We start from the raw sequence: 115,343 nt of genomic DNA on the forward strand, positions 1-115,343 counted from the left end.
CTACGGTGGAGGCGCGCTCGTTCCAGGAGCGTAGCATGGCCCGACTAGATGAGGTCTTGCGAACAGTCTCTGGGGTTGTCATCAATCGGGACCAAGTCAGCATCCGGGGCTCCTCTGGGTTTGCCTTCGGTGTTGGCTCGCGGACGCTGTTGCTCGTAGATGGTATCCCGCTCTTGTCTGGTGACGGCGGAGAGTTAAAGTACGATGTTCTCCCGTTGCTTGCCGTGGAGCGGGTAGAGGTACTCAAAGGGGCGGCCTCGGCGCTGTACGGTACGGCAGCGTTGGGAGGGGTTGTGAATGTCATTACGGCCGAACCCTCGGAGGGCAGCTCCTTTCGGTTCCGAAGCTACGGAGGGGTGTACACTCGTCCCCGCTTCGGGTCGTGGGATATTGGGACCCGGGGACTTTGGGGAGCCGATCTCTTCTACACTGGGCGGCATGGACCAGTTGGTGTGGTGCTGAGCACGGCAGGAGTGCGAGATGAGAGCTACCGCCGCGATGATGACTCTCGGCGATGGCAGGCTCTGGGCAAGGTGCGCTGGACTCTGTCTACGGCGTCAGTGTTGACTCTGCTGGGCTACTACACCGGCACTGAGAGCGGGAACTGGATCTACTGGAAGGGCCTCCGAGAGGCGACACGGCCAGGCAATCCCGACAGTGCCCAGCGTGTGCGTTCGGATAAGGCTGTGCTTGCAGTTCAATGGCAGCAGGTATGGCAGAGGGACCTCTCGAGCGTGCTGCGGGTTGGGCTCTATCGGACGGACTTTGCCAACCGGAACCCGGCAGGAGGAGCAGATACAGGACTGCCACAATCGCTGGCGTATTCCCTTTCGGCAGAGTGGCAGTGGACGAAGGAACTGCAGCCGCAGGTACTTATCACGGCAGGACTCCACGGGATTGCGAACGTGGTGGAGTCCGGACTCTACGGTGACCGGCGCCAGGCGGTTGGGGCCCTGTATGGCCAGGTGGAGCTTGGGGCGCAACGCCCGATTGGGCTAACCATCGGCGTGCGAGTGGACTGGGAGCGTACGTACGGAGCAGCACGGCAACACCTCGAGCTTAGTCCTCGCGTAGGGCTGACGTATGCCAGTTGGTTCGGTCCACAGTTTCGAGCAACGCTGGGGCGGGCATTTCGAGCGCCGACGGTTGCGGAGCGCTTCGCGACCGTGCGAGCTGCGGGGTTTGTCGTTCGACCGAACCCAGAGCTTAGACCTGAGCGGGCTTGGACCGCTGAGGTTGGGGCTATGGATACCCTCTGGTTCACAGTAGCAGGCTGGCGCTCTCCGCTCTTCGTTGATGTTGCGCTGTTCCAGTCGGAGTACTACGACCTCATCGAGCCGCAGCTCGGCGCGGCTGAGGGAGAGGTGGCGGTGCGGTTCCTCAATGTGACGCGGGCCCGGGTGCAGGGTGTTGAGTGGATCGTGCAAGCGTGGCTGGGTCCACGCACGTCGTGGTCCGCTTTGGGTCTGGTGGGGGTGGAGAGCGGATTGACGTTGTTGAACCCGCGGGATCTATCGCGCAACGACTGGCTTCGGTATCGCTCCCGGCGACTCTGGCGCGCGCAGTGGACTCTACCGCTACCATGGGGGGAGCTGCAACTTGAGTACCGCTACCAGAGCCGGGCAGACCGGATTGATGATGAGCTGGAGAACTTGCGGCTCATTCGAAATGCCTCTGCTCGTGTGCCGGTCCATGTTGTAGACCTTCGCTTTACAGTGGCGGGGCAGCGCACAGTTGGGCTTCCGCTAGATCTGACGGTTAACCTGCGGAATGCGCTGGATTACTACTACACGGAGGTGCCCGGAAACCTAGCTCCGCCCCGCCATATCGTCGTCCAGTTGTCGGGCAGTTGGTAGGAATGGCACTACAGCCCATAGGGCAGATTGCTCTGTGGGAGTGGCGGAACCAGATACGCCACTGGGGGTTTCTTCTTAGCGCCGGCTTGCCGGTCTTGCTATTCGCAGTGCTCAGCCTTGGTGGGCAGCGTAGGGAGCCCACTACGGCAGCAACACTCGCCGTCTGGGACGAGACAGGGCAATGGGTGCGTCAATTTCAGGACGTTGTAGCCCAGCGGACTTCAGGGTCCACGCTGCTTGTGTACCCATTGGTACCGGAGGACACGCTCCGGTGGACTTCCTTACTGCAGCGGGTTGCAACAGGGGAGTGGCTCGGAGTTCTCCGATTGCGGCCAGTACCTGAAGGGCTGGAGGCGGAGGTATGGACGACCGAGAGAGCAGCCGAGAGGGTTCGCTACATGGTGACACTTCTTCAGGAACGGCTGCGGGCTGCCCTCTTGAGGTGGTGGGGTATACCAGAAGCAGCCCAGCAGCAGCTACTCCAGCCGTTGAGAATCCAGGAGTACTTTCTGCCCAGTGCCGCTAGGGCACCATCGGATGTCGCGGTCGTCGTAGGGCTCTTCCTTCTTAGCCATGCCCTTCTGTGGGCTACTCGGGCAATTACGGAGGAGCGGTTCTCGCGGGTTGCTGAGCTCCTCCTCAGCATCGTTCCAGCGCAGAACATCATCAACGGCAAGTTCGTCGGGGTGGTTGGGATTGGGGTTCTGCAGATTGCCGCACTAACAGCAGCACGCGCGGCCCTAGAGAGCCCCACTGGCAAGCAGCTCTGGGATGCCGCCTCCCTGCTTCTGGGATACAGCTTCATGGCATCCTTCGGACTGTGGCTGGCGAGTTGGATCCGAAGTGAGGCACAGCTCTACGGGGTTGCAACACTCGTGCTCTTCGGCCTCTTGGCAGGTGCAGTGTTTGTGCTGCAGTCTCCAGAGCCCCTCTTGCCCGTCATGCTGGCCGTTCCATTGTGGATGCCGGTCGTACTGGTGGGGATGTCTCCTGAAGTGTCAGGAGAGATCATCCTCGGCGGAATTGTGTCGCTGTTGATGAGTGCTGCTCTCCTGCGACATGCTGCGCGGGGCTTACCATATGGGTGGGGAGTGAGTGGCAGCTCGGTCCGGTGACAATGGAGCGAGAAGCACGATCGTTAGCCGAGGTCTTGCAGCAGTTTCTCCAGGAGCAAGGGCTCCAGGAAGTGCTGTACATGGCTCGCCTACCAAAGGTCTGGGCTGAGGTCGTCGGGACCCCTGCAGCACGCAGTAGCACTATCCGGAGCTTCGCTAATGGAGAGCTCGTTGTGGAGGTTGCTGTCCCAGCATGGCGAATGGAGCTCCACATGCGGGCAGAGGAGCTCAGGAGACGGCTCAACGAGCGGCTTGGGCGAGAGCTCGTGCGTCGGCTTGTTATCCGATAAGGCATTCACGGACGTCTATACGGCCGGTTGGCAACGGACAGGGAGCCTGGAATGAGCGAGCTCAGCGAGCAACACGGCACGACGTCGCTTCTGACGGACGGCTATACCGAAGAGAGCATCCGTGTTCTGGAAGGGCTGGAGGCGGTGCGCCGGCGTCCAGCGATGTACATCGGGGATGTCGGGGAGCGGGGTTTACACCACCTCATCTACGAAGTCGTGGACAACTCCATTGATGAGGCATTGGCGGGCTTCTGCCGGAACATTGTGGTCACCCTCCATGCAGACGGGGGGTGCTCTGTAGAGGATGATGGGCGTGGCATCCCTGTTGGCATCCATCCCGAGAAGGGGATCTCCACGCTGGAGCTAGTCATGTGCACGCTGCACGCTGGAGGGAAGTTCGACAAGGTTGCCTATAAGGTCTCCGGCGGACTCCATGGTGTGGGGGTATCCTGCGTCAACGCCCTTTCCGAATACATGCGTGTCCGTGTTTGGCGCGATGGTAGCGTATGGGAGCAGGAGTACAGCCGGGGTGTTCCTCTGACGCCCGTACAGCGTGTTGGGGACACCGACCGGGCTGGGACGTTGGTCTATTTCCGACCGGACCCGACGATCTTCAAAACGACGGTCTTCCGCTACGAGCGCGTGGCCGACCGGCTCCGGGAGCTGGCCTTCCTGAATCCCGAAGTCACCATTCGCCTCCGCGACGAGCGAGAGGGCACGGAGGAGGTCTTCCACTATACAGGCGGCCTGCGCGATTTCGTTCGCTACCTGGATGAAGGGGAGACGCCGCTGACGCCAGTCATCCTCCTTTCCGGGCGGCTACCTGGGGAGTCGGGGAGTGATGTGTATGTGGACATTGCCCTGGAGTATAACACCGGCTACGAGGAGCGAGTGCTCTCGTATGCTAACAACATCAACACGGCCGAAGGAGGCACGCATGTAACGGGCTTCCGCTCAGGACTGACGCGGGCGCTCAATGCCTATGCGCAGGCAAACAATCTGGCGAAGGTCCAGTTGATTGGGGATGATTTCCGTGAGGGGCTCACAGCCGTTATCTCCGTCAAGGTTGCCGAGCCGCAGTTCGAGGGGCAGACGAAGACGAAGCTTGGCAACAGCGAGGTGGAGGGTATCGTCCGCTCATTGGTCAACGAGCAGTTAGGGCGCTACTTAGAGGAGAACCCTAGCGTTGCACGCAAGATCATCGAGAAGGCTGTGCTGGCAGCTGAGGCCCGCATCGCTGCTCGGAAATCCCGGGAGCTGGTGCGGCGGAAGAGTGCTTTGGAGAGCACTTCACTGCCGGGGAAATTGGCAGATTGCTCTTCCCGGAACCCTGAAGAGACGGAGCTCTTCCTCGTCGAGGGTGATTCGGCTGGAGGGTCTGCGAAACAGGCCCGTGATCGGCGTTTCCAGGCGGTGCTGCCGCTCAAGGGGAAGATCCTTAACGTGCAAAAGGCGCGGCTGTCCAAGATTCTGGAAAACGACGAGATCAACACTATCATCACCGCTATCGGTGGCGGCTTCGACGAGAGCTTCGACGTCTCCAAGGCACGCTACGGCAAAATCATTCTGATGGCCGACGCCGACGTTGACGGCTCCCACATCCGTACGCTGCTGCTGACGCTCTTCTTCCGCTACATGCGGGAGCTCATCTACCAGGGTCGGCTCTACATTGCACAGCCGCCGCTGTACAAGATCGCCCACGGCCGGCAGGAGTTCTATGCTTACTCAGACCAGGAACGAGACGCCATCTTGGAACGCCTGCGCTCCGATGGGGTGCGGCCGGAGTCCATCACTATCACGCGCTTCAAGGGGTTGGGAGAGATGAACCCGGAGCAATTGTGGATGACCACGATGAACCCAGAGACGAGGACGCTCCTGCAGGTTACGATAGAGAATGCCGCCGAGGCTACCCACGTCTTCGACATGCTTATGGGCGACAAGGTAGAGCCTCGGCGGGAGTTCATCGAGCGGAATGCCCTCTTCGTCAAGCACTTGGACATTTAGCCAATGGCAGCTGGGGTAGAAGCACTGCTAGCCCAGCTACGGCAGTGGGTACAGTTACGGCGACAGCTCTTAGGAGCTAGAGTGTACGTGGAGCTGCCATCCTCTCGGTCATTAACTCCTCAAATGCCGGCCGCCACTCCGTCAGGGACTAAACTCTCAGATGCTATGCCGGCGAATGAGCCGCTCCCTGTACTCCATCCTCCACGCTTTCGCATGCCAGAGGTAGGCGGTGGAGATCTCTTCCATTCTGCTCCTGTATGGCACCAGAGCCAGAGCTTGGAAGAGCTGTACGCACATATCCACACCTGTACGGCTTGCCCATTGGGGCTGACGCGAACGAACTTCGTCTTCGGGGTGGGGAACCCGCAGGCAGAGATCGTGGTCATTGGGGAGGCGCCGGGAGCTGAAGAGGATGCCCGTGGGGAGCCATTCGTTGGTGCTGCTGGGCAGTTGCTCAACCGTATGCTGCAGGCAATTGGCTTCCGCCGCGAGGAGGTCTACATCTGCAACATCCTCAAATGCCGTCCGCCGAACAACCGGCGTCCGACGCCGCAGGAGATCGAGACGTGCCGCCCTTACCTGTGGAAGCAGTTGGAGCTCATCCAGCCCCCGTTCATCTTGGCTCTTGGAGCGACAGCTGCGATGGCGCTGCTCCAGAAGGAATACAAGATCACCGAACTCCGCGGACGGCCAATCCCCTTCCACGGGATGGTGATGATCGTCACGTACCACCCCGCAGCGCTACTCCGGAACCCGCAGTGGAAGCGCCCTGCATGGGAGGACTTGCAGTTGCTCCGACGCCTCTACGATGCCTATCGGCAGCGGCTCCAGGCGGCGCAGCGCTGAGTTCTCCGTACGCCAATTCGGGACTCGGTTAGTGCAGCATGGTCTCGTGAGCCTGCTACGGGCTGTCGGAGCTGCACTGCGGTTCGTGCCATGGCGGTGGTACCACTCTGTCGGGTGGGTGCTGGGGCAGCTCTGGTGGCAGGCAAGTCCTCTGCGCCGACATGTCACGGTAGAGAATCTGCAGCGGGCCTTTCCTGAACGTCCTCGTTCCTGGCACACGCAGGTCGCGCGGCAGTGCTATACGAATGCTGGTATTGTGCTGGCGGAGATTCTCTCTCTGGCGTGGCTCCAGGCGGAGGAGCTGGAGGAGCGTGTTCGGTTCGTGAATCCTGAGCTCTTTGCGGAGTGTGCACAGCGGGGACGTGGGCTACTGCTGCTGTCGGGACACTATGGAAACTGGGAGTGGCTAGCGTGTGCTGCGGGACTGGCGCTACGTCGGTTGGGAATTCCTGTCACGGTCATCGTTCAGCGGCAGGCAAATGCCGTAGCAGACCAGTGGCTCAATCGCTACCGGACACGCTGGGGGAACCGTACCGTTGAATTGGACCATGCCGCTTGGGCCCTAGCGCGGGCACTTCAGAAGCGGGAGGCCGTCGCCCTTCTGGCAGATCAGCGAGCAAAGCCCGAAACCGCTCTGTGGCTACCCTTCTTCGGGTCGGCTGTTCCAGTCCACACGATGCCGGCTGCCGTTGCTCTCCGCTTCCGAGTACCTATCATCTTGGGCTTTGCGTTCCGCCAGTCTGATGGCAGGTACGTTGTGCCACTGGAGGAGTTGCCTTCGCAGGACCTGCCCGATACCCTGGAAGGGGTTCGAGAGCTAACCTGGCGCTACCTCCAGCGGCTGGAATCCGTCATCCGCCAGCATCCGGAGCTATGGCTGTGGCAGCATCGGCGGTGGAAGTACGTGCGCCCCGCAGCAGATGTCCCGAGCACTGCCACGGCTCCGTGACTTCTCGCGCATCGCCGTTGTACAGATGGCATACTTGGGCGATGTGGCACTCGTCCTCCCTCTGCTGCAAGCTCTGCGAGAGCTCCATCCTACGGCACGGCGAATGCTGGTGGTGACGCCGGCGGCAGCGCCTTTGGCAGAGTGTGCCGAAGCCGTTGATGAGGTTCTAGTCTACGACAAGCGGGGTGCCGATGCTGGCATAGCGGGACTGCGCCGGTGTGCACAGCGCATACGTCGCTGGGGAGCAGAGTTGCTCTTAGTCCCTCATCGGTCGCTTCGGACGGCATTGCTGACGTTCTTGAGCTCCCCGCGGTACTCCGTGGGGAGCCACCGCAGTGCATTGCCATGGGTCTTCGATGCTCGCGTGCCCTATGGCTGGCATCTGCATGAAGTAGAACGGAACCTCTCGCTCCTGGCCCCGTTTGCCGATGTTGGGCCAAGATGGCAGGAGCTGCGAGATATCCCTATTGCTCTTCGCTTTCCGGAGGGGACTATCGAGCGACTCTGGCACCGGTTACGGCAGGTCGGCATAGCACCAACATCGCCTGTCATCGTGCTATCCCCCGGTTCTGCGTGGGCAACGAAGCGCTGGAGTCCCCACCACTACGCTAGTCTCGCATGGCTGTTGCGTCAGCGAGACTATGCTGTTGTCATTACGGGTGGCGAGGCTGAGGTAGGGCTCTGCACGAGCATTGCCGAGCGTAGTGGAGCGCTCTCGCTGGCTGGGGAGCTCAGCATCCCCGAACTCTTGCTCTTGTTCCGGCATGCACGTTGTGTAGTGGGGAACGACAGTGCTCCAATCCACCTTGCTGAGCTGGTCGGAACACCGGTTGTTGCCATCTTTGGCCCTACGGTTCCCGAATTCGGTTTCGCACCGCGCCTGCCGCGCTCACGCCTCATAGCCCGGCAGCTTCCCTGTCGTCCCTGTTCAGTCCATGGCGGACATCGGTGCCCAATTGGTACCCATGCGTGCATGGAGAGCATCTCGCCGCTAGAGGTGCTGCAACAGGTGTTGGAACTGGCCGCTGAATAATTCGAGTCGCGGCGTGTGCGTCTCTTTGGGCGGTAGTCCCTTCAAGCTGGGGCCACGAGATGGCAGAGCAACGTCGGGAGACGTTGTCGCAGTCCCAAGGCGTTCGGATTAACAAGTTTCTTGCGGACGCGGGAATTACTTCCCGTCGCAAGGCCGACGAACTCATCCGTCAGGGTCGCGTCAAAGTCAACGGTAGGCCCGCCGTCATCGGTATGCGGGTCTTCCCGTGGGACGAAGTGACAGTGGACGGTAACCAGGTGCGCTCGCAGCGGAGGCTGGTGTACCTCCTGCTCCACAAGCCGAAGGATTACCTCTGCACGCTCCACGATGAAAAGGGGCGCAAGACGGTGGTGCAGCTTGTGCGGACGAAGGAGCGGGTCTACCCTGTCGGGCGTTTGGAGCGCAACACCACTGGAGCGCTCCTGCTGACGAACGATGGCGAACTGGCCAATCGGCTACTCCATCCTCGGTATCGAGTGCCCAGGGTCTACACAGTGACGTTGGATCGCGCTGTGCGGAAGGCAGATCTACAGCGTCTACTGGAGGGTGTGAAGCTGCGGGCTGGTACCCTAAAGGCAACAGCCGTGGAGCAAGAACCTGGGGATCGGCGACGGGTGTACGTTGAAGTTTGCGGACGGGATCGCTTACTCCACCGTGCATTTGCGAAGCTTGGCTATCGAGTCGTAAAGCTCCACCGTCGCTCCCTTGCCTTCTTGACATGCCAAGGGCTTGCTCGAGGGCAGGCGCGGCATCTGACTCCACAGGAGGTTGCTGCATTGCGTCGCTTGGTGGGATTGGAGGCTTGATGAGGCGGCGCATCTTCCTCGTTGCTGGGGATCCTTCGGGTGAGCGGTACGCTGCCCGGCTCATGGCCGCGTGGCGGCAGTTGGACCCTGCAGTGGAGTTCTTTGGGATCGGCGGGCCCCAAATGGAAGCCCAGGGGTTGCACTCCCTCGTCCCACTTCACCGCATCAGCGTTGTCGGGTTTTGGGAAGTAGCACGCCGTTATGGCTTCTTTCGGCACTTGCTGAGGCTGTGTGAAGCCACGATTCGGAGCCATTCTGTAGATGCCGTCGTACTGGTGGACTATCCTGGCTTCAACCTGCGGTTGGCCCAACGTGCCCGCCGGGCAGGGGTTCCAGTCTACTACTACATCGCTCCGCAGGTGTGGGCCTGGGGACGGTGGCGGCTACGGGCATTGGCGCGGACGGTTAACCTCTTGGTGGTCGCCTTTCCGTTTGAGGTGGAGCTCTTTCAGCGTGCGGGGATTCGCTGCGCATTCGTTGGACATCCCCTGATGGATGAGCCTCAGCTGGCTGCACCTCCGCCCGACCCAGAGCACCGGCCTCTTCAGGTCGCACTGCTTCCGGGAAGCCGACCACAGGAGCTGCAGTATCACCTCCCTCTGCTGCGCCGGGTAGTCCGGCTCCTGGAGCGGGAGCTGTCGCAAGTGCGGTTCTGTGCTCTGCTTCCTCCGACACTGCCTCGGGAGCACTTCCCTAGCGTGGAGGAGCCGTGGGAGTGGCAGCAAGACGCATATGCTCTGCTCCTCCACAGCCGCGTGGGGGTAGTGAAGCTGGGTACTTCGACGCTGGAGGCAGCGCTGTGCGGCATGCCGTTCGTGGCATTCTACCGGACGTCGTGGGTGTCGTATACAATTGCCCGGGCTCTCGTGCAGATCCCTTCTGTGGTGATGGTCAATCTCCTGCTCGGTGACACCGTGGTACCGGAGTTGTTGCAGTCCCGCGCCCAACCGGCGGCGTTGGCGCGGGCAGTGATGCAACTGCTGGAACCCGAAGCTGCTCGGCGGCAGTGGGAGCACTTCTTGCGACTCCGCACATTGTTAGGCGAGCCGGGAGTTGCACAGCGTGCTGCGGCCCTGATTGCCGAGCACCTCTCCGCTAGAAGGAACACCTGACTCTCTACCCTCAGGAGTCCTTGCGCGGGAGGCTACGTACTACAAAGGCAGCCAGCAGAAGTAGTTGCCCTACAAACGCGATGGCACGGAGGAGTCTAGTGAGGCTTCCTCAGGAGGCGGCGCCTGGTATGTCCCAGCAGGGTAACAGCGTCCAAATGAGGCAGCGTGGCGGCCCTCACGGTCTGTAGGTGAGCCTATGAGCCGTCGTAAGGAATAGGAGGCGCTCAATGCGGATTGCTCGGAGTGCTCAAACTCTGCCGTGGGCTTGCCAAACTCGAATCATGCCTTTGCTTTGTCAGTAGCTCAGTGCTGGATTGGGGATGTCGTCCGTGAGCACTGGAATTGGGTCGTGCGGACCCGGTGGGCAGGACAAAATCGCCGTGGCACGGCGGCGTTAATTTTGCGTTGAGGCTACTCTGGAGAGGGCCTTTGCCATGTCGCGCCCGGCAGAAACACCGTTGATGCGGCAGTACCGGCAGATCAAGCAGCAGTATCCGGACACGATCGTGCTCTTCCGGCTGGGGGACTTCTACGAGACGTTCGAGGAGGATGCTGCTATCACTGCTCGGGTCTGTGGGATCGCGTTGACACGCCGAAACAACGGTGCTGCGGGGGATGTCCCTATGGCGGGCTTCCCGCATCACCAGTTGGATACCTACTTGCCAAAGCTCGTGCGAGCAGGCTATAGGGTAGCGGTCTGCGAGCAGTTGGAGGACCCCAAGCTCGCTCGCGGTATCGTTCGGCGCGGGGTGATAGAGGTGGTAACCCCAGGCGTGGCGCTCTACGACAAGCTGCTGGAGGCTAAGCAGAGCCGCTATGTAGCTGCCCTAGCATTGCCGTTGCGGGTTGGACGAGCTGTTGGGATCGCGATCGCCGATGCTTCGACGGGTGAGTTCTTCGTCACGGAAGTTCCTGCCGAGAGTGCTTTGGGGGTGCTGGAGGGATTTGCTCCGGCGGAGATCCTGGTTGCCCGGCGCGACTACGGTACGGTTCGCGAGTGGGAGCAGCAACTCATCTGGCGGCCTACTCTGACCCGGCTGGAGGACTGGCTCGTAGAGGAGGGATTTGCACGGCAGCTACTGCAGCGCCACTTTGGGGTCGGGAGCCTGAAGGGATTCGGCGTGGAGCATCTCTCGGAAGGGCTTGCGGCGGCGGGAGCGGTGCTGCACTACATTCGGGAGACCCAACAGGAGCAGGCCGTACACCTCCGCAGCATCCGCTACTACGCCGCCTCCGAGTACATGGAGCTGGATGCGGCAACACGCCGAAACTTGGAACTCTTGGCGACGGTTGCCGAGGGGCGTACTGACGGAAGTCTATGGCGTGTGCTTGATAAGACGCTCACCCCCATGGGAGGACGGCTCCTCAAGTTTTGGCTCCACCATCCACTGCGCCGTCCGGAGGCCATCCGTCCGCGGTTAGCAGCAGTGCGAGTGCTGTGCGAGCATGCAACTCTGCGGCAACAGCTCCGACAGCTCCTGCCGCAGCTTGGCGACATTGAGCGTCTGCTTTCGCGGATCGCAACGAAGCGAGCGCTCCCGCGGGAGTATCTCTGGCTTGGGCAGAGCATTGCGGTGTGCCAGCAGATCGTGATGCTCCTTCGGCAGCTTCCGCTCGAGGGCCTTCTCGGTGAGTTTGCTTGGGAAGATCTCGTGTCGCCCGTGCTCCCGCTAGGGCGGCGGCTGCAAGGGGTGTTCCAGGAGTCTCCAGCGTCGGAGTTCGGTCGCGGTGCCATTTTCCGTCCCGGCTTCTCGCCCGAGCTGGACGAGCTGCAGCAGCTCCTCCGGTCCAGTAAGGAATGGCTTGCACGATACCAGGAGAGCGAGCGCCAGAGGACGGGAATCCCTTCGCTCAAAGTCGGATACAACGCTGTCTTCGGCTACTACATCGAGGTGACTCACGCACACCGCTCCAAAGTGCCGCCCGACTACGAGCGGAAGCAGACGTTGACGAATGCAGAGCGCTACACGACGCCTGTGCTCAAGGAGATGGAGCTGAAGCTGCTCAATGCCGAGCAGCGTATCGCCGCACTGGAGCAGGAGCTCCTCGAAGGACTACGGCAAGAGGTCCTCCAGAGCGTTGAGCAGTTGCAAGCCGTTGCAAAAGCGCTGGCGACCCTTGACTGTTTGCAGAGCTTGGCGGAAGTGGCGCAGGAGTATGGCTACACAGAACCTGAAGTGGACGATTCCGAAGTCATTGACATCCGAGCTGGCCGGCATCCTGTCGTTGAGCGGCTCTTACCGGCGGGCGAGCAGTATGTGCCGAATGACACCTACCTGGACACCGAGCGGGAACAGCTCCATGTCGTTACCGGCCCGAACATGTCGGGCAAGTCGTGCTATCTCCGGCAGGTCGGACTGATTGTCCTACTAGCGCAAATTGGGAGCTTTGTCCCCGCACGGCGAGCCCGGATTGGGGTTGTGGATCGCATCTTCACCCGTGTAGGAGCCCACGACAACATCACCGGCGGCGAGAGTACCTTCCTTGTGGAGATGCACGAAGCAGCAGCGATTCTCCACAATGCAACCCGTCGAAGTCTCATCTTGCTGGATGAGGTCGGTCGCGGGACGGCGACCTTTGACGGAATCTCCATCGCGTGGGCAATTGCTGAGTACATCCATGAATTCATCCGAGCACGCACGCTGTTTGCTACGCACTACCACGAGCTCAACGTCTTGGCAGAGCGGTATCCTCGCATACGGGCCTACCATGCAGAGGTCCGGGAGGTAGAGGGAAAGTTGGTGTTCACGCACCGGATTGTCCCTGGCGGAACGGACCATTCCTTCGGCATCCATGTCGCCCAAATGGCGGGGATTCCAGAATGGGTCATCCGCCGTGCTGAAGAGATTATGGCCGTCCTCGAAGCAGAGCATGGCTGCTCGGCAGCGTCGGCATTGCGAGCCAACGTAACTACCGCGCCACAGCCGGTGCAGCTCAGCATCTTCACCCTCATGGACAACCCGCTGCGGGAGCAGCTCCGACGGATTGACCCCAACACTCTGACACCGCTGCAGGCGTTGCAGGTTCTGGCCGAGTTATGTCAGCAAGCTCGGCAGGGCTCTTAAGGGTGTTGAGCGTGTAGAAGCCGCAGACGACGGGCTACGGGCTCGGGGACCAAGTCGGTGGGGACATGCCCGAAGCGGACCAGTTCCCGGACGATGCTGGAGTTGACGTAGATGTAGCGCTCGTTTGGGGCCATGAAGACGGTGCATATGCTCGGTGCTAGTTGGCGGTTGATGAGCGCCATCTGCAGCTCATACTCGAAGTCCGAAATCGCTCGCAGACCGCGGATGATTGCCACGGCCCCACATTGACGGGCATAGTCTACGATGAGTCCATGGTACACATCTACGCTGACGTTCAGCAGGTGCGCCACGGACTCCTCTACCATCTGCCGACGCTCCGTTTCGCTGAAGAGTGGCTGCTTGGCAGGATTTTGCCCGATTAGTACGATGACGTGGTCGAAGAGCTGGGCTGCACGCTCGATGACATCCACGTGGCCGTTCGTTATGGGGTCAAAGGTGCCCGGATAGATGGCGCGTCGTAGAGGTCGTTCCATGCCATATCCACCATTGAACGGACGTTTCACCGAACGAACGCTCAGCAGAGAGTTGCCAGCCTTCTGGGACACGGACGACGCGGTCCCAACGGCTGAGCTCCAAGCAGAGGATACCACTGGGACAGAGCCAATCAGCATCAGCGAGTGCTTGGAGGAGGCGTTCGGGTAGCCCTTGTCGGTACGGAGGGTCAGCAAAGACTAGATGGAGTTGCGGTAGCCCAAGTGCACGCCAGCGCTGCAAGATCCGGAAGACGTCGTCTGCCAGAATACGGTAGCGCTCTGCTTCGGCTCCCAGCACATGGAGGGCCTGCCGAAGGGAGTGGAGCAGCCGGCGATCCCGCTCTACGAAGATGCAGAGCGAAGCTCCGCGGCTCAACGCCTCCAATCCCAGGGCTCCCGTACCCGCGAAGAGATCGGCGACATAACTTCCCTCAAGAGGCAGTACGGATTGTAGGCGATCGAAGATCGCCTTTCGAACGCGGTCCATTGTGGGACGTATGGGGACAGCAACCGTCGGCAGACGGCGACTTCGCCATATGCCACCCGTGATGCGCATTATAGTACAAGCACCTCTTCTTCTCCCCATGGTAGGAGAGCTGCAACGCACCCCCAGAAGAGGTGAGCAGTCCGGATGGCATACTCCCGTAATCGCTGTGCTGCGGGCGGGAGCCACATCCGAAAGGCATTGAGCCGGCGACACTCTGGGACTTGGCCCGGATAGGTCTCCGCCAGTGCCCGCTGGAGGGCCGAAATGAGCTCAGGCCTAACTGCACTTCCACAGGCAACGATGCTGTGAGGTGGTTGAGACAGCGGGAGCTCAGCGATGAGATGAGCGCTATCGATCGCCAAAGTTTCGGGTGCTGCTGTTTCTACCGAACGGCTCCGTAGCGCTGCAAACTGTCTGGCAACGAGCAGCAATGCATCGAGGTATGGGGGCTCTACGTGGAGTATGACGGCGTACTGGTGGTCCCACTCCGGGTAGCTATACCGCCATAGGGTTGGGAGTCCGAATAGGTCGGGCACAATGGTAGCTGCGTGAGCCTCGGCCGGAAGACTGGTTCGGAGCACTTCAGTCTCGGACCGGCTGTAAGTCGCCGCTATGGCGTAGCGGGGCTCAGGAGCCGTCGGAGCCGAGGGAAGGACGAAGGTGGAGAAGCGGTGGCGGTCGTAGTCTGTGAGGAAGTGCCGAAGCTCGGCGTCAACGGCGGCGTCTCGAGCCTCCGACTGCAACATACTCAGCGGGAATACATGGACGAGCGCTGCTAGCTCTACCGAGAGAGCAATGTTGAGCACCTTGGGTGGGGATGGAAGACGCTCCAGCCAAGAGCGGAGAAGGTGTTGGAAAGATGCTATCGAGGCTTCCTGGTCTCCGTGGTCTTGAGGGAGTTGACAGTCGGCGCTGAGTAGGCGTGGCCCTCGAGGCGTGAGCTCTGCCGATAAGAACCAGAGGGCTCTGGGAGTAATGTGGGCGGCGGCAACGACCATGGGCCTACTCTACGCGGATGTACGGGCGGAGGCGCTCGTACTTCTTCGGCCCGATTCCTTTGATCTCTAAGAGCTCCTCTGGGCTCTCGAACCGCTTCTGCCGCCGGTACTCAAGGATGCGCTCGGCGATGACTTCGCCAACTCCGGGAAGGCTCATGAGCTCCGCCTTCGTTGCCGTGTTGAGGTTGATGGGTGTGCTGGGAGCGCTCTTCGTTCGCTCAGCACCAAGTGGGGTAGACGGGAGCGAATCTGACGCTGCCGACAATGCGGAGGGAGAAGATAGCTCCGAAATGGCTGCATACTGTGCCTGCACTATGCTGTCTAGCCAGTGGTGGAGCTGAGCCGGAAGGATGACCTGTTGAGGCTGGAAGAGCCAGCGGTAGAGAGCCCCTAAGGCAAGCAGACCGAGAAGGACGGTAACAGCGATGGCCTCCCGCCGGTTGATGCCGAAGAACCGCTGGAGTTTCTCCTGCATCTTCTCGTCGCTGCTGCTCACACCTTGCTCCAGCGGTTCTTGGGACGTGTAGCCTGCGGTCGGTCAGGAGGCTGAAAGCGGGGACTTTGGGCCAGGCGCTCGACCAGCTTCCGCTCTTCGCGGTCTAGCGTCTTGGGGACATAGAGGGAAATGTGGACGTACAAGTCCCCCCGCCGAGAGCTTTCCGGGATTGGCAACCCTTGACCAGCCAGGCGTATAGTGGTCCCGGGCTGGGTGCCGGGTTCCACTCGCAGCTTAACCGTTCCCCAGAGGCCGGGGATCTCTAAAGTCGTCCCTAGAAGAGCTTCTGGGATGCTGAGAGCCACAGTAGCGTGGATATCTGCACCATCGCGCTGGAAGAAGGGGTGAGCGAGCTCCTCTATAACCACCACCAAGTCCCCTGCTGGAGCATTGCATCGGCCAGCATTCCCTTCCCCGCGGAGAAGGAGAGAGTCACCCCCGTGGACGCCTGGCGGGATGTGGATACGGACAGTTGCCGTCCCACGGACCCTTCCCTCACCTCTGCACTGTGGACAGGGATCGCGAATTGTCTCCCCCCTCCCACCGCAAGTGGGACACGTGACGATCTGGATGACGTGTCCGAACACTGACCTGGTTACGTGCTGGACCTCGCCTCGGCCATGGCACTGCGGACAGGTGCTTACGGTACTCGTTCGGCTTCCTGTCCCTCCACACGCGGGGCAGCGGTTCCAGCGTTCTAGCTCTATCGTCTTCTCCGCGCCGTGAGCGATCTCGTCCAGCGTCAGCCGGATCCGAACACGAAGGTCTGTGCCAGGTTCGCCATAGCGCTGATGCTGTTGCTGCCGGCTTCGGAAAGTAGTACCGCCGAAGATATCGCTGAAGAAGTCGTCCCTGAAGAAGTTGGCAAAGTAGTTCAGCACGTCGTCTAGTGTCGTGAAGTGTGGAGCTGATACGCCGGAGTGCTGCTGGAAGCCGGCGTGTCCGTACCGGTCGTAGAGGGCGCGCTTCTCTGGGTCGCTCAGTACAGCATAGGCTTCCGCGATCTCTTTGAAGCGCTCCTCGGCCTCTGGATTGCCAGGGTTACGGTCGGGGTGGTACTGTAGTGCCAACTTGCGGTAGGCTGACTTAATCTCCTCCAGCGTTGCAGTGCGCGGCACCCCCAAGATTTCGTAGTAGTCCCGCATAGTTTACGATGCTTCGGGCGATGTCGATGAGTCGGCTGAGGTTTGGACACGGTCGTCTTTGGAACGCCCAGCAGAGACGACAACACGGGCATGCCGGAGGACACGATCCCGGAAGAGGTAACCACGCTGAAGCTCTTCAACGACGCTCCCCTCGGGCAGTTCCGAGGGCACATGGAGGACAGCCTCGTGGTAGTAGACGTCGAACGGTTGGCCAGGGGGGACAGCTATTGGCTTGACCCCAAGTTGCTCTAGGAGCCGCTCCAGATTGCGGTAGACGAGCTCCACACCGCGGCGGAGGCTTTCTGCGGATGAACTCTCTGCCTGCAGGGCCATCTGGAGTTGGTCGACGATGGGCAGGAGTTGTTGTAAGAGGTGTACGGTAGCCGCTTCAGCCCATGCTTCGCGCTCGCGCAACACGCGCTTGCGGTAGTTGTCGAAGTCGGCTGCCAAGTGCACGTATCGATTGTACAGCTCCTCGTACTGCTGCTGGAGTGTTGCAGTCTCTACCTCGGGCTGCGGCTCTGCGCCTGGGGGCTCAGCCTCCGTAGTTGCAGGAGGTGCTGCCATCGAATCCTCGGATGTACGGGATATTCCGGCGGCTTCTTGTGAAGGCACGTTCGGTTCGTGCTGAAGGTACGTTTGACGAATCTTGTCGGCCATTTCGGAAGGCACTCGGGAGTCTGGCGACGGATGGGACATCATCATGCCTCTAGAACACAGTAAAAATAAGAGACGAAGGCTCTATGGGTTTATGTCTGAGACCATAGTTCGGAAACACGCTGGGCAACCCAGCGGACAATTGGGATGACCTTAGAGTAAGGCATCCGCTTAGGGCCTAGGATGCCTACTACTCCGCGGGCGGAAGCTGTTCGGTATTGTCCCAGGATGATGGCGTAGTCCTGTAGCACGCTGAGTTGGAGCTCACGCCCAATACCGATGAAGAGGGATTCTGGACAGAGGCTCCGCTCGTAGCGCTCCAGGAGCTGGTTGAGGACGGAGTCTTCTTCTACAAGGGCCGTAATAGCCCGCATCCGCTCTGCAGAGGCGACTTCGGGGTATCGAAAGAGCTGGGCGGTACCGCTGACGAAGAGTCGACCAGACGGCTGAGAGAGCGCGGGCAGGCGGTCTGTTAATCGCCGGAGAATGTCGAGAACTGCGGGTGAGACACTCCCCTCCAGCGTTCGTACGACCGTTGCTAAAACTTTGGTAGCTTCACTAAGGGATCGTCCGCAGAGATGCTGGTTGAGTAGCTGAGTAGCGCTTTCAGCATACTCCGGTCGTAAAGGTTCAGCGGTAGGGATTAGAAGTGTCCGCACGATCTTGGAATCAACGATGACTACGAGCAGAGAGTACGAGGAGCTTATGGGCACAAGTTCCACACGGTGTACATGGAGCTGTTCTAGGGTCGGTAGGCGCGAGATGCCGACAGCAGAGCTTAGGGTGCTGAGAACGCGCGAGGCGTCTTGTAAGAGCGCGTCCCAGCTTTCCCGAGTCTGAAGGCTATGTTGAATAGCCTTCCGGTCAGCTGTGCTTAGTTCGTAGGTGTTGGGGAGGCTATTGACATAGGTCCGGTAGCCAGAATCTGTTGGGATCCGGCCTGCGGAGGTATGAGGATGGGTGAGATATCCCATCTCTTCCAGCTCTGCCATAACATTACGGATGCTGGCGGGGCTAAGATTGAGCCGACGCCGGAGGTGGCGGGCGATGAGGCGAGAACTGACAGGCTGCCCTGTCCGGATGTAGAGGTGCACAAGGGTTTGCAGTACACAACGCTGTCTCTCCGTCAGCACCTGGATCCTCCGTGGCATTCGAAGTCCAGAGTGGACCTCTGTGATGACGGAATATTCCGACGAACGTGATGCGCTACCTAGGGTATTCCCCAAAGGCTCACCACATATGAGACGTACGTACTGAGAGAACGTGAGGTCTCGCAGATCCCGAGTAGAAGCACCCCAGCAGTGACAGCAATCCAGGAAGTTCCGACGAGGAGGCTCCAAAGGCGGAGGCGCAAGATGCTTTGAGCCCCTCGCAGGATCCGCCAGCAGCTCCATATTCCGACTGCTCCCAGGAGCAGGAAGGTCGCTATCCTGGCTTCTGGAGAGCCCATGAGTCGTGCCCCTGCCAGTAGAAGCGGGGTTGGGAGCAGTACCGGTAGTGAGGCCCAAACGACGACGGAGAGTGATGTCATCCAAGAGACGTTCCGCCGTAAGAGGCGTGCCACAAGGGCGATGAAGGTGGAGGCCGTTACGAAAATCCCGGCAAAGAGGAACGCGTTGACGAGGAGTTGTGCCCATGGCCTAGTGATGCTCCATGCCACCGCTTCACGGATGGCGGAGCTCGGTAACAGATGCCATAGGAGGATGACCAGCGGAGGCTGGACTCGCAGCCATTCCTGGATGAGGGAGGCAAAGAGTGCAGCGGCGAAGTTGCAGAAGGCTCCCCACAGCAGAGTGGCGGCGTAATCTACGAAGCGGCCGTCACGTAAGTCAGCGAAGAAAGAAGTGCTTCGAGCTAAGGCGCGCCAGACATGCTGGCGGAACCGTGGGACACGGTTAAGCATCCAGCCCATGCCAAGGAGGAGGAAAGCCGCAAGCAGAGTGTGGAGTGGGGGTAGGTCAGCCGGGGGAGTTCCAGGTACCAGAAGCGGCTCTAAGTCCCGTTGGAGGAAGGCCTGAAGTGCACTGTAGGCCACTCGAGGGGTCCCTGTACTATCGGCAATCCCAGTGGAGCATACGTGAGCTGCTGGAAAGGGGAAGCTGATCAGAGGGAAGGATGTGGCATAGTCTTGCCAGCTCCATACGATTGCTCCGGCAGTGCCGGAGCTAGCACATGTAGAGAGGAAGCTCCATATCCATCGGGCCTGAGCTTCTTCTGAGTTCGGCACGAGATACCCACGGTGCTCCTCGTTTGGGGAGATAGGCATGCCTCCAATGGGTACCAGTGCATATCGGCGTGCATAGTTGCGCCAGGAGGTAGGGCTACTGCTGAGACTCGCGAGATCGGCAAACGGAGGATGGACGCGGAGGAAGAGTAGGGGAAAGCGTGGTGAAGACTCGAAGCGGGTATTTGCGTAGCTTTCCACGGCAAGGAGAAGGTTGTATGGCTGAAACCACCGCAGCATCTCGTCCTCGTATGCTCTTACAGCAGGGTGCGGTGGGAGGCCTTGCCAGAGGGTTACCGCGATGATTGCTGGGTTGCTCAACTGTTGGAGGAAGAGGCGAAGATAGAGCTGAAGGCTGCTACGGACTCGCGGAGATAACAACAACTGCGGTGGAAGCTCAGCAACAGGAAGGTCGCAAACCGCAGTGATCCCTGCCACAGCAAGGGCCTGCAATAGATCGGGCGATGGGTGGTCACGCAGCCGAACTGTCGTGATCCCGAGCGCCTTCCATTGTCGGACTGTCGCCTGTAACGATGTCGTAGAAGTAGGGGACAGTGTTGGGTAGTACTCCACCCCGTACATTGGGAGGCGGACAGCGTTGCATGTAACAACAGCCGCACTCTCCGTCGTAGTGGTGCCAACGGACCGAAAGCCAGTCCTGATGAGCGCACCATCTATCGGTTGTGTGCTCCGGAGCAATTCAATTCGGGCTTCGTATAGCGTAGGGGTCTCAGGCGACCACAGCTCCGGTGAAGTGAGCTCTATGGTGGTCTGCAACCGAGGGGGTACTTGAGGAGCGGCAAACGTCCGCTCAAGTACCATGGCGCTGTCGCGGAGGCGTTTGAGCTGGAAGCGAATGGTAAGAGGGTCAGAGCTTTCGCCTCCAATGCCAAGCTTGAGGTGAAGCTGCCCACTCTGCTGATTAGGGGATAAGGTTGTGAAGACTTCTGCTGCAGCAAGCCATGCCGATGATGTCCCTACGAGGAAGAGCTCGCGGAAACAACCGAGGACTCTCCGAGGGCCAAGGAAGGAGTGAGGCAGGAGACCTGCAGAGAGGCGAAGTTCTATGATATTCTCGCCTGCTCGCCACAGGCTTGCAGGAAGTGTGACGGTATTGGGAAGTCCGTAGCTGACAAGTTGCCCGGCATACCGACCGTTGAGATAGATCTCTGCGACATCGCCTAAGCCACGCGTAGAGAGGTGCCATACCCAGCGTAGGGCAGTGCTGTCCATCCGAATGCTCCTTCGGTAGCGGAGCTCAGTCTGCTGAAACACGGTATGCGGAATCGTAGTCGCATGCCACGTGCTCCCGCCATCGGTTGACAGCTCCCATGTCCCTTGCAAAGGAATAGACCAGCGATGCAGCCACTGGTCCGGGACTGCCCACAGGAGTTGTCCACTTACCCATAGGAGGAAAGCTGGCCAGTACCAGTTGTTGCGTCGTCCCCCCATAGCGCCTCTTCTTGGCTTACGCTAGCCGACTGAAGAGCTCCGTAGCGACGCGGTATGTGTTGACGTATGCCTGGACGCTGAGCTCAATCGGGTCTGCGTATCCACCGCCCAGTGTGAGAACGATAGGGATTTCGTGGCGCAGGCACATAGAGAGCACAAGGAAGTCGCGCTCCATCAGCCCCAGATGGCTTAAATCCAGGCGACCTAAGGTGTCTTCCCGCAGAGGATCAACCCCGGCTTGGTAGAGGACGATGTCCGGTTTGAAGGCGATGATACGCGGTAGCAAGCTCTCCAGCAGTCGTAAGTAGGTGTCGTCATCAGTGTGGTCCTCCAGTGGGACATCGAGGGTAGAGGGAACCTTGCGGTAGGGGTAGTTCCGGGCTCCATGCATGCTGAAGGTGAAGATCTCGGGATAGGCACTCAGGATGGCAGCCGTCCCGTTACCCTGGTGAACGTCTAGGTCAATGATGGCGATTCGGCGGACCTTGCGGCGCTGTAGGAGCGAAAGAGCAACGATGGCGAGATCGTTGAAAACACAGAATCCCTCACCGCTGTCTGGCATAGCGTGGTGGGTTCCCCCGGCGAGGTTGCCAGAGATTCCCTCCTGGAGAGCGGCCTCGGCCGCTGCGAGTGCTCCACCAACGGTAGCTAGCGTGCGCAACACCAACTCTTGGCTCCACGGGAAGCCAATGCGACGCATAATGTTCGGCGGGATCGTGCCGGATAGGAAGGCCTGGACGTACTCTGGGATATGTGCCCGTAGCAGGTCTTCCGGGGATGCCAAGGGAGCTTCGCAGAAACAGGAGCCAGGAAGGACGTCTTGGGCCTCTAAGGCATGTCGAACCATTCGGTACTTGGACATCGGGAATCGGTGGCCTGGTGGGAGGGGAATGGTGTAGTGGTCCGAGTAGAAGACGCGCATCTCAAGCCACCTCTAAAGGCCGGGCGACCGTGATGCCGGTGTGGGTTGGAACTGTAGCAATGTAGTCTGGGATAGGCCGATCTACCACCACCTTTCCAGCGCCCTGGGAGGCGTGGAGGAGGTGAATGCGGCCAGCATGGGGATACGCCAGTCCTAAATGCCCGTAGTCTAAGCCGCGGCGGTTGGTTGTGAAAGCGATGATGTCTCCGGAGTGTAAGAGCCTTTCGATAGTAGGAATGGAGTGGCGTGGGATGTACCAGTGCTGGAGGCTATTGATGTGTTGCTCGATCTGCGCGATTTGTGGGAGGAGTTCGGGGCGGGCCCTGAGGGCAGGGTACCGATGAGGGTTCTGGGACATGTAGGAGACTGAGAGGGGCAGAGGGATTCCGCCAAGCGCCTGTGTAATGTTCTGGAGGACACCATGCCGCTCGTTCTCGTAGAGCCACTCTGCAGTGTAGTGCAGCCGGGAGGTGTAGTCCCCAACCGTCCCGTTCCGGTAGCGGGTCCGCTTCACCTCTTCTAGGAAGCCGTCGTAGCTAGGCTTTCCGAGTTTGAGGGAGCGTGCAAGGCAGAGGGTTGCTTCTACGAAGGTGAAACAGTCCATGCCTGTGAAATCCACTCGGCAGGTCTCTTCCCCATCTTGGCTCTCCAGCGTGCCGGGGACGTAAGGTGTTCCAACAAAGAGTTCCCCGAAGCGGCACATGAGGACCCCAATAGGAAGGCGTTCCCACCCCTCGGCAAGGGCTCTCTGCTGCATACGCACGAGGATATGCTGGGTGATGGTCCCCTTGCCGTCATCGCGCTGGCGTTGGAGGAAGAGAGGTGCGGCAAGGAGCCACAAGAGGAAGGAACGGCGCTGCATGGTCTACCGAGAGGGTCGGAGACAGATGCCGAGCTCGTCGAGCTGCTCAGGTCTGACGGGGGCTGGAGCGCCGTCCATGAGCGATGCGCCGCTAGTAGTCTTCGGGAATGCGATGACATCCCGAATGCTCTCCGCGCTCGCCATCAACATGACGATCCGGTCGAGCCCTAGCGCAATGCCCCCGTGTGGTGGAGCTCCATAGCGGAAGGCTTCCAGAAGGAAGCCGAACTGGGCTGTGGCCTCCTCAAGGGGGAGTCCTATGACGGAGAACACCTTCTGCTGGAGCTCTGCCATATGGATGCGGATGCTTCCCCCTCCAATCTCTTCACCGTTGAGGACGAGGTCGTATGCTTGCGCCCGTACCCGTTCTGGGGCAGTGTCGAGGAGCGGGATATCCTCCTCCACAGGTGCTGTAAATGGGTGGTGGCGTGCGACGTAACGGCCCTCTGCTTCGGAGTACTCCAGCAACGGGAAGTCAACGATCCAGACGAAGCAGTGCCGCGAGGATGAAGTGAGTCCTTGACGCTCTGCAATCGCACGCCGTAGAGCCCCAAGCGCACGGTAACATGCCTCCCATGGTGCAGCAGCTAGGAGGAGTAGGTCTCCCGCTTGCAGCTGGAAGCGCTCGCGGAGGGCTTCCCGTTCCGTTTCGCTCAGGTGCTTGAGGATGGGAGATTGCCAGCCAGAGGCGTCGTACTTCAGCCAGATGACACCCGGTAGCCCCCACGGCGATACGACGCGTCCCAGCTCTTCCAGCTCCTTTCGAGAGTAGGCACTCCCACCTTCGATGCGCAGCCCTGCAATGACGTGGCCGGCCGCATAAGCCTGGCGGAAGATGCTGAAGTTGGTCGCTGCGAAGATATCGGTGGCTGTCTCCAGCTCCAAGCCGTAGCGAAGGTCTGGCTTATCGCTGCCGTAGCGCATCATCGCCTCTGTGTAGGACAGGCGGGGAAAGGGGGTGGAGAGCTCTATGCCCAGCACTTCATGCCACAGCTCTGCAAAGAGACCCTCAGTCAGAGCAAGCACATCTTCGCGATCTACGAAGGCCATCTCTACATCAACCTGAGTGAACTCCGGCTGGCGGTCGGCGCGCAGATCCTCATCCCGAAAGCATTTCGCAATCTGCATGTATCGGTCGAAGCCTGCCACCATGAGGAGCTGCTTGAATAGCTGAGGGGATTGCGGCAGAGCGTAGAACCGCCCTGGCTGAAGACGGCAAGGAACCAGGAAATCCCGGGCTCCCTCAGGAGTAGAGCGAGTGAGGATTGGTGTCTCGATCTCCACGAATCCGTTCCGGTCGAAGTAGCGGTGGATGATTTGGTAGACACGGTGCCGGAGGCGCAGGTGATGCTGCATCCGAGGGCGTCGGAGGTCCAGGTAGCGGTATCGCAGGCGGAGCTCCTCTGTCAGCGGGATATCGTCACTGATCGGGAACGGGATAGTGGCGGCCGGATTGAGAACACCGAGGGCCTCGACGGCAACTTCCACATGCCCTGTCGGAAGCTGGGGGTTGGGGTTCTCTCGTGGTTGGACTGTGCCGCGCAGCCATAGGACGCTCTCCACTGATAGCTGTCGCGCGTAGCGTGCTAGTTCAGGGTTCTCGGTGGGTCGGATGATGGCTTGACATACCCCCGTGTGATCGCGGATATCCATGAAGAGTATGCCACCCAAGTCTCGGAGCCGGGCAAGCCAGCCATTGAGGACGACAGGCTGCCCAGCGTGGGAGAGCCGAAGCTCACCGCAGTACGTAGTCCGTTTCGGAAAGGGCATGGGACCGCTCGGAGTGTGAGAGATGCCACCACTTTGCCATGCTCAGCAGGATGTTGACGCTATCGAGCCATGCTGCCAAGAAGCCGGGAAACCCATCCCGGAAGCCACCCCAGAGGATGTATCGCTCAAGGAACCGCTTCCATGAGCGGAGCGCCCCGTGCCATATGAAGGTGCTCCAGCGCAGACGCCCGTACCGCTGGGCGAGCCATCGGGCCTGAAACTCTGTATCGCGATCGAGCTTTGCAAGGTACTCGGAGAGAGTCCGGTAGGGGAAGTGCTCTAAGGGATTTCGGAGGTAGCCGACCCTACCTTCGATAACGGGATACTCGTGGATGTGCTGTGCCGGAAATCGGAGGGTCCCGCGGCGGAAGAGGCGTAGCTGGTAGTCGGGGTAGTTGCGCCCATAGCGCAGGGGGTAGCCGAAGTACCAATTCCGCCGCGGTATCCAGAAGCCATTCTCTGGGGGGTTCGTTGCCAGTAGGCGCTGGATTTCCTCAGCTAAGGCCGGTGGCACACGCTCGTCGGCGTCGAGCGAGAGGATCCAGTCTCCGGTCGCTAGAGCGAAACAGCGGTTTTTGTTGAGGTTCAGATTTGGGGTATGTTCAGCCGCAGCAACAACGGCCCCATGGGCAGCCGCAACCTGGGGGGTTGCATCTGTACTCCCGCAGTCCAAGACAATCACCTCATCGGCCCAGGCCACACTCGCAAGGGCTTCAGCAATACGGGTCGCTTCATTGCGTGCGATGATGCAGACCGAGAGGCGCATTCTTCTTAGGGGACAAGCAGAACTTGGGAATGGAAGCCACCGCTGAAGCGGAGCGTAGCAAGGTAAACACCAGTGGCTATCGAGGGCAGTGCAAGCTGCAGATGCACCGTGCTGTGATGCTCCCAACGCCCTACCAGCTCTCCGCTGAGGGTAAAAAGGCAGAGCTCCATAGCAGCCTCGGTTGGAAGATCCACAGTGAGGATGCCAGCGGCGTACCGGAGGATGGTGCCAGTAGCTGGTAGGGATAGCCCTGCCGATATAGGGCTGGAGCGCCATAATCCACGCGGAGTCCCAGCTAAGAGTTGGGTTGGCCGTTCCAGGAGGGCATACACGGGCAGCCCGTCCCCCACAGTGCCAAGAGAATGCCATGAGAGCCCACCGTCGGTAGAGCGGAAGACTTCCCCTTCCAGAGTCCCAGCGTACCACATTGCTGTAGAGGCGCCTGCCGCTAGAGCCGTCAGTCCTCGCAGCAGAGGGTCTGCGGTCCCAATCGTTTGCCAGCTTTGGCCGCCGTCTGTGCTGCGGTATAGGCGGCCACCCCTCGTGTTGGGCAGGGACGAAGCTGCCAGCAGTATCTGCGGAGCGGCCGGATGGGAGACGAGGAAGTAGCACTCCCCACCCGGATAGCTGCTGATAGGCTGCCATGTACTTCCTGCATCCGTGCTCTGCACGATGCCGTCGGCACCGAACGCGAGAAAGGAGGATCCAGAGGCAATGACTGAAGCTACTCGAACATTCAGTGCAGGGGGCTCCCACGCTGCCCCCCCGTCGATAGAGCGTAGTAGTTCCCCGAGATCGGAGAGAGCAAGGATTGTGTCCCCAGAAGGACTTGCGGCAATCGAGACTAGAGAGCCGACAATCGGTAGGTCCTCTGTCAAGACCTGCCACCTCCCTGTACTGTGGTCGTAGCGGTAGATTCCAAGGGATGTTGCAACTACTACGCCAGAGCGGTACATCCCTACAGCGGTTAGTGGGTGCGGTCGGGGCAGCGAGAGAGCAATGTTGCTTAGGCTCGTGGCATCGGTATCAGACCAGAAGAGGCCGGCGGGTCCTCCAACGACGAACGCTGAACCGAGTTGGGCTGCCCAGAGGATTGGGGGTGAGTCCAAACCCGTCCGAATGGCCTGCCATGATGCGTAAGGGCTCCACTGGTAAAGCTCCACGCCCCGAATAGCAGAGCCAACGAGCACACGGCCAGGGGCTATTGGGAGGAGAACGGTGATGTGGTCTGTGTAGCCGGAGTAGACAGTCTCCCACGTATTATCGGCGCGTAGAACTAAGAGCGCCCCCCGGCTAATCGCAGCAACTCCGGCATGCGAAGCGAATATCCCTCGAAGGGTTGTCCCTGGTAGGCTGGTTGCTATCCATGTAGTCCCATCGAAGCTTCGGTAGACTCCAGATGGTAGCACGACGCAGATGCTAGGCTCTACACCACCGGTGGTAGCTAGGTCTACCACTGGCTCGTTCGGTAGAGAACTGGCTACGGATTGCCATGAGCTACCACCGTCGGTACTTCGGAAGAGTCCAGCGCTAGTCCAGGCGAGGATATCGTTGAGAGCTCCAAATGGGCAGAGGTCGTAGAGGGTTCCTTGAGGCAGCGGAATCGGCTCCCAGAGAGCACCAGCATCTCGACTCTGCCATGCCATCTGACCCCGTATACCGACGACGACGTTGGGGTAGAGCGGATGGATCCGTATGCGGGTACCCCGATCGGCTAACACCGGATGGACTTGCATCCAGGTAACACCCTCGTCCGTGCTCCGCCAGAGTCCGTAAGGAGTTGTTACCAGCAGCACTTCAAGAGTCCCCATAGAGGCGAGCTCTACGCTGCTGACGGTGAGGGGGAACGTCGTAATACTGTTCCAGGCTGCCCCGACGGCTGGAGTCGTGTAGAGAGCTCCGTCAGCGCTCATCCACAGCCGTCCAGTGCGGGGGGATAGGACAATCGCGGTGGGGATGGCAGCCTCTACCTGCCCGCGAATCCTCGTCCACCCATGGGCTCCTACTTCAACTGCGACAACTAAGGCAAGACCGGCCAGAATGGGAGTGCCCCGTACCACATTCATCAGCTGTCAAAAGCAACTTCAGACATGCAGCTAGCGTGACGGGTGAGGAAGTCTTCTATCCGCTGCAGTGCTAGCTGGATATTCTCTACCGAGTTCGCATACGAGAACCGCACGAATCCTTCTCCGTATGCTCCGAAGGCTGTGCCGCTCAGGCAGGCAACCCCGGCCTCGTAGAGTAGGCGTTCAGCAAACTCCCGAGAGCTCATGCCGGTTCCCCTGATATCAGGGAAGGCGTAGAATGCTCCTTGGGGGACCACACATGTAATGCCTGGCAAGCGGTTGAGCCCCTCTATGAGGACATCGCGGCGACGCTGGAATTCCTCGACGAATTGGCGGACTGTCGGGAGCGTCCGGTCGCTAAGTGCTTCAATCCCGGCGATTTGCGTGAAAGTCGCTGTACAACTGGTGCAGTTTGTCTGTAGCCGAGCAACAACTTCAGCGATGTGGGCTGGCATGAGTCCGTAGCCAATTCTCCAGCCCGTCATAGCGAACGTCTTAGAAAAGCCATCTAGCACGATGGTGCGCTCCTTCATGCCCTCAAACTGCACGATGCTAACGTGCCGCGCACCGTCGTACATGATCTGCGAGTAGATTTCATCGCTGAAGACGATGAGGTTGTGGCGGCAGGCGATCTCGGCGATCTGCTCTAGCTCTTCGGCTGTCAGGATACTACCTGTTGGGTTGTGGGGGCTATTGAGCACTATCATCCGCGTCCGGGGTGTTAGCCGAGCCTCTATATCACCGACGTCTACGCGAAATCCCTTCTCTTGCCGGAGGGGGAGAGGGACGGGGATAGCGTTCAGGAAGCGGATGACTGACTCGTAGATGGGAAATCCGGGGTTGGGATAGATCACCTCGTCGCCTTCCTCCAGCGTTGCCATCATGCCAAAGAAGATGATCGGCTTCGCGCCGGGGGTAATGACCACCTCGTTGCCGGAGTAGAGCTGGATTCCGCGGGTTCGGTTGAAGTAGTCAGCGATTGCTTCGCGGACTTCTGGTAGCCCTGGTGAGGGACCGTAGTGCGTATACCCTTCGTCCAACGCCCGCTTAGCGGCCTCGCGGATGTTCTCTGGTGTGTCGAAGTCCGGCTCGCCAATCTCTAAGTGGACGATATGGTGCCCTTGGGCTTCAAGTTGGCGGGCACGGGCAAGGACTTCAAAAGCTGTTTCTGTGCCCAGGCGGCTAATTCGGCTAGCAATGTGCATCAGCGCGCCTCGTTGGGTTGGACGTGTGTGATGCGGATGATTCGTAGAGTGTCAGCGTCGGGAGCGGGGTCGATCGAAATGGCATAGTGAGGGATCGAAATGAGCGAGTCGGCGTGTTCAGACCACTCCACCATCTTGATTGCAGAGGGATCGGCAATGCACTCCTCGAAGCCGATGTCGTGGAGTTCTTGCAGCGACTTGATGCGGTAGAGGTCCACGTGGTAGAGCACGACTTCCTCGCCGTCGGGGAAAGTGCCGAGGTACTGGTTGATGATGGTGAAGGTGGGACTTGTGACAAGCTCCTCTACTTGGAAGTACTGACAGACACCCTTGACGAAGGCTGTCTTGCCAGCCCCCAACTCTCCGTAGAAGGCAACGACATCCCCAGGCTTGAGTCGTTGAGCGAACGTGCGGGCGATCTGCAGGGTGTCGGCTTCGCTGTGGGAGAGGTACTCCTCCACGCCACCGTTAGGGGAGACTTTCGGCATCTGGACCGTCAAGAGACCCCAGTAGACTACAAAAATACGCGGCGCGCTATGCCCGAGGTTCTAAGATAGCCACCGGCAGCACCATCTCCTCCAGAGAGATTCCACCGTGCTGAAAGCTATCGCGATAGTGTTGGGCGTAGTAGTGGTAGTCGGTCGGGTAGACAAAGTAGTAGTTCTCCTTCGCGATCACCATTGTGGAAGCAGCGCTGCTTCGAGGCAGGAGCCATTGCTGAGGATCGCGGAGGTACACGACGCCGCGCTCGTACTCTACGCGGAGATTTCGGCCCAACTTGTACCGGAGATTCGTCGTCGTCTCCCGATCGCCATACACTTTCAGCGGTCGGAGGCATCGGATGGAGCCGTGATCGGTGGTGATGATGACAGTAGGCCTCGGCTCTGCTGTTGCCAACGTGCGCAAGATGCCGAAGAGGCTCGAGTGGAGGAACCAGGAGCGTGTCAAAGTGCGGTATGCAGCTTCGTCGGGGACGATCTCACGCAGGATCGGGGATTCTGAGCGTGAGTGGACGAGCATGTCGACGGCATTGACTACGATGGCAATCAGGCCGTGCTGGAGGTAGCGCCCGATTTCTTGCTCCACCTTGCGCCCGAAGGCGGGATCGATGATTTTGAAGTAGGCGATCCCACCAGGGACCTCCATACGACGTCGCTGGAAGTAGGATTCCAGGAGTTGCCGCTCGTAGGCATTCTGGCTCTGCTCGTCTCCAGATTCATGCCACCATTGCGGGTAGTACTGCTGGATCTGCAGCGGGAAGAGCCCAGAGAAAATGGCGTTTCGAGCATAGGCAGTTGTTGTCGGGAGGATGGAGCAGGCGTAGTTTCGTTCGATGCTGTAGAGTCGATGCAAGACATCTTCCAACACTAGCCACTGGTCAAGCCGCAGACAGTCGATCACGATGAAGACAACGGGCCGCTCTGCTGAAATGCGTGGTACTACGAACCGCTCGAGGAGGAACGGAGAAAGGGTCGGTACGTCTTCCCCTTTGGGATTTCGGAGCCATGACTCGTAGGCCTGCTCTACGAAGGTTCCGAAAGCGGCGTTACATTCGCGCCATTGAGCTGCAAGCGTCTCATGGAGGCCCAACTCTGGGTGTTCTTCCAGCTCCATACTCCAGGTGACAAGCTTCAAGTAGATCTCCAGCCAGTCGTACCACGTCAGCGGCTCATTCAGACGCCGACCAATCATGTAGAAGCCCCGTAGGTAGTCCTGCGTTAGGCGCTCTCCTGTGATCCGCCGAGCCTCGAGCAACTTTTTGCAGGCTGCGAGGATCTGCGTCGGATTGACCGGCTTAGTCAGGTAGTCGTCAATCTTGCGTCCGATGGCCTCCTCCATAAGGGTCTCGGCTTCGTTTTTGGTGACCATGACGACTGGTACATGAGGGGCAAGCTCTTTAAGCACCTCTAAGGTCTCTAAGCCAGTCATCCCCATCATCATCTCGTCCAGGAAGATGAGGTCGTAGGCGTTCTGCCGGACGAGTTCGATAGCATCCTCGCCGGAAGTAGCAGTAGCGACCTCGTACCCGTGCTGGCAGAGCAGGAGGATGTGGGGCTGTAAGAGTTCTACTTCGTCGTCTACCCAAAGAATTGTACCACGGCTCTTCATCGTGTCGTCCTATGCTGGTGTCGTCCGGAGCAGACGAACGGGGAGCCTTCGCATTACCAAGTACGGTGCCAACGTGGGCAGCTGCGTTTTTCGTAAGTTTGCATGCTTGCGAGCTACATAGCCTCATGGGCATAGCCCTCACAGAGTTTCTAGCACTGGTAGACCAAGAGTTTCCCCCAGAGACGGCGAACGAAGGTGATGTAACAGGGCTCCAACTTCAATCAGGGCGGCAAGAAGTCAATGCCATCCTGGTGTGCTACGAGGTCACGGATGCTGTCATTGAGGAGGCTCGGCAAGGTGGGTATGACCTTATTGTTGCCTTCCATCCTCTCCTCTTTTCGCCGCTTCGGGCTCTTACGGAGGCGGATCGTGTTGGGCATTTGAGCACGCTGCTCATCCAGTACGGGATTGCCCTTGTGGTCCTCCACACACGGGTTGATGCCCATCCGGAAGGAACGACTGCACGGCTTGCTCATGCTTTAGGGCTGCGGGTCCGGGAGCCGCTGCTGCCGGATCCTCGGTATGCAGGGTATGGGATGGGATCGGTTGTGGAGTGCGATCCGCCCCTGGAAGCCCGGGAGCTGATAGAACGTGTCGCAAGGTACAGTGGACAGCCAGTACGGTATGTCCCGGGTAGACCTCACGCCATTCGGATGGTTGCTCTCGTTGGTGGGAGCGGAGCAAGCTTCTTACCGCAGGTACTGCAGCGGGGTCTGGACGCTTTCATCACCGGTGATGTCAAGTACCATGCCTTCCTCCAAGCACAGCATCGGCTGTGGCTCATTGATGCAGGGCATGCAGAGACAGAGCGCTATGTCCCGGAGGCGATGGCAGAACTTCTACGACGTTGCCTTTCTGATTCCGTCCCTGTGAAGATCGCGCGTTCGTGGCGTGCGCCTATTCATTGGTACTGGCAAGGGGCTCCAGGTCTCACAGCTGCTGCTGGACTCAATGAAGGACCAGATCTACTACCTCGCGCTCATCGCTGTGATTGACCGGCGACTGGATGAGCTGCAAGAGGACTTCGGCGAACTGCCTGACCAAGTACAGCGCGCCCGCCAAGCTGTACAGCACCATGAGGCACTAGTCAACGAAACTCGTGGCATCATCGAGGAGATCCGCTCCTTCCGCGCTCAGGCGCATATTACCATCCAAGAGTTGCGCGACCGCGAGCAACGACTCTCCGAGCAGCAGTTCCGGGTCCGGAACAACCGAGAGTTCGATGCGTTGACCCGTGAGATTCAGAATGTACGGAGCGAGCGGGAACGTATTGAGCAGGAGCTCCGCAATTCGGTGGTCAAGTTGGAGAACCTGGAGAGCATCCTCCAGCGGCAAGAGGAAGAATTAGCACGTGCGCAACAGGAGCTGGCAGAACTGGAACACGCGCTGGAGCTGTTGAGCAGCCACCAGAGTGACGAGGTCGTGCAGCTCCACCAATGGCGGCAGCGACTGGTCCAGAAGGTACGTTCGGAGTTGCTGGGAGAGTATGAGCGCGTCCGTTCCTTCCATCGCGATGCATTGGTGCCGGTCCGCCGAGAAAGCTGCTCTGGGTGCTACAGTCGCATTACTCCCCAACGGTTGGTGGAGATTCGCATGTACCGCGAACATATCTTCCGTTGCGAACACTGCGGCAGGATTCTCTACCCAGAGGAGCGCCTTCCCGAGCTCGAAGAGGCGGAAGCGCTATCATGAAGCTACATGTCTTCATTGATGGAGCAGCGGCTGGGAATCCCGGCCCGGCAGGAATTGGTGTGGTCATCGTAGGTGACAATGGCGCTCCACTACTCCAATGTGCTGAGTCCATCGGAACTGCAACGAATAACGTCGCCGAGTACCGTGCTCTCCTGCGGGCCTTAGAGATCCTTCCCAACTTGGATGTCCAACTGGACAGCGTGACTATCTGCAGCGATAGCCAACTGTTGGTTCAGCAGCTGACTGGCAGCTACCGCGTCCGGACACAACACTTGCTCTCTCTGTGGGAAGAGGCACGGCGGAGATTGCAGGAGCTGCAGGTTCCGGTCCGCATAGAGCATATTCCACGGGAGGCTAACTACGAGGCCGATCGACTGGCGCGAGTCGGGGCTCGGATGTCGCAACGACAGTATGCTAAGGGCAGTGAATCTTCGTCTTTCTACCAGCAAAGCCGGGGGACGCGGGCAGCCGCGGGAGCCAATGTGCTGGTTCCTGAGGAAAGTCCGAACTCCGCAGAGCAGCGTGCCGGCTAACCGCCGGGCGGAACTCCGTTGGGGAGGTCCGACGGACAGTGCCACAGAGACCAGACCGCCAATCCGCTCATGGAGTTGCCACGACTCCATGGGGTCATGGAGGCAAGGGTGAAAGGGTGGGGTAAGAGCCCACCAGCACCTCGGGTAACCGAGGTGGCTTGGCAAACCCCACGCGGAGCAAGGCCGAGTAGGGATGTGGACCACGCTCCAGGGGTGGCGGGTGGCTCGCCCGCTGGGGGCTCCCTCCAACGGAGACCCCTCACATCCGGGTAGGCCGCTGGAGGGGATGGGAGACCATCCCCCAAGATACATGGCTGCCTCCCCCGAAGAACGGGGAAGACAGAATTCGGCTTACAGTGTCCCCCGGCGCACTTCTTCTCCATCGGTTGACTTCGGGAAGGGGTGATGCGGCTTCCGGATGACCCATTGCTCCGAGAGCTTCTGCCGGAGTTCGTAGATACGTGGCAGCATGAAGCACCTCTAATCCTGGAAGCAGCTCACAAGCAGAATGATGCCGAACTCTACCGGCTTGGGCATACGCTCAAAGGCTCTTGCCTGCAGTTTGGGCTGACTGAGCTGGCGGAGCTGGGAATTCAAGTGATGGAGTGCGCGCGGAATCATTCTTGGAATGCTGTCCCCGCTCTCTACGAGCAGATTGTGCTCCATCTACAGCAGCTTCAACGGTTGGTAGGGCATTCGCAAGGAGAGCAATGAGGTATGTGATTGGCCTGGCCGTGCTCAGCGTGGCCCTTTGGGCCCAGGTACGCATTGCAGTTCTGCCGTTCCGCAACATGGACGGGGACCTGCGCTACAACTTCTGGTGTTATCGCCTTGCTGATAGTATCACCACTCTGCTAGCCCAGGCTGATACAGCTCGGCAGCACTACCTCTTGATCCCTCGGGACTCGCTAGAGCTCGTGCTAGGCGAGCTCAACTTGGACCCTACGACGCCACAGTACGACTCGGATATTTGGAAAGCAGCGCAGTTACTGCGAGCTGATAAGGTTGTGACTGGAAACTTCAATCTGCTGCCGGGCAAGATACTGGTGAACGCCTACATCTACGACATCCGTACGAAGCGAGAAGAGGCTGGGGCGCGTAACCTTTACCGCAGTGAAGAGCGGGCCGCTGAGCTTCCAGCAATCATCGTTGCACGACTCCTTCCGCACCTAACCCATGGACGCTGAAAGGAGGTTGCGCTATATCGGCTCATTCGTCCGAACGCACGGACTCCGCGGAGGGCTCGTGCTCCGTTGGGCACCGGAAGTGGAGCGATGGGAGCTTCGCGGAGGCCAAATCGTAGCGGTTGGCTACTCGGCGGAGTTCGCGCATCCCTACCGTATCCGTTCCCTGCAGCCCCTGGTGCGGGGGATGGTGGTGTTCTTGGAAGGAATCACAACGGTAGAGCAGGCTCGGAAGCTGCTGGAGCATGGGGTCTTCGTTGAGGAGGTAGAGCTCGCAGGCAGTACACAGGAGGAGGGGTGGGCTATAGAGGACATCCTCGGATGCACGGTCGTTGAGGAAGGGGCAGGGCAACATCTGGGCACGGTGGTAGATGTCTGGCTACTGCCCGCCAACGATGTTTGGGTCGTAGAGTTAGAGACAGCGTACTTGCCACTGCCAGCTATCCCGGACGTTGTACGGTGGGTGGACGTACGACACCGCCGTATTGGAGTCCGGCTGCTGCCGGGGCTGCTAGAGATAGCAGAGCCGAAGCGGAACCATGGAGCAGAACTCTCTCCGGACTTCGGAGTTGCTGCGGATTGACGTCATCACAGCCCTCCCAGGGATTATCCAGCCCGTCATAGGGCAGAGCATCCTCGGGCGGGCGCAGCGGAGAGGGATTGTGCGGATTGTCATCCACGACCTCCACCAGTACGGCGTTGATCGCCACGGACATATTGATGACGCCCCGTACGGTGGCGGCCCTGGGATGGTTATTCGATGCGAACCCGTCTTCGCGTGCATCGAGAAGCTACAGGCTGAGCGGCAATACGACGAGGTCATCTATATGACCGCAGACGGGGAACGCCTTACCCAGGCTCTGGTGAACCGGCTGTCGTTGTGCCGGAATCTCATCATCTTGGCAGGCCACTACAAGGGCGTGGACCAGCGCATTCGAGATGTGCTCGTGACGAAGGAGATCAGTATCGGAGACTACGTCCTTACGGGTGGAGAGTTACCAGCGCTGGTGCTGATTGATGCTATTGTGCGGCTCCTGCCTGGTGCGCTGAATGACCCTGAGTCCGCCTTGGAAGACTCTTTCCAAGCCGGGCTGCTGGAGCCGCCGATCTACACTCGGCCGGCCGACTTCCGTGGCTATAAGGTTCCCGAGGTACTACTCAGCGGAGACCATGAAGCAATTCGTCAGTGGCGCTACGAGCAAGCTCTGCGGAAGACCCTAGAACGTCGGCCAGAACTACTAGCAGACGCTTTCCCGGAGTTAGTGCAGAAGAAGGATGGCTGCAACTCCTAAGCTGGCTGTCGCACTGATGAGCGGTGGCATGGATTCTACTGTTGCGGCTGCACTCGTGCGCCACCAGGGGTACGAGATAGCAGCTCTTCATGTCACCTATGCTCATCGCACGGCCCGCCGTGAACAGCGGGCATTCCACGATATCTGTGAAGCTTGGGGAATCAGTCGGCAGCTGGTGGTTTCCATTGACTACCTACGCTCCATCGGAGGGAGCGCGCTCACTGATGAGCGGATCCCCGTTCCCGAAGGACGGGTTGATCGGGCTGAAGTGCCGCCGACATACGTTCCGTTCCGCAATGCTAATCTCTTGAGCATTGCTACGAGCTGGGCAGAAGTCCTGAAAGCGGAGGCCATTGTCATTGGAGCCGTGGAGGAGGATTCCAGCGGGTATCCTGACTGCCGTCAGGTCTTCTACGAGGCTTTCCAGCGAGTCATTGAGCTGGGGACGCACCCAGAGACGCGAATCACACTTCTGACTCCAGTCATCCACATGCGCAAGTGTGACATCGTACGCACGGGGGTAGGGTTAAGAGTGCCGTTTCACCTAACGTGGTCGTGCTACGTTCGGGAAGACATTCCTTGCGGCCGTTGCGACTCTTGCTTGCTTCGGCTTCGAGGGTTCCAGGAGGCAGGGGTTCCCGATCCGCTTCCCTACGACGCCCTAGCAGCAGAGTAGACTCGGCTTCTGTCGGATGCATCTTTGCCCCACGCCTAGAGGTGGGAAGGGACATGTGGCCGGTAGAAAGAGAGCCCTCTTATGAAGCCCTCTTTACCCGAGGCACCGCTCACCGTGTCCGTCTGTGGGACCTACGGGTAACGTGGGCTGCCTTCGTTGTCCTCCTCGTGCTGTTGGGGGCGAATCTGGCACTATGGTGGCAGACGCGGTCGCAGATTCGGGCAGAGCAGGAAGCACTCTTCGATCGCGCCGTCTCTTCAGTCCTCACCCGTTTGGAGCGTCACATCCGGCATCACGAGGAGATTGCACGCTCGGTCCAAGGGCTCTACACCAACTTCGTCCAGGTCGTCCGTGATGTATTCGAGCTCTATGCAACAGTACCGGCGCGCAGCAATCCCGCGGTACTCTCGGTTGCTTACGCTCCCTGCGTGGAGAGTGAGCAGTTGGGGAATTATCTGCACTATGCGCGTTCAGAGCGGTACTGGGAATACCGCATTTTCCCTTCGGAGACGGTGCCATACCTCTTCCCACTCCTGTACGTCGTGCCGACGGATTCAGCACCTCAATGGGTAGAATGGAACGCGATAGCCCATCCTGCATGGCGGGATGCTATAGAGCGGGCCTACTCGACTGGTAGCATTACGGCTACTCCCTGGATTCCGCTGCGGGCAGATCGGGATACAGTGTGGGGCTTCGGACTCGTTGCGCCGATTTATCGCACAGAGCCCCATCCCTTCAGCCGCCTCCGGGTAGGTGACCGCTTCGTCGAGGGAGTCATCGTCCTAGAACTTGCTGGGAAGCCGCTGTTCCAGAACGCTCTGTTACCACCTGCCCCAACGGACTCCTTGATCGTTTTTGAGGGCTTTGATGTTCAGCCGGCGTCGGGAGAGGAGACCCATACCGTACGGATTGTAGCTTCGCCTAACTGGGAAGCAGGAAACAGGGAGGCGCCTCTGCTTGTCGCCGAGCGATCGCTGAGGCTCGGAGATCGAAACCTGCGCTTACGCTTCGCCACAGTTCCAGCGTTTGAGGGGCTTTACCAGCGATGGCTTCCGTGGGCAGTTCTGGGAGGCGGGATTGCGCTGAGTGCTATCGGTTTCGGATTTGTGCTGTCGCTCGTTACAACCCGGGCACGGCCTCTAGCCCTAGCGGGGCAGATGACGCGGGCACAGCGGCGGATTTTGGAAGCGTCGCAGGATATCATTGCCGTATGGGAGGTCGATGGGCGGTGGCGGACGTCAAACCCAGCATTGCAGGCTGTCTTAGGATTTGAGCCAGAGGAGCTGGCTGGAAAGCCTGTGGAGGAACTTGTCGTCCCAAGCTATCGCGAGCAGGTACGCCAGCAGATTGCCTCTGCCCCAGACGAAGAGGCCGTCATCGTGGAGGTTCCAATGTGGACGAAGACTGGCCAACAGCGCTGGATAGGGTGGAACCTAACGCGCTCTCTGCAAGATGGTCTGATCTACGCTATTGGTCGCGACATCACGGCGCAGAAGGAGCTTCAACGACAGCAGGAAGTTGCGCGGCGGCAACTCATGTTGGCCCAGCAGTGGGCTCTGGAGGCGAGTGAGTTCAAGGCAGACTTCCTCTCCCGCCTAGGCTTCCAGCTTCGGAATGGGTTGACAGGGCTCGTGGGATTTGCAGAGCTCATTGCGCAGCGGCAGTATGCTTCAGAGGAGGAGCTACGGGACTACGTTGCTGCGATTCGCGAAGGAGCGGAGTACCTGCTTGGGATTGTCGCTGAAACTCCAGAGATTGCTGTTACCGTCACCGAGCAGCCAGTCGCTGTGGCCTCAATTCTGGGTGAGCTGGTTGCGGAGGCGGAGCGCCTTGGTATCCAGCTTTGTACGTCGATCCCGTCGGAGGCAGAGGCAACGGAAATTGGCGTCCAGGCCTCCCTCTTCCGGGAAGGTTTGAGCACACTGTTACAAGCCCTCTCTGCTGGTGGAGTTCGGGGGAGGTAACGTTGCAAGTAGAAGCAGATGCTCGCGAGGGGATCTCCGAGTGGACGGTCGTTGCTCTGGCAACGCCTGCTCTCGGTGATGCGGTTGTGCGGATACAGTCGTGCTCTCAGCTAGAGGCGGTCGAGGACGAGATAAGCTTCCTGTTGCTCTTAGCGCAAGCGTTCTTCCGTCGTCTCAGGACCGAGTTGCGAGTGGAGTGCATAGGAGGTGAGTTCGTTGGCATCTTCACGCTACCGACCCAGCAGGCAGGGAGCGTTGACAGTTCGGGTCCGATGAGGGGGTAACACCTATTTTTGCTCCTGCTGACCTTACTTGGCGGGAGTGAAATGGGCGTACGGTATGGATGGCTGATAGTTGGGAGCGTTGCCGTCACCATAGCTCAGGTTCCGCAGCCGATTGCACGCGTTGGAATCTCGTGGGGCTACGGGGCGAATCTCTTCTCGGCACAGTTCCGCCAGTTGCCAGGCGTCCCAAACTGCTGTCCTGGCTTCGATGGGGGGCGCGGGACCGGGATGACAGTGGGCCTTGTAGGTGAGTATCCCTGGCTCCCCTACGCTTGGCTATCCGGTCAGCTTGGGTTCTGGACGCTCTCAGGAGAGCTCTGGGAGCGCGAATCGATTGGCAACGTTGCCCTTCGCGAGGAAAATGGGGATATCGTCGTGCGCACAGCGGAGGTAGAGCATACACTGCGGGCTTCCCTAAGGGCTGTGGCAGCTGATATTGGACTGAGCTCGCGCTTCTTTGAGCGTTTCTTCGTTCGCCTTGGAGTCAATGTTGGAGTGTTGATACACCGGCGCTACCACCAGTATGAGCAGCTAGTAATGCCAGAAGGTGCTGTTTTTGCGCTGGAGGGAAGTCGGCGACGCAATGAGTTTGAGGGCCAGATTCCAGAAGCTCCCTGGGCACTGCTGGGAGGCAGCTTCGCTGTAGGCTATTGGCTCCCGTTGGGACATGGGGTGGAATTTGCCCCTACGCTCTCTTACACCTTCTTTCTGACCAACCTCAGCAGTGTCTCCTGGAAGCCATCGGCCTTCCGGTTGGGGATATCGGCGGCGTACTCCCTCTATCCTCCTCCGGAGCCACTACGCGACACCATCTACCACAGAGATACGAGCGTCGTTAGGGTCGTTGGCCTTGCTCGAGAGGAGGTGGTTCTGCGCGATCGGCAATCGCGCACGGATACGCTGAGCGCTGGGGACCGTCCTTTGTACCGTACGACAGTAGCAGAGCTCTGGGAGCGTCGTGTGCCGCGGCATCCAATGCTGACGCCGACTGTTCAACTCGCATTGCCTGACACGGCGACCCAGCTGGTCGTGGAGGAGCTGGAGCAAGAGGAAGCTTTCCCACTGCTCCCCTACATCTTCTTCCCTGAGGGCTCAGCAGAGCTGTCGCAGACGCGTATGCAGCTCCTTACGCCGCCGGAAGCGCAACACTTCAATGAGCGTTCCCTCCCGATGAAGACGTTGCAGGTGTACTACCATCTGCTCAACATTGTCGGCAAGCGTTTGCAGCAGTTTCCTCAGGCACGACTGACCATAACGGGCTGTGTCAGCAACGTGGGTGTGGAAGAGAACAACCGGCAGCTAGCACGGAAGAGAGCGGAAGCTGTGCGCAGCTATCTTACCTCCGTCTGGGGGATAGCTCCGGAGCGCCTTCAGGTTCAGTCCCGTCTTCTGCCGGCGATCCCTGCTAATCCGGCTACCCCAGATGGGCAAGAAGAAAACCGGCGAGTGGAGCTCTCTGCAACGGTGCCGGAGATTTTAGCTCCAGTGTTCCTCTCTGAGATTGGCTACGTGGTCAATCCAAGCACGATCCTTGCCCGCATGTCAGTGCAGGCGGAAACTACTGTTGCGCGGTGGCAACTGCGGCTCCTCCGTGCTGGCACAGTCCTGCAGAGTCAGGAGGGTAAGGGGATGCCGCCAGCAGAGTTGGCACTGTCCCTTGTACCGGAGCAACTTGCTACGGGGGATACAGTAATCTCTGCCGAGCTTTCAGTGCGAGACACTCTGGGTACAGAACGAGTGGCCCGGATCACGACTTCGTTCCGTCGTCTCAGCCTTCGCCACAAACGCGCTGAGCGCATGGGCAACGAGCGGCTAGAACGGTTTGCCTTCATGCTGTTTGAGTACGACAAGGCAACCCTTACGAAAGACCATCGCCGCCTTCTTCCGGTTATCCGGCAACGGATCATGTCGGGGACGAGAGTTGTCATCAGTGGCTACGCCGATCGGACGGGCGATCCAGCTTACAACAGACGTCTTGCTGACCAGCGCTGCCGAGCTGTCTGGCAGGCTTTAGGGGTCCGCGATGTTACCCCGGAGATCCGCGCGATTGGCAGCGATGTCTTGCTGTACCCGAATGAGCTGCCAGAGGGGCGAGCGTACAGCCGAACGGTGCTTGTGGAGCTGTTGACACCAATAGAGTGACGTCCACCTGCGGAGTAGTTCTGCAGAAGGGGGCCGGGGATGGTATACTCTAGCAGCGTGGAGAGTAGTCGTGCAGGAGTGTCTGTTGGAAAAAGGCAGTGTTGGCGCGCCGTCTCAAGGAGTTGGGGGCAGGAATCCTTGTCGTAGAGCCGTTTTCAGGGTGATGCGAAGTTGCATTTGTGGATGATTTGTTGTATTTTAGTGACGCCGTTTGGGATATTGTGCCACAACTATGGGGTGGTTCCATGAACAAGGCGGAGTTAGTTGCGGCAATCGCTCAAAAGACCGGTTTATCTAAAGCGGTTGCCGAGAAGGCGCTCAAGGGCGTCGTGGATGCTGTGTCTGAGGCACTGGCTAAAGGTGAGTCGGTTGGGCTGGTGGGCTTTGGAACCTTTAGTGTGCAGCAGCGGGCAGCGCGGAGAGGGCGTAATCCGCGAACGGGTGCCCGCATTACTATCCCGGCGCGCAAGGTGCCGAAGTTTACACCTGGGAAGACGCTGCGGGAGCTGGTCAGCGGTCAGAAGAGGGCTGTAGCTCCAAAAGCAGCTGCGAAGAAGGCAGCGAAGAGAAAGTAGGCTCGGCAGCCCTTGAGCGTCAGAAGAAGGGCCGTCTCCCCTTAGGGGTGGCGGCCTTTTCTATGTCTTTGGGGCCATTCAGAGGTAGGATCCCCCAAGCAAGCGGCATTGTGCTTGGGCCTTTGAGGTGCGTCACTTAGAGAGGCTTGGTGGGATCATCAGGAGAGCTCTGCCGAGCTGAGTGCAGAGGCGAGAGATGTGCATAGCATTTTTTGGAGCATCATGGCGCCCGGCTTGCGGCAGCATCATCTACTGGGTATTTCTGAGTTGACGCGGGAAGAGGTTGAGCTCATCTTCCACCGTGCAGAGGCGTACCTGCCGTACTGTCGCTCTGCACAACATCGTTTGCCGGACCTACGTGGGAAGACCGTCGTGCTGGCCTTCTTTGAGCCTTCCACTCGAACGCGGGTAAGCTTTGAGTTGGCAGCAAGGCGTCTTTCGGCGGATGTTGTCTCGTTTCAAGCAGCTGCTAGCAGTCTAGCAAAGGGAGAGTCATTGCTCGATACGGTGCAGACTCTAGAAGCCATGGGAATCGACGCTCTAGTAGTCCGCCATCGGGCTTCGGGGGTCCCTTGGCTGCTGCGGCGCTTTCTGAGTTGCAGTATTATCAATGCAGGTGATGGCCAACACGAGCATCCTACACAGGCCCTTCTGGATGGCTTTACGCTCTGGAAGCACTTTGGGACTCTGCGGGGGCTACGAGTGTGTATCGTTGGGGACGTGCTGCATAGCCGGGTTGCCCGTTCCAACATCGCCCTTTTGCGGCTTTTTGGGGCTGAAGTTGCCGTCTGCGGTCCGGCGACGTTGCTGCCCCACAATGTGGAACGGGTCTGGGGGATTCGGTTATTTCGGGACTTGCGCGAAGCTGTAGAATGGGCCGACGTCCTCAACGTACTCCGCCTCCAGCGGGAACGGATGGAAAGCGGACTAGTGGCGAGCCTAGAGGAGTATCACCGCTTCTTCGGGATTACCGAGCAGGTCGTGGGGTGGAACCCTGCTGTACGGATTCTGCATCCCGGTCCGGTGAACTACGGTGTGGAGCTAGTTCCTGAGGTGGCTTTGGGGGCGAACTCTTACATCCGGCAGCAGGTCACGCACGGCGTAGCTATTCGGATGGCAGTGCTGTCGCTACTTCTGGGTGGCGGGTGATGTTATCACCCCGTTGCATTCGCCTGGGGATGCGGCGATGGTGAGTCTGGTATTTTTGCTCCTGACCCGTGGTATGTGCCATGTTTTGTCGCCAAAGGCCCATGAGAACGATCAGAATGACATGGGTACTCACCATCTGCCTCTGCCTCCAAGCGGCAGCGCAATCCAATCCGACCCCGTTTGACCTGTCGTCAGGTCACTACAGCTTAACAGAGTGGTCTCCTACGAGTCCAGCTGGTACGTACCCGCCGAACATGATCTTCCACCGAACGAATGTTCAGGATCCCCAGCTCGCCGACGAGATGGTAGCAGATTACACAGGGGCATACAACCTTACGAGCGGAACACGTATCAATGGCCTTGGGGCCGATGGCTTTTCGTTCCTCAACACTGCTACGAATGGCAATCTTGGCGCAGCGGTCTTAGCGCTGAACACCACGGGACGAGTCAACATCCAGGTAACCTGGACCGGCGGCACGGTAGCGACGGGGGCACGCGAATATCGGATTCGGCTGCAGTACCGGATTGGTACGACGGGTAGCTTTACTGACGTCCTCGTCGGAGGCCAGCCAGTGGAGTACGTAGCCAGTCAGACAGCGGGGCATTCGCAGACGTTTGGCCCGATTACGCTACCAGCAGCCGTGGAGAATCAACCCGTGGTGCAGCTTCGGTGGAAATACTACTACGTGCCGCCGGCAACGGGAACGCGCCCACAGTTGCGCGTAGATGACATCTTCGTGACGAGCGTCCCTGCAGCGGGGCTGCCGACACGGCTGTCCATCACAGAGATCGTGCCATCTACGCCCTCAGCCCACACCCCTTTCTCCGTCACTGTGCGGGCTGAAGATGACAACGGCATCCCGCGGAACGTTACGCAGAACACTACAGTAGTGCTCTCGGTGGCTACGGGAACGGGAACATTGAGCGGAACGCTCACGGGCGTTATCTCGGCTGGGACGAATACAGTCGTGATCTCTGGGGTTCGGTACTCAGTAGCGGAATCGGGCGTGCGGCTGCGGGCGAGCCGTACGGCGGGACAGCTCCTCGCTGATGGTGTCAGCGCACCATTTACAGTCCTACCGCGGGCGTCTCATTTAGCCATCACTGCGGCACCAACTGTAGGGTATGCAGGTGTTCCGCTACCGCCGCTCACGGTGGAGGCTCGCCGGCCTGACGGTACTGTAGACCCTAACTACCCGGAGGTGCTGACGGTGACGAAGGTCTCAGGCCCGGGTACCCTGAGTGGAACGCTTTCCAGGACGCCGACGAACGGGGTAGCAAGCTTCACAGACCTGGTACTCGATCAGCCGGGGACATACGTTCTGAGAGTTTCCTCTCCGGACCTACCGGCAGTGCAGACGGCGCCGTTCACCGTACTGCCGTTACCCCAGATGAGTGAGCTCATCGTGCCACAGTACATGAAGTCACTCAGCGCCACGTTGCGGCTTCCCACGTGGGCGTTGGTGGAGCTGACGGATTTGCAGCCTAACACGACATACCGCTACTTTGCCGGTGGTGATACTTCGACAACTACCACGGGGGTGGGGGCGGGGATCACCATCTTCTACGATGCCATACGCGACAGCTTCTACTACAACCCGTTGCGTTCGCTGACTACCCCAGGCCAATACTCTGTCTTCCGCACTGGGCCGGGGCAGACCAGCGTACGGCTGTGGTTGAACCTAATCCCAAGTACCAACATCCGCTTTGCGGAGGGCAACCGGATCTACTGGCTTCTGTTCCTGGGCGACAGCGTAGGCAACTTAATCCGTCGCTTCAGTGGTACGCTCTTCATGCGGACACTGGAATTCGGCAGCGAGCCGTCCCGGGCCACTGGCTTAGCAGATCGGCGCAGTTGTGTGCTGCCGAAGCGTATCCTCTGCTTCTACGACAATGAAGCGGGGACAGGGCGTCCAATCGCCACAGCAATGGTGCAAGATGAAGGACTCTTGCTGCCTGGTGGAGCGCCATTCTATGCAGCTCTAGATTCCGTCCGTGGCGCGTGGGCAACACTCATCCCGAACACTCTGCCAACGGGGATCCGACGGATCGAGGAGCGCCGGTTTGAGGATGGAGCCTTGGTGAACTACTGGACTTCTCCCGACGGGCGATGGCTGAACGTCTCCACGGTCAATCCCTCTGGCGGCTCAGCGAATCCAATCTACATTGAGACGCCATGCCTTCGGATCGTAGAGCCGTCGTCGGGTGCGCAGTGGTGTGGCGGGAACGTGCATCAGATCCGATGGGAGGCGCGCGGGGTAAGGACAGTGCGGATAGAGTTGTCGCGCGATAGTGGGCGTACCTATCAGGTCATTGCGACTGGCGTTCTGGCGGCAGCTGGGAGTTTTGCCTGGAGTGTGCCTGACACGGAGAGTGTGGGGACCGTCTACCGGATTCGCGTAGTAGATGAAGCCCGTCCGTGGTATGCTGATACCAGCGCACTCTTCACAATCAATGCTCCCCCGCGTATTCTGGAACAGCCCCGATCGGTGCTGGTGTGCATAGGCGGGCCGATAGAGCTACGCTTGAGAGCTACGGGTACGGGCCTTCGCTTCCAGTGGTACCGAGAAGGCAAGCCGATTCCAGGGGCGACTTTCCCCATCCTTCGGATTCAGGAGTCGGCCTATGAGCTGGGAGGAGCTTATTGGTGTGTAGTTACGGGGGTCGGGACGTGCCCGCCGGAGACCTCTGCAATAGCCTACGTCTATGTGGTTGGGCCGACACGCATCACGCAGCAGCCAACAGACCAGGCCGTTCCTCTTGGCGAGACGGTCTACTTGAGGGTGGAAGCTGAGGTAGTGGATGGCCGCTACCAGTGGCGCCGTGGTGGTGTTCCGTTACGAGAGAGCGACAGGATCACGGGGGTAAACTCGTCGCTGCTGACGATTCGCCGTGTCCAGCCATCGGACACGTTGGGGACCTACGACGTTGTCGTGATCGGACGGTGCGGGCGTGACAGTTCTCGGCCCGTCCGAATTACACTGCTGCGCGTCAGCTTCGCGGAGCAGCCCCGCGGGGGTAACATCTGTGCTGGGGATGTCCTTCGATTGCGCGGCTTGGCTATCTCTGTGCCCTCAGGGTTGCCAATCCGCTACCAGTGGTTCAAGGATGGGGTACCACTGCGTGACGGTGGCCGCATCAGTGGTGCAACCACCGAGGAACTCCGGATCTTCCCTGTGCTGACTAGTGACTCCGGAACCTACCAGCTCCATGCTGCGATTGAGGGTGCTGAAGCCTTCTCGGCACCAGCACTTGTGGATGTGCTGGAAGCTCCTACAGCCCAGGCAGAGTTAACACTGCCGAACAGCCTCTGCCGAGGCGATGTGCTGACCTTCACACTCCGACAGCCAGGGAAGAGGCTTCGGTACGTTCTGCTCTGCAATGGACGTCCCGTGACGGGTCCACGGCCTGTTGGACAGCCAGTGGCTGTGCTCATCACTGACACCACCGTCGGAGAATACCGCTACGTCGTCTTCAACGAGTGTGGTTCGGATACGTCGCTACCAGTAGAGGTTGGGCTCAAGCCTGACACCCGAGTTACCCAACAGCCCCAGCGGCAAGTCACAGTCGTGGAAGGGAGTCCGCTCGTGCTGAGCGTCGCTGCTGTGGGGAGTGGAACGTTGCAGTACCAGTGGTACCGAAACGGACAGCCGATTCCCGGCGGAACCTCTGCGACGCTGACGATTCCGGCTGTGCAGCGCCGCGACTCTGGTGCTTACTACTGTGCCGTTCGCGGCGAATGTGGGATTGCACTCTCTGACACTGCCCGGGTAGTCGTGCAGCCAGTTGGGATCAGCGAGGAAACAGCAGAGACGGAGTTCCAGGTTGCGGTAGTGACGCAGCCGGTGCAGCAAGAGGTCACGGTCCGAGTGTGGAATCCTCACGGCATCCGCATTCGGCTGGTGCTCCTCTCCAACCTTGGGCAAACGCTCTGGAATGGCGAGGTTACGCAGGCCGGTGAACGGCTCCTGGCTGTTCCTGTACAGCAGCTCGCCAGTGGTGTGGTGTGGTTTGTCGCTGAGGCGGAAGGACAGTATCAGCGAGTGCCGGTACTGATTGTGCGCTGATGGAGGAGTGATGGGCTGGCGGCTGTATCTGGCCATCGTTGTAGCTGCTGTTACAACGGGTGGTCATCCGTTGAAGTCACAGACGCCACCAATCATTGTCAGCGAGTACTTCAACACCAGCCCGTTGCCGGTGGAGGAGTGGACGGAGCTCCTCGTGCTTGCCGACACGTTGGATCTGCGTGGTTACGTGCTGACCGACAACAACCAGACACAGACTCAGCAGCAGGGGGGTGTCCGCTTTCGGAATGTGCCGCTCTGGAGCCGCTTGCGGGCTGGTACCATCATCGTCATCAACCACCGGGGCTCCCAAGTGGTGGACGCTGACCCGCGCGACGGCTACATCGAGATAGGAGCCCAGAACACGACGTACTTCGAGCAGATCCGGCTGGACAACAACCCTGGCCTGACGTGGGAGGATGTCGCACTCAACGTAGCGCTGCAGGGGGATATTTTGCAAGTGCTGGACCCCCAGGGGCGGCACGTGCATGCCTTGGGGCATCGGGATGTGCCCGGACCCTTCTTTGATTCGCTCCCGCCACCAAAGGTACACCACAACGGTCCATGCCCAAATCCTGGTAGCGTTCGGGTAGTTCCTGGACTGTCCACAGCGGCATACGCGTCCGGCTCAGGGATAGACTCCACAGCAGCACAAACGGAGGACGTCACGAAAGGGCTTCCCAACCAGAGTCCACGACACCGTGACCTCAATCAGTTACTATGGCGTCGGGTTCGGCAGCCGCGCTGGAATGCTCCGGCATTCCAGAGGACTGAGTTGACCACTGCTGGAGTAGTGCTGGAGTGGTCTGCAGCGGAAGATGCTTATCCGCAGGATAGCCTGCAAGGGTACATCGTCGTGCGCGATACTGTCGGGCGACGGAGTGTGCCCGAAGACGGGCGGACGTATGCCGTAGGCGAGCGGATCGGGACAGGGATCGTTGTGGCACAGACCCTAGGTGCTACCCGGCGGGCTGTGGATACGTTCCCCTTCCCCTGCGGAGCTCGCCTGACGTACCATGTCTACGCCTTTCGCTACTGGACCGATAACCGCTTAGGGAATGCCCCAGGGGCTACATTGGCTCGGGGCCGTTCGTATGCGGAAGAGAGCTATGCTGAGGCCACGGTAGAGAAGCCGCTTCCACCAGTGCCGCAGGTGCGTGCCTCTGCCCGAGAAGTCTGTGAAGGCGACAGCATTGTGCTATGGGTAGAGAATGCCGATACGGCGGCGTATCGGTACCAGTGGACACTCAATGGGGTGCAGCTCGTTGGGGCAACGGAGCCACGGCTCGTTGTCCGTACCAGCGGACGATATGCCGTGCAGGCGCGGACAGCACTGGGGTGTGTGACTTCGGCAGAGATTGAGGTACGCGTCCACCCACGGCCTCGGCTCTGGGTAGCGGTAGAGGGTGACTCGCTTCTCTGTCCCGGAGACACGGCGGTGCTGCGTGCTTCAGGAGCGTGGCGGTATCGGTGGTACTACGAAGGGACACCCGTCGACTCCAGCCCAGTCCTGCGGACAACCCGGCCAGGGCGCTACTGGGTAACGGGCTGGAGCGAGGCGGGCTGCATAGGAACTTCTGGGGTCATTGAGCTGAAGCTGCGGCGGGTTGAGCTTGTGGCGGATTCTGCCGTGCTGGATTTCGGAGTCTTAGGTGCGTGCGAGAGCGTCCGAGAGCGCACGGTTCGGCTGACGAACAGGGGGAATGTTCCCGTACTACTGTTTCGTCCCTCGTTGCCCTCGGGGTTTGCGATCGTTGGGCAGAGCTTTCCGGCAGAAGTGCCGGTCGGACAGTCGCTGACCCTTCGCGTACGCTTTGCCCCACCACGCGGTGGGAGCTATGGTGGGGTCGTTCGGTTCCTCACCCTCCCATGCTCGGCCGTTGTGGAACTGTCAGTGCGCGGAGAACGGCAGCCTGGGATTGCCAGCTTTGGAATGGCCGAACTCTCGTTTGGTACGGAGGCCCTCTGTCAGGCTCGTCCGCGGGATACGACGGTGTGGCTGTACAACCAGAGTGGAACGCAGCTGACAGCAGAAGCAGCCCAGGTTGGTACTCCATTTCAGCTTCTCGGTCCAGCCTTCCCCGTGGAGCTCGCTGCCGGAGACAGCATCGCTTTGCGGCTTCGCTATACTCCAGTGATTGGAACCCACGCGCAGGAGCTGGCTGTGGCCGTCAGAGCTGGGCAATGCCAGGATACGGTCCGGGTAAGTCTGACGGCGACAGCAGCGCTGCCTCAAGTGCGTCTCTCGGCCTCCCAGATAGAGCTTCCGGCGCTGCGGGGCTGCCAGGTGGTGGCGGAAACGAGCTTGGTGGTGAGCAACGTAGGCATCCTTCCAGCACGTGTAGAAGTACTGCCTGCGGTGGGTATATCGGTCTTCGGGATGCCGGCAGAGCTACAGCCCTCTGAGAGCCGGACGGTACGCCTACGGGTGGTGCCTCCGGGACAGGGACTGTTCCAGACGGAGGCTTCCTTCGTCGTGAGCCCCTGTGGGGATACCCTGCGCGTCCCGATCCGTGTCCTTGTCGAGGGGGTCACAGCAGGCTTGACTGTCAGCGGGGTTGATTTTGGGACCGCCGTGTGGTGTGGAAGTCTGGATACTGTAGAGCAGGCGGTTGAATTCCGCACCAACGCTCGCGACGTAAGGCTTGTTGGGTACGAACTCGTTGGGGATGCAGAAGCCTTCTCGGTGGAGTGGTCTGCTGGGACACTCCTTGCCGACGGGCAGTCCATCCACGTGCGCTTCCATCCCAGGCGAGAGGGACGGTACCGAGCAGAGCTGGAGTATCGGCTGCAGGTAGATACCTGTGTGCTCATCCAGCGCCTGACGCTGCAGGGAGCTGCACAGGCCGTTGGGTATGAGCTCAGTGCCGATGCTACTGATTTCGGGCAAGTTAGCCTCGGGCAGCGGGGCCAGCGGACATTGCGAATTCGGAATCCGAATCCCTTCCCCATCGTGTTGAGCGCTGTGGAGGGCATCGTACCACCATTCGGGCTTGAAGCCCCTCCTCGGCTCCCCGATACCCTCGCTGGCGGAGAGGAACGCTGGCTGCGGCTCTTCTACGCTCCCGCGCAAGCTCCGCGGCGAGATACTCTCCAGCTGCTGCTCCGATGGGCGGAACCCTGTGATACAGCACTACAGCTCACCTTCATTGGAGAGGCCGTGGAAGCGGCAGTCCGTCCAGCGCGGCTGTGGCTGGGGATGCCGGTCTTGCGAGCCAAACCAGGCGAGCAAGTGGTCATTCCTATCAGTGCGGTCCTGGAGGACAGTGGGGCTACAGTGGCCGTGAGCTTCCTCAGACTTCGGCTCCGGTATGACTGGCGGCTCTATGCAGTGCAGCACGTGGAGGGGGCTTCTACTCTGCGATGGCGAGAGCAGCGCCCGGGCGAGCTCCTCGTAGAGGCGGACTTTCCCGAAGGCCTACTGCAGGAAGTCCCTTTCCGTGTCGTTGGCAAGGCGCTATGGCATCCCCAGATTCAGACGCCGTTGGAGCTACTCAGTGATAGCATTCGTGCTACTCGACTGGTCCTGCTCTCCACCCGGGCCGGGATGTTAGTAGTGGATAGCCTCTGCCTTGCTCAGCAGCGTCGCTTCGGCACCGGAGCAGCGACCTCAATCTGGGTAGAGCGAGATGGCGATTGCCTGAGGCTCGTTCTCTTGCTTGGCTCGGACGAGGGGGCTGACATGAGGGTTGTAGACCTCTTCGGTCGCGAAGTGTTCCGGTGGCGTGCCGACAGTGGACGTGCTGGGCAGCGGGTAGAATTCAGGCTCCCATGCACACAGATGGCGTCCGGGATCTACACAGCGGTTGTTAGGCAGCCTGACAGCCCACCGAGAGCAGTGCGTTTCCTCTGGATGCCGTGAGTCCTCCTGTCACGGAGCGCAGCACGGAGGCCTGCGGAGGAGGGGTCCCTGGTACTCTACTACGTCTGCAAAGAGGTCTATCCGGCGGACTACGTCCAGTTCGTAGTAGTCATCAACCCGCTCAGCTGTGTACGCAGGTCTTCTGGGGATCACAGTGGGGTCGTACTGTCGCCCTTCGGCGAGGAAGATGATAGGCGTCTGGCGGATGCGGCGCTGGAACTCCTCTACGGACTCTGTATCCGTTGGCAACAGGATCTGCCCGTTCCTTCGGAGGGCAGTGAAGAGACTGTCCTCCTGAAGGCGCTGGAGAAGCTCGCGGAAACCGAAGAAAGCGCGGAGCTTAGAGAGGGTGTCATTGTCACGTCCCACAAGGCTTGCACCAGGCAGGACGACAATCGGGTAGAGCCGAATCTGGCCTGAAGCGGAGTCGTAGGAGCCGCCAATGTAGCTTACTACCTCACTGCCGCGGTAGTCTCCACGAATGATCGGGCGGAAGTCGCTGTAGGCAGCTAACGTGATGATGAGCTTCGCCTGTCCGTTCCGCCGAGCGTTGTAGTCCAGGAATCGGGGGATGATGATGCGGGTAATGCTATCGGCCAGGAGCCGAAGGTTTCGCTCAACAATCCGGGCAAAGAAGGCGTACTCAGAGACACGCTTCTCATAACGTCGCTCTCGCCGCATCCGGAGGGCAGCCGGCTGGACGTACTGGTAGCCGAAGTACTGATTGTCCGGGTGGAGCTCGATGAAGCCGGCATCCTCATACGCTCGGGTTCGAAAGAGAAGTAGGTGGCGTCGGAGGTTCGCCGGGGTGTTGACTTCCCAGAAGGCCGTCTGGTAGTATGGCACACTACGCCGCAAAGGGTCTCTGAGCATCTCAGAGAAGATCCAGGAGCACTGCGGGGGAGTGTACCAGGCGGGGAAGACCCAGACGGTGTCAGAAATGATAGTGTCAGCGGTAATCCCAGCAATCATGAAGCTGCCGGTCCTGCTCCGCTGGGAGAGTGCGAGGCGCTGCCGCGTCGGCGTCCCATCGGCGTCAGTGTAGAAGGTCAGCATTCGCTCTGGGCGTTCGCACGTTAGGGAGTCGTACAGGGAGCCGCCAGCGGCGCTGTAGGGTTTGCTTGGGGCGAGCTCAAAGGTTGCTCGTTGAGCGGTGCGCCGTTCTATGACACGTCCAGAGCCATCGCGTAGCTCCAAGACAGGCTGGGGGACCGGACGAGAGGGGACCTCGGCATCCAGTATGACGATGGAGTAGGTGATCCGAGGCGGCCGGCACTCGAGGACGACGGGGAAAGCGTACAGGTCGATGCCACCAACGTTGCGGATAGAGCGCTGCGGCGAGTGGGGACTGGGCCGTGGCGAGGTATCCCGGTCTGAGGCGAAAAAGAGCCACCGCAGCGAGTCTGGAGTTGCATGCGGGTAAGGGATAGCAGGAGAGAGCTCTGCAGCACGGGTGTTGATCGTGTCTTCTCCCTTCGGGAAAGCCCGCACTGTGCGGACTGCCAGACGTTGGCGAGCGAAGTCCACGTCGAGCTCAGCGATGTAGAGGTCGAAGTCCCCCGTCCGATTGCTGGTGAAGAGGAGGCGTGGACGGTACTCTGGGCAGAAGAGGAATGGGAAGTACTCCTGCGCGGGGGTGTTAACACTGCTGCCTCCAGGGACTTCTGCGAGGTTGCGGGCAGGTGTCCAGCGCCCGCCAACGCGGAAGGCGTAGTAGAGGTCCGCGTTCCCCCAGAGTGTGTCCCCATTCGGAAGCACGGAGAAGGCGTTTGCGAAGGGCCTACTCCACCCACGTTCTGGTGAGGGCGAAGGGACCATGCGATCGGAGGCGAAGATAAGGAGGACCGTGTCTCCACGGGCTCCGATCGTGGGCTGGGCATCCCAGGCTGGTGAGTTGATGGTATCTCCTAACGGGAATGCACGCCAGGTCCCGCCAACGAAGATGAAGCCGAAGAGGTCCATTCCGCCGGAGACGGGAGCTTCAGGCGTGATTGCCCGCTGAGCTGCTGCAATCCCCTCCGTTGGAGAGATGAAAGCAGCCGTCCCCTCGTTTGCAGGCAGGCTCGTCAGCCAGCGCCCAAAACCGGAGGAGTCCAGTAGCGGTGGTTGGAACTGTGGGGAAGGGGTGCTGAGCGCGATAGCGGCAGACCAGAGGTCCTCTGAACCTCGGCGGCTCGATGTGAAGAAGAGCTCGTTTGGGGCGATGGGCCGGAAGCTAGGGGCAAAGTCTGCTGCGGGAGAGTTCACGGGCTCCAAGTTCCCACGTGGACGCTCGAAGCGTGAAGGCGTGGAGCACCCCCACCATAGCGCGACAAGGAGTACTACGGAATGGAGCAAGTGTCTCATGGCGTCCGGCACCCCTCTACTGTGAGCACTTGCGCGAACTTGATTGTGACGCGGTTCAGGTTCGGTGGAAGCGTCCCAGGACGGATGTCTTCGATGAGCACAGCGAACTCCGCTCCACTCTTTGCCCGGTAGTAGTAGACCTCGCCGATACGGACCCGGATGTCTAAAGCAGGCTGGAGGAATGAGCTTAAGAGCTGGACGATGTCCAGTGGCACGGGGACGGTCCCTGTGACATCATTGCCCTGGGCATCCAGTACACGGAGCACAACATCGTCCGTGGCTCGCTGGGTCGGTAGCCCTCTCCCGAAGAGCGAGGCCGAACGGGCCGCTGCGTTCAACTGCCCCAGACGAGCTCGGAGGTAGTTGACGAAGTCCTCTGCACTGGCCGAGAGGAGTGGATCGGGGAGGCGCTCAATCCAGCCAGCAACGCGGATCCATGCCTCTGGCGGGTTGGTTGTGGGGTCTACCTCCACCACCATCCAGTCCCCCTGCATAGTCCAGTTTGGAGGGCGGACCGTGACGGCTTGGGCCGTATACGTCTGGCCCTGGTCCACGAAGCTCTGCTGCCCTAAGACTAAGAGCTGTCCTAAGGCAATGCGATCGTCGTTCGGCAGTGATCCGGAGCTGGCCGGTGTAGAGGGGAAGAGGAAGGTGTGGATGGAGTACGTCGGCACGGGTACACCCCGTGCGGCATCCCAGCGGGGGTCAAACTGCGTAATCGTGGCCTCTCGAACCCTGACGTCCGAGAAGGGATCGGGCTGCAGCTCCGGACAGGTACAGGAGAGGCTCAGCACGAGCAAGGAGCTCAGCATAGTGATAGTGCGGATGTGCATGATCTCCTCACTCCGCAAAGGGACTTCCTCAGAACGTGACGCCGACGCGGAAGAGCCAGGCATTGAGCCGCCGGCTGGAGGGCACATTCTGGAAGCCGAGCAGGTTGGTCTCTTCACCAATCGCAATCGAGCGCCAAGCAACGTCTGCAGCAAGGTCAATCCAAGGGGTCAGCGTAATCTCGACCCCAGCTCCCAAGCCCCAAGTGATAGGTAGGCTGAAATCTACCTGTGGCAGCCGTCCGGAAGCCTCTAGATCGCGGAGGAAGCGGACGCATTTGCTACAGTCTTGTCGCTGCGACAGCCAGAAGCGCGCCATCCGAAGCGTTAGACGGTCCAGGCTAGCGCCGAGCTGTGCGAAGAGATAAGGTCGTATGCATCCACTGACAGGGGCGGTGGAACCAATAGCTTCCTCTATCTGGGCCGAGATCTCTTGGGGGCCATGCATCGGGTCGAAGATAAACCGCTTCTGTGTCTCCCGCCGTACTCGGTGGTTGCCGATCTGGTACCGGACATGGAGGAGCGTTAGCGGACGCCGAAGTAGCTCGCTGCGGAAGGAGTTGTACACAGGAATCCCAGAGCTGTAGAGGAGCCCAATTCCCCACTCGCGGTAGGTTCCTAAGCGTACTCCTGCGGCTACCTCGCCGAGGTAGCGGAGTCGGCCTATGCGGCTGTCGCGGGTGGGAACGTCGCTGTAGAGAGCCGCCGTGCCTCGGAGTTCGAGGAAGTACCATCCAAAAGCCCGCTCCGGACAGCGAATAGTCAGCCCTGGGAGCTCTACGCCCAGCGGTAGACAATCGCACTCACGGGCACGCACGGGGATGGAACGGATTCTGGGGATGCGTTCGGTGACGGCATAGGTTTCCACGATGTCCCAGCCACCGTAGCGGCTCGTGTCCAGCCCAAAGCGGAGGGCAATGTTCTGAAGCTGCACTACTGGGACTTGCCAAAATTGGGGACGCTCACCTTCCGTCTCAGCGGGTCGGAAGAGCAGGATTGTATCATGCCCACCGCGAGGGTTTGGGCGGATCTGGAGTTCTACGGCCGTCCCTCGGACGAAGAAACCGCCGTAGAGCGTGTCCTGGAGTGCATTGCGCCACTGGGAGACGAACTCTGGTCGGATGCGGAGGATGTCGTCGTACTGTGGTGGGCGAGTACATCCAAGGAGTAGTACGGCAGCAACCCAGTACCAGTGCTTCATAGCCCCAACCGGAAGTGAAGTCCAACAAGCCAACTGCGGACGATTGGACGGGCTTCATCCCGCAGGAGGATATTCCACAGTGCATACTGCCCCGAGGCTTCCAGGAACCACGAGCAGCAAGGATCAGAGAAGGGGAAGACAATCCCAGCGCCGATAGCCGTTCCCAGTCCAGCAGGCAAGGCACCGTCGCGGGCATTGATGCCGTTAGCAAGGAGCCCGACGTGGGCATACAGTGGTACCTGGGTAGGATGCCATGGGAAGAAGCGGAGGGCAGCTTCAAGGCTAACGACCTCTTCGTACTTCGGGGGTAGCGGGCGGTGCCGGATCTCGCCAGAGTCGCGCATCTGCAGCCGATAGTAGTGGACGCCTACAAGTCCCCACAACTGGCAGTACTGCCGAGAGCCCAGCACGAGACTGCTGCCGTAACCGATTCGGACCGCATCGTTGACCTCCCTGTACGGTATCCACACTGTAGGACCGATCCCCGTGAAGTTGAGCTGGGCAATTGCGGGAAGGCTCAGTAAGCAGACGAGAAGCAACCTCATTTGCTTTGCCCATCTGTTGTTGACCTGACTTGCGCAGAGATGGGCGTCCGATAAGCTACCGTCGCCCAGTGCCTACATGAGCCCTCTGCCCTCGGGTGACGAGGATAGCTCGTACAGGCAGTGTTGTACCATAAGACCTGCCGCAAAAATACGCTCCATATGCAGCCCTGTGATCGTCGGAGCCAGAATGTTAGCGTGACAGAATTGCAACGAGTTGTGACATTCTAAACACGCCGTTCCAAGAAGACACGCCAGGCTTGATGCAGCCGTCTTAGTAACTATTGTGTCACAGTCATCAGCTTGTGATGGCGAGTTTAGCTGAACTCAAGCAACAATTCCGACAGCGTGATCGGGTCATCCGGGCACTAACCGTTGACGGTGCTTTTCGTGGGGTCGTGGTCAAGAACACCGTCGTAGCGCAGACAGCGCAGTCCCGGCATGGGTTGGAACCCGTTGGAGCTCGCCTGCTGGCGCAGGCTCTGGCGAGCGCCTCTCTCTTGGCCTCGTTCCTCAAAGGGGAGGAGCGTATCATAGTGGAGGCCGAGGGGGATGGGCCAGTCGCTGTCGTTGCGGCCGAAGCACTGCAAGTCGGAGAGGTACGGGGCTACGTCCGCTATGCCACCGAGCGGTCCGATGGCCTGCCACTAGCGGCGCATCCGTATCCCCTAGGGCGGCACGGTCTCTTCCGCGTGGTACGTATCCTCTACAACCACGTTGAGCCAGTCGTCAGCGTCGTGGAGCTCCAGCAAGGGGATATCGCTGCGAACTTGGAGTACTACTTTGAGCAATCGGAACAGATCCTGACGGCTGTTCGGTTCGACGTTGCTTTCACTCCCGATGGCAAAATCAGCGCTTCAGCAGGGTTACTGGTGCAGACGATGCCCGGAGCTGCGGCCCATGTCATCCTCACCGTAGAACGTCGCCTGCAGGAGCTCCCTCCGCTGGCGGAGCTACTTACCGCTGGCGTTGCTCCGGAGGAGATTCTGAGCCGTGTCCTCCCGGAGACTTTCATGGTGCTCAACAACACGCCGATTGACTTCTTCTGCCGCTGCTCTCTAGAGCGCTTCAAAGAGCTCTTGGCGACACTGACCTACGAGGAGGTCAGCGAAATGCAACGCTTAGGGCAGAATGAGTTGGTCTGCCAGTACTGCAGCGAGCGCTACCAGCTACGGGATAGCGACTTTGCTGAGGTCCTCCAGCGGATTCGAGCACGCATGAATTAGCGTCGGCGTGCCAAGCCCCAGATAGCAGCGAGCGCTGCGGTGTTGATCTTGACGGGGAAACGCTGGCGTAGGCGCTCTAACCACTGTTCCGTCAAGCGCTGCTGCTGGAGCTCCTGGAAGGCTGGAGCGAAGTCTGGGATAGCCTCTTCAAAGCCCTTCTGTCGTGGGGGCTCGTAGTCGTTGATCCGGAGCAGGACGAAGCCGTTCTCGTATGGCAGGGGGCCTATGATATCACCTTTCTTTGCCTGCTGCTGCTCTGCAAGGGCGGCGAGCTTGTTCTGCTTGGGTGTGAGCTTGCCCCAGTGCCCTTTCTTCTCTCGGTAGCCAGGGCGCTGAGTATACTGTTCAGCTAGCTTTGCAAAATCCGCACCTGCATCGAGCTGAGCCCGGAGTGTTCGGGCAAGAGAGTCGGAAGTGACGTAGATTTCGCTGAGGTCGTAGACAGGTTCGGTGTAGTAGCGGTGCTTCGTGGTGTCGTAGTAAGCCCGAGCAGCTACGGTGTCAAAGCGGCTGAGCTTGCTCCAGACCTCTTGGTCCTCGACGCGGAATAAGAGGAGTCCATCCCGGAACTCCCGGAGTAGGCGAGCGAACTCAGGGTCCTGGCGCTCGAGGCCACGGCTAAGGTAATCCACGATTGCCGGGGTCGTGGCCCGTTGGACCGTTTGTAGGAGGTTTGCGGAGCGCAGAGGAAGGGTACGGTAGAAGGGCTGTGAGAGGGTGTCGATGAGATGCCGCACGGTAACGGGTTGGAGATGACGACAGAGGTAGATCGGCTGGTCGAGCAGTGCTGTCGGGATGCGGGTAGCCCAAGCGGTGTCAGAGGGGTTGTTCGTTGTATCAATGGAGCTGACGAAGGCTTGGTAGACAGGTGTGTTCCATTGACAGCCCCAGGCTGTGCGAACCGAGTCCAGAAAGCGCTGGCGGTCCTCCTCGAAGTAGAGCCGGCGGTAGAGTCGCCGAAGAGTCTCGCGTTCCTCCTCTACCGCGTAGCGCTTCGTCGAGTCGCGGCGGATGATATGGACACCGAAGCTTGTGACGGTAACCGTTAGGCCTCCATCGGGGATGGAGAAGAGCGCGTTCTCGAACTCCGGGAGCAGGCGGCTGGGGATGTTCTCGAAGCCTAGTGAGCGAGTGTACCAGCTTCCGAAGCTCCCGCCACGCTCGGCCGTGACATTGTCAATGGAGTTCTGGCGAGCTATCTCAGCGAAGTCTGCTCCGGACCGAAGGAGCTGTAGTAGCGAGTCAGCTTTAGCTAAAGCTGCAGCCGTATCTCCGTTAACGATAGGCAGAAGGATGTGCCGCGCCAATACGGCAACTCGGGGCTCTCGTTGCAAGAGCTTGACGACAAAGTAGCCGTGGCGGGTACGAATAGGGGCTGGGTAGAACTGCCCGGGCTTGAGTTGGTATGCCACGTCCTCAATTGGCCGGAGCACCATCCCGCCGGTAATGAAAGGGAGGATACCGCCTTGCTGGGCCGTTTCGCGATCGTCGGAGGAGTCCCGGGCGAGAGTCTCGAATGGCACCCCTTGCTGCAGTAGGGCAATGGCTCGCTTTGCCCTCTCGTATGCAGGCAAGGTGTCCTGGTCAAAGTTCTGTGAGAAGAGCATGATTGCCAGCCGCAGCTCCGACTGGCGGCGCCGTAGGAGCTCTTCGACAGCGGGTTCGACAAGGCGCTTGTCGAAGAAGTACGTCTCGGCCAGCAGACGACGGTGGTTCTCAAACTCCCGCAGGAATGCGGAATCTTTGTCCAGTCCGCGGGAGAGAGCATCCAGGACTTTCAGGCGATAGTTGATGTAGAGCCGCAGGAAGGACTCGACGCTATCGCGCGGGACTTCGTAGAGTCGGGTGTGTTGGCGGGCGGTATTCCGACGGTATGCTTGCTCGAGCTCTCGGTATGTGATCTTCTCTGGGCCGACGGTAGCAAGCTCTTGCTGTTCGATCCGAGAGATGTGGATAGTCCGGGCTTTGGTCTTTTTAGGAACGACCTGCTGGGCTGCTATGCAGAGGGTACTGCTGGTGGCCGCCACGACTATCCATAGCCCGTACCGGAGACCCATGGCAGAGCCCTTTAGGAAGCACAGTTAGACACGCAGGCCCACAAAATTACGGGGTAATAGTAGCGGCGGTGGAGGGGGCACTCCAATTGCCGGTGGTCAAGCTGCGGAGTCGGAGGCGGTAGTAGTAGAGCTGTCCACGTCGAACGGCTGTGTCCAGAAAGCGCCGCTGGGCGATTGGGAGTAGGGGCGTGATTGGCGTAAAGCGCTCCCCGTCGGTGCTCCGTTCTACGATGATGGCAGCGTCTGAGGAGGCGACTTCTCGCCAAACGATGACGACACCCTCTGGAGTAGCGTAGACGGAATCGAGAGTGGGGGGCGCAGGGGGACGGGTGCTGTATGCTTGCCCGGCAATGCGCCCTGATGGCATGGAGAGGTTGAAGGCGCTGTCGATTGCAACGAGCTCATACCAGTATATCCGCCCAGGCTCAACGAGGGAGTCTCGGTACTCTCGAGCCGTTCCTTCTATCGGCTCACCCCCGTTGAGCGTGATAGGGGACTTGAGGGTATCTTCGTACCGATTGAGCCAAAAGCCTAGGAGATCACTGGCAGCACCGATTTGCCAGCGGAGTCGGATAGCGCCGTCCTCTGCGACTGCCTCTGTGAAGTACGGAGATGGTGGGGGCACGATGTCAGGCAGGAGTACCAGTACTGCAGGCGTCCAGTCGCTACGGTTTCCGCGGCGGTCGACAGCACGGACTCGGTACCAGAAGGTCGTGCGCCCGGCTTCGGGGGTAAGGATGTCCGTGAACGTGGTGTCTTCCAGGATGTGGGTGCTCACGAGCGTAAACTCATCTATGGGTGAAAGGGCGCGTGCGACCTCATAGCCCCAGACGTCTTGAGCCATGCTACGGGTCCATACGAGGCGAGCCTTCCCAACTTCGCCGTAGCCCATGAAGTACCGTGGAGGTGGCGGCGGGATAACGTCGGGCACTGGTACGATGTGGGGGAGTGAGAGATCGCTCTCTTCCCCCTCTTCGGTGACGGTAGTGACTGCGTACGCGACGTGCTCGGCGGGGAGTTCCCCAGGCCAGTCTACGATCCTGCGGACATCTGCTGGTAGGGGGTGCGGGGTCAAGCGGACTCGGGCGGTATCCATGCCAAACGGCCATCGGTAAACGTGGTAGCCGGCAGCGCGGTAATCCTGCGAGGCCTCCCAGACGATAATGATGCTGTCCCCCTCGGGCCGAGCAACAACACCGTAGGGAGCTAAGATTGGGCGGGCATCTCGGGCCACGACAGCAACGGGTTCGCTCCAGGGCCCTTCGTGTCCGAAGACGTCCACAGCGCTGACCCGGTAGCGGTAGAGTTTGCCTTTCTCCAGTCCTTCCACATCGGCGTAGAGGTACTCAGCAGGAAGGTTCTCGTCTATCCAGAGCGTGATGATAGGGTCTTCAGTCATGCGAATGAATCCTGTATCCCCTGGTGCTTGGCGCCAGACATGGTAGCCCCAGATGCCCCGTGCTTTCCCACCCTTGAAGTCCCAGAGGAGCCGGATACGGAGGCTATCGACAGCCTTTCCTTGCAGGTTCTTTGGAGGCTCTGGAAGCTCTCGGGACCCCGCCAGTACGTCCAAGACCTCCGCAACGACGGAGTCACCAATGGCAACAGCGTAATCGTAGCGCCGTCCACTCCGGGCAGTCGTGTCGTGATACGTAGTGCCAAGGACCGGAGCAACGCGAGGGAAGTCGTCGATCAACATCTCCTGCAGCAGTCCCAGGAGCTCGCGGCGGACGGAGTCTGGCTCTCGCGGGTCGGCAGCGGCTGTGATGATAAGCTCAACTGTGTCGAGCCATCCAGGGGAGGCATCGGCCGGTGCATACGGCATCCATTGGGTCCTCGGGAGTCGGCGTGTGACCGCCAACGGCTCATAGACATTCTTGCGGCTCTCACGGCGTAGAATTCGGTACTCTGCGGGCAGGGGGCGATCTAGAGGGAGGGTCCACGCTAGGCGGATACCCACACTATCGCCCTTCGCCCAGAAGAAGAGTCGGGGCTGCGGCCGTGCAGCTATTGTGCTGCAGAGGAAGACCCCCACTGTGGCGCCGAGCCAGAAGGCCCTTCCCTTCCCCATCCCTAAGTTCCCCGACTACTCTGCCTCAGTAATGGGACTCGGAATGTGCAAGCAATCTGATGGAGGCTGACACTGTGCGCAACCGGCCTGCGGACCCGTATCTACACAGTTGTCAGTGTGGTTACTCTCCGTGAACGGTAGCCGCGGCAGAATTCGAATACTCCACCCTTGGAGGTCCGGCTCTATGGGGATGGTAACGGGAATGGTTACGCTGCCTCCTGGTAGGAGGGTCTGAGGCAGATGCCATACCGAGCGGATTTCTGTCACTGTTCCCCTAACATTCTTGCGGACAATGATGCGGAAGGGGGTGCCGGCGAAGAGTTTCTGAGCTCCTGTGTTCTCTAGTACAACTGTGTCCGTGTAGGGAATGTTCGTGCCACCCACAGCAGCCGGAGCATACCATGCGTCATCGCCCGGGGCAAGAGAGGACCAGCGGAGTCGAGTAGAGAGTCGGAGCTGTAGCTCTGCTGCCGAAGGCTGGCGAGTCCATGTCCAGCGATCGAGTTCCAGCGGAAGCCCCTCCAGGAGTCGGTTGGCCGTGTCAGGACGCGGTGCTGTAGAACCCGCCTTCTTAGCGTTGAGGAGTGTAAAGTGGAAGGTGTTGGGGCGGATTGGTGAGATGACCATGTTGGTTGCTATGGGTTGGAACTCGAGCGTATCCAGCTCTAATTGAACTCCGAGGGCTGCTCCTGAACTGGCTGGACGGACGGCTCGGATGGGAGGAGTTGGGGGACCACGCCATTCGTACGTGCGTCCAACACCGTCGCGGATACGGAGCCAGATGTCACGACCAAACTGGAGTGGGGATATGAATTCTAGTCCCCGTAAGGCGTTGTAGAGGGCTATGAAGGCTGGAGTTCGCTGGGCGCTGGTATCTCGGATGGGGCCTATGGAGGAGCTGACTTCAAACTGCATCTCGCTGGGAGCTCCAGTAGTAAATGGCAGCGTATCGCGAGAGCGGGTAATGTATGCTTCGGTGCCGTTTGGGTTCCGTGCCCAGAAGTCCCCCTCTATGATGAGCCGATACGGTGTGTTCGGTAGTAGCACGGTTGCGAAGGAGGAGCCGCCGATCTGGAGGAGTGGAACAAGGGAAAGGGAATCGACGTGCAGGTGTTGTTGAATGCTAACCTGGCGTGGGGTGCCAAACCCCAGATCCCACAGGGATACAGCAAGATTGCGAATTTGCCACTGTCGGAGTCCTGAACCTCCGCTGCTCCAACTGCCGTTGGCAGGCGCTCCCAGTTTAACCCACAGCCGTTGAGTAATGCTAACGCCAGTCTGGCCCCGACCAGGAGAGGATGTGATGACAAGAGCTGGAGGCTGTTGCTCGCTGACGTTGTTGTTTGCCCATTGCTGGCGTTCGTTTGCGAGCCCAGAGCACGAGAGGGCTTCTGCCTGGTTGGCGAGCGGACCGCCTTTCTTAGCTCCCTCTCGGTTGTTCCAGCGTCCGTATCCATAGTATCCGTAGTCAGCGGAGATCGTCAGCTGGTGGAGTTTGGGGAGACAGACCTGCCGTCCAGCAACAGTGAAGCATGTCCGTGGGATGCTGATCTGTCCATCGAAGACCCCGCGAGCGCGCAGCTCTATGGATACTTGGCGGCAATCTTGAACATCTTTGTTACAATCGTCGTTTTTGCGGCAGTGGCTCCAGTGTTTGCTTAGGTCCACCCAGTTACCGGAACCACAGTAGTACCCCTGGAGATGGTCCGCTGCCTGAGTCCCTCGCCATCCTTTCCAGCTGGGCCAGCCGGACTGATCGAAGGTTAGCGACAATCCTAGCCCACCACCGAGCTTTGCCCGGCCAGTGTAGTTGTTTCCACTCCGCTGGAAGCGGAAGTAGTAGTAGCCACAGAATCCGGTACTGAACTCTACCCCAAAGTGGAAAGGAACTGAGGCTCTAGCAACTTCGAGCTTAACTCCGACAACACCAGCGCCTCGGAAATTGCCCTGGAACTCGCCCTCTGTTGGGCAGAGGCGGACATAGAGCCCCCATAGGCTGGCGTAGGCTTTTGCCACTACTTCAGCCCCGAGGATGTCTGTGCCGATGTTCGCATCCAGATCGGCTAAGATCCAGTTCCGGTCTGGAGAAGGGCCAACATGGAAGCAGGAACTGCCTGGCTGGATCTGTGTGGAGAAACCCGCAGAGAAGAGCTGAATCCTGGATAACCGGACGCTAGCTCCTCCGCTCAGCGAGATTGGGGGCTGGAGGCGTCCGCCGTTAATTGCCATCGTAGCGTTAGCACTGCCTTCCACAACTCGCAGCGCGGGGATGATCACGACCCCTCCGTCTATCGCTAGTTGTGTAGAGCTCCCAAAGGCGATGGTGCCGGTGACAGTGAGTCGGTAGAACTGCAGCGAACCGTCGGCGAAGATAAGCCCGCCACGGAGCATCAAGCCGGTGTGAGGATCAGGCACCAGTGGCGGCGGAGGTACGATCCCATTCGTCTCGCTGATTTGGTTGCGGTTGACGTTATCCAGTTTGACATGCCAACCAGCTCCTAGAAGGCCACCGACCAGGTGGAAAGCCCCGGGTACGATGGGAACACCACCAGGCACCACCACGGCTCCCTGAACAAACCAGAACTTGTACGGCGATGGCGAGCTAACCGAGCCCAGTGCGAAATCCACTTGGGCCTCCACTCCGCCCAGGCATGTAAAGCTCCCGCTCAGAGTCCCTTGGAGACCTTTCGCTTGAACAGAGCCAGAGCCCGAGCCATAGGTGATGTCTCCCCAGCGTAGCTCGCCGCGGATAGAGAAGGAGCCAGAGATGGAGACGTCGATCCCAGAGCCCTCACTAGTCATGCAGAGGTTGTCGTAGATTCGCAGCCGGCGGACACGGACTCCATTTCCTCCGCCAGGTAGTCCTGAGTTGGCGTTGATGCTAATGCCGCCGCTGAGGCCAACCCACCATCGCTTCTGCGGGCTACTGCAGGAGCCCGTCGTAGGCTGGTGGTAGCCAAGCCCTACCTCTTGCACCTGAATGTCAATGCCGCCGACAGATAGATTTGCCCAATTGCTGACATTGAGCCACCCCTCGGTCCCCTCTAGTTCAACGCGCCCGTCGTTCCAGATGCGGAGGCCGTTGAACGTTACAGAGTTCGTGCCATCAGCCGGTGCATGGAGGCGAACGTTGACGAACTCCAAGTACCCGGAGCTCGGACCCACCTTGACGAGCCGAGCATTCTGGAGGATGAGTCGAGCATAGGTGCCAAAGTCTAGCCGGATGTTCCCATAGATGTCCAGCGAACCCGTCCAGTTCCAACTGGCATCGCACGTGAACCGGATGTAGAGGCTATCTAACTGTGTCCAACCAGCCGGCTTGCTAAGTCCAGGGGGGAGCAATAGCAGTCCGCGGAGGGCAAATTCGCTAAAGGTACCCCGACACCACCGCGCGGTGAGGGTATCTAGGCGAATACGGAAGCCAGCAAACCGGATGGTGTCTCGGACCTTTACGCGAGCGTTGAGGCTGAGCTTGAGCTGCCCACCGACATCTTCTGCAACGACATTCCGTGCCAGGAAGTCCGCTGTATCGTTGTCCCCAATCGGCACGGAGAGCTGAAGGCTTGGAATCCAGAGGCCTCGCCAGTTAGGTGAGCTCCAGTCCGGGAAGGTACACCCGCCTCCAGGGGGGAAACCCGTCGGATTAGCTGTCTGCGCAATGTCTAGCACTAACGTGTCTAGGCTAATTCGCAGCGGTGTGCCGACTACTTGGGCGCGGATTCGGTGCACGATTGTGACGAGGAAGTCTGCGCCCCCACGGTCCAGTCGCAGGTAGAAGTAAGCGTTTGCAGGAGGATTGAGGCACTGGAGCTGTAAAGTGCCGCCAACGGTGAGGTGGCCTCTGAAGTTGCGGGGTGGGAGGGTATCGAAGCTGGCGTCGATCAAGATGGAGTCAAAGCGGACATGGAAGCACTGTCCAAGGAGCATCCCCGCTCCGCTACATTCCCAGGCTGTAGGAATCTTGATGCGAAGGGGTGGCAAGCCAGTCAGCTTTACGGGTTGCCAACTCAGCTCTACTGAATCGCGTCCTCGGCAGGTGAGGCCGGAGCCTGTCCAATCGATGCTGAGGCGCGCTCGTACCTCGGCCATTGTGGCGGTGAACTTCCACTCTAGGATTTTAAGCACATGCTGGGCAGCCGCCACCCCGCTCTGGAGTAGCCGCTGTTTTACGGCAGAGGAGGTGAGGGTGCCACCGTGTAGACTTGGTAGGCCGAGGCTCGTGATAGTCAGGCTCTTAAAGGGAACTACCAAGGTGTCGCCCAGCCAGGGGATATAGATGTAGCCGGTATCGGGCCCGATGGTGCACGATGACCCCCTGCGGCAGAGCACTGGAGTGTGGAGGCGCATGATAAAGCCTCCACCCAGCCGGATATGAGTGATAAGGACTGTGTCTGGGCCGATAACTCTTCCGGTGCGTGGAGCGCTACCTCCATCCTCTTGGGAGGCATCTTTAGCTGGAGGTGTAGGCGGAGTTGTCGGGGGAGCTTCTCGCGCCGCTGGACCGGCCATGGGCGGATAGAAGAGGAAAATCGAACTCTTGCCATCGTTCCGAGCGGCGGGACGCCCATCAGGAGTCAATGCTTGCACCTGCCAGACAAAGCCCTGGGCATCTGGGTAGAGCGAGAAGCTGGGGGCTGTTGGAGGATACCTCAGCGTCGTTGTCGAGAGAAGCTGCTCGTAGACAGGGGTGTTCCGCTCCAAGGCAGAACGACGGTCTTGCCCAGCGTAGAGCGGGGCAATACGGAGCCGGTAGACAACTGGCCCTACGAGAGGTCGCGGGGGTGTCCATATGAAGAGCGGCGTCAAAGAGGAGAGGCGAGTGGTATCTTCAGGGGCAAGGAGCACTGGAGGGTCGGGCGATACTACGCGTGCTACTGCACAGGTCCGTCCTGTTATGACAATTGGACGGAAGTCCCTATCTAAGAGCCGGACGCAGAACTCGTATACACCTTCAGGCAGGAGACCGGTAACGAGGACCTGCTCTTCGATGCCAGCCTCGATCTCTGTTGCTTCATAGTTGATAATTTCAGAACCAGTAAGGGTCAACGTCGTCGGCCCAGCCGGGATCGCAATGCGGGGTTGGCGAGGGTGGCCATCCTTGGAGCGAGCTACAACTCTCTGCGTCTGCGCATCCCGCAGCTCAAAGCTAATCACAGCATTTGGGTAGCTTGGCGTTGGGGAGGAAGAAGAGATGAGCACTCGAATGAGCGTTGGATCCTCTTGCCAGGCTGAGATCGCTGCCGGCAGCGGATCGCGGAGGAGGACGGTGAGACTGAGCTGCTGGGCCGCCACAGGGATGGCGCATACAAGAGCTATCAACCAGTGCATTGTGGAGTTCCTCTCTTGGTCCTACCTGGACTACACCCTCCCCTGCGTTCGCAGCGCATAGTACTTGTGTCCCTCCCCTAAGGTTCCTTTGGGAATAAGTGCAAAAGTAGGGGATCGGCAGCCATGATACGGCACGTTGGTTGAGCTACCCTGGACAAAGTTGCGATGCGTCAATAGTACGCAGCAGAGAGGTATTAGTGGCCGTGCTGCATGCGACATATCGTGACGAGGGTTGGCGCCTCCGAGGGGCGCTCCTCCTGACTTGTGGACTCGTCGTCATCCAGGCTGTAGGGGCATGGTGGTCGAGCAGCCTTGCTCTGCTGTCGGATACGGGGCATTTGTTGACCGATCTCTTGACGCAACTGGCTGCGTACGTAGGGCTGTCCATCGCCAGCTACTCACCGCGTCCTGGCTCTCGCTTCACTTATGGGCTGCACCGGGTAGAAGTGGTCGTGGGAATTGTCAGTGCGGCATTCCTCTTGGTGCTCTGTGGATGGATAGCATGGGAGGCATTCGAGCGCCTGTGGACCCCCTATTCTGTCCTCCCACTGCCGATGGTTATCGCTGCACTTGTGGGGTTGGTGGGGAATGCTGTGGTGGTTGCCTTCCTGCGGCACGCTCATAGCCTTAGCACCCGGGCAGCGTACCTCCATGCGCTCAGCGACATGGCATCGTCGTTAGCTGTTGTGGTTGCTGGCGCAGCTTTGTGGTGGACAGGTGCTGCATGGATTGATCCGGTACTCTCGCTCGTTCTAGTTGGCTTCTTACTTCGGCATACGCTTGTGCTGTTGTGGGAGGCGCTAGGGATTGTGCTGGAAGCGTCTCCACGCGGGGTATCAGTCCCTCAGGTAGAGGAGGCACTTCGCCAGCTACCGGGCGTGCTGGATGTCCATGATTTGCACGTGTGGGGAATTGCCTCGCAAGAGGCAGTGCTGAGTGCTCATTTGGTTGTGGACTCCTCGGCCGCTACAGCCACTGTGCTCGAGCAAGCACAGAAAGTGCTCCAAGAGCGCTTTGGAATTCACCACAGCACGTTGCAGCTTGAGTCATCCGAGTTTGCGCAGGCCCGGCAGTGTGCGAACTGCTGCTACGCTGGGCGGTGAGGGGACCTGTTACGCTTTCGTAACGTGCAGGTAACACCCAGGTTGCAGTGCTGGGGGAATTTCGCGCCTGGCAGAGGGTACGTGTCACAACATTTGCAGCTCCAATGGGATTTCTGAGTGTGTGCGCTGCTGCCTTACTGGTTGGTCATGCCATTGCCACGGCGCAGAGTAGCGACGGGCTGTTACGAGGGATCGTGCAGGATGCCGAGACGGGTGAGGGGCTGGGGAGGGCCACGATTATAGTGATGGGGCGCGATACAACAGGGGCCTTTGCAGACTTCCGAGGGAACTTTCGGCTGCGGGTCAAGCCGGGTCAGTACCGTCTCCGAGTATCCATGGTGGGCTACTCGGCAATGGAGCGCGAGCTCACAGTCCGGGCTGGCGACTCCGTCTGGCTGAGTGTTCGCCTCTACCCGACGGTACGGCAGATGGAAGGGGCCGTTGTGGAGGCTCGTCGCGACCGAGCGAGCGCGGAGAGTGCGATTAGCGTTCGGCGGTCTGCGACGGCCGTCGTGGAGGTCGTAGGAGCAGAGCAGTTGCGCCTCAGTGGAGATGCTGATGCAGGGCAAGCCCTCCAGCGGATCAGCAGCGTGACCGTTATGGAAGGGAAGTACCTCTTCGTACGTGGTACGAACGAGCGCTACAGCACAATCCTGCTCAACGGGCTGCCAGTTGCAATGTCGGAACCAGACCGCCGCGGCATAGCCTTAGAACTCTTCCCCACAGAGCTCCTAGAGCAAGTCTCTGTTGCAAAGGCTGCTACTGCTGAGAGCCCTGTTGCCGCAGGTGGGGTTGTAGAGCTACGGACGGTGGACATCCCGGATCGCCCCTTCATCCAGCTACGCTTGGGCAGTCCATACATTGCCGGGACGAGCTTTCGGAAGAACGGTTACTGGCACTACCCTGCAGGACCCCAGGACTGGCTGGCATGGGACACCGAGTGGCGCCATATGCCGCCCGGGATACCTAGCTCGCGGCGTGAAATGAGCGAACTCCTACGGGCTGTGTGGAATCCATACGACACAACAGGAGCACAGCAGCGGTGGGTAGAGCTTGGGCGCGGCTTCAACAATCAGCTCTGGAGGCGGGATACGACAACGGTTTCCGTGTTGCCCAACTTCCAGTTGGCGGCTGGATGGAGTTCGCCAATTGGGACTGCGTCTGAAGTAGGACTCGTGGGAACCCTACTCTACGAGCGTTCGGCGGCTATTCGAGAGGGACTCTGGCGTGGGCTCTTGGCAGACCGTCAGCTCCTATTCGAACACGCGGGCAGAGAGGCCAATCGTGGTACCAGCTTAGCAGCGTTGCTCAATGTCGGCTATCGTCTCGGGGACGCGCATCGTTTCCATCTCCGTAACCTCTTTAGCCGTTCGCTCTCAGACCGCTTCCTGTTCTTAGAGGGGGCTGATTTTCAATACCAGATGCTCCAGCTGCGCCACTACGTCTACCACCTGACGCAGTATCAGTTCTGGAACAGCCAGCTAGGGGGCGAGCATGCTCTCAATGGTTACGCGCTGGCATGGGAGTTCAGTCGTGGGGAAGCTCGGCAGCAGCAACCGGACTACCGCCGTCTCCGGTACCAGCGCCAGATCCACAGCAACCCCGACGATCCTTACGTAGCTGAGATTCCGGCGACCCAACAGGGCGACGGAACGCGGGCCGGGCGGTACTTCATAGACCTCCTGGAGAAGACCTCAGCAGCGAAGGTTCGGGGGCGCCTTCCATTGGCGGTCGGTTCACTGCAGCTTGGGTTCTCCTGGGAGCAGCGTCAGCGGCATTTTACAGCGCGCTCCATTACCCTCGTCCAGGCCCGAGGGGGAGCGCGTGACGTTGATCTGACGCTGCCGCCAGAGGAGCTCCTCCGCCCGGAGAACTTCCGCGAAGACGGACTTGGGATTTCTGAGGATACGAAGCTGAGCGACTCCTACCAGGCTGGTGAAAAGGTGTGGGCAACCTACGCGATTGGTGAAATCCCGGCGAACTTCTTGCAGCTCTCGCTTCGCTTCGCCGTGGGAGTCCGAGCAGAGTTAGCGCAGCAGGACCTGTCAACCCACTACATCAACGACCAGCCATTGAGCGAGCACCGTCAATGGCTCAACTGGCTACCGACTGTCAACGCGGTGCTCCGTCTCAGCGATCAATTCCAGATCCGAAGTGCGCTCTTCCGCTCGGTGACCCGTCCAACATTCCGAGAGGTTGCTCCTTTCGCTTTCTTCGATGTGACGGAACAGGCGCTCGTCCAAGGGAATCCTCTACTGAAGCCTGCTGAGACGTGGAGTGCAGAGCTGCGGATGGAATGGTACCCGACACTATCGGAGTACTTCAGCGTGGGGGTCTTCGGTAAGCGGATCACAAACGCGATCGAAGAGACGATCTTCCCGCAGCAGAGCGAGCTAACACGCACGTTTGCAAACTCCGAAAATCCAGCGCAACTATGGGGAATTGAGCTGGAAGGTCGGAAGAACCTCAGCTTCCTGGGTCCTTGGGGGCAGAGCATAGTGCTCTTCGGCAACTACAGCTACGTCCATGGGCGAGTTGGGGTGCGGAGCGGCGGTCTGATTGTAAAACGACAATTGTGGGGACAGGCGCCGTACAGCCTGAACGCTGGGATTGTCTGGCAAGCACCGTGGAAAGGGGAGCTGAGCTTGCAATGGAATCGGATTGGGCGGCGGATCGTGAAGGTAGGCCAGCCTGAACAGTACTCCTTCCCCGATCCCCACATCTACGAGGTGCCGCGCAACTTGGTGGATGTCGTGTACTTGCAGTCCTTGCCAGCAGGGCTCTCGCTCAGCGTCAAGGTGAAGAATCTGCTGCAGAGCCCTGTGCGATGGGAGCAAGGAGGCATCGAAGTCCATCGGTATGCGGAGCCGAGAGTTGTGAGCGTGAGCGTAAGCTACCGGCTGCAGTGAGATGGCCGGATGGTTGTCGTGGTATGTCGGTCTTAACTTCGGGGTAAAGATGAAGCGGGTTGCGCACGTGCTCTTTGGGTTCGTTGTAGGAAGTTCCCTCCTGCTCGCCCAGCTTCCAACGAGCGTGCAGCTTCGAAAGCCGGAAGGCGGCAAGACCTACCGCGCTGGGACATCGCAGGACCTAGAGTGGTACTGGGATACCACTGGCAGGGGGAACGTGTATCCTGTCTGGCGCTTCCAGTTCGGGACGTCTCCGAACGGACCCTGGCAGGACTTGCCGGGGGCAACGGCGGTGAAGGATAGCGGGCGGACACGTCTCCGGTACGCCGGTGGGTTCCGTGTGCCGGCTGTGCGGACAACCTCTGGTTACGTGCGGATTGTGCTCGTCAATCCAGATGGTACCCTCAATGAAGCTGTCTCTGACGTGAACGATGCCCCATTCACAATTGACCAGCCCCAGCCAATTCGAGCTGACTCCGTCCTTCGAGATCCCATCCGGACGACGGTGACACTCTCGCGCGGTAAGATTTACCAGCTCGATGGTTACGTCTTCGTAGATAGTGGCGGAGTACTGCGGATTGAGCCAGGCACAATCATCATCGGTGATACCGTTGGGCAGAACTCTGCGCTGTGCATCAATCGCGGAGGTATCATCTATGCCGACGGGCGTCCCGATGCCCCGATTGTCTTCACTAGCTCTGCACCTCCAGGGCAGCGTGCGCCGGGTGATTGGGGTGGTGTGCTGATCTGCGGCCGTGCACGCATCAACAACCCTGGTGGGCAGGCAGCTTTAGAGGGTGGGATTGCCGATGCTCAACGAGTCCGGGGATGGTTCGGTGGCAACGATGACAACGACAGCTCTGGAGTTCTGCGCTACGTCCGGATCGAATTCGCTGGAATTGCGGCCTTCCCGAACCAAGAGCTCAACAGCCTAACGATGGGCGGCGTTGGGCGTCGGACGGTGATTGAGAATGTCCAAGTCTCGTACGCAAATGATGACGCCTTCGAGTGGTTTGGTGGCACAGTAGACGCTCGGAATTTGATCAGCTATGCCACGTTGGACGACGACTTCGACGGTGATAACGGCTGGCGTGGGCGGGTGCAGTTCGGGTTGGTGGTGCGCCGGCCGCAGTTAGCCGACGTTTCTACCAGTCAGGCGTTTGAGATGGACAATGATGCTGCAGCTTCATTCAACCAGCCATATACTGCGCCCATCTTCTCCAACATCACCGTCATTGGTCCGCTCCAGGATACTTCGTGGGCGGCTGGGCAGAATTTCAGCCGATTCTTTGGAGCTGCCATCCAGATCCGCCGTAACGCGCGGACGAGCATCTTCAACTCTGTCATCTTGGGGTGGCCTCGGGGAGTCGAGATTGCGAACACGAACACGATGGCTGCCGCTCAGGCTGACTCCGTACAGATCCGCCACTGTTCCTTCTTCGGTATCAAGGGGACATGGCTGAACTTCGCCGGTGGAACGCCGCCGTCAGGCATGACAACCGACTGGATTGCAACGCCGGCCTTCCGAAACGAGCTCTACAAGGAGTCACCGCTGCTAGCAGCGCTCTACAACCCCTTTGCCTACGACGACAATGTGCTCTTCGATCCGCGGCCGCGACCATCGGCTCCGTACTTGAATACGGCTTCGTTTGATCGTAGCGGAGTCGTTGCCATAGACGATCCCTGGTTCCAGCGTGTCTCCTACCGCGGAGCTTTCCACGATCGCCGCTGGGACCTCCCATGGGCGAACTATGACCCAGTGCGGACAGACTACGCCGTTTCAGTCAATGAACCATGGCATCACTGGGCTACACGACTGGAAGTCTTCCCCAATCCAGTAGCGTCGGAAGTTGCGTGGATCCGGTACGAAGTGCCGATGGATTCGCCAGTACGGCTGGAGATCGTCACGGCCCTCGGTGAAGTCGTGTGGCAGGAGGCAGCACAACTTCTGCCGCAGGGAATCTACGAACGGCCGGTACCGATTGGACTACTGGGTTCTGGAACGTACTTTGTCCGCCTGCAGACTGCCGAAGGAGTTGTCACGCAACCCCTCTGCCGCTTGCGCTAACCCCCGTAGGGATACGGGGCAGCAGCGCCCACAAAAGCCTACGCCCCCGGGTTGCCGGGGGCGTAGGTTTTTTGGGTGGGTGGAGGTATGTACGGCAGGGCGTTGTGGTGGTGAAATTGAGAGGGCAGGGATATCGTGGAGATGGTGGGAGTCGAACCCACGTCCAAGATGTGAACTCAGGAGTCTCTCCATGCTCAGCCACCCTTTCTGACTTCGCTCTGGCGGCTCCGGGTGGCGGGACGTCCAGAGCTATCGCCGTCTCGCTTCAGCGCTTTCGGCGCCCGGCGATGGCCCCGAAGGCACTGCCCATCTGAGGTCCACGCCTGGTGCAGGACGGATGGGCACGTCATCTGCCCAGACGATGGCGCCTAATCCCTCGGATTAGGCGGCCATGCGGTACGAGACCGCGTCGGCACTTTTTGTCCGCCGGTTGTATTAACGTGCTCACCGGCGAAGCACGGCATGCAACCCCTGAGTTCTCTCATCTTGTCGAGACCCAGGTCCATCCCCGTTCGAGCAGTCCTATAGACGTCGTAGCGGCAGTGTATAGTCTACGCCACAACTCAGGCTGACCACTAAGCCTCGGGTTGCGGTCCTAAGCTACCCCGGGGTGTCTCAGGAATGTGCTCCTCGAGCTACGAACATGGGGTAGTACCCATCAGTCTTGGAGGCGCTCCATCCGTTCCGGAGCGCTGACGCCGAGAATTGCGAGTCCGTTACGCAGGACGCGCTGAGTGGCGCGGGCCATGACGAGTCGAGCATGCATTTGCTCTGCTGTCTCTGCTCCGACGATACGGTGACTGTGGTAGAACGAGTGGAAGGCTTGCGCGACTTCGCGGAGGTACTCCGCCAAAAGTTGTGGCTCGTAGAGGCGAGCGGCCTTGCGAACTCGTTCCGGAAAGCGTACGAGGAGCTTAATGAGGGTCTGTTCAGCCGGGAGTACAAGACAGCGGAGATCAGCCGTTTCATCAGGCACAATCCCACGTTCTGCCGCATGCCGAAAGATGGAGCAGATGCGAGCGTGGGCATACTGGAGGTAGAACACAGGATTGGCTTCTGTCTGCTGACGGGCAAGCTCCAGGTCAAATTCCAGATGTGTGCTCGGTGCCCGGAGGAGGAAGAAGAAGCGGACGACATCAGGCCCGACCTCCTCTAATAGCTCGTCGAGCGTGTAGCTCTTGCCAGAACGCTTGGACATCTTGACTTGCTGTCCCCCTTCTACAAGCGTGACGAACTGGTGGAGGACGACTTTGACACAGGAAGTGTCGTATCCTAAGGCGCGGAGGGCTGTCAGCACATCCTCTATTGTCGTGATGTGGTCGGCGCCAAGCACGTCGACGATGAGGTCATAGCCGCGTTCTAGCTTGTCTCGGTGATAAGCGATGTCAGGGAGGCGGTAGGTGCCTTCTCTGCTGGATTTTACGAGTACGCGGTCTTGCCGTCCAAAGCGGCTGAGGGCTATCCAGAGTGCTCCATCTCGCTCGTACACAAGGCCCCGCTCCTGCAGTGCTGCTATGATGGCATCCACCTTACCATCACGGTAGAGCGAGTCCTCGTTGAAGTAGACGTCGTGCCGGATTCCCATGCGTTCTAAGGTCCTCCGGATACGGTCAAAGCACCATGCCTCGGCTATGCGACGGCTGAGGCTGAGGTGCTCTTCATTCGGCTCGCGGAGTGAGTCGCCGTACTGGTGCAGAAGCTCGCGGGCGATTTCCCAGATGTAGTCTCCATGGTAGCCATCTTCGGGGAAGGGATAGTCGTCGCCTAAGAGCTGTCGGTAGCGGGCATAGACGCTCTGTCCGAGGAGCGCCATCTGCCGGCCAGCATTGTTGAAGTAGTACTCCCGCGTTACATCGTAGCCACACCACTGGAGGAGGTTTGCGATCGTATCTCCCAGAGCGGCATTGCGGCCATGGCCTAAATGCAGGGGGCCCGTGGGGTTGGCTGAGACATACTCCACGTTTGCTCGCTTGCCTGCCCCTTCCGAGAGCCGTCCGAATTCGTCGCCGGCATCAGCGATCGTGCGGAGCAACCGAGCGAAGAAGTGTGGAGTAAAGCGGAAGTTGATGAACCCAGGACCTGCGAGCTCCACAGCACAGTCTTCGGGAGGGAGCTGGAGGTGACGCAGGAGTTCCTCTGCAATCTGGCGTGGTGGACGCCGTAGTGGGCGAGCAAGCTGCAGAGCAACGGTCGTAGCAAGGTCCCCATGTTCAGGGACCTTGGGGACCTCTAGCTCTGGGGTTACGAGCCCGGCTGCCCCAATGCGTTCTAATGCCTGCTGTAGAAAGGGCTCAACGTAGCTCTCCAGCAGCATCCTAGGAGCTTTCTACAGTGGGGACACTCACCGTATACAATCGCCGGCTTTGCTCCGAGAAGCGGAGCTGCGGAACGTCACCCCACAGGCGCTCCAGACGATAGTATGCGCGCGTCTGGGGACGGAAGAGGTGGACGACGACGCTGCCATAGTCCAGCAGTACCCATTGCAGGGCTTCCCAACCTTCGCGTCGTGGCTTGGGGATGCCACGCGTGTGCATAGCCTCCTCTATCGCCATCGCTACCGCTTGGATATGGGGCTCTGTCTCGCACGTGGCAAGGACGAAGTAGTCCGCTGGTGCGTTCTTGAGGACCTCGAGGCGTAGCACCAAGATGTCGTCTGCCTTCTTCTCCCACGCAACACGAGCACATAGTTGGGCAATGCCTCTGGACGTTCGGAGCGGTGCCCGCTTCATCGGGATGCAAAGGGCATGGTCTGGAGGATGTCTAACCCCAGCACGAGCGAGCAGTGAACGTAGAGATTGGAGTCTGGACGCGACAGCACCGCTGCTTCCGGTAGTCCGGCAAGCCTTGCTACATAACGAGCAAGACGCTGAGAGCCGACGTGATCCCAGACGGCTGAATGGGTCATAACCGCTTCAGCATTTGCAATCTCCACGACGTCAATGCCGGAGCGCCGCAGGTACTCCATCATCCGGCGAGCGGCTTTAGGGTAGCCACAGGCGTTGAGGATGCGAACCTGTAGGGTCTCTCCAGGTAGCAGCCGCTCCTCTGTGTGCAAAGGGAGGGGGCCTGCGGCCAGGGTCCAGCGGTAGACTAACGACACGCTACCAAGTACCACGAATCCTCCCAAAAGGAGCGTGGCAAGGTTGTACCACCACCGTCGGTGCGCCATGCTGTAGGGTAGTGACGGCTGTCGCAAAAATACGCAAAGCCTTTTCTAGGGGACTTTCTAGGCCGACTTCCAGAGTGAGACACTGCTTCGGAGGGAGAGAGTCTTGCTCAAGCCTCCGGCGAAGATGCCGATACTTCCACTGCCACATGATGGAGGGAGCGATGTCAGCAACTGAGGCTGCCCTACAGACACTGGAAGAGCTGTTGACAACCCTCCAGCGAATGGCATGGCAGCAGCGGGAGGCGCTCGTTGCACTCCGTGTTGGTGTGGTTGAGGCCCTGGCAGCTCAGCAGAACGCTCTCCTGCAGCAGCTCCAGGATTGGCAGCAGCGGTTCGCATCATTACCAGAGACACTGAGGCGAGAGCCTTCCCTCCAACAGCGGTGGAAGCGGTTACGGATTCAGGCAGCAGAGGTGCAGCGTCTGCTACAGCTGAACCGAGTTCTGGCGCAGCGGGCCCAGCACCACACAACGGCGCTTTTGGAGGCACTGCTGCCGGAAGGCTACCTCTATGACCGGCAGGTGCAGTGGTGCAGTGCTGATGAGCTTCTGTGCTCTCCGTAACTGCTCAGAGTTCCTTCCCAGCACATTAGTCGGCAGGTAGTCCTACGCCGCCAGTGATGATGAGGCGTAGCGATACCAAAAGCGGAGGGGAGCTACGACGCGGAGTTGGAAACGCACTGGGAAGACAGTAGCGCTCGCTGCGGTTGCTACGTTGAATTCCCACCGCTCCGGTGCGATGACACCAGCCTTCGATGGCCTCCAGGGTGTCCTGCCCGGCTCTGAGGGCCCTGGGATGTCAGCTTAGAGGCTGGGTTCCGCTGGGGAACTCAGGGGCATTTACATCGCGCATGCTTCTAAGCAGCGCTGCAGCACTATCGCGTTGGCCTATACTCGGCGCAGCGCCATGGACTAGTGCCAGGACTAGGATTTGCTTGACTCCCTGCCGGGCTGGTATGGAGGCAAATGCAAATCCTCGAAGGTGCTAGAGTGCTACAACTGGCGATACCTGGGTGCTGTATGACTGCCTTTGGGGACGTGCCAGTAGCAGGTACCATCCGTCGTGGGCAAGAGCTTGAGCGCTTGCGATGCAGGTGAGAGCTCTGCCGACCTCAAAGACAAGCCCTCCATGAGTTAAGCGAAGCCCCTTGCTCCAATGTTTGAGACTAGGGTTGGAAGAACGCAGGGGCGGAGGCCATAGGTAGGTGGTAGGCAGGATTCCTATTTTTGTCGCTGCCTGAGGTGCAACGGACTGGCGCTGCTCATGGCACGGTACCGCGTAACGCTGATTCCCGGTGATGGTATTGGTCCCGAGGTGATCGGCGCAGCCCGCCGCATCTTGGAGGCTGCTGGTGTTCCGATTGAGTGGGAGGTCTGCGAAGCTGGGGCAAGTGTGTTTCGCAAGGGGATTGAGTCAGGAGTGCCGCCGGAGACGATCGAGTCTATCCGACGAACACGTGTGGTTCTGAAGGGGCCGCTGGAGACACCAGTCGGCTACGGGGAGAAGAGTGCGAACGTGACCCTTCGCAAGCTCTTTGAGACCTATGCCAACATCCGACCTGTGCGGGAGTTCCCGAACGTTAAGACTCCCTACAGTGGGCGGGGAATCGACCTCGTGGTGGTGCGGGAGAACGTGGAGGACCTCTACGCTGCCATCGAACACATGCAGACGCCTGGGGTTGCGCAGGCGCTCAAGCTAATCTCCCGCAAGGGCTGCGAGAAGGTCATCCGCCTCGCTTTTGAACTGGCTCGGGCTGAAGGGCGCCGTAGTGTCCACTGCGCTACCAAGGCCAACATCCTGAAGCTCACCGAAGGGATGATGAAACGGACCTTCGAAGAGGTTGCCCGCGATTACCCCGATATAGAAGCCCACCACATCATTGTGGACAACTGCGCTCACCAGCTCGTCAAGCGTCCGGAGCAGTTCGAGGTGATCGTTACGACGAACATGAACGGGGATATCCTCAGCGACTTAACCTCGGCACTCATCGGTGGGCTCGGTTTTGCTTCCTCTGCCAACATCGGTGATGAGGTGGCCATCTTTGAGGCAGTCCATGGCTCTGCGCCGAAGTATGCAGGCAAGAACGTGGCCAATCCTACAGCGGTGATCGGCTCGGCAATCCTCATGCTCCGGTACTTGGGTGAGTTTGAGAAGGCCGAGCTCATCGAGAATGCCCTGTTGGTAACGCTGGAGGAAGGCAAAGTCTTGACGGGCGATGTAGTCGGCTACGACCGTGGGGCCTCCACAACTGCTTATGCAGAAGCGATTATTGACAACTTGGGGCGAAAGCCAGAGACCGTCAGCGTTCGGCAGTACAAGCCTCTGCAGATTCCTAGGCTTAGCAAGGCCCTCGCGTGGGTGCGGCCGCAGCAGCGGCAGGTCGTCGGGGTGGATGTCTTCGTGGAAACGGAAGACCTGCCGGAGCAGTTGGGGCCGGAACTGGAACGGTTAGTCCAAGGGACAGTCTTCCGGCTGAAGATGGTCTCTAACCGAGGGACGAAAGTATACCCACCCACGGGGGCCATGCCGGATTACGTAGACCACTACCGCTGCCGATTCCTAGCGAGGGACGGGGAGACGGTAGAGAACAGCCACATTATCGAACTCCTTCGCCGTATTGGAGAGCGGTACTGCTGGATGCACGTGGAGAAGCTGACGCTGATAGATGGAGCGATGGGCTTTACGAAAGCACAAGGCGAAGACTGAGGTACAGACGGGCCTTAACTGAGCGGCAGCTAGTAGCCCCCAAGCTTTTGCTAATTTTGCCGGTAGTCCTTTGGTACCTAAGCAAGGGTGCTCCATGAAGCCAGTAGAAGTCTCCGACCAAACCTTTACCACAGAGGTCTTGCAACACCCTGGAGTTGTTCTTGTGGACTTCTGGGCAGCATGGTGTGGGCCGTGCCGAATGATTGCACCGATTGTGGAGGAAATTGCTCATGAGTATGCCAGTAGGGGTGTCAAGGTCGCGAAGGTGGATGTGGATCGGAATCCCCGCGTTGCGTTGCAGTACGGAATTCGAGCTATACCATCCCTCCTGTTCTTCCGTGGCGGAGAGCATGTGGATACGGTAATCGGGGCCGTACCGAAGGGCTACCTCGTTGAGCGGCTGGAGGCACTCTTGGCAGAAACAGAGGATGGCACGACCGCCGCTGCTCGCTGAGGAGGAACTTCAGCAGGCACTGCAGGAGTTACCGCTCTGGCAGCGTGAGGGGAATACGCTCGTCCGAGAGTTTGTCGCTCCCAACTTCGCCGCGGCGGTGGGGCTCTTGAATGCGATTGCTGTCTTGGCTGAAGGGATGGATCATCACCCGGATTTGCTGCTGTACGGATGGAACAAGTTGCGGGTAACCCTCACAACACATGACCGCGGTGGGCTGACGGAACTAGATATCCGCTTGGCGAAGGCAATAGAGCAGCTACGCTTCTTCTAAGCGAGGGGGACGAGGGTCGATGAGGGATAGGTGTACCCTCATTGAGCGCGTGCAGGCGCGGGAGATTCTCGACTCGCGGGGGCATCCAACGATAGAGGTGGAAGTAGTGCTCAGCGGAGGTGCTTGTGGACGTGCGGCTGCGCCAGCAGGTGCTAGCACCGGTAGGAATGAAGCTCAAGAGCTGCGGGATGGTGGACAGCGATTTCGAGGGCGAGGTGTTCGGAAGGCAGTTGCCAACGTTCACGAGCGGATTGCTCCAGCCCTGCGAGGGATGGATGCGACAGAACAATGGTCGATTGACCGACGGCTGCTAGAGTTAGACGGAACTCCAACGAAGTCAGAACTTGGTGCTAATGCAATTGTCGGCGTTTCGCTAGCAGTAGCGCGAGCAGCGGCAGCAGCGCTTGGCCTCCCACTCTTTACCTACCTCGGTGGTAGGGCCGCTCGACACCTGCCCGTCCCACTCTTCAACGTGCTGAATGGCGGTCGGCATGCAGACAATACCCTAGACGTTCAGGAGTTCTTGCTCATCCCTCATGGAATGCCATCCTTTGCTGAAGCTCTGCGGGCAGGTGCGGAAGTCTATGCAGCGCTGCGTGAGCTCTTTCGGGCCGGGGGATATGGTACGGCGGTCGGCGATGAGGGTGGGTTCTCTCCATCTGGGATTAAGTCGCACGAGGAGGCGATAGAGCTCTTGCTACAGGCGATTGAGCAGGCAGGGTATGTGCCGGGACGCCAGATTGCTCTTGGCCTAGACGTTGCGGCTAGCGAGCTTGCAGAGGGCAACACCTACGACTTCAAACGGTCTGGCAAAGGGAGGCAAACCGCCGACGAACTCATTGCTTGGTACGAGGAGCTTGCTCGGCAGTATCCCTTAGTTCTCCTGGAAGATGGACTCGGTGAGCTGGATTGGGAGGGATGGCGCCGACTGACGCAACGCTTAGGTAAGCAGCTCTTGTTAGTTGGGGATGACCTCTTTGTGACCAATCCAAAGCTGCTGCAACGTGGGATTGCAGAAGGGGTCGCAAATGCTATCCTCATCAAGCCGAACCAGATTGGGACACTCAGCGAGACAATCGAGGCTGTCCAAATAGCTCACCGAGCGCACTACCGCACAATTCTCTCCCATCGCTCTGGTGAGACGGAAGACCCCATCATCGCCCATCTCGCTGTCGGCTTAGGGGCACATGGTCTGAAAGCAGGGGCTCCCTGCCGAGGCGAGCGGACGGCAAAGTACAACGAGCTGCTCCGGATCGAGGAAGCGTTGGGGTCAGACGCTGTGTACATTGGGACAGCAGGTCTCTTCCCACAGGTGGTCTCACACACCTGAGGAGCAACATGATCCGGTTTGGGACAGATGGCTGGCGCGGCGTCATTGCGTACGATTTTACTGTGGACAACCTCAGGCTCGTTTCACTGGCAACAGCGCGCTACATTCACAGCCTAGGGCTGCGGTATCCGGCAGTCGTGGTAGGCTACGACACGCGCTTCCTATCACGAGAATTCGCTCACGAGGTTGCCTGCGTGCTTGCCTCTGAGAACATTGTGGTGCACCTTATGGAGACATTTGCCCCCACTCCCTTGGTGTCGTTTCACACCAAGCAGAAGGGAGCTGCGCTAGGGATTGTCATCACCGCTAGCCACAATCCTGCCAAATACAACGGCTACAAGATTCGGGGAAACTTTGGTGGGCCAGCAACTCCGGAGCAGGTGGCGGAAGTAGAGCAGTTCGTTGCTCAAGTGTTCCAGAATCCCCCTAGGCGCTGGAAACTTAAGTCGCTGGAGCAGTACATCGAAGACAATTTGGTTCGCCCGTTTGATCCACGCGAATCCTACGTCCGGCACATCCGCAAGAAGATCGCGCTAGAGCTCATCCAAAGGTCCAACCTGCGCATCCTTCACGATCCGATGTACGGGGCAGGCATAGGGCTTCTGCGGTCGATATTGCCCCAGGTAGAGGAACTCCATTCGGAGCTCAACCCTATCTTCGGAGAGGTAGAGCAGCCGGAACCTATCCCCGAACGGCTGCGGGCAACGATGGAGTATGTCCGGCGGGCAGGACGCTACGACGTCTGTATCGTCACCGACGGAGATGCCGATCGGGTAGCAGCCATAGACCACGAAGGCAACTACGTTGACTCCCAACGACTGTTCATGCTGCTGCTGAAGTACCTGTACGAGGACAAGAAGCGGAGTGGTATCGTCGCGAAGACGGTGTCGGTGACCTCGATGGTGGACCTCTACTGCCAGCGCCACGAGATTCCGCTGGTGGTCACCCCGGTTGGCTTCAAGCATATTGCCCGTCTCATGCAGGAGGAGCGGGTTCTGTTAGGTGGTGAGGAGTCCGGTGGATTTGCCACGGTGATTCACATTCCGGAGCGGGATGGCATCTTCTGTGGGCTGCTGCTGCTGGAGATGATGGCACGTCGCCAGAAGTCGCTGAAGCAGTTGAGTCAGGAGCTGGATGAAGAATTTGGTCCTCATCGGTACCGGCGGTTAGATGTCCATGTCAGCGAGCGGGAGAAGGCGGGAATTCTGAAGGCCTGTGCCAAGCAGCCGGCACGTTTGGGGCGCTATCCCGTAGAGCGAATTGACACCACTGATGGCTTCAAGTTCTTTGTCCCCAAAGGATGGCTACTTATCCGCCCCTCAGGAACAGAGCCACTAGTGCGGTACTACGCTGAAGGGGATTCGCTCAGCATGGTGAACGAGCTGCTAGAGGAGGCTCGAAAGCTACGTTAAGATAGACTGCCTTGGTAGCAACGACGGATATTCGGCGCTAAGTAGTGCTCAAAGGTGCGGTCGCAGTCGTATTCCGGTTCCCACCCCCAATCGCGGCGGGCAGCGCTGTCATCAGTGTCCTCAGGCCATGTATCCACAATGGCTTGGCGACGTGGGTCAGGGTCAAACTCGATCTGAGCCTTGGGGAACAGGCGGTGGACGTACTCGGCGATCTCCTCCGCACTGGCGGAGAAAGCAGTGACGTTGTATACGTGACGTTGTAGAGCTGTGGCAGGAGCATCCGCTAAGAGGAGTAGTGCCCGTATGGCGTCGGGCATTGCCATAAAGGGGATACGGGTATCGGGGCTTACAAAGCAGCGGTACGGCTTCCCTTGAGCAGCAGCGTGGACCATTTCGGGCGCGTAATCGCTTGTGCCACCGGTGGGGACGGTGAAGGCCGATAGGAGCCCGGGAAAGCGCAGCGCTCGGAAATCAATCCAGCCAGTGTCGGGTTCCGGTGCTAGGCGGCGATAGAAGCGGGCGTAGTAGAGGCCTAGGAGCTCACAGTAGAGCTTGGTGGCACCGTAGATGGTCATTGGGGTCAGATACTGGTCTTCATGGACTCGTCCGGCGCGGCGTTTTTCCTCGCGACTGGGAAGTCCGTAGACAGCGATTGAGCTGGGGAAGAGGAAGCGGATTGGTTCGCCGAGCCGCTTTGCCATGCGGTGTGTGGTCTGTAGGAGCTGGAGGGTACCCTCAACATTGACGCGATGGGCTTCCTCAGGTTCTCGCTCCGCCTGTGAAGAGAGGAGTGCAGCTAAGTGGTAGACGCGTCGGAAGCCGAAGTGCAGGAGTTGCCGATGCACCTCTGGGTCGGTGATGCTCCCAAGCACAACGCTCCAACAGCGCTGGGCAATTGGAGGTGGCAATGGCCGGATGTCTGTGGCAATGATAGGGACTCCATGCTCGCTCAAGGTGAGGATGAGACTTTGCCCGATTTCACCGCTGGCGCCAGTGACAAGGGTTACAAGTCCTTCCACAGCCCGCACCGCACGAGGACGAAACTGGGAGCGAAATTACGCCTATTTTTGCGCAGCCCTGGAAGGCTTTCGGACTAGCTTGGTGCGAGCTGTAGCTGGTCTTATTCTGCGCAGTCTGCCAAATCAATGGTCATCTCCCGTTTGGAGTTGTTCGGCTTCAAGTCCTTTGCGCACCGTGCAGTGTTCATCTTCCCTAATAAAGGCCTGACAGCGATTGTCGGTCCTAACGGCTGTGGCAAGAGCAACGTCGTGGATGCTTTCCGATGGGTGCTCGGAGAGCAGCGCCTTTCGGTGCTGCGCTGCGAGAGCCTAGAACAGCTCATCTTCAACGGCAGCCGGACTCTCAAGCCAATAGGCATGGCGGAGGTATCGCTGACGGTGGAGAACACCGATGGTGTCTTGCCGGTGGAGTTCACACAAGTGGTCGTGACACGTCGGCTCTACCGCAGTGGGGACACGGAGTATCGGCTCAACGGTGCCCCTTGTCGCTTGCGGGACATCCAAGAGCTCTTCCTGGACTCTGGCCTTGCTGCCCGTAGCTACTCGATTATGGAGCTGCGGATGGTGGAAGAGCTCCTAAATGGGCGTCCAGAAGAGCGTCGACGCCTTCTGGATGAAGCTGCTGGAATTGGGAAATACAAAGCTCGGCGCCAGGAGGCGCAGCGCAGACTGGAGCAGGTCCAACAGGATTTGCAGCGTGTGGAGGAGGTCCTCTCCGAGGTCCGACAGCAAGCTTCTGCTCTTCGGGAACAGGCAGAGCAAGCGCGGCAATGGTACTACTGGACGGCAGAGCGGGAGCGAGCGGAACGGTTGCTACTAGCCCTTCAGTGGCAGCAGCTCAGCAAACAGGTTCAGGAGGTGGAAGAAGAGCTGCAGGCTCGTCAATCCGAAAGCGAGCAGCTCCAAGCACAAGCAGAGGCATTCCGCCAGCAGCTCTGTCAGCAAGAGGAACGTCTAGAAGAGCTCCGGCAACTTGGTCGGCGCCTTGCTGAACAGCAGCGGCAAGTCGGTGAGCGGCTCCATCAACTTCGTCTCCGCCAAGTGCAGACGCAGGAGCGCCTGCGCATAGCTGCAGACGCCACTGAGCGACTACAGCGTGAAGAGGCCCGACTGAGACAAGAAGAAGCCGAACTCCAGCGGCGCCTGGTAGCACTGCAGCAGCAGCTCGAGACAGCACGCCGTGCGGCCGAGGAGTTCCAGCATCGCCTTGAGGAAGCACAGCAACGGGTGGAGGCTGCGCGGCGAGCGTTCCAGCAATGGCAGCGAGAGCTCCAGCCTCGGCGTCAGCAGAGGGAAGAGCACCGACAACACCTCCTGCAGCTCCGCGTGGAGACCGAACGGCTCCAAGCACGCCAAGAAGCCCTTCAGCAGCAGCTCCAGCAGTGGCTCACTGAGCTCTCCGCACTCCAGCAACAGTGCTCGGTCGTAGAGGAGGAACTGCATCAGACAGAGATCCAGCTCCAGCAGCAGCAGGAGGAATACAAGCGTCTAGTAGCGCAGTTAGGAGAATCGCAGCAGCAGCATCAGCACCTGTCGATCTGCCTGGAATCGCTGCGACGTCAGCGGGAGCAGCATCGGCAGGAGCTTTTGATAGTAGCCGCCCGTCGGCAGTGGCTGGTGGGCCTGAGCCAGGAGCACTCGCTACTTCGGACCCTCCAGGCTATGATGCCGGAGGCAGAAGTGTCCGTATTGGCTGAGCACATCGTTGTGCCAGAGGGGCTGCAGAAGGCGGTAGCCGCGGCAATAGCAGCGCTCATGGAACTGCCGGTGTTGCATTCGGCGCGCGTGGAGGAAGTACTGCAGGGCCTACGAGACCAGGCTCCGCAAGGAGAGCTGTTGCTCGCGTTGCCTGGAGTGGAAGACCTTCACTCTACCGAGGTCCCTCCGGGGGCTATCGGCTGGCTGTGGCAGCAGCTCCAACTCCCTTCGGCGCTTACGGCAGCGCTCTCCCGGCTTGTCGGGCGCGTGCTTCTCGTGGAGTCTCTCGCTTCGGGATATGCCTTCCTGCAGCAGGGCAAGGCGGAAGCTGTCGTGACACCTGACGGGCTCTTCCTCCATCGCAGTGGGCTGCTCCGATGGAGTGACGGGTCCTCACGGGCCCCATGGCTTGGACGTCGACAGGCGCTGGAGGAATTGGAGTCCCGGGAGAGGGCGCTTCAGGCCGAGCTAGAGCGCTTCGTGGCAGAGGAGGAGAGCCTCTCCAGGCAGCTACAGGACTTGGCTGTGGACCAGCTTCAGGCCCAATCTGCAGAAGTGGAGCGCCACATCCAGCGCCTGCAGCTACGGACAGAACAGCTCCGGCAGCGTCTGGAGGAACTGCGGCAGCAGCAACAGCGGCTACAACAGCGGATCGAGCAGGCCCGGGAGGGGATAGCTACCTACGAACGCCAGCACAGCGCTGCAACAGAACGGCTCCGGTCAGTACAGCAAGGGCTCACTGTAGTGGAGGCAGAGCTTACCGAAGCGGCTGCTGCTGAGGAACGGCTTCGGGCAGCCGCAGAGTCTGCCACCCGAGAGTGGCAGCAACTGGAGCGTCAGTGGCATGCAGCACAGTACGAGCATGAGCGTATTCGCCAGCAGCTCCAGGAACTGCAACGCCGTGGTGTGGCACTTCAGCAGCGTCTGCAGCAGGTGGAACAGGAGCTTGCCGACGGCAAGCAACTCCAGAGCCGGCTCCAGCAAGAGGCCGAGCAGCTTGCCCACGAGCAACAAAGCCAGGAGGTGGAGCTCCAGCAGCTACAGTTCCGCGCAGATGCTGTATCAAGAGAGCAGGAGGAGCTCCGACACTCCGTCAGTATGCTGCGGCAGCGCTTAGAGGAGGTTCGGCGGCAGGCAGAAGCTTGTACTGCTTGGATCCACGCTGCTGAGCTGCAGCAGAGGCAGTTGCGGACGCAGCTCCAGTCGGTTGCCGATCTCTTTTGGGAACGCTTCTCCGCAGATCCCAGCGCGGAGGAGCTTCCCGAGCCGCCGCCGTCAGTCAGTCGCTTACAACACCAGATTCGTACAGCAGCACGGCAGTTGGAGGTGCTAGGAGCTGTCAACTTCCGAGCACTCCAGGAGTACGAACAAGTTGCTGGACGACTGCAGCTTCTGGAGCAGCAGTACGCTGAGCTGCAGCAGGCAGCCCGTTCTCTCCAGCAGCTCCTTGAAGAGACCTACCGAATGGCTCTTGAGCGTCTGACGAGCACGCTGGGGCTGGTCCGTCGCAACTTCCAGCGCCTCTTTCGGCTACTCTTTGCAGAGGAAGACGAGGCTGATTTGCAGCTGGGCGAGGGTGATCCACTGGAAGCTCCCCTGCAGATCATCGCCAGGCCGCGAGGGAAACGCTTGCATTCGCTGGAACAGCTCTCCAGCGGGGAGAAAGCGTTGGTGGCGATTGCCCTGCTGTTCGCCATCTACTTAGTCAAGCCCAGTCCCTTCTGCGTGCTGGATGAAATTGATGCACCGCTCGACGATGCGAACATTGATCGCTTCCTGCGTCTGCTACGCAGCTTCTCCGACCGGACCCAGTTCCTCCTCATCACCCACAACAAGCGGACAATGGAAGCAGTGGATACCCTCTACGGGGTGACGATGCAGCCAGAGGGCGTCTCAAAAGTTGTCGCAGTTCGTCTACCTGACCCTAAGGTCGTATGAGGCCTGGCTAGGAGCAATGCTCGGACGGTGGTTTTTAATCTTCGTTGTGGCTACAGGAGCGAGTATAGCTCAGCAGGAGTTTCGGTTGGTGATACCGAAACGCTTCCCGGAGGTATGGCGTGCCGCTAAGCAGGCAATTACAGAGCGGGGTTGTCAGCTGGAGTACGAGCGCTCGCGGGAAGACACGGCAGGACTGCTCTCCGGAATCTTGCGTTCTGAGTACTGCGTCCTGGTGCAAGGAGAGGACTCTACGCGCGCAGTCATGGAGCGTTATAGCGTACAGTTGCCGCGAATACGTGGTGCCCGGTGGATGAACGGTCGGATCCAGTATGTAGTGCGGCTGAGCGAGCTGGATACACAAGGGGTAGAGATGCGGCTAACAGCAGAGCTGAGCGGCATGGAGGGATACATCACGAATCGGATCCACTTTTGGGCCTCGAACGGAATCTTGGAGCGCCAGCTCCTGCAGCGGATCTTGGAACTTCTGGGGCTAAGCTCCGAAGTTGCGTTGCCCAAGCCGTTGGAGCAGCAACAGGAAGAGGATTCATGGTGACAACTGCAGTGCCGCTCAGATTCCTACTGGAGGGGATACCGCACGAGTTGGTGCAGGGAGAACGAGAGCAGCCGATTACAGCAGTCTGTGACGTTGCCCAGCAGTGTCTTCCTGGCTCTCTCTTCGTTGCCGTTCGGGGGCGTACCGTGGACGGGCATCAATTTGTCGGTGAAGCTTTGCGACACGGAGCCTGTGGTGTCGTCTGCGAAGTCCTCCCTGAGCCTTTGCCGGCTGGGTGCGCTGTCGTTCGTGTCCCAGATTCCCGCGTGGCACTCTCTGTATTGGCCCATCGCTTCTTCGGCGAGCCTAGTCGGTATCTGCGGCTCATCGGAGTGACGGGCACAAATGGGAAGACAACGACGACCTTCTTCGTGCGCGGTGTCCTGGAGCGGGCTGGTATCCCGAGCGGAATCGTTGGCACGACTGGCGTGGTGTGGAGAGAGGAACATTGGCCATTGGCACATACGACGCCTGGCCCGGTTGAACTCAACTCTGTGCTAGCTGAACTCCGCCGACGTGGAGCGGTGGCCGTTGCGATGGAGGTGAGCTCTCATGCGTTGGACCAGCATCGGGTGACAGCACTGCGGTTTGCGGCAGCTCTGTTTACGAACCTGACCCATGACCACTTGGACTACCATGGCACCATGGAAGCATACGCGCGTGCAAAGCGTCGGCTCTTTGAGCTCCTGCCAGCGGATTCCGTCGCGATTGCCTGCGAGGCCGGTGATGGCTGGGGACGCTGGATGCTGGAAGCGGCAGCTTCCCGACAGCGGCTAAGCGTTGGGACGGCTTCAGAAGCCGATGTTGTATTGCGGGAGATACGGGCAACGCGTGAAGGTGTCTCCTGGGAGATGCGCTTTCCTGGGACATCAACGTGGGTTCCGTTCCGCACGCGTGCGCTGGGAGAGCACAATGCGTGGAACGGGGCCCTGGCAGCCACCCTGGGGTGGGCACTGGGGTTAGAGATTCCGCTCTTACAGGATGCAATCGCTATGGCCCAAGCTCCGCCAGGACGCATGGAGGCGATTCCACTGCCGAATGGAGCGCTGGCGCTAGTTGATTACGCCCATACCCCCGATGCACTAGAGCGAGCGCTGCGGGCCGCTCGTGGTCTGCTGTCGGAGGAAGGGGGACGGCTGTTCTGCGTCTTCGGCTGTGGGGGAGGGCGTGACCGCGCTAAGCGTCCGCTCATGGGCGCTATTGCTGCTCGAGAGGCCGACATTGTTGTGCTGACGAACGACAACCCGCGGTGGGAGCCTCCAGAGGAGATCCTCGCCGACATCCTCAGCGGCATCCCCGCCGAGGCACGACATCAGGTTTGGGTCATCCCGGATCGAGGAACAGCCTTGCGCGAAGCTGTTTTCACGAGTCGGCAAGGGGATGTCATCCTCGTGGCTGGCAAAGGGCACGAAGAGTACCAGATCATTGGCAGCGAAGTCTGGCCGTTCAGTGACCGGGCAGTGCTGCGGACGATCGCTGAGCAGATGGGTGAGGAGGATGTTCGTGCAGCCACGATGCGGGACAAATGAATTGGCTAGTAGTAGTAGGCTTGTTTGGACTCCTGTGCTTGGTCGGTCAGGTGTGGGCAGCAGGAGGCAGAGTAGCGTGGTCGCTACCGAAGTCCGTTGCAGTAGAGCCAGAGGATGCTCCTCTTCCGTCATGGTGTTCGGCTTCGCAGCAGTACTTTGGAGAGCGCCGTCCTTCGGCGATCCGACGGCGTCCCTACGATGTGCTTCGCTACGACCTCTTCCTAGACTGGGTAAGATTGCTCTCGCGAACAGGAACGACAGCTCAAGACCGGATCTTCACGGGGGTCAACCGCATCACCGTGCGCATCGACAGCCCCCAAGTCCGGCAGTTAGTCTTCGACGCCGCAGCGATGCGGATTGATCGGGCAACGGTCAACGGCACCTCGGCAACTGTGACACAGCCTGCTGGCGATACCGTCGTCGTCTGGCTCCCATTCGCTGTACGTGCTGGCGACACGGTTACAGTGACGCTGGAGTACACCTCCCAGACCACTCGCAACATCGGGCTCTACCTCTACCCGAAGGGGGAGTTTGTGGGGGTTGGTCCGGCGGGAGATTCGGTCTTCGTAGAAGAGCGGATTGCGTACACAATGAGCCAGCCGGAGGATGCACGCTACTGGATGCCGTGTAACGATGCCCCGCACGATAAGGCACTGGCAGAGATTTCTGTGCTCGTGCCCGACTCTTTCGTTGTGGCCTCCAATGGGTGGCTCGACACCGTCATCCAGAGGAGTGACCCGCAGTTCGGGAGGGTACGGCTCTACCGCTGGAAGGATACTGTTCCGATTGCCACCTACCTCATGGTAGTCCACGCCTCCCGCTATGCCGAGTTCGGTGATGTCTACGTGCGTCCTGATGGTAGCCGAGTCCCGCTGTCGTACTACGTTTGGGCTCCGGATGTAAGCAGTCCGGACACGACGGGGCGGCGCTACAACGCTCGCTTTGCCTTCCGGCGGGTGCCGGAGATGATGAGGGCCTACGAACACTTCTTCGGCCGCTACCCTTTCGTCAAGTACGGCATGGCTGCAGTGCAGCCCTTCGCATACGGTGGGATGGAGCACCAGACAATGACGACCGTCAACCGCGCTTGGCTCCGCGGATGGGCAGAATGGGGGATTGCGCATGAGTTGGCGCATCAATGGCTGGGCGACTTAGTCAGTTGCGCCACGTGGGATGACATCTGGCTCAACGAGGGCGGAGCTACGTGGTCAGAGGCGCTGTGGCTGGAGTGGATTCAGGGTCCGCGGGCGTACCAGGATCGGATGGAGCGTGCGCGGGGGAGCTACTTAGAGCGGCGCAACGTTGCCATGTACCTCCCGCTCTACGCTCCTCCTCGTGAGCTCATCTTCTACTACCCCACCGTCTACGCGAAGGCGTCGTGGGTCTACCACATGCTGCGTCGCATGGTTGGGGATAGCCTCTTCTTTGCCGCGCTCCGGGCGTACATGGAGCGGCACCGTTATGGAGCGGCGGAGACAGAGGACCTGTTGGCATCTCTGCAACGCGACATCCCGAATCCGCCAGTGCCATGGCGTGTCTTCTTCGGCCAGTGGGTGTACAGCGCTGGCCACCCCATCATAGAGCTGCAGCCAGTCGTCTCTCGACTAGCCGAGGGGCGATACTGGGTGCGCTGCTATGTCCGGCAGACGCAAGGTGGGCAGAATATCCCCGCCGTCTTCGTCATGCCCTGGGTTCTGCGCTTCACAGGAAGGACCGGCGAGCAGGCGGAACAGCGGTTCATTAGCACCGAGCGAGAGGTGGTGGTGGAAGCGGAGCTGTCCTTTTTCCCGGACTCCATTCGGCTGAATGCCGAGGATGTGCTGTGTGAGTACTCCGTCGCTCCGACCACCGTGAGGAGGGAGGCCTCCGAGGGAGCTTCGCTGCAGATATTACCGCACCCGGCGCAAGAGGGCAGCATGCTCGAAGTCGTGCTCCCTTCGGCAGGGGAAGTAAAGGTAGAGTTGGTCTCGCTCACTGGGGAGGCTCAGGTGTTGCACACGGGCTTTCTCGAGGCTGGCACCTACCGTCTCCCCTTGCAGCTCAGAGAGCGGGGCGTTGGAGCTGGGGTATACGCTGTGCGCTTGTGGCACGACGGCCGTCCCATTGCAGCCCGGGTGTTCCAGTGGCAACCGTAGCGTGGTTCCATGGATTGGCAGATTCCATGGATTGGCAGATTCCGTACGAGCTGGAGACAGCCCCGTATCGAGAGCTTTTTCCCCACTATCGGGAGGGCGTCGCATACTTAGACCACGCGGCAACAGGACCGTTGCCCACCCCTGTTGTAGAGGCGGTACAGCAGTACCTCTTTCGGCGTCATTGGGGCACGGCTGAGCTCGATTGGGAGATTGCACAGTTGGAGAAAGGCCGGCAACTCCTTGCGAAGCTCATCGGGGCACCATCGCCAGAGACGATTGCGTTCGTTCCGAACACGACGACAGCTCTGGCGGCGGTTGCCTTGTCACTGCCCTGGAAGACGGGCGACGTAGTTGTGGTAGGGGCACAGGAGTTCCCTGCCAACGTCTACCCATGGCGAGCGCTGCGCCGTTTCGGCGTAGAGCTGCGGTTTGTGCCGATGCCTGATGGGCAGCTACCGGTAGACCGTGTTGAGCAGGCACTGTATGGGGCAGTCCGAGTCGTGGCTGTGAGTGCCGTTCAGTTCCTCTCGGGCTATCGGGCAGACCTGGAAGCACTCGGAGAGCTCTGTGCTAAGCGAGGTGCCCTTCTGGTCGTTGATGGTATCCAGGCCGTAGGTGCGCGCCAGATAGATGTCCTGAGTGCCCGAGTTGCAGCTTTGGCGTGTGGTGGGGCGAAGTGGCTGCTTGCGCCACATGGGACTGGCTTCCTCTACGTACACCCCAAGCTTCTGGAGGACCTTACCCCAGCCATACTCGGGTGGTTGGCGGCAGAGGACCCGTGGGACTTCTTTGCGTTTGAGCAACCGCTGGCTCGGACGGCACGGCGCTTTGAAGGAGGTTCGCTCAATCTTGGGGGACTCGCTGGGCTCATCGCAGCAGTCGAGCTGCTCTGGGACTATGGGCCTGCTCGCGCAGAGGAGCGTGTGATGGCGTTGAGCGGCCTCCTTCGGGATCGGCTGGAGGAGGTGCTTCCTGAGGGAACCCTGGTAACCCCACGGGAGCCAGAGCGGCGAGCGGGTATCGTCACCTGTCGGCTCCCTAGTCGGGAAGCTGCATCCCAGCTGGTGGCACATCTTGCTCAGTTGGGAATCCGCTGCTCGGCTCGCCTGGAGTACGTTCGTTTCTCCCCACACTGGTACAATGCTGCTTCTGAGGTTGAGCAGGCCGTTGCAGCGGTTGCAGAGCTTCTGCCCACCGTGTCGTGAAGTTGGTCATGGATGGCGAGTTGGATGGAGCGGCTCAGCGACCAGGAACTTCGACGGCGCGAGGAGCTGCAGCTACTGCGGCAGCAAGGGATTGAGCCTTATCCATACTCCTACGAGCGCACGGCAACGATAGCTCAGCTACGGCAGGGGGTCCTATCTCAGCCTTTGGAAGCGTTCGCGGACGTCGCCCTCGCTGGGCGCATCATGGTCCTTCGCCGGATGGGCAAGGTTACCTTCGCGGATGTGCAGGACGAGAGCGGGCGCCTACAGGTATACTTCCGCGCAGACGATTTGGGCGAGCACTACAAGTTGCTGCCGCTGCTGGACATTGGCGACATCATCGGTGCTCGTGGCTTCCTCTTCTATACTCGCACCGGCGAACTAACCCTCCACGTTCGCTCGTTCCAGCTCCTTTGCAAGGCGCTGCGCCCAATCCCAGTGCCGAAGGAGGTGGTTGACCAGCAGGGCCACCGAATTCGGTATGATGCGTTCACGGACAAAGAACAGCGCTACCGTTACCGGTACCTTGACCTCCTCGTCAATCCTGAAGTGCGCGAGGTCTTCCGCAAGCGGGCCCACATTATCCGGGCAATCCGGGACTTCTTCGACGCCCGCGGGTGGTTGGAAGTAGAGACCCCAGTCCTACAGCCCGTCTACGGTGGAGCGAATGCGCGTCCGTTCCGAACCTACTTCAATGCCTTGGACAGCTACTTCTACCTCCGCATCGCCACAGAGCTGTACCTGAAGCGCTTAATCGTCGGTGGGTTCGAGGGGGTCTACGAGATTGGCAAGAACTTCCGCAATGAGGGGATTGACCGCCTCCACAATCCGGAATTCACGGCTTTGGAGCTTTACGTTGCGTATCGGGACTACGAGTGGATGATGGAGCTCGTGGAGGAGCTCTTAGAGACGGTCGTCCAACAGGTCAACGGTTCACTGTGGCTACAACGGGGTGGACAGAGGGTGGAGCTCCGGCGCCCGTTTCGGAGAGTGCGCTGGTATGATGCCGTGCATGAGGCGACAGGATATGATCTGCGAGAGTGTTCAGTGGAGACGCTGCGAGAGATCGCTGAGCGCTTGGGGATACAGGTCTCGCCGACAGTCTCTGAGCCGAAGCTGCTGGACGAGATCTTCTCCACAGCGGTCCAACCGCGGCTTGTGGAGCCGACGTTCGTGATAGATTATCCGCTAAGCCTCTCCCCATTAGCAAAACGGCACCGCAGCCTGCCTGGAGTTGCCGAGCGGTTTGAGCTTTTCCTCTTCGGGATGGAGATTGCGAACGCCTTCTCTGAGCTTAACGATCCCATGGAGCAGCGCCAACGTCTAGAGCAGCAAGCCCGCTGGCGGGAGAAGGGGGACCTTGAGGCGATGCCGCTGGATGAGGACTTCCTGCGGGCTCTTGAAGTAGGCATGCCGCCAACAGCGGGCTTGGGGATTGGCATAGACCGGCTGGTGATGATACTGACGGAGCAGCCCACGATTCGGGATGTCATCCTGTTCCCTCACATGCGTCCGGCAGAGCCCCAGAACGTAGAGCAGGTCTTAGCAACGCCGGAAACATAGCCGATGGGATACACACCATTGCCGCCTGTCTCTGTGCCAGAGTGGCAGCAGAGAGTACGTCGCCGTGTCTGGATTCATGTCGTACTGTTCGCGCTTACTTTCTTCTCGGTTCTGCTTGCTGGCGTCCAGTGGATGGGAAAAGATCCGCTGGAGCTGACGAATCTGCATTACGGGCTTACCTATGCCGTGTTGATCCTCAGCTTCTTGGGGGCACACGAATTTGGACACTACTTCGCTGCCCGCTTCCACAAGGTGGAGGTAACGCTACCCTACTTCCTGCCGGTACCGCTCCCCTTCTTCTTCTTTCCCTTCGGGACCATGGGAGCACTGATCCGGACGTTGTCTCCGATCCGCTCACGGCGAGTGCTCTTCGACATTGGCATAGCAGGTCCATTAGCTGGGTTCGTGGTCAGCGTTGCCATCCTCATCATCGGCTTCCGTACGCTGCCGCCGAAGGAATACATCTTCGCCGTCCATCCGGAGTATGCCGTGCTTGGACAGATTCCCTCGTGGGGACTGCACTTTGGGGATATCCCGCTCTACCACTGGTTGGCAGAGCTCCTCGCTCCGCCAGGCAGTTTCGTCCCGCCGATGAATGAGATGTACCACTATCCCTTCCTCTGCGTGGGCTGGTTCGGGCTCTTCGTGACGATGTTGAATTTGCTACCTCTGGGCCAGCTTGACGGAGGCCACATCACGTATGCTCTCTTCGGCGATGCCCACCGTCAGATTGCGCGATTGGTCTGGTGGGCTCTCGTGCTACTTGGTCTAGGGCCGATCGTGGGCTGGATAGCAGAACTGCTGGCTGTGGATTCGCCGAACCCCCTTGTGCAGCTCTTGCAGCAGATTGTGCTCCCCTTGACAGGCTGGATTCAGCAGCATGCACCTTGGTACTTCAATGCGTGGGAGGGGTGGCTAATATGGGCCTTGTTGACGCGGCTCTTCATACGGCTAGAACATCCCCCTGTGCCGGAGTCAGAACCGCTGACGCCAGGACGGCGGCTCTTGGGGTGGGCGGGGTTAGCGATCTTCGTGCTGTGCTTCAGCTACAACGGCATCTACGACGTTCCCCCTCCGGCAGGGACCTTGTTGGGGCCGTGAGAGGCAACGTAGCGGAAGTCAACGTGGCGCCGCTTGAGGTCAACGGAACTGATCTGCACCTTCAGGCGTGAGCCGAGCGTGAAGGATCTGCGTGTCCGCTTGCCGACGAAGCGGTAGCGACGCTCGTCGAAAGTGTAGAAATCGCCCGGCATCTCCCGGAGGGGGAGGAGTCCCTCGATGTAGAGTCGCTCGAGCTGGACGAAGAGACCGAAGGAGGAGAGGCCGGTAACGATCCCCCAGGATTTTCGTCCCAACAGCCGGCTTGCCAAGAGAACTTGTGCAAGTTTGGTGCTTGCTCGCTCCGCTTCAATGGCAACTTGTTCACGGCGGGAGCAGTGTTCGCCGGCATGCTCCAGAGAACGCAGTAGTTGGCGCAAGCGGTGAGGAGATGGTTTCCGGGGCTGACTGTAGGCTTTCAAAAGCCGATGGGCGACCAAATCAGGGTAGCGGCGAATCGGCGAGGTGAAGTGAGCATACGCGGAGAAGCCTAGCCCGTAGTGCCCGATGTTGTACGGAGAGTAGATTGCTTTTGCCATCGCCCGGAGGAGGAGCTGATGGAGGACGAGTTTCTCGGGGCGCTGCTCTATGCGGCTCAGAAGCTCTGTCCACTCCTGGGATGTCTTCGGCTCATGGCGGATGGGGATGCCTAAGGAGCGCAGAATTTCCAGGACTTCGCGGACCTTTGCTGGGTCAGGAACGTCGTGGATGCGGTAGAGGAATGGGAGGGGTTCAGGCAGGCGCCAATGTTCAGAGCGCTCGTGGACAAACTGAGCTACCGTACGATTAGCCGCCAGCATGCACTCCTCCACCAAACTCGTGGCTTCCGTCCGCTGCTTAGGGATAACCTCTAGCGGGAAACCACTCTCGTCGAGCTGGAAGCGAAGCTCCACTGTCTCAAAATCGATGCCGCCTTCGCGGAAGCGGCGTTCTCGGAGCGTCTGCGCTAAACGATGGAGGAGCAGGAGTTGTTCCGCATACGGGCCCTGTCCCGTCGTGATGATGTGCTGGACTTCATCGTAGGTGAAGCGCCGATGGCTTCGGATAACGGACTCGCAGAGTTCGTACTGGCACAGCTCCCCGGTGGGGGTGAACTCCATTAGTACTGAGTACGTCAGCCGGTCTTCCCCGGGAACTAGCGAGCAGATATCGTTGGAGAGCACCTCAGGTAGCATCGGCACGACTTGGTCCACTAGGTAGACGCTTGTGCCTCTTCGGAATGCTTCTTGGTCTGTCAGGCTCCCTTCGGGCACGTAGAAGCTAACGTCAGCGATGTGGACTCCGAGGAGGAGGTTACCGTTCGGCAGAGGCTGGATGGAGAGGGCATCGTCGAAGTCTTTGGCGTCTTCGGGGTCGATGGTGAAGGTGACCACAGAGCGGAAGTCACGTCGCTGGGCGATCTCTTCAGGCGTTGGCGGATGCGCCAATTGGCGGGCCTCTTCTTCTACGGCAGGCGGGAAGCGGAAGGGGAGCTCAAACTCTTTGAGGATGCTAGCAAATTCAGCTTTCGGGTCGCCTGTGCGACCCAAGACCTCTACGATCTCAGCCTCGGGGTTCTTCAATGGGTCGGTCCACCGGAGGAACCGAGCTAAGACCTTATCGCCGTGGCGGGACCCGTTGAGTTTGTCCGCTGGGATGAGAAAGTCTACGTAGTAGCTCTCGTCGTCAGGCACCAGAAAGAAGAAGTTGCCGTCGTACTCCACAGTGCCGCTCAAAAGCTTCAGAGAGCGACGGAGGATGGCAACGACTTCACCGCGAGGCTTCTTGCGTGAACTCTCTCGTAGTGGGCAGACCAAGACGTAGTCTCCGGGGAGGGCTGTGTTGAGGTGATGCCGGCGAACGATGATTTCGGGATACTCCGGATGCGCGGTCCGGACGACCCCAACTCCGTGCTCGATGGAGAGCTCCCCCTCTAGTAGCGTCTGGCCTTCAGGGAGCCGAAGGCGGAAGCGTCGGCGAGTCCCTCGTTCGATGAGTCCCTGGGCCTGGAGCCACTCCAAGGTGCCCAGGAGCTCTTCATACCGCTCCGTTTGGGTGGGGATGCTCAGGAGCCGGGCCATTTCGTAGAGCCGGAGGGGACGTTTGCGGAGCAGGCGGAGGATTGCTTCAGCTAAGTCTGGATAGATGGGTCGCTGCATACGGGCATCAATCGTAGGGGATGACGGAATTGCCCTTCTGCAGAGCTTTCTGCAGAGCTATCTGGACTGCTCGGAGGGCATCCTCGGCGCTCATGTGCCGCCGGAGGTCAGTGAGACCTATGCTGAGAGTCAAGCTCAGCCGGTGTCCCTCAAACGAGAACACGGTTGTAGCAACCTGCTTTCGGACTCCCTCTGCCCAGAGTTGGGCATGGGTGAGCTCCATGCCCGGCAAGAGCAGCCCGAGCATGTCTTCAGCTAGGTAGCCAATCAAGTCGCAGGGGCGTACTTGCGCGCGCAGCAGTGGGACGACATGGCCACTGAGGAGTGTGCGCATCTGCGCCAAACTTAGTCCAGCAAGAGAGCCATAACGGTCTACCTGGAGGGCGCAGAGGACGGCGGCACCCCGTAGACAGGCGATCCGCTCTATCTCTTCCGCTATTCGGTGTCGGAATCCTTGTTCGGTCCACAGCCCTTGGTGCGCCGAGAACCAGAGTCCTCCGCGGAGTTGTTCCTGCCAGTAGCGGTGCTCTAAGATTCCACCGACCCAGCAGCTTACGGTCTCCAGCAGCTCCTCCTCTTGTGGAGCCAATGGTTCGGTGAGTTCACAGTAGAGCGCTCCGTAGGCATGCGTTTCAGAACGGAGCGGGAAGGCGTAGGCGTAAGATGAAGCAGCCAGCAGTGGCTCGTTGGGATGGAGGCGGAAGCGATGGGCTGATTCATTCCATCGCTGTGGCTCACCAGAGTAGATGGCGGCCCCAATGAGCGTTCCCTCTAAGAGGCAGAGCACGTCTTGAAGTGACGACCATGATTCGGGGGCACGTAGAGCGGCAACCCTCCATCCTCGGTGAGCCGGGCTGTAGAGGCAGAGTAGTGCGACTGGGGCCGGCACAAGCTGAACGAAGAGCTCGAGGAGCCCTTGCTCAAAGGTACCGTTCGGTGCTGAGCGGAGGTCCCACAAGGAGGTGACGGACTCCCACACTTTTGCCTTCTGGCGCAGCTCATAGTGCTGGATGTAGTTCTGCAGGAGCCCGCCAATCAGGAGGACGATATGTCCCAGGAGGCTTACGGTCGTTGCCGTATAGGCGTGGGGTTGGTCGCTGTCCAAGCATAGGACACCAACGGGGCGATTCTGTAGCAGGATTGGGACCCCTACAAAGGAGCTCGTCTTCGCTGGTTCCCGGTAGTAGGGGAGGAGCTCTAACTCTGCTGTGGGCTGGATTTCGGTGACGATCTCTGCCCGCCCTTCTGAGGCGATTTGGCTGACGATATCACGCCCGAGGGAGATTCTCCGAGGGTCAGCGCGGAAGAGCTCGGGAATGTCAGACTGCCAAGCTTCCAAAAAGAGCGCCTGCCGCTCGGCATCGAGCCAGAAGAGGGCTGCGGTCCGTGTTGGGGTGATGAGGCGCACGAGGGTGAGGACCCGTTCAATGAGAGCGCGGAAAGCATGCCGGGGCTCCGCTGGGGCTGCCGCAGGGGCGATGACGAACTCGGGGAGGCTGACCGCCCGAATACGTGCAGGCGGTGCTAGCGGAGGCGATGTTGGTTGCTGTTGGGCTGGTTGGGCTGGGACGGATGGGGTAGCGGCCTCTTGGCGCGGCCGGCGTCCAACGATCCGGACGCTGGAGATAGGGTCAGCGAACTCCACAGTCTCGAGGGATTCGGTATCAGCGTCAGCAGGGCCTTCGGTGGTAGTGAAGGCCTCTGCAAAGTCGTCGAAGATGAGGCGAGTGCCACGGCTTTCTTGCTGGACGGTCTTCCGGAGTCGGGCGGCTTGGGAGCGTAGAGCTGAAGCTGGGGGTAGCCCATCTCCAAAGCGCTGAGACAGCAGCACGAAGAAAGCAACGGCTCCCAGCAGGGCAGCAGAGACCCCGATGAGGCGAACAGCGGCATCGTCGAGCGCGAGAGCAATGAGGAGGCCCAAGAGAATGACGCCAGCAGCGAGCCAATCAATCGGGGTAAGGAGGCGCAGGAGGCGCTTCACTTCCTCAACCATCCTCGCTGCACGAGGCGAAATTCCACATACGAGTTCGCCGTCTGGCGGATGTTCTCCGTCCGCTGCTGGAGAGTGTCGCGGAGCAGCACCTCAAAGCGGGACTGGAGCCGCACTTCTTTTGCAACGGTGTAGCCCTGTTGCGCATCGGCCAGGATTCGACCTCTGCCAGACAGCGATGCTTGCCGGAGCTCTACCTGTAGCGGGCCCTGCTGGAGACGGCGCTGTTGTGGCCGGGAGCGGAGCACCGCGTGAATCTCTAAGAGTTGGCGACCACCCATAGGGCGGGCACCAACAATTCGGTACTCCGCTGTGTTCTGAACGGGGAACATCGCTGCAAGGACGTCCGAGTACTCGTGACGCCATGTCCGAGTGGTATCCAGAGGTGCTGTGGGGAAGGCAACGTACTCTTGCTGCAGGGGCAGGTACATCTGCTCCTCCAGTTGGCGTTCCATGAGTGGCTCCAATGCTTCTGGTATGGTGTCAGTACTCAGTTGCCGGAGACGGCGGAGGACAGCGTCGAGCCCGAAGACGGAATCAATGCGCCCATCGGGTGTGACGAGCATACGCACCTCAGTCCCTAGTAGCGCCGATAGGTGGGCAAACTCTGGGTTCGTCCGGTCACCAGCACTTCGGGAGTCGTACGCAAAGCTTCGCGCAGTCCCGTTAGTGTCAGGGAGAGTGAAGCTGGCAATCAAGGTGTCAATTCGCAAGCCTACTTCGATGCGTCCATCGGGCCGAATGGCGTGGATGACTTTTCGGTAGAACTGCCGTACGGCGCTTGTGTGCCGCATCGTGTCTTGGATGAGCGTGTCCAGCCGTATCATCCAGTAGTCGTACCACTCCGTTGGCTGGACGGCGTAGCGGAGTGTTTCTGGTAGGGTTACACGCTCGACAGGGATGAGGGAGTCACCAGCGGAGAAAGGTTCTACGTTGGATTCAGCTTGCGGAGCCTGCTGTGGACGGCAGGATGGGATGAGGAGGTAGCTGATCGCTGCGGCAATTGCTACTCTTCTCGCACAAAGCGCCATGTAAGCATAGTCTGCACGGTTTGACGGAAGGGAGGCGAGCCACCAGTGGGGGCGGCGGTGTATTCAGTGTGGGCATGGAGCTGTGAGCGTAGGATGAGGCCCCGCGGAGCCAATTCTACGGTGATTTGGGCGTGCCCCTTGCCGTCGCTGATGGTAACAGGAGACGGGCCAGCATTTGGTAGCCACGCTGTGGACGACAGCGGTACAAGCGCGGGCAGAACCCCAACCAGGATGCGGGTTGTGTCCGTAGTCTGAGAGATGAGGACCCGTGCCGTATCGCGCCATTCAATTCCTTCCAGCCACAGTGTGACGACTCGTTGCCATATGGAGTCCTCGCGTACTCGAATGCCGGGGACAATCCCTTTGTGAAGGTCGAACAGCAGTGCCCACCGCCCGTCAGAGACAGCAGCAAGCTTTGCTGGAAGCTCTGGGGACTTCTCGCCGAGCTCGTCCCGGAGATATAACCGCAGCCACTCTAGTTGCTCGCCTCGGATGTGAGCTATGTCCCCGTAGCTGGAAAAGAGGATTTCCAGCTCTGCAGCGAGCACGGCAGAGATGTATTCCAGGTCGGGATGGCGACGGCGAAGCTTTTCGGGAGCTTGGCTGTCAAACTCTACGACGACCGTGTCTTGCTGGAAGCGGTACTGCAGCCTCTCCACGCGGCATGCCACATCTGTCATGTCATGCTCACGACTGCTGAAGGCATAGAGTCGCAGGAGATAGGTGACCTCACGCTGCCACTCTTTGACAGAGCCGTCGGCAAAGGAGAGTCGGCCACGGGTCTGTTCCCGGAGTTCCCAGTATCGGATTCGTCCTACGGGGATGGAGGCTAGGAGCCGTGGACGAATCGGCTCCCGTACGGCTGGCGGTTCCCCTGCCACTTGTGCGGTTGAAGGTAGCGCCCACCAGCACGCCGTCCAGACGCTCCAGAAGATGCCGGAGCACAACAGTTTCGCTCCCTGATACCAGGGGAGCGCGCGCACATATGGGATAGCGCTACGGCGAATCGTGGTCCACCAGTTCCGTAAGGCTGAAGAAGAAGGCAATCTCGCGAGCTGCGCTATCAGGCGAGTCAGAGCCATGGATGGCATTCTCTCCCTTGGAGGTCCCGAAGCGATGGCGGATTGTATTCGGAGCTGCTTCTGCAGGGTCGGTGGCACCAATCAGTTCCCGAAAGTCCTCCACTGCACGCTCTTTCTCGAGGACCATGGCAACGACTGGCCCGCTACTCATGAAGAGCGTCAGGTCTCGGAAGAAGGGGCGACCACGGTGGACCTCGTAGAAGCGCTCTGCCTGCTCGAGAGTGAGGCGGACCAACTTCATGCCGACGATTCGGAACCCTGCTTGGGTGATAGCAGTGATGATGTCGCCGATGAGGTTGCGGCGTACGGCGTCTGGCTTGATGATGGCCAACGTACGCTCGCTCATCGCTTCGAGCTCCGTTGGGATGACGGACTCTTTGAAGAGCGACGTCTTGAGGGTGTACCGCGGTGCTGACGGTTGTGTTGCGCTACGACGGCCGCAACCGTTGCGCCGATCTGGGCAGGGGATTCTACTACAGTAATCCCTGCCGCCTCGAAGGCCGCAATCTTCTCTGCAGCCGTACCACGCCCGCCAGTGATGATGGCACCGGCATGTCCCATGCGGCGTCCCGGTGGGGCCGTCCGTCCGGCGATGAAGCCAATGACCGGCTTGTGCACGAACTGCCGCACGTACTCTGCTGCCTCCTCCTCTGCCGTGCCGCCAATCTCTCCAATCAGCAGGATAGCGTCGGTGTCTGGGTCTTCGTTGAAGAGGGCTAGCAAGTCTACGAACGTAGAGCCGAGGACAGGATCGCCTCCAATTCCGACACAAGTAGACTGTCCCAGCCCAGCATCCGTAATCTGCTTGACCGCTTCGTACGTCAGCGTCCCGCTCCGTGAGATGACACCAATTCGCCCAGGTCGGTGGATGTAGCCCGGCATGATCCCGATTTTGCATTCACCTGGGGTAATGATGCCCGGGCAGTTTGGCCCGATGAGGCGTGATCGGCTACCCGCAAGCACTTCGCAGACCCGCACCATGTCCCGCACAGGGATGCCCTCGGTAATGCAGACGATGAGGGGAATCTCGGCCTCTATCGCTTCCAGCAGTGCATCGGCAGCAAAAGGCGCAGGGACAAAGCTGACGATAGCTGTAGGATTCGTTGCCTCTACGGCCTCTCGGACGGTGTTGAAGACTGGAACGGGCTGTGGGAAGATGTCGTTGCCCCTTCCCGTATAGAGGATGCCACCTTTGCCTGGAGTGACACCACCGACGATCTGTGTCCCGTACCTGAGCATCTGCGCTGTGTGGAATGTCCCTTCGGTCCCTGTGATTCCCTGCACGATTACGCGCGTTGAGCGATTGACGAGGATGCTCATGTCCTTTACCACCTTCGAGGCTTTGTAAGCTCCGCAAACTTACAGCACAGACAGCGAAGGCTTGTGGACTTATGGAAAGTTTACAGGCAGCGCTATCGGCCGCGACCAGCGTAGCCACTGTGACCCACATGCTCGATATGCCCGCTGGAGCTCGGCTTCGGAGGACTCTTGTGGCTCTATTCCAAGAAGGCGTCGGAGGAGGTGGAGGTGGAGAAGCTCGAACCAGTACCCATGACGGTTAGCCCATCGGAGGGCGCGTTGGAGGGAGTGGAGATGGTCCTTGGGGAGATGTCCGTGCGATAGTGCGGTGAGTTGGAGGTGTACCATGGTGGTGTAGATGAGTCCTCGCCGGTCCCCTATGCGTTGGAAGATGCGTTCGGCAGAATGCAGCCGCTCGGCAGCGGCGTCCCAGCGCCGAAGGAGGAGAAAGAGCATTGCCTCGCCCCACAGGGTGTACGCGTAGCTGAGCCGCTCGCCAATGTGTTCGTAGTGGAGTCGGGCGACGGTGAAGAAGTGCTCTGCAGCCTCCCAATCTCCAAGGATGCGGTAGGCATTCGCAATCCCACATGCAGAGTAGGCAATTCCGAAGAGATCTTCCTCACGGAGAGCATTCCGATGTGCCTGCCAGTAGTAACGTAGCGAGCGCTTTGGGGCTCCTTGCATGCGAGACAGCCCGCCGAGAGCGCAGTAGAGGTAGGTTGGAGAACCCACCCGAGTGCGTCGGTAGAGCTCCATGGCTTGGCGGAGGTATCCCCAGGCTGAGCGGAAATCGCCGGCAAAGCGAAGAGTAGTGCCGAGAGCCCAGAGGGTGTGGAGAATACCCTCAGTGTCGTGCTGCCGCTGGTATGTCTGGAGGGCCTGCTGCAGGAGCTGCTGTGCGGTCTTCAGGTCACCGAGGACGCGTAGTGACAGCGCCTTGCCGACAATGAGGTCCGTCGAGTCCTCTCTGCTAGTTTCTGTGACAAAGCGCTGGAGCTGTTCGTAGAGTTGGAGGGCGTGGCGGAATCTACCCAATAGTCGGAGGCAATGGGCGCGGTGGAGCTGACAAGTGTACCACTCAGGCGTCTTTGGAGTCAATAGGGTAGCCAGCTGAGCATAGAGTCGAGCTGCTTCTCGGAAGCGCGCTTCGGCGTATGCGGCCTCTGCCCGTTCCCAAAGGGCGGGAAGGGCACGGGACAACGTGGGTGGCATCAGCGAAACATCTCTTTGATCATGCCCCACGTGCGGCGAATCCCGCTGGTGTTATAGGCTACGGTAACAGTGGGGCTGTAGGAAGTCGTGCCGTCTTTCCCAACGATCTTGATGCGGTAGGTGTACAGACGCTGCTCCGGTGCCGTGGGTCGGAGTACGTCGCGGTCTTCGTAGGTGTAGGTGGCAGGAGCTCCTTTCGGAGTGACAGTCGTTAGGGTGCGGAACTCCTGTGAATTGCCATGTGAGCGCTCGACTTCGTAGCGCGCTACCCCTTCCTCGCGGCTCACACGCCACTCAACCACGATTGCGTTACCCTGCGGTCGGGCGGTGAAGCTTTCAATGACGACAGTAGCGGCCGTGGCGGCCACCGTTGCCAGCAGGCCTACCGCAGCGACCAGCTGTACATGTTGCCCCATCGCCACTGCCATACTCTGTGCGCACCCGCAGGGACTCGAACCCCGAACCTTCTGGTCCGTAGCCAGACGCTCTATCCAATTGAGCTACGGGTGCGCTCTCTATGCTGTGCCGCTCTGCGCGGCTAAGCGTTGCCGAAGTGTTTGGACGAAAGAAGCCAGACGCGATTTTCTGTTTGCCGCCGCGTTTGGATGGAGGACTCCGCGAGCTGCTACCCTATCGAGTATGCTGTAGGCTCGGCGCAGGAGCTGTTCGGCCTCTTCGAGCGTCGTTGCTTGCAGGACAGCTTTCATGGCCTCTTTGACCAACCGCTTATTGCGGCGGTTGTATTGACGCCGCTTCTCCGATTGCCGAACGCGCTTCTTCGCCGAGCGATGGTGTGGCATTAGCGTGCCTCTTTCCAACTACAAGCTCGCGGGGCGCAAAATTACGCACTCCTCTCTATCGCGGAAGGGCTTCGTCGAGCGCTTCGGGAGAGGCGCTTGCTCAGAAGGTCGGCAAGGCGGATTGGTTCGGGAAGTCGATGGCCGCGGCAGCATTGCAACACTACCTCGACCGCGGAGGGGAGGTCTACGCGGTGCCCGACTGAAATGTAAACTGGCCTCGCGCGCGATCGAGTGCGAAGAGCAAGGGCAATTACCTCACCTCTGTCCCATACAGGGGCTGTCACACCTACGGTGTCTGCGAGATGTTCAGCTTGCCCGCAGAGGAGAGACTTTGCGCACCCGATGCTAGGGATATCGGCCAGTACCCCGATGTGCGAGGCAATCCCGAAGCGTCGTGGATGGGCAATCCCCTGACCGTCACAGAGGATGACGTCCGGCTGTGCACGGAGCAGCTGGAGAGCTCCCAGTAGTGCGGGGGCTTCTCGGAAGCTGAGGAGCCCAGGGATGTAGGGGAACTCCTCCGGACAGACGGCGATTGCGCTCTCCGCCACTTCTAGCGAGGGTAGCCGCAGAGAGACAGCAACGCCATAGATGTTCTTACCATCATAGGCAGCGTCCAGCCCTGCTACGATACTGACTGTGTCCGGCAACTGGCGTTCTCGACAGACCTGTTGTGCCCACTGGCGTTGGAGCTCTATGGCCTCTTCAACGGAGACCTTCCACTGCACCGTATGATGGCCAACCATGGACTCATCGGAGCCAGGGTACCAGGAAGCGCTCTGCCGTGCTTCCGTCGGCTGAACGGACTGTAAGGACATAGAACCCACTCGCCAGTGTCTGGGTGGGGACAATCACCGTGTGGAAGCCATTGACGAGCTCCCGAGAATGCCAGCATTGGCGGCCATCGGGAGTATTGAGGCGAAGGTCCCAGAGTTCGCGGATGGGGCTGTAGAGCTGGATGTGGAGCCCATCAGCGGCTACCCTGACAGTCGCCCACGGGGCTGCACGGATGCCGAAGCGGCCGGGGCTGCAAAAGAGCACTATCAGGAACCCATCGCGGGTCTCCACGGAGGTCTGCTTCTGTGCGACGACCCGGACGTTAGCAAAGTGGATTGGTGTCTCTGAGGGCAGGGATGCCAGCACGACGCCGACGAGTCGTGCGATCGGTCGGGAGGTGCTAGCATCTGGAATTGGCGGGACGTTGACAGTGCAATGCAGTCGTCCAGCGCCGTCGTAGGAAGAGGGAGCCCTGCCGGCTTCTGTCGAAACCTCCAGCGGGAAGAAGAGGGCGGGGTCAAACCGGAGCTCTATCTCCAGTTGCTGTGCCACGGCACGTTGCGTCGGTCCCTGGAGCCATAATGGGATACTGAGGGTATCCCCAGGACGAGCAGCATGGCGATCGATCCAAAGCTGCAGCGTGTAGGCCTCTATCGGCACAACGGCGCGGAGCTCTCCACTTGCTGTGACTTCACATACGGAGCGTGCCCTGACCTGAAGCGTGGCTTGCCAGCTCCCAGATTGCACAGCGGTAAAACGGATAGGGAGCACCAAGCTTTGCCTTGCTGGCAGGAGGAGTGGCAGTGGAGAGAGCCCCTCCAAAGCGAATCCTGCATCTGCGGGCTCAATCCAGACGGCTTCGACTTGCACATCCACAGGCGAGGGGTTCTGGAGGACAACGGTGTCCACCTTGGACTCTCCAACCCAGATGCTGCCGAAGTCCCGAGCCGGTGGTGTGACAGCGAGCTGCGGCCGAACGCCAATGACTGTCACCGACCATAGGAGCTCGCCGGGACAGACAAGGCTCCTTAGGCGCAGCGTGAAGTGATTTGCACCCTCTCGGAGCTGCTCTGGGGAGAGTCGGAGTAGAATCGTGTCGTAGCCCTTCCCTGGTAAGGCGAAGCGTGCCGGACTCTGAAGCTGTAGAGCGGGTGTTGGAGGGATAAGCTCAGCGAGCACAGTGTCCGTGAGCATACCGCTATTGTAGACGGGCAGGGCAAGGATACGCTCAGCCTCACAGACTTCGGCGGTGAGTGTGTCCGGTGGGAGCGGTGGGGAGAGTTGGAGGATGGAGCGGTAGAACTCGGCCGCTATAGGATAGCGCAGTACCAGCGAATCTCCTGAGGATTCCGCGATGAGGACAAGCTCAGCCATAAAGCGCCCTTCTACGGGAGTCTGAATCCGGAGGCGGATGGGTAGGAGCTCTCCAGCCCGAACGACAAAGGGCAGCGGTGGTAGTCCAGTGAGCTCAAAGGCCGGTGTCGGAGGTTCAATCCAAACGGAACGGACGAGCCCCAGAGTCTCGGGGAGATGCGGGTCAGTGTCGCCAATCCATAAGAGCGTGACCACAGTGTCCAACGGTATGCAGAGCCGGCGCCACTCAGGCGATGTCCCAAGCTCCACGCGGAGGCGCGAGCGTGGCCGAACGATCTCCACGGGGATGCACGTAGTCGTGGGGCACTCTGCATCGCTCTCTACGCAGAGTGTGCCACTGTATCGGGCTGCAGTGTCGGTCGGTAGGAGTTGCAGTGCGATCTCCTGCTGTGTCCCGCTCTGGACCCATGTGCCTACGGGAGGCTCCAGGATGCGCAGCCATGAGGGAGCTGGTGGATCCCAGCGGTAGCGATCCAATCGGAGGTGGGCCGAGCCAACAGCGGCCAATGGAGTCCGGAGGGTGTCTGCTTTCGCCGCGGGGATTTGCCTCTGCAGACGTCCAGCGAGGAACTGCCCTGCTGCCCGGATACCCTCACCACGGACGGCGATGGCAATTCGCTCTCCACAGGGTGTAGCCGTGATGAGCACCGTGTCAGCAAAGCTGCCCTCCCATGCGGGGCTGAATCGGATGCGCAGGCCTACGGAGTCCATACCCAGGATGAGCGGTGGGTTCCGCCGGTCTTCCAGCTCTGCTGCAAACGGCGGAGCAATGCGTGGCTGGCTCAAGAATGCCGTCAGAGTCCCACGATTCTCCAGGCGGAGGCGGATCTCGCGGCTTGTTCCCACGCAGACACGCCCGAAGTCGTAGGACTGGAGCTGGCTCACGACGGCTGTCCGACGGGCCTCGCCACCAAGCTCAATGCGGAAGGGGTTCTTCTGTCCACGGGCCTTCGTGGAGTCGTTGTTCTCAAGCCACACGGTAGCTGTGAAGGGGCCTTCAGCGGATGGCTGAATAAGGAGCAGCAGGGTGTCGGCACGGCGCGGAGGGATGCGGATAGGGAAGCTCCGGCCACTACTCCAGCCCAGTACAGTGATGGTGCCTGCAGGAGACTGCTCTATCCAGAGGCGCGGGATGTGGAGCGTATCGTTGCCCGTGTTGGCGATGGGGATGGAGTCCACTTGGCTAAGCTGGCAGCGGAGCGGGTATGTTCGGACCGTAGGGGCTGTCAGGATGGGTGATATCCCGTAGGCCCGCACGACGATTGTGGTGTCGTGGGTGCACGGCTGGAGTCGGACTCGGAAGCGGGCCTCTGTCCAGCCTGTATCGGTCGGGAGGATGCTGAAGCTGAGCGTGGCTCCCTGGCGTGGGATTGGCAAAGGTGGGGGCGACTCGGGACGGATGTTAGGGTCTCCTCCGATCCAGTCAATGCGGACAATCGCTGCGCTATCTCGGCTCCGCCATGGGAGCTGGACTGTTGTCCGGACACCGCATGGGGCAGCAGCAACCACGAGTGTGTCCCGTTCTGGAAAGCCATCCCGCTGGCGTCCAATCCCGACGAGCTCCAGCCGACGTACCGTGCCGTCTGCGAAGGTTGCCACCAACTGGGCACGGTGCACCCCAGCCCGCGTAGGCTCAAACTGTAGAGGGATTGGCGTCCATGAGCACGACGCCAGAACGGCGTTTGGAGGGAAGTTCCCTAATCGGAATGCAGAGGCGTCTGCCCCAGTAATGCTGAGGGTGACGGAGCTCTGCGTAAACGAACGGTTCTCCAGCCGCACGACGCGCTCGACACTGCCTGGGATGCAGACGTCGGGGAAGATGAGAGTGTCGCGTTCAAAGCGGCGCTCTGGGGGACCATAGCGCCAGACGCCCTGCCCAACGACCCAGCCGAGCGTGTCGTTGACAAACCAGATGTCGTCTAGGTGCAGTGTGGTGTCAATCCCGCAGTTGCGGAGCTGCCACGTCTGACCACCATCGGAAGTGTAGTAGGCCGCCCCGTTGTATCCACATGCCCAGCCAGTTGTAGCATTGAGCAGGAAGGCCCCGAACATCGGTCGGCCGGTGGAGAATTCCCTCCACGTCGTGCCGCCGTCCGTAGAGAAGCGCATACCGCCGGCATTCCCTTGACCGCTGCAGGTGATTCCAGCAAAGGGCAGGAGGAAGGAGTTACCGATGCGGGTGATCTCTTCCTGCCACACAGCCGAGCCAGAAGAGGCAAAGACAGCCCAACTCTGCCCACCGTCGGTTGTGCGCCAGAGACGGCCGCTACTGACGGCGTAACCTGTGCCGTCGGAGTAGAGCAACAGGTCTGTCAGACCGCTGTTTGGCTCCGTGCCCGTGAAGAAGCTCCAGGTAGCCCCACCGTCCGTGCTGCGGAAGAAGCGCTGTGGCGTGCTACCACAGCCACCCCCGATGACCATCACGAGCGTTGGGCTGAGGGCGTAGCAGCCCCAGAGGGCAAAAGCGCTATCGGGAGTTACTTCCGTCCATGTGGTCCCCCCGTCGGTGGTACACCAAATCCCATCGGGACCGGAAGTGTAGCCAACGCTGGGGTTGACGAAGTGGATGCTCTCCAACTGATTGGCCCCTGGGATCCGCGTCCCCTGCCATGACTGACCACCGTTCGTGGTGCGGATGACCATCCCATTGAAGCCACAGACCCAGCCGTACTGCGGGTTAGAGGGCAGGAAGAAGACATCCAGCCAGTAGTTGCTGCTGTATGGGGCTGGGATCGAGGTGACTTTATGCCACTGCTGTGCCGTGACAACGATCGGGAAAACTGGGATGAGCACAAGCCAGCGTGCAGACATTGTTTAGGCCCTTCGACGCTGTCTTTTACAAAATACGCCAATGGCGCTACGTAGGCACCTGCGCTCTCTGCCCCGTCGGCGAGAAGAGCTGCTGAAGGCGACGTTCCATGAGCGCCATCAGCACTGCTCTGCAGAGCTCACCAACAGGTGCTGTTGCCGGGCACAAGAGTCGGTCACCCACTGGGAGCTCGTCTGGGGGTTCGTAGCGGGGTGCTAAGCGCTCAAGTTCCCGAAGGCCTGCGTCGGAGTCGGTCGGAGTACCCCGGCGTTCTGCAACCCGTTGGCGGAGTACCTCCATCGGGGCTGTGAGTTCAACAAAGATCGTGGGAACCCCACTTTGGCTGGCTTTGCGGCGGAAGCTATCCCGTAGGGAGCGTCGGGCGAACGTGGCGTCTACGATGGCACCACCATGGAGGCGGAGGAGATCGCTAGCGCTCTGCCACAGTTGCTGGTATGTTCGGTGAGTCATCGGCGGAGAGTAGAGCCATGGTCGCAGCCACTCTGGACTAGGCTCTAAGGCAGGGAGTCCTGCTAAGGTCTTGCGGATTGCGTCGGAGCTGACCACGTGCCATCCCAGTTCCTGGGCAATGCTCCGGGCCAAGGTCGTCTTGCCGGAGCCAATTGGCCCCATGATGACGAGGATGGTTGGCTCTGAGCCAATGGTGGCGTATCGGAGTGCAAGCTGGAAGTAGCGTCGGGCTCGGTCGTAGGCATTGGCCCGTTCGTGTTCCGGTACTTCCGGAGATGCCCCCCGTAGGCTCTCCACCTTGCCTCGTACGTAGGCGCGGTAGCACTTGTAGAAGTCCGCCAGCAGCCGGAGCTCGGGGTCCTGTAGGAGGGTTGCTGCTGTCTCCACGGCGACTTTGCTGAGGGCAGGGTAGCCGTAGAAGTCCAGATCCATCGCCAAGAAAGCGATGTCGTTGGCGACATCAATGCAGCGGAAGCGCTCGTTGAACTCGATGCAATCGTAGATGAGGATGCGCCGCGGGGTGTAGGCGATATGCTCGCTGTGGAGGTCTCCGTGGCACTCTAGAATCCGCTTCTGCTCCAGGCGGCGCTGGAAGAGCTCGGCCGCCTCGTTGTAGACCCTCTCGGTGTAGTGGCGGATAAGCTCGTAGGCTAGTGCCGAGACAGTCGTTCCAACAAAGGGCTGGGTCTGCTCGAAGTTTTCGTCCGTGCTAATCCGGAGCCGCTCGGGACTACCCCAGGAGAGGACTTCCGGGGTCGGCTCTTGGCCTGCGTAGAGGTGGGCTACGAGGTGGCGGATGATGCGGCGAATGTCTTCTGGGCGGACGGTGGGGCGCCGCTGTTGAAGACGGTAACGGAGCACCCACCCTTCGGGAATGTAGCGCATCAGGAGAGCATGTTCTACAGCAGGGCCACGTCCGCCGAACCGGAGGCGCCCCGTCGATGTCCGCGTAATCGGGAGGATCCGGCGGTAGATGCCGGGAGCCAATCGGCGGTTGAGCTCAAGCTCTCGCTGGAGGAAGTAGTAGCGGCGTTCGGCGGTGGAGTAGTCTAGGAATCCGAGGTTGACGGGCTTCTTGACCTTGTACACCCACGGTGGGACGAGAGCGACGTACGATGCATGCGTCTGGACGAGCCGAACGGTTGAAGGTCGGTGAGGATACGATGCTGGATCGCTGAGGAAGGCCAGGAGCTCTGACGGAGAAATCGAGGAGCCGACGAAAGACCCCTCCGTCTGAGGGTCAGGGTAAACCTCACGCTGATGAGGCATCCGCTGATGTGTCTGCTGGTGTCTCAGCTACGGGGCGGAAACGGTAGCCGAGGTTCTTGACAGTCTCCAGGAGCTCGGCGTAGTGCCGAAGTTTGGCGCGGATCTTTGCTACGTGGACATCTATAGTCCGAGGAGTCACCACCTGGCTCTCGCCCCAAATGAGGCGTAGCAGCTCTTGCCGCGAGAAGACGCGGCCAGGATTGGCTGCCAACAGGGCTAGGAGTTCAAACTCCTTGCGAGCAAAGAAGACTTCGCGCCCTTCGTAGCGGGCACTGTAGCTGGCGCGGCGCAGCTCTAAGCCGCCAACACGGATGACTTCAGGCGCCACCAGGACTTCTGTGCGAGTCCGTTCGCGGAGGCGCCGCATGATGGCGCTGATTCGAGCAACGAGCAGGCGTGGGCTGATTGGCTTGACGATGTAGTCGTCTGCGCCGAGCTCTAAGCCTACGATTTGGTCTACTTCGTCAGAGCGTGCCGTCAGGAAGAGCACTGGAATGGAAGCAGTCTCCGGCAGCTGCCTAAGTCGGCGATAGACCTCAAACCCATCTGTGCCAGGCATTATGATGTCCAAGACGATGAGATCGGGACGCACTTGCCGTGCTAACTCTATCGCACGTTCACCGTCGTGGGCTGCAATTGTATTCCACCCCTGCCGCCGGAAAGTGTAGGCTAGGAGTTCCGTGATGTCCCGCTCGTCGTCAACGACCAGGATCACTGGAGGTTCGTTCATGGATGAGGGCTTTCATGCCCAACAGAACTTCACCCTTGCGGGCTCCGCAACACGTATGTGCGGTAGAGCTCGTTGATCCGCCCCCAGTGCAGGTTCGCTAGGAAATTATCCACGTAGCGAGCGCGAGCAGGACCGTCCTTGTGGTAGTATGCGTGCTCGAAGACGTCGCAGGCAATCAGCGGGATGCCGCCCCAAATAGCGCCATAGTGATGCTCATCCACCAGGACGTTGAGGAGACGGCCGCTGTAGAGCTGGTCGTAAACTAGCAGTGCCCATCCCGAGAGTTTTGCCGACAGTGCCGTTGCCTTGAAGTCTGCTTTCCACGCCTCGAGGCTCCCGAACTCACGCTCTATGGCAGCCACGACATCGGGGCCTTTGCTGGGATCTCCATCGCCACCGAGGACCTTCCAGTAGATGTCGTGCAGCAACGCACCAGCGTGGTTCCAAGTGAAGCGACGCTTCAACTCGCCAATATGGGACCAATTCCCGTTGGCTGCGGAACGGTCAGCCTTCTCCAGCTCCTCCTCTATCCGGTTCAGTGCTGTCACATAGCCCTTGTGGTGAGTGTTGTAGTGCCAATCGGCCGTCTCTGGGGAGATGACCTGCTTGAGTAGCTCAGCCGCTTCCTCGTCCGAATACGGTCGAGGATTGAATTTCCACTGGTAGGGCATGGCTTTTCGGGCTAGAATGTGGGACAGACTGTCTACACACCGAAGGAATGACCACAGCCGCAGGTGCGGGTCGCATTCGGATTGCGGAAGGTAAAGCCGCGCTGCATGAGTCCGTCGGCGAAGTCCAGCGTGCAGCCCATGAGGTAGAAGGCACTACGCTGGTCAATGAAGACTGGGATACCGTCGGCCTCTAGGATGAAGTCATTGGCTCGGGGGCGCTCGTCAAAGCCCAACACGTACGAAAAGCCCGCACATCCACCACCACGGACCCCCATCCGCAGCCCGTAGTGCTCGGGGATCTGGTGTTCGCGCCGAATGCGGTGCAGTTCCTCTAGGGCGCGAGCGGTGATGGTGATTGCGTCTTCCTCATCGGCACCCTCGATTGCAAAGGCCAACCGTACATCCGTCACGGTTGTCATAGCTCTACCCGTGAGTATCCGACCAACTCCGCAAGTGTCGTGGACGCCAAGAGATCGTGGAGCCGGTGCTCTAAGACGGCCAGAGGATGCCGGATCGTGCACTGGGGGAAGATGTGGCAGCGGTGCTCGTCACCACGGCATTCTACTAGTCCGCCCCATTCTCCCTCCACGGCATCAATGACCATTGACAGCGTAATCATCTCCGGGGGCTGTAGGAGCGAATAGCCGCCGTGAACACCGTGGTGGGCGCGAATGAGCCTAGCACGGCTGAGTTGTTGGAGGACTTTAGCAAGGAACTCGCTCGAGAGATTGTAGGCACAGGCTATTTCCCGGGCAGTTGCAATCCCCGGGTGTCGAGCTAAGTGATATAGGGCCAAGAGAGCGTATTCCACGCGGCGGGAGAGCCTCAGCATCACTGGTCGTAGTCTACTACAATGCGGTCAGTGAGCGGGAGGGACTGGCATGTCAGGATGTAGCCTTGTGCTACCTCCTCCTCCGTCAGTGCGTCGTTGATCTCCATCTGCACTTGTCCTTCGACCAGCTTTGCTCGACAGGTAGCGCAGTAGCCGCTGAGGCATGAATGGGGGGCATCCAGTCCCGCTTCTATGGCAGCGTAGAGAACGTACTCGGTTGGTTTCATGCTGAAGGTGTGTGTCTCACCATACAGTCGGACGGTTACCTGGACTGTTCCGTCCGGACCAGTTGTTGGCTGTGCTGTGTTGGCGGAGTGTTCACCTGAGGTTGGGGTTACCTCTGCCATTCTCTCGCGAAGACTCAACTCTCACATCAAGCCAAGCTGGAGTCGAGCGGCCTCTGACATCATGCCCATGTGCCATGGAGGATTGAACGTGATCTCAACGCGCACGTCCTTCACCCCCGGAACCTGACGGACAGCATCCTCTACCTGTCGCGGTAGCAGGTCTGCTACGGGACATGCTGGGGTCGTCACTGTCATCACGATACGCACGTTCTGCTTAGGGTCAATCTTGATCTCGTACACCAGCCCCAAGTCCCAGATGTTGACGGGGATTTCGGGGTCGTAACACGTCTTAAGGGCTTCGATGATGCGGGCACGCAGCTCCCCGTCTGGTGTGGTGTTGGAGGCCTGTGACTGCGGCTGCTGTGGCTCTCGGAAGAGGAACCCACGACCGCTAGGGCCTTCGGTGTAATCGAGCGTGATTCCCATTAGGTAGAAGATGCTGCGGGCATCTGCGACGAACCGCAGGTCCTCCACGGGGAAGGCATAGTCTTCTGGGCGGACCTGGGCGTCGAAGCCGAGGGTGTACGGGATACGGCGCTGAGGGGGCCCCGTCCGGATTCCAAGCCTGACGACATAGTGATCAGGCAGGTGGTTGAGCTCACGGAGCTGGCGGAGGGCCATGAGTGCCTGTTCGGTGATGTAGATGTCGTCGCTGGGTTCTGCACCCTCGATGACGTGGTGAATCGGGAGGGAGTAGACCCGTTGCTCGGTCGCGGTTACGCTCATGTCTCACTCTTTCGTGACGGCTTCGGGGACATTTCGTAGTGCTGCCCGCAGGGTGTGCCACGCGAGAGTGGCACACTTCACGCGTGAGGGGAACTCGCGAACGCCAGTGAAGGCTGCAAGCGAACCCAAGGCTTGGAGATCTGGGACTGTTTTGCCAGCAACAACAGCATGGAACAGCTCGAAGAGGCGTTCTGCCTCCTCTACTGTCTTACCCTTGACAACTGTCGTCATCACCGAGGCTGAGGCCTGGGAGATCGCGCAGCCATTTCCTTTGAAGCGAATCTCCTCAATCTTGCCGTCCACAACGCGGAGAGCCACTGTAACATGGTCGCCGCAGAGGGGGTTGTCCCCTTCAGCCCTGTGGGTAGCTCCGGGCAAATCTCCAGCATTGCGCGGGTTTCGGTAGTGCTCTAAGATGATCTGCTGGTACAGTTCACGCAGCTCATCCATGGTTGCTCCCGAAGAATGCGATTGCTTTCCGCAGTGCTGCCACGAAGCAGTCAATCTCTGCCTGCGTGTTGTAGAGGGCGAATGAGGCCCGAGCAGTGGCGGGGACCCCGAAGAAGTCCATGACAGGCTGTGTACAGTGATGGCCAACGCGGATGGCTACCCCCTCTCGGTCTACGAAGGTGCCGAGATCGTGGGGGTGGATGCCGTCCACGACGAACGAGACGATTGCTGCCTTGTTTGGGGCTGTCCCAATGAGGCGAAGTCCGGGGATCTGCTGGAGCTGCTCGGTAGCATAATCCAGTAGCGCTTGCTCATGAGCGGAGATAGCTTCCATGCCTACGGCTTCGACGTACTCCAGCGCCGCTTTCAGACCGATCGCTCCGGCGATATTGGGGGTACCGGCTTCGAACTTGTGAGGGGCATCGTTGTATGTGGTGCGCTCAAAGGTCACGTGCCGTATCATATCGCCGCCACCTTGGTACGGTGGGAACGCCTCCAGCCACTGGCGCTTTGCGTAGAGGACACCGATGCCAGTAGGGCCGTAGACTTTGTGCCCCGAGAAGACGTAGAAGTCACAATCGAGCTCCTGGACGTTAACCCGCATGTGGGCTACAGCTTGGGCACCGTCAAGCAGTACAGGGATGCCTCGCGCGTGGGCTATGCGGATGATTTCGTGGACGGGATTAATCGTGCCCAAGGAGTTGGATACGTGCACAACGGCTACGATTGCTGTCCGCTCTGTCAGCAGGCGCTCGTAGGCTTCTAAATCTAGCTCTCCTTGCTCGGTGATAGGAATAACGCGCAGCCGAGCTCCTGTCTGCTCAGCAACGAGCTGCCATGGCACGATGTTGGAGTGGTGCTCCATGTGGGAGAGCACAATTTCCGACCCTTCCCGGAGGCGGATTCTCCCGAAAGCATGAGCAACCAGGTTAATCGCTTCGGTAGTGCCGCGGACGAAGACGATCTCTTTCGGAGAGGCCGCTTGGATGAAGCGCTGGACGGTGCAGCGAGCCTCTTCGTAGAGCTCCGTAGCCTGCTCGCTCAGGTAGTAGACCCCTCGATGGACATTGCTGTTGAGTTCGGCATAGAAGCGCTGAGTCGCTTCCAGAACGATTCGCGGCTTCTGTGTCGTAGCGGCGTTGTCCAGGTATACCAACGGCTTTCCGTAGACGGTGCGCAGAAGGATTGGGAAGTCCTCGCGCCAGCGAGCAACGAGCTGTTCAGAGACACTGGTGGGGAGCGATTCTACGTTCATGGGGTCACCTCTGCAGTGCGATGCGCCCACCCCTCGAGTACTGCCTCCGCTCGGTTCCGCACGACTTCGTCGGGCAGCGAGGAGATTGCTTCTGTCAGGAAGGCCTGGAGCAGAAGCGCTCGAGCCTCGGCGTGTGGAATCCCGCGACAGCGGAGGTAGAAGAGGGCCCCTTC

General features: G+C 59.7%; 89 protein-coding genes, 1 tRNA gene and 2 other RNA genes (2 of these 92 running past the window's edge). 42 read left to right on the top strand and 50 right to left on the bottom strand.

Annotated elements, in window-relative coordinates; genetic code table 11:
- The 10 genes from NZ960_01110 to mutS all read left to right on the top strand — a co-directional run.
- Positions 1-1,856 carry the 3' portion of a TonB-dependent receptor gene (locus NZ960_01110; protein MCS7176218.1) on the top strand. The gene continues 388 nt to the left of window position 1, outside the view, so the window shows 1,856 of its 2,244 coding nt (coding positions 389-2,244); its start codon lies beyond the left edge, outside the window; it ends in the stop codon at positions 1,854-1,856.
- Positions 1,857-1,858: 2 nt separating this feature from the next.
- A complete protein-coding gene (locus tag NZ960_01115) occupies positions 1,859-2,971 on the top strand; it encodes an ABC transporter permease (protein MCS7176219.1) in 1,113 nt (370 codons plus the stop codon).
- Between the two features lie 2 nt (positions 2,972-2,973).
- A complete protein-coding gene (locus NZ960_01120) occupies positions 2,974-3,261 on the top strand; it encodes a DUF721 domain-containing protein (GenBank protein ID MCS7176220.1) in 288 nt (95 codons plus the stop codon).
- 51 nt (positions 3,262-3,312) lie between these two features.
- Positions 3,313-5,265, top strand: a complete 1,953-nt coding sequence (gene gyrB, locus NZ960_01125; GenBank protein MCS7176221.1) for a DNA topoisomerase (ATP-hydrolyzing) subunit B — start codon at positions 3,313-3,315, stop codon at positions 5,263-5,265.
- A 3-nt stretch (positions 5,266-5,268) separates the two neighbouring features.
- Positions 5,269-6,111, top strand: coding sequence for a uracil-DNA glycosylase (locus NZ960_01130; GenBank protein MCS7176222.1), 843 nt, complete (start codon positions 5,269-5,271; stop codon positions 6,109-6,111).
- Positions 6,074-7,060 (top strand): lysophospholipid acyltransferase family protein, encoded by a 987-nt coding sequence (locus NZ960_01135; GenBank protein MCS7176223.1) that lies wholly within the window; start codon positions 6,074-6,076, stop codon positions 7,058-7,060. The genes NZ960_01130 and NZ960_01135 overlap by 38 nt, the downstream gene beginning before the upstream one ends.
- Positions 7,032-8,093 (top strand): glycosyltransferase family 9 protein, encoded by a 1,062-nt coding sequence (locus NZ960_01140; GenBank protein MCS7176224.1) that lies wholly within the window; start codon positions 7,032-7,034, stop codon positions 8,091-8,093. The genes NZ960_01135 and NZ960_01140 overlap by 29 nt, the downstream gene beginning before the upstream one ends.
- Before the next feature lie 59 nt (positions 8,094-8,152).
- On the top strand, positions 8,153-8,899 hold the full coding sequence (locus NZ960_01145) for an rRNA pseudouridine synthase (GenBank protein MCS7176225.1): 747 nt from the start codon (positions 8,153-8,155) through the stop codon (positions 8,897-8,899).
- Positions 8,899-10,011: a lipid-A-disaccharide synthase gene (gene lpxB / locus NZ960_01150; GenBank protein MCS7176226.1), complete on the top strand. Its 1,113-nt coding sequence runs from the start codon at positions 8,899-8,901 to the stop codon at positions 10,009-10,011. Before NZ960_01145 ends, lpxB begins: the two co-directional genes overlap by 1 nt.
- A gap of 434 nt (positions 10,012-10,445) precedes the next feature.
- Positions 10,446-13,076 (top strand): DNA mismatch repair protein MutS, encoded by a 2,631-nt coding sequence (mutS, locus tag NZ960_01155; GenBank protein MCS7176227.1) that lies wholly within the window; start codon positions 10,446-10,448, stop codon positions 13,074-13,076.
- Here the strand turns inward: mutS and coaD are convergent.
- The 16 genes from coaD to NZ960_01235 all read right to left on the bottom strand — a co-directional run bounded on the left by coaD (position 13,073) and on the right by NZ960_01235 (position 30,729).
- Entirely contained in the window at positions 13,073-13,570 is a 498-nt protein-coding gene (gene coaD / locus NZ960_01160; protein ID MCS7176228.1) for a pantetheine-phosphate adenylyltransferase, read from the bottom strand. The genes mutS and coaD overlap by 4 nt on opposite strands.
- Positions 13,527-14,126, bottom strand: a complete 600-nt coding sequence (gene rsmD / locus NZ960_01165) for a 16S rRNA (guanine(966)-N(2))-methyltransferase RsmD (protein ID MCS7176229.1) — start codon at positions 14,124-14,126, stop codon at positions 13,527-13,529. The genes coaD and rsmD overlap by 44 nt, the downstream gene beginning before the upstream one ends.
- Complete coding sequence (locus NZ960_01170) at positions 14,126-15,055, bottom strand: hypothetical protein (protein MCS7176230.1); 930 nt, start codon at positions 15,053-15,055, stop codon at positions 14,126-14,128. Before NZ960_01170 ends, rsmD begins: the two co-directional genes overlap by 1 nt.
- A gap of 4 nt (positions 15,056-15,059) precedes the next feature.
- Positions 15,060-15,530, bottom strand: a complete 471-nt coding sequence (locus NZ960_01175; GenBank protein MCS7176231.1) for a helix-hairpin-helix domain-containing protein — start codon at positions 15,528-15,530, stop codon at positions 15,060-15,062.
- 17 nt (positions 15,531-15,547) lie between these two features.
- On the bottom strand, positions 15,548-16,696 hold the full coding sequence (dnaJ, locus tag NZ960_01180) for a molecular chaperone DnaJ (protein MCS7176232.1): 1,149 nt from the start codon (positions 16,694-16,696) through the stop codon (positions 15,548-15,550).
- A 3-nt stretch (positions 16,697-16,699) separates the two neighbouring features.
- A complete protein-coding gene (locus tag NZ960_01185; protein ID MCS7176233.1) occupies positions 16,700-17,263 on the bottom strand; it encodes a nucleotide exchange factor GrpE in 564 nt (187 codons plus the stop codon).
- A 182-nt stretch (positions 17,264-17,445) separates the two neighbouring features.
- Positions 17,446-18,504, bottom strand: coding sequence for a heat-inducible transcriptional repressor HrcA (gene hrcA, locus NZ960_01190; protein ID MCS7176234.1), 1,059 nt, complete (start codon positions 18,502-18,504; stop codon positions 17,446-17,448).
- A 59-nt stretch (positions 18,505-18,563) separates the two neighbouring features.
- Positions 18,564-21,029 carry a hypothetical protein gene (locus NZ960_01195; GenBank protein MCS7176235.1) on the bottom strand — a complete coding sequence of 822 codons (2,466 nt, stop codon included), beginning with the start codon at positions 21,027-21,029 and terminating at the stop codon, positions 18,564-18,566.
- Positions 21,030-21,045: 16 nt separating this feature from the next.
- Positions 21,046-21,951: a histone deacetylase gene (locus NZ960_01200; GenBank protein MCS7176236.1), complete on the bottom strand. Its 906-nt coding sequence runs from the start codon at positions 21,949-21,951 to the stop codon at positions 21,046-21,048.
- A gap of 1 nt (position 21,952) precedes the next feature.
- Positions 21,953-22,813 carry a DUF1460 domain-containing protein gene (locus tag NZ960_01205; GenBank protein MCS7176237.1) on the bottom strand — a complete coding sequence of 287 codons (861 nt, stop codon included), beginning with the start codon at positions 22,811-22,813 and terminating at the stop codon, positions 21,953-21,955.
- 3 nt (positions 22,814-22,816) lie between these two features.
- Positions 22,817-24,583: an aspartate--tRNA ligase gene (gene aspS, locus NZ960_01210; GenBank protein MCS7176238.1), complete on the bottom strand. Its 1,767-nt coding sequence runs from the start codon at positions 24,581-24,583 to the stop codon at positions 22,817-22,819.
- Positions 24,549-25,349 (bottom strand): glycosyltransferase family 2 protein, encoded by an 801-nt coding sequence (locus tag NZ960_01215; GenBank protein ID MCS7176239.1) that lies wholly within the window; start codon positions 25,347-25,349, stop codon positions 24,549-24,551. Before NZ960_01215 ends, aspS begins: the two co-directional genes overlap by 35 nt.
- 5 nt (positions 25,350-25,354) lie before the next feature.
- On the bottom strand, positions 25,355-27,415 hold the full coding sequence (locus NZ960_01220; GenBank protein MCS7176240.1) for a hypothetical protein: 2,061 nt from the start codon (positions 27,413-27,415) through the stop codon (positions 25,355-25,357).
- Positions 27,415-28,620, bottom strand: a complete 1,206-nt coding sequence (locus NZ960_01225; GenBank protein MCS7176241.1) for a pyridoxal phosphate-dependent aminotransferase — start codon at positions 28,618-28,620, stop codon at positions 27,415-27,417. The genes NZ960_01220 and NZ960_01225 overlap by 1 nt, the downstream gene beginning before the upstream one ends.
- Positions 28,620-29,108: a tRNA (adenosine(37)-N6)-threonylcarbamoyltransferase complex ATPase subunit type 1 TsaE gene (tsaE, locus tag NZ960_01230; protein ID MCS7176242.1), complete on the bottom strand. Its 489-nt coding sequence runs from the start codon at positions 29,106-29,108 to the stop codon at positions 28,620-28,622. Before tsaE ends, NZ960_01225 begins: the two co-directional genes overlap by 1 nt.
- A gap of 46 nt (positions 29,109-29,154) precedes the next feature.
- The gene (locus NZ960_01235) at positions 29,155-30,729 is read right to left on the bottom strand and encodes a response regulator (protein ID MCS7176243.1); all 1,575 of its coding nucleotides are present in this window, start codon (positions 30,727-30,729) and stop codon (positions 29,155-29,157) included.
- A 125-nt stretch (positions 30,730-30,854) separates the two neighbouring features.
- Here NZ960_01235 and NZ960_01240 point away from each other — a divergent pair, with 125 nt between their 5' ends.
- From NZ960_01240 to NZ960_01310, 15 genes are all read left to right on the top strand, one after another.
- Positions 30,855-31,724, top strand: coding sequence for a Nif3-like dinuclear metal center hexameric protein (locus NZ960_01240; GenBank protein MCS7176244.1), 870 nt, complete (start codon positions 30,855-30,857; stop codon positions 31,722-31,724).
- Entirely contained in the window at positions 31,681-32,421 is a 741-nt protein-coding gene (locus NZ960_01245; GenBank protein MCS7176245.1) for a C4-type zinc ribbon domain-containing protein, read from the top strand. The genes NZ960_01240 and NZ960_01245 overlap by 44 nt, the downstream gene beginning before the upstream one ends.
- Before the next feature lie 452 nt (positions 32,422-32,873).
- Positions 32,874-33,324: RNase P RNA component class A (rnpB, locus tag NZ960_01250), an RNA gene on the top strand.
- A 35-nt stretch (positions 33,325-33,359) separates the two neighbouring features.
- Positions 33,360-33,668: an Hpt domain-containing protein gene (locus NZ960_01255; protein MCS7176246.1), complete on the top strand. Its 309-nt coding sequence runs from the start codon at positions 33,360-33,362 to the stop codon at positions 33,666-33,668.
- Positions 33,665-34,141 (top strand): CsgG/HfaB family protein, encoded by a 477-nt coding sequence (locus tag NZ960_01260; protein MCS7176247.1) that lies wholly within the window; start codon positions 33,665-33,667, stop codon positions 34,139-34,141. The genes NZ960_01255 and NZ960_01260 overlap by 4 nt, the downstream gene beginning before the upstream one ends.
- Positions 34,131-34,721, top strand: coding sequence for a ribosome maturation factor RimM (rimM, locus tag NZ960_01265; GenBank protein MCS7176248.1), 591 nt, complete (start codon positions 34,131-34,133; stop codon positions 34,719-34,721). The genes NZ960_01260 and rimM overlap by 11 nt, the downstream gene beginning before the upstream one ends.
- Complete coding sequence (gene trmD, locus NZ960_01270; protein ID MCS7176249.1) at positions 34,711-35,430, top strand: tRNA (guanosine(37)-N1)-methyltransferase TrmD; 720 nt, start codon at positions 34,711-34,713, stop codon at positions 35,428-35,430. Before rimM ends, trmD begins: the two co-directional genes overlap by 11 nt.
- Positions 35,414-36,106 (top strand): 7-cyano-7-deazaguanine synthase QueC, encoded by a 693-nt coding sequence (gene queC, locus NZ960_01275; protein ID MCS7176250.1) that lies wholly within the window; start codon positions 35,414-35,416, stop codon positions 36,104-36,106. Before trmD ends, queC begins: the two co-directional genes overlap by 17 nt.
- Positions 36,107-36,159: 53 nt before the next feature.
- The gene (locus NZ960_01280; GenBank protein MCS7176251.1) at positions 36,160-38,070 is read left to right on the top strand and encodes a CHASE domain-containing protein; all 1,911 of its coding nucleotides are present in this window, start codon (positions 36,160-36,162) and stop codon (positions 38,068-38,070) included.
- A 2-nt stretch (positions 38,071-38,072) separates the two neighbouring features.
- Positions 38,073-38,354: a hypothetical protein gene (locus NZ960_01285; GenBank protein ID MCS7176252.1), complete on the top strand. Its 282-nt coding sequence runs from the start codon at positions 38,073-38,075 to the stop codon at positions 38,352-38,354.
- A gap of 42 nt (positions 38,355-38,396) precedes the next feature.
- Positions 38,397-40,496 (top strand): OmpA family protein, encoded by a 2,100-nt coding sequence (locus tag NZ960_01290; protein ID MCS7176253.1) that lies wholly within the window; start codon positions 38,397-38,399, stop codon positions 40,494-40,496.
- Positions 40,497-40,741: 245 nt separating this feature from the next.
- On the top strand, positions 40,742-41,071 hold the full coding sequence (locus NZ960_01295) for an HU family DNA-binding protein (GenBank protein ID MCS7176254.1): 330 nt from the start codon (positions 40,742-40,744) through the stop codon (positions 41,069-41,071).
- A 222-nt stretch (positions 41,072-41,293) separates the two neighbouring features.
- Entirely contained in the window at positions 41,294-42,220 is a 927-nt protein-coding gene (locus tag NZ960_01300; GenBank protein MCS7176255.1) for an aspartate carbamoyltransferase catalytic subunit, read from the top strand.
- Positions 42,221-42,336: 116 nt separating this feature from the next.
- Positions 42,337-46,287, top strand: coding sequence for an immunoglobulin domain-containing protein (locus tag NZ960_01305; GenBank protein ID MCS7176256.1), 3,951 nt, complete (start codon positions 42,337-42,339; stop codon positions 46,285-46,287).
- A 10-nt stretch (positions 46,288-46,297) separates the two neighbouring features.
- Entirely contained in the window at positions 46,298-50,146 is a 3,849-nt protein-coding gene (locus tag NZ960_01310) for a choice-of-anchor D domain-containing protein (GenBank protein ID MCS7176257.1), read from the top strand.
- A gap of 9 nt (positions 50,147-50,155) precedes the next feature.
- On the opposite strand, the gene NZ960_01315 is transcribed toward NZ960_01310, so the two are convergent.
- From NZ960_01315 to NZ960_01330, 4 genes are read right to left on the bottom strand one after another with little or no spacing between them, the layout of a single operon-like run.
- Positions 50,156-52,492, bottom strand: a complete 2,337-nt coding sequence (locus NZ960_01315) for a hypothetical protein (GenBank protein ID MCS7176258.1) — start codon at positions 52,490-52,492, stop codon at positions 50,156-50,158.
- Positions 52,489-53,325 carry a hypothetical protein gene (locus tag NZ960_01320; protein MCS7176259.1) on the bottom strand — a complete coding sequence of 279 codons (837 nt, stop codon included), beginning with the start codon at positions 53,323-53,325 and terminating at the stop codon, positions 52,489-52,491. The genes NZ960_01315 and NZ960_01320 overlap by 4 nt, the downstream gene beginning before the upstream one ends.
- Positions 53,326-53,353: 28 nt before the next feature.
- Positions 53,354-54,523 (bottom strand): hypothetical protein, encoded by a 1,170-nt coding sequence (locus NZ960_01325; GenBank protein ID MCS7176260.1) that lies wholly within the window; start codon positions 54,521-54,523, stop codon positions 53,354-53,356.
- Positions 54,520-55,068 (bottom strand): hypothetical protein, encoded by a 549-nt coding sequence (locus tag NZ960_01330; GenBank protein ID MCS7176261.1) that lies wholly within the window; start codon positions 55,066-55,068, stop codon positions 54,520-54,522. Before NZ960_01330 ends, NZ960_01325 begins: the two co-directional genes overlap by 4 nt.
- A gap of 305 nt (positions 55,069-55,373) precedes the next feature.
- Between NZ960_01330 and NZ960_01335 the strand changes: the two genes are divergently transcribed.
- Complete coding sequence (locus NZ960_01335; protein ID MCS7176262.1) at positions 55,374-56,291, top strand: Hsp33 family molecular chaperone HslO; 918 nt, start codon at positions 55,374-55,376, stop codon at positions 56,289-56,291.
- Here NZ960_01335 and NZ960_01340 read toward each other — a convergent pair.
- Genes NZ960_01340 through NZ960_01350 form a run of 3 tightly spaced genes read right to left on the bottom strand, consistent with a single transcriptional unit; the run spans position 56,288 to position 65,747 of the window.
- Positions 56,288-58,348, bottom strand: a complete 2,061-nt coding sequence (locus tag NZ960_01340; GenBank protein ID MCS7176263.1) for a peptidylprolyl isomerase — start codon at positions 58,346-58,348, stop codon at positions 56,288-56,290. The two genes, NZ960_01335 and NZ960_01340, sit on opposite strands and share 4 nt — an antisense overlap.
- Before the next feature lie 46 nt (positions 58,349-58,394).
- The gene (locus tag NZ960_01345) at positions 58,395-60,419 is read right to left on the bottom strand and encodes a hypothetical protein (GenBank protein ID MCS7176264.1); all 2,025 of its coding nucleotides are present in this window, start codon (positions 60,417-60,419) and stop codon (positions 58,395-58,397) included.
- A gap of 15 nt (positions 60,420-60,434) precedes the next feature.
- Entirely contained in the window at positions 60,435-65,747 is a 5,313-nt protein-coding gene (locus NZ960_01350; GenBank protein MCS7176265.1) for a hypothetical protein, read from the bottom strand.
- Positions 65,748-65,944: 197 nt separating this feature from the next.
- On the opposite strand from NZ960_01350, the gene NZ960_01355 reads away from it, so the two are divergent.
- From NZ960_01355 to NZ960_01365, 3 genes are all read left to right on the top strand, one after another.
- Entirely contained in the window at positions 65,945-66,850 is a 906-nt protein-coding gene (locus NZ960_01355; protein ID MCS7176266.1) for a cation diffusion facilitator family transporter, read from the top strand.
- A 104-nt stretch (positions 66,851-66,954) separates the two neighbouring features.
- Positions 66,955-69,759, top strand: coding sequence for a TonB-dependent receptor (locus tag NZ960_01360; protein MCS7176267.1), 2,805 nt, complete (start codon positions 66,955-66,957; stop codon positions 69,757-69,759).
- Position 69,760: 1 nt separating this feature from the next.
- Positions 69,761-71,827, top strand: coding sequence for a T9SS type A sorting domain-containing protein (locus NZ960_01365; protein ID MCS7176268.1), 2,067 nt, complete (start codon positions 69,761-69,763; stop codon positions 71,825-71,827).
- 133 nt (positions 71,828-71,960) lie between these two features.
- On the opposite strand, the gene ssrA is transcribed toward NZ960_01365, so the two are convergent.
- The 4 genes from ssrA to NZ960_01385 form a co-directional block, all read right to left on the bottom strand.
- Positions 71,961-72,337, bottom strand: a transfer-messenger RNA (tmRNA) gene (ssrA, locus tag NZ960_01370).
- 148 nt (positions 72,338-72,485) lie between these two features.
- The gene (argS, locus tag NZ960_01375; protein MCS7176269.1) at positions 72,486-74,141 is read right to left on the bottom strand and encodes an arginine--tRNA ligase; all 1,656 of its coding nucleotides are present in this window, start codon (positions 74,139-74,141) and stop codon (positions 72,486-72,488) included.
- Between the two features lies 1 nt (position 74,142).
- Positions 74,143-74,556 (bottom strand): ribosome silencing factor, encoded by a 414-nt coding sequence (gene rsfS / locus NZ960_01380; GenBank protein ID MCS7176270.1) that lies wholly within the window; start codon positions 74,554-74,556, stop codon positions 74,143-74,145.
- Positions 74,553-74,996, bottom strand: a complete 444-nt coding sequence (locus tag NZ960_01385; protein MCS7176271.1) for a LytR C-terminal domain-containing protein — start codon at positions 74,994-74,996, stop codon at positions 74,553-74,555. Before NZ960_01385 ends, rsfS begins: the two co-directional genes overlap by 4 nt.
- A 161-nt stretch (positions 74,997-75,157) precedes the next feature.
- Here NZ960_01385 and NZ960_01390 point away from each other — a divergent pair, with 161 nt between their 5' ends.
- The 6 genes from NZ960_01390 to NZ960_01415 all read left to right on the top strand — a co-directional run bounded on the left by NZ960_01390 (position 75,158) and on the right by NZ960_01415 (position 81,169).
- Positions 75,158-75,559: a hypothetical protein gene (locus tag NZ960_01390; GenBank protein ID MCS7176272.1), complete on the top strand. Its 402-nt coding sequence runs from the start codon at positions 75,158-75,160 to the stop codon at positions 75,557-75,559.
- Positions 75,560-76,259: 700 nt separating this feature from the next.
- Positions 76,260-77,702, top strand: a complete 1,443-nt coding sequence (locus tag NZ960_01395; GenBank protein ID MCS7176273.1) for an NADP-dependent isocitrate dehydrogenase — start codon at positions 76,260-76,262, stop codon at positions 77,700-77,702.
- 94 nt (positions 77,703-77,796) lie between these two features.
- Positions 77,797-78,156, top strand: coding sequence for a thioredoxin (trxA, locus tag NZ960_01400; GenBank protein ID MCS7176274.1), 360 nt, complete (start codon positions 77,797-77,799; stop codon positions 78,154-78,156).
- Positions 78,131-78,427: a 4a-hydroxytetrahydrobiopterin dehydratase gene (locus NZ960_01405; GenBank protein MCS7176275.1), complete on the top strand. Its 297-nt coding sequence runs from the start codon at positions 78,131-78,133 to the stop codon at positions 78,425-78,427. Before trxA ends, NZ960_01405 begins: the two co-directional genes overlap by 26 nt.
- A 19-nt stretch (positions 78,428-78,446) precedes the next feature.
- Positions 78,447-79,757 (top strand): phosphopyruvate hydratase, encoded by a 1,311-nt coding sequence (eno, locus tag NZ960_01410; protein MCS7176276.1) that lies wholly within the window; start codon positions 78,447-78,449, stop codon positions 79,755-79,757.
- Between the two features lie 8 nt (positions 79,758-79,765).
- Positions 79,766-81,169 carry a phosphoglucomutase/phosphomannomutase family protein gene (locus tag NZ960_01415; GenBank protein ID MCS7176277.1) on the top strand — a complete coding sequence of 468 codons (1,404 nt, stop codon included), beginning with the start codon at positions 79,766-79,768 and terminating at the stop codon, positions 81,167-81,169.
- Here the strand turns inward: NZ960_01415 and NZ960_01420 are convergent.
- Positions 81,166-82,188 carry an NAD-dependent epimerase/dehydratase family protein gene (locus NZ960_01420; protein MCS7176278.1) on the bottom strand — a complete coding sequence of 341 codons (1,023 nt, stop codon included), beginning with the start codon at positions 82,186-82,188 and terminating at the stop codon, positions 81,166-81,168. The genes NZ960_01415 and NZ960_01420 overlap by 4 nt on opposite strands.
- A 126-nt stretch (positions 82,189-82,314) precedes the next feature.
- Between NZ960_01420 and smc the strand changes: the two genes are divergently transcribed.
- The 7 genes from smc to NZ960_01455 are packed head-to-tail and all read left to right on the top strand — an operon-like array spanning position 82,315 to position 93,910.
- Positions 82,315-85,824, top strand: coding sequence for a chromosome segregation protein SMC (gene smc, locus NZ960_01425; GenBank protein MCS7176279.1), 3,510 nt, complete (start codon positions 82,315-82,317; stop codon positions 85,822-85,824).
- 16 nt (positions 85,825-85,840) lie between these two features.
- Positions 85,841-86,377 carry a hypothetical protein gene (locus tag NZ960_01430; protein ID MCS7176280.1) on the top strand — a complete coding sequence of 179 codons (537 nt, stop codon included), beginning with the start codon at positions 85,841-85,843 and terminating at the stop codon, positions 86,375-86,377.
- Positions 86,371-87,906 carry a UDP-N-acetylmuramoyl-L-alanyl-D-glutamate--2,6-diaminopimelate ligase gene (locus tag NZ960_01435; protein ID MCS7176281.1) on the top strand — a complete coding sequence of 512 codons (1,536 nt, stop codon included), beginning with the start codon at positions 86,371-86,373 and terminating at the stop codon, positions 87,904-87,906. The genes NZ960_01430 and NZ960_01435 overlap by 7 nt, the downstream gene beginning before the upstream one ends.
- Positions 87,903-90,041 carry a M1 family metallopeptidase gene (locus tag NZ960_01440; protein MCS7176282.1) on the top strand — a complete coding sequence of 713 codons (2,139 nt, stop codon included), beginning with the start codon at positions 87,903-87,905 and terminating at the stop codon, positions 90,039-90,041. The genes NZ960_01435 and NZ960_01440 overlap by 4 nt, the downstream gene beginning before the upstream one ends.
- A gap of 26 nt (positions 90,042-90,067) precedes the next feature.
- Positions 90,068-91,246: an aminotransferase class V-fold PLP-dependent enzyme gene (locus NZ960_01445; protein ID MCS7176283.1), complete on the top strand. Its 1,179-nt coding sequence runs from the start codon at positions 90,068-90,070 to the stop codon at positions 91,244-91,246.
- Positions 91,247-91,258: 12 nt separating this feature from the next.
- Positions 91,259-92,809, top strand: coding sequence for a lysine--tRNA ligase (lysS, locus tag NZ960_01450; protein MCS7176284.1), 1,551 nt, complete (start codon positions 91,259-91,261; stop codon positions 92,807-92,809).
- A gap of 3 nt (positions 92,810-92,812) precedes the next feature.
- Positions 92,813-93,910 carry a site-2 protease family protein gene (locus tag NZ960_01455; protein MCS7176285.1) on the top strand — a complete coding sequence of 366 codons (1,098 nt, stop codon included), beginning with the start codon at positions 92,813-92,815 and terminating at the stop codon, positions 93,908-93,910.
- On the opposite strand, the gene rnr is transcribed toward NZ960_01455, so the two are convergent.
- From rnr to sufD, 22 genes are all read right to left on the bottom strand, one after another.
- Complete coding sequence (rnr, locus tag NZ960_01460; GenBank protein ID MCS7176286.1) at positions 93,868-96,045, bottom strand: ribonuclease R; 2,178 nt, start codon at positions 96,043-96,045, stop codon at positions 93,868-93,870. The genes NZ960_01455 and rnr overlap by 43 nt on opposite strands.
- A gap of 7 nt (positions 96,046-96,052) precedes the next feature.
- On the bottom strand, positions 96,053-98,038 hold the full coding sequence (locus NZ960_01465) for a GAF domain-containing protein (protein MCS7176287.1): 1,986 nt from the start codon (positions 98,036-98,038) through the stop codon (positions 96,053-96,055).
- A complete protein-coding gene (locus NZ960_01470; GenBank protein MCS7176288.1) occupies positions 98,023-99,066 on the bottom strand; it encodes a DUF6263 family protein in 1,044 nt (347 codons plus the stop codon). The genes NZ960_01465 and NZ960_01470 overlap by 16 nt, the downstream gene beginning before the upstream one ends.
- The gene (locus tag NZ960_01475; GenBank protein ID MCS7176289.1) at positions 99,042-100,148 is read right to left on the bottom strand and encodes a hypothetical protein; all 1,107 of its coding nucleotides are present in this window, start codon (positions 100,146-100,148) and stop codon (positions 99,042-99,044) included. The genes NZ960_01470 and NZ960_01475 overlap by 25 nt, the downstream gene beginning before the upstream one ends.
- Positions 100,063-100,494, bottom strand: a complete 432-nt coding sequence (gene ndk, locus NZ960_01480) for a nucleoside-diphosphate kinase (protein ID MCS7176290.1) — start codon at positions 100,492-100,494, stop codon at positions 100,063-100,065. The genes NZ960_01475 and ndk overlap by 86 nt, the downstream gene beginning before the upstream one ends.
- The gene (gene sucD / locus NZ960_01485) at positions 100,491-101,468 is read right to left on the bottom strand and encodes a succinate--CoA ligase subunit alpha (GenBank protein MCS7176291.1); all 978 of its coding nucleotides are present in this window, start codon (positions 101,466-101,468) and stop codon (positions 100,491-100,493) included. Before sucD ends, ndk begins: the two co-directional genes overlap by 4 nt.
- A 69-nt stretch (positions 101,469-101,537) precedes the next feature.
- On the bottom strand, positions 101,538-102,659 hold the full coding sequence (locus NZ960_01490) for a tetratricopeptide repeat protein (protein ID MCS7176292.1): 1,122 nt from the start codon (positions 102,657-102,659) through the stop codon (positions 101,538-101,540).
- Entirely contained in the window at positions 102,659-103,075 is a 417-nt protein-coding gene (locus NZ960_01495; protein MCS7176293.1) for a hypothetical protein, read from the bottom strand. Before NZ960_01495 ends, NZ960_01490 begins: the two co-directional genes overlap by 1 nt.
- A gap of 20 nt (positions 103,076-103,095) precedes the next feature.
- Positions 103,096-103,169: transfer RNA gene (locus NZ960_01500), tRNA-Arg, on the bottom strand.
- A 5-nt stretch (positions 103,170-103,174) separates the two neighbouring features.
- Entirely contained in the window at positions 103,175-103,459 is a 285-nt protein-coding gene (gene rpsT, locus NZ960_01505; GenBank protein MCS7176294.1) for a 30S ribosomal protein S20, read from the bottom strand.
- 41 nt (positions 103,460-103,500) lie between these two features.
- The gene (gene nfi, locus NZ960_01510; GenBank protein ID MCS7176295.1) at positions 103,501-104,205 is read right to left on the bottom strand and encodes a deoxyribonuclease V; all 705 of its coding nucleotides are present in this window, start codon (positions 104,203-104,205) and stop codon (positions 103,501-103,503) included.
- A gap of 4 nt (positions 104,206-104,209) precedes the next feature.
- The gene (locus NZ960_01515; GenBank protein ID MCS7176296.1) at positions 104,210-108,421 is read right to left on the bottom strand and encodes a choice-of-anchor D domain-containing protein; all 4,212 of its coding nucleotides are present in this window, start codon (positions 108,419-108,421) and stop codon (positions 104,210-104,212) included.
- A 46-nt stretch (positions 108,422-108,467) separates the two neighbouring features.
- Positions 108,468-110,159: an AAA family ATPase gene (locus NZ960_01520; GenBank protein ID MCS7176297.1), complete on the bottom strand. Its 1,692-nt coding sequence runs from the start codon at positions 110,157-110,159 to the stop codon at positions 108,468-108,470.
- Entirely contained in the window at positions 110,143-110,889 is a 747-nt protein-coding gene (locus NZ960_01525) for a response regulator transcription factor (protein MCS7176298.1), read from the bottom strand. Before NZ960_01525 ends, NZ960_01520 begins: the two co-directional genes overlap by 17 nt.
- Before the next feature lie 29 nt (positions 110,890-110,918).
- Positions 110,919-111,560 carry a superoxide dismutase gene (locus NZ960_01530; GenBank protein ID MCS7176299.1) on the bottom strand — a complete coding sequence of 214 codons (642 nt, stop codon included), beginning with the start codon at positions 111,558-111,560 and terminating at the stop codon, positions 110,919-110,921.
- Positions 111,561-111,592: 32 nt separating this feature from the next.
- Positions 111,593-111,979, bottom strand: a complete 387-nt coding sequence (locus tag NZ960_01535; GenBank protein ID MCS7176300.1) for an iron-sulfur cluster assembly accessory protein — start codon at positions 111,977-111,979, stop codon at positions 111,593-111,595.
- The gene (locus NZ960_01540) at positions 111,976-112,392 is read right to left on the bottom strand and encodes an Rrf2 family transcriptional regulator (protein MCS7176301.1); all 417 of its coding nucleotides are present in this window, start codon (positions 112,390-112,392) and stop codon (positions 111,976-111,978) included. The genes NZ960_01535 and NZ960_01540 overlap by 4 nt, the downstream gene beginning before the upstream one ends.
- Complete coding sequence (locus tag NZ960_01545) at positions 112,392-112,739, bottom strand: 2Fe-2S iron-sulfur cluster-binding protein (GenBank protein MCS7176302.1); 348 nt, start codon at positions 112,737-112,739, stop codon at positions 112,392-112,394. Before NZ960_01545 ends, NZ960_01540 begins: the two co-directional genes overlap by 1 nt.
- Positions 112,740-112,760: 21 nt before the next feature.
- Positions 112,761-113,057 carry an iron-sulfur cluster assembly protein gene (locus NZ960_01550; GenBank protein MCS7176303.1) on the bottom strand — a complete coding sequence of 99 codons (297 nt, stop codon included), beginning with the start codon at positions 113,055-113,057 and terminating at the stop codon, positions 112,761-112,763.
- 411 nt (positions 113,058-113,468) lie between these two features.
- Positions 113,469-113,915, bottom strand: coding sequence for an SUF system NifU family Fe-S cluster assembly protein (locus NZ960_01555; GenBank protein MCS7176304.1), 447 nt, complete (start codon positions 113,913-113,915; stop codon positions 113,469-113,471).
- Positions 113,908-115,170, bottom strand: a complete 1,263-nt coding sequence (locus NZ960_01560; protein MCS7176305.1) for a cysteine desulfurase — start codon at positions 115,168-115,170, stop codon at positions 113,908-113,910. The genes NZ960_01555 and NZ960_01560 overlap by 8 nt, the downstream gene beginning before the upstream one ends.
- A protein-coding gene (gene sufD, locus NZ960_01565) for a Fe-S cluster assembly protein SufD (GenBank protein ID MCS7176306.1) crosses the window boundary here: on the bottom strand, positions 115,167-115,343 show its 3' portion. 1,125 nt of this gene lie beyond the right edge of the window; 177 of the gene's 1,302 nt are visible here — the last part of the coding sequence; its start codon lies beyond the right edge, outside the window — the gene reads right to left on this strand; the stop codon is at positions 115,167-115,169. Before sufD ends, NZ960_01560 begins: the two co-directional genes overlap by 4 nt.

It is taken from the genome of Candidatus Kapaibacterium sp., from assembly GCA_025059875.1.
Lineage (GTDB): Bacteria > Bacteroidota > Ignavibacteria > Kapaibacteriales > HRBIN21 > HRBIN21.

What these genes read in the sequence shown, in the direction of transcription:
- NZ960_01115 (MCS7176219.1), top strand. Translation starts at nt 1,859, where the DNA reads ATGGCACTACAGCCCATAGGGCAGATTGCTCTGTGGGAGTGGCGGAAC.
- NZ960_01120 (MCS7176220.1), top strand. Translation starts at nt 2,974, where the DNA reads ATGGAGCGAGAAGCACGATCGTTAGCCGAGGTCTTGCAGCAGTTTCTC.
- gyrB (MCS7176221.1), top strand. Translation starts at nt 3,313, where the DNA reads ATGAGCGAGCTCAGCGAGCAACACGGCACGACGTCGCTTCTGACGGAC.
- NZ960_01130 (MCS7176222.1), top strand. Translation starts at nt 5,269, where the DNA reads ATGGCAGCTGGGGTAGAAGCACTGCTAGCCCAGCTACGGCAGTGGGTA.
- NZ960_01135 (MCS7176223.1), top strand. Translation starts at nt 6,074, where the DNA reads ATGCCTATCGGCAGCGGCTCCAGGCGGCGCAGCGCTGAGTTCTCCGTA.
- NZ960_01140 (MCS7176224.1), top strand. Translation starts at nt 7,032, where the DNA reads ATGTCCCGAGCACTGCCACGGCTCCGTGACTTCTCGCGCATCGCCGTT.
- NZ960_01145 (MCS7176225.1), top strand. Translation starts at nt 8,153, where the DNA reads ATGGCAGAGCAACGTCGGGAGACGTTGTCGCAGTCCCAAGGCGTTCGG.
- lpxB (MCS7176226.1), top strand. Translation starts at nt 8,899, where the DNA reads ATGAGGCGGCGCATCTTCCTCGTTGCTGGGGATCCTTCGGGTGAGCGG.
- mutS (MCS7176227.1), top strand. Translation starts at nt 10,446, where the DNA reads ATGTCGCGCCCGGCAGAAACACCGTTGATGCGGCAGTACCGGCAGATC.
- coaD (MCS7176228.1), bottom strand. Translation starts at nt 13,570, where the DNA reads ATGGAACGACCTCTACGACGCGCCATCTATCCGGGCACCTTTGACCCC.
- rsmD (MCS7176229.1), bottom strand. Translation starts at nt 14,126, where the DNA reads ATGCGCATCACGGGTGGCATATGGCGAAGTCGCCGTCTGCCGACGGTT.
- NZ960_01170 (MCS7176230.1), bottom strand. Translation starts at nt 15,055, where the DNA reads ATGGTCGTTGCCGCCGCCCACATTACTCCCAGAGCCCTCTGGTTCTTA.
- NZ960_01175 (MCS7176231.1), bottom strand. Translation starts at nt 15,530, where the DNA reads ATGCAGGAGAAACTCCAGCGGTTCTTCGGCATCAACCGGCGGGAGGCC.
- dnaJ (MCS7176232.1), bottom strand. Translation starts at nt 16,696, where the DNA reads ATGCGGGACTACTACGAAATCTTGGGGGTGCCGCGCACTGCAACGCTG.
- NZ960_01185 (MCS7176233.1), bottom strand. Translation starts at nt 17,263, where the DNA reads ATGGCAGCACCTCCTGCAACTACGGAGGCTGAGCCCCCAGGCGCAGAG.
- hrcA (MCS7176234.1), bottom strand. Translation starts at nt 18,504, where the DNA reads ATGCCACGGAGGATCCAGGTGCTGACGGAGAGACAGCGTTGTGTACTG.
- NZ960_01195 (MCS7176235.1), bottom strand. Translation starts at nt 21,029, where the DNA reads ATGGGGGGACGACGCAACAACTGGTACTGGCCAGCTTTCCTCCTATGG.
- NZ960_01200 (MCS7176236.1), bottom strand. Translation starts at nt 21,951, where the DNA reads ATGCGCGTCTTCTACTCGGACCACTACACCATTCCCCTCCCACCAGGC.
- NZ960_01205 (MCS7176237.1), bottom strand. Translation starts at nt 22,813, where the DNA reads ATGCAGCGCCGTTCCTTCCTCTTGTGGCTCCTTGCCGCACCTCTCTTC.
- aspS (MCS7176238.1), bottom strand. Translation starts at nt 24,583, where the DNA reads ATGCCCTTTCCGAAACGGACTACGTACTGCGGTGAGCTTCGGCTCTCC.
- NZ960_01215 (MCS7176239.1), bottom strand. Translation starts at nt 25,349, where the DNA reads ATGCGCCTCTCGGTCTGCATCATCGCACGCAATGAAGCGACCCGTATT.
- NZ960_01220 (MCS7176240.1), bottom strand. Translation starts at nt 27,415, where the DNA reads ATGAATGTGGTACGGGGCACTCCCATTCTGGCCGGTCTTGCCTTAGTT.
- NZ960_01225 (MCS7176241.1), bottom strand. Translation starts at nt 28,620, where the DNA reads ATGCACATTGCTAGCCGAATTAGCCGCCTGGGCACAGAAACAGCTTTT.
- tsaE (MCS7176242.1), bottom strand. Translation starts at nt 29,108, where the DNA reads ATGCCGAAAGTCTCCCCTAACGGTGGCGTGGAGGAGTACCTCTCCCAC.
- NZ960_01235 (MCS7176243.1), bottom strand. Translation starts at nt 30,729, where the DNA reads ATGAAGAGCCGTGGTACAATTCTTTGGGTAGACGACGAAGTAGAACTC.
- NZ960_01240 (MCS7176244.1), top strand. Translation starts at nt 30,855, where the DNA reads ATGGGCATAGCCCTCACAGAGTTTCTAGCACTGGTAGACCAAGAGTTT.
- NZ960_01245 (MCS7176245.1), top strand. Translation starts at nt 31,681, where the DNA reads ATGAAGGACCAGATCTACTACCTCGCGCTCATCGCTGTGATTGACCGG.
- NZ960_01255 (MCS7176246.1), top strand. Translation starts at nt 33,360, where the DNA reads ATGCGGCTTCCGGATGACCCATTGCTCCGAGAGCTTCTGCCGGAGTTC.
- NZ960_01260 (MCS7176247.1), top strand. Translation starts at nt 33,665, where the DNA reads ATGAGGTATGTGATTGGCCTGGCCGTGCTCAGCGTGGCCCTTTGGGCC.
- rimM (MCS7176248.1), top strand. Translation starts at nt 34,131, where the DNA reads ATGGACGCTGAAAGGAGGTTGCGCTATATCGGCTCATTCGTCCGAACG.
- queC (MCS7176250.1), top strand. Translation starts at nt 35,414, where the DNA reads ATGGCTGCAACTCCTAAGCTGGCTGTCGCACTGATGAGCGGTGGCATG.
- NZ960_01280 (MCS7176251.1), top strand. Translation starts at nt 36,160, where the DNA reads ATGTGGCCGGTAGAAAGAGAGCCCTCTTATGAAGCCCTCTTTACCCGA.
- NZ960_01290 (MCS7176253.1), top strand. Translation starts at nt 38,397, where the DNA reads ATGGGCGTACGGTATGGATGGCTGATAGTTGGGAGCGTTGCCGTCACC.
- NZ960_01295 (MCS7176254.1), top strand. Translation starts at nt 40,742, where the DNA reads ATGAACAAGGCGGAGTTAGTTGCGGCAATCGCTCAAAAGACCGGTTTA.
- NZ960_01300 (MCS7176255.1), top strand. Translation starts at nt 41,294, where the DNA reads ATGGCGCCCGGCTTGCGGCAGCATCATCTACTGGGTATTTCTGAGTTG.
- NZ960_01305 (MCS7176256.1), top strand. Translation starts at nt 42,337, where the DNA reads ATGACATGGGTACTCACCATCTGCCTCTGCCTCCAAGCGGCAGCGCAA.
- NZ960_01310 (MCS7176257.1), top strand. Translation starts at nt 46,298, where the DNA reads ATGGGCTGGCGGCTGTATCTGGCCATCGTTGTAGCTGCTGTTACAACG.
- NZ960_01315 (MCS7176258.1), bottom strand. Translation starts at nt 52,492, where the DNA reads ATGAGACACTTGCTCCATTCCGTAGTACTCCTTGTCGCGCTATGGTGG.
- NZ960_01320 (MCS7176259.1), bottom strand. Translation starts at nt 53,325, where the DNA reads ATGCACATCCGCACTATCACTATGCTGAGCTCCTTGCTCGTGCTGAGC.
- NZ960_01325 (MCS7176260.1), bottom strand. Translation starts at nt 54,523, where the DNA reads ATGAAGCACTGGTACTGGGTTGCTGCCGTACTACTCCTTGGATGTACT.
- NZ960_01330 (MCS7176261.1), bottom strand. Translation starts at nt 55,068, where the DNA reads ATGAGGTTGCTTCTCGTCTGCTTACTGAGCCTTCCCGCAATTGCCCAG.
- NZ960_01335 (MCS7176262.1), top strand. Translation starts at nt 55,374, where the DNA reads ATGGCGAGTTTAGCTGAACTCAAGCAACAATTCCGACAGCGTGATCGG.
- NZ960_01340 (MCS7176263.1), bottom strand. Translation starts at nt 58,348, where the DNA reads ATGGGTCTCCGGTACGGGCTATGGATAGTCGTGGCGGCCACCAGCAGT.
- NZ960_01345 (MCS7176264.1), bottom strand. Translation starts at nt 60,419, where the DNA reads ATGGGGAAGGGAAGGGCCTTCTGGCTCGGCGCCACAGTGGGGGTCTTC.
- NZ960_01350 (MCS7176265.1), bottom strand. Translation starts at nt 65,747, where the DNA reads ATGCACTGGTTGATAGCTCTTGTATGCGCCATCCCTGTGGCGGCCCAG.
- NZ960_01360 (MCS7176267.1), top strand. Translation starts at nt 66,955, where the DNA reads ATGGGATTTCTGAGTGTGTGCGCTGCTGCCTTACTGGTTGGTCATGCC.
- NZ960_01365 (MCS7176268.1), top strand. Translation starts at nt 69,761, where the DNA reads ATGGCCGGATGGTTGTCGTGGTATGTCGGTCTTAACTTCGGGGTAAAG.
- argS (MCS7176269.1), bottom strand. Translation starts at nt 74,141, where the DNA reads ATGCTGCTGGAGAGCTACGTTGAGCCCTTTCTACAGCAGGCATTAGAA.
- rsfS (MCS7176270.1), bottom strand. Translation starts at nt 74,556, where the DNA reads ATGAAGCGGGCACCGCTCCGAACGTCCAGAGGCATTGCCCAACTATGT.
- NZ960_01385 (MCS7176271.1), bottom strand. Translation starts at nt 74,996, where the DNA reads ATGGCGCACCGACGGTGGTGGTACAACCTTGCCACGCTCCTTTTGGGA.
- NZ960_01390 (MCS7176272.1), top strand. Translation starts at nt 75,158, where the DNA reads ATGTCAGCAACTGAGGCTGCCCTACAGACACTGGAAGAGCTGTTGACA.
- NZ960_01395 (MCS7176273.1), top strand. Translation starts at nt 76,260, where the DNA reads ATGGCACGGTACCGCGTAACGCTGATTCCCGGTGATGGTATTGGTCCC.
- trxA (MCS7176274.1), top strand. Translation starts at nt 77,797, where the DNA reads ATGAAGCCAGTAGAAGTCTCCGACCAAACCTTTACCACAGAGGTCTTG.
- NZ960_01405 (MCS7176275.1), top strand. Translation starts at nt 78,131, where the DNA reads ATGGCACGACCGCCGCTGCTCGCTGAGGAGGAACTTCAGCAGGCACTG.
- eno (MCS7176276.1), top strand. Translation starts at nt 78,447, where the DNA reads ATGAGGGATAGGTGTACCCTCATTGAGCGCGTGCAGGCGCGGGAGATT.
- NZ960_01415 (MCS7176277.1), top strand. Translation starts at nt 79,766, where the DNA reads ATGATCCGGTTTGGGACAGATGGCTGGCGCGGCGTCATTGCGTACGAT.
- smc (MCS7176279.1), top strand. Translation starts at nt 82,315, where the DNA reads ATGGTCATCTCCCGTTTGGAGTTGTTCGGCTTCAAGTCCTTTGCGCAC.
- NZ960_01430 (MCS7176280.1), top strand. Translation starts at nt 85,841, where the DNA reads ATGCTCGGACGGTGGTTTTTAATCTTCGTTGTGGCTACAGGAGCGAGT.
- NZ960_01435 (MCS7176281.1), top strand. Translation starts at nt 86,371, where the DNA reads ATGGTGACAACTGCAGTGCCGCTCAGATTCCTACTGGAGGGGATACCG.
- NZ960_01440 (MCS7176282.1), top strand. Translation starts at nt 87,903, where the DNA reads ATGAATTGGCTAGTAGTAGTAGGCTTGTTTGGACTCCTGTGCTTGGTC.
- NZ960_01445 (MCS7176283.1), top strand. Translation starts at nt 90,068, where the DNA reads ATGGATTGGCAGATTCCGTACGAGCTGGAGACAGCCCCGTATCGAGAG.
- lysS (MCS7176284.1), top strand. Translation starts at nt 91,259, where the DNA reads ATGGCGAGTTGGATGGAGCGGCTCAGCGACCAGGAACTTCGACGGCGC.
- NZ960_01455 (MCS7176285.1), top strand. Translation starts at nt 92,813, where the DNA reads ATGGGATACACACCATTGCCGCCTGTCTCTGTGCCAGAGTGGCAGCAG.
- rnr (MCS7176286.1), bottom strand. Translation starts at nt 96,045, where the DNA reads ATGCAGCGACCCATCTATCCAGACTTAGCTGAAGCAATCCTCCGCCTG.
- NZ960_01465 (MCS7176287.1), bottom strand. Translation starts at nt 98,038, where the DNA reads ATGGTTGAGGAAGTGAAGCGCCTCCTGCGCCTCCTTACCCCGATTGAT.
- NZ960_01470 (MCS7176288.1), bottom strand. Translation starts at nt 99,066, where the DNA reads ATGGCGCTTTGTGCGAGAAGAGTAGCAATTGCCGCAGCGATCAGCTAC.
- NZ960_01475 (MCS7176289.1), bottom strand. Translation starts at nt 100,148, where the DNA reads ATGGCTCTGACTCGCCTGATAGCGCAGCTCGCGAGATTGCCTTCTTCT.
- ndk (MCS7176290.1), bottom strand. Translation starts at nt 100,494, where the DNA reads ATGAGCGAGCGTACGTTGGCCATCATCAAGCCAGACGCCGTACGCCGC.
- sucD (MCS7176291.1), bottom strand. Translation starts at nt 101,468, where the DNA reads ATGAGCATCCTCGTCAATCGCTCAACGCGCGTAATCGTGCAGGGAATC.
- NZ960_01490 (MCS7176292.1), bottom strand. Translation starts at nt 102,659, where the DNA reads ATGCCACCCACGTTGTCCCGTGCCCTTCCCGCCCTTTGGGAACGGGCA.
- NZ960_01495 (MCS7176293.1), bottom strand. Translation starts at nt 103,075, where the DNA reads ATGGGGCAACATGTACAGCTGGTCGCTGCGGTAGGCCTGCTGGCAACG.
- rpsT (MCS7176294.1), bottom strand. Translation starts at nt 103,459, where the DNA reads ATGCCACACCATCGCTCGGCGAAGAAGCGCGTTCGGCAATCGGAGAAG.
- nfi (MCS7176295.1), bottom strand. Translation starts at nt 104,205, where the DNA reads ATGGTTGGCCATCATACGGTGCAGTGGAAGGTCTCCGTTGAAGAGGCC.
- NZ960_01515 (MCS7176296.1), bottom strand. Translation starts at nt 108,421, where the DNA reads ATGTCTGCACGCTGGCTTGTGCTCATCCCAGTTTTCCCGATCGTTGTC.
- NZ960_01520 (MCS7176297.1), bottom strand. Translation starts at nt 110,159, where the DNA reads ATGCCTCATCAGCGTGAGGTTTACCCTGACCCTCAGACGGAGGGGTCT.
- NZ960_01525 (MCS7176298.1), bottom strand. Translation starts at nt 110,889, where the DNA reads ATGAACGAACCTCCAGTGATCCTGGTCGTTGACGACGAGCGGGACATC.
- NZ960_01530 (MCS7176299.1), bottom strand. Translation starts at nt 111,560, where the DNA reads ATGCCCTACCAGTGGAAATTCAATCCTCGACCGTATTCGGACGAGGAA.
- NZ960_01535 (MCS7176300.1), bottom strand. Translation starts at nt 111,979, where the DNA reads ATGACAACCGTGACGGATGTACGGTTGGCCTTTGCAATCGAGGGTGCC.
- NZ960_01540 (MCS7176301.1), bottom strand. Translation starts at nt 112,392, where the DNA reads ATGCTGAGGCTCTCCCGCCGCGTGGAATACGCTCTCTTGGCCCTATAT.
- NZ960_01545 (MCS7176302.1), bottom strand. Translation starts at nt 112,739, where the DNA reads ATGGCAGAGGTAACCCCAACCTCAGGTGAACACTCCGCCAACACAGCA.
- NZ960_01555 (MCS7176304.1), bottom strand. Translation starts at nt 113,915, where the DNA reads ATGGATGAGCTGCGTGAACTGTACCAGCAGATCATCTTAGAGCACTAC.
- NZ960_01560 (MCS7176305.1), bottom strand. Translation starts at nt 115,170, where the DNA reads ATGAACGTAGAATCGCTCCCCACCAGTGTCTCTGAACAGCTCGTTGCT.